Annotated in this window: 96 protein-coding genes and 2 pseudogenes; 49 read left to right on the top strand and 49 right to left on the bottom strand. The window is 72.6% G+C overall.

Translation table 11 applies throughout. The features are described from left to right. Window positions 1-74: 74 nt before the first annotated feature. The 5 genes from AB0937_RS31880 to AB0937_RS31900 all read right to left on the bottom strand — a co-directional run bounded on the left by AB0937_RS31880 (window position 75) and on the right by AB0937_RS31900 (window position 4,803). Window positions 75-695 (bottom strand): TIGR04222 domain-containing membrane protein, encoded by a 621-nt coding sequence (locus AB0937_RS31880; RefSeq protein ID WP_366716602.1) that lies wholly within the window; start codon window positions 693-695, stop codon window positions 75-77. A 159-nt stretch (window positions 696-854) separates the two neighbouring features. Then, on the bottom strand, window positions 855-1,091 hold the full coding sequence (locus AB0937_RS31885; RefSeq protein WP_366716604.1) for a hypothetical protein: 237 nt from the start codon (window positions 1,089-1,091) through the stop codon (window positions 855-857). Between the two features lie 308 nt (window positions 1,092-1,399). Further along, a complete protein-coding gene (locus AB0937_RS31890; protein ID WP_366716606.1) occupies window positions 1,400-2,857 on the bottom strand; it encodes a catalase in 1,458 nt (485 codons plus the stop codon). A 208-nt stretch (window positions 2,858-3,065) separates the two neighbouring features. After that, window positions 3,066-3,956, bottom strand: coding sequence for a 2-hydroxy-3-oxopropionate reductase (locus tag AB0937_RS31895; protein ID WP_366716608.1), 891 nt, complete (start codon window positions 3,954-3,956; stop codon window positions 3,066-3,068). A gap of 25 nt (window positions 3,957-3,981) precedes the next feature. Continuing rightward, entirely contained in the window at window positions 3,982-4,803 is an 822-nt protein-coding gene (locus AB0937_RS31900; RefSeq protein ID WP_366716610.1) for a TIM barrel protein, read from the bottom strand. Between the two features lie 153 nt (window positions 4,804-4,956). On the opposite strand from AB0937_RS31900, the gene AB0937_RS31905 reads away from it, so the two are divergent. The 8 genes from AB0937_RS31905 to AB0937_RS31940 all read left to right on the top strand — a co-directional run bounded on the left by AB0937_RS31905 (window position 4,957) and on the right by AB0937_RS31940 (window position 12,414). Next, window positions 4,957-5,208: a thiamine-binding protein gene (locus tag AB0937_RS31905; RefSeq protein ID WP_366716612.1), complete on the top strand. Its 252-nt coding sequence runs from the start codon at window positions 4,957-4,959 to the stop codon at window positions 5,206-5,208. Next, entirely contained in the window at window positions 5,205-5,573 is a 369-nt protein-coding gene (locus AB0937_RS31910) for a helix-turn-helix domain-containing protein (protein WP_189593286.1), read from the top strand. Before AB0937_RS31905 ends, AB0937_RS31910 begins: the two co-directional genes overlap by 4 nt. A gap of 133 nt (window positions 5,574-5,706) precedes the next feature. Further along, window positions 5,707-6,219: a 2-oxo-4-hydroxy-4-carboxy-5-ureidoimidazoline decarboxylase gene (uraD, locus tag AB0937_RS31915; protein ID WP_366716615.1), complete on the top strand. Its 513-nt coding sequence runs from the start codon at window positions 5,707-5,709 to the stop codon at window positions 6,217-6,219. 4 nt (window positions 6,220-6,223) lie between these two features. Beyond that, window positions 6,224-6,622 (top strand): hydroxyisourate hydrolase, encoded by a 399-nt coding sequence (gene uraH / locus AB0937_RS31920; protein WP_366716617.1) that lies wholly within the window; start codon window positions 6,224-6,226, stop codon window positions 6,620-6,622. A 6-nt stretch (window positions 6,623-6,628) separates the two neighbouring features. Beyond that, window positions 6,629-7,576: a factor-independent urate hydroxylase gene (pucL, locus tag AB0937_RS31925; RefSeq protein WP_366716620.1), complete on the top strand. Its 948-nt coding sequence runs from the start codon at window positions 6,629-6,631 to the stop codon at window positions 7,574-7,576. 118 nt (window positions 7,577-7,694) lie between these two features. Beyond that, window positions 7,695-9,074, top strand: a complete 1,380-nt coding sequence (locus tag AB0937_RS31930; protein ID WP_366716622.1) for an 8-oxoguanine deaminase — start codon at window positions 7,695-7,697, stop codon at window positions 9,072-9,074. 222 nt (window positions 9,075-9,296) lie between these two features. Next, entirely contained in the window at window positions 9,297-10,685 is a 1,389-nt protein-coding gene (locus tag AB0937_RS31935; RefSeq protein WP_366716624.1) for a nucleobase:cation symporter-2 family protein, read from the top strand. An 82-nt stretch (window positions 10,686-10,767) separates the two neighbouring features. Further along, entirely contained in the window at window positions 10,768-12,414 is a 1,647-nt protein-coding gene (locus AB0937_RS31940; RefSeq protein ID WP_366716626.1) for a serine/threonine-protein kinase, read from the top strand. Between the two features lie 11 nt (window positions 12,415-12,425). Here AB0937_RS31940 and AB0937_RS31945 read toward each other — a convergent pair whose 3' ends face one another. Beyond that, window positions 12,426-13,865 carry a hypothetical protein gene (locus AB0937_RS31945; protein WP_366716628.1) on the bottom strand — a complete coding sequence of 480 codons (1,440 nt, stop codon included), beginning with the start codon at window positions 13,863-13,865 and terminating at the stop codon, window positions 12,426-12,428. A 203-nt stretch (window positions 13,866-14,068) separates the two neighbouring features. Between AB0937_RS31945 and AB0937_RS31950 the strand changes: the two genes are divergently transcribed. Further along, window positions 14,069-17,098, top strand: a complete 3,030-nt coding sequence (locus AB0937_RS31950) for a BTAD domain-containing putative transcriptional regulator (protein ID WP_366716630.1) — start codon at window positions 14,069-14,071, stop codon at window positions 17,096-17,098. Window positions 17,099-17,232: 134 nt separating this feature from the next. Here the strand turns inward: AB0937_RS31950 and AB0937_RS31955 are convergent, their stop codons facing one another. From AB0937_RS31955 to AB0937_RS31970, 4 genes are all read right to left on the bottom strand, one after another. After that, entirely contained in the window at window positions 17,233-18,843 is a 1,611-nt protein-coding gene (locus AB0937_RS31955) for a glycosyl hydrolase (RefSeq protein WP_366716632.1), read from the bottom strand. Window positions 18,844-19,068: 225 nt separating this feature from the next. Next, the gene (locus AB0937_RS31960) at window positions 19,069-19,977 is read right to left on the bottom strand and encodes a hypothetical protein (RefSeq protein WP_366716634.1); all 909 of its coding nucleotides are present in this window, start codon (window positions 19,975-19,977) and stop codon (window positions 19,069-19,071) included. Between the two features lie 180 nt (window positions 19,978-20,157). After that, the gene (locus AB0937_RS31965) at window positions 20,158-20,643 is read right to left on the bottom strand and encodes a DUF4913 domain-containing protein (protein WP_366716636.1); all 486 of its coding nucleotides are present in this window, start codon (window positions 20,641-20,643) and stop codon (window positions 20,158-20,160) included. Window positions 20,644-20,738: 95 nt separating this feature from the next. Continuing rightward, the gene (locus AB0937_RS31970; RefSeq protein WP_366716638.1) at window positions 20,739-21,779 is read right to left on the bottom strand and encodes an NlpC/P60 family protein; all 1,041 of its coding nucleotides are present in this window, start codon (window positions 21,777-21,779) and stop codon (window positions 20,739-20,741) included. A 134-nt stretch (window positions 21,780-21,913) separates the two neighbouring features. Here AB0937_RS31970 and AB0937_RS31975 point away from each other — a divergent pair, with 134 nt between their 5' ends. Both AB0937_RS31975 and AB0937_RS31980 read left to right on the top strand, forming a co-directional pair. Continuing rightward, complete coding sequence (locus AB0937_RS31975; protein ID WP_366716640.1) at window positions 21,914-22,306, top strand: hypothetical protein; 393 nt, start codon at window positions 21,914-21,916, stop codon at window positions 22,304-22,306. After that, complete coding sequence (locus AB0937_RS31980; RefSeq protein ID WP_366716641.1) at window positions 22,303-23,583, top strand: DUF418 domain-containing protein; 1,281 nt, start codon at window positions 22,303-22,305, stop codon at window positions 23,581-23,583. Before AB0937_RS31975 ends, AB0937_RS31980 begins: the two co-directional genes overlap by 4 nt. Here the strand turns inward: AB0937_RS31980 and AB0937_RS31985 are convergent. The 8 genes from AB0937_RS31985 to AB0937_RS32020 all read right to left on the bottom strand — a co-directional run bounded on the left by AB0937_RS31985 (window position 23,486) and on the right by AB0937_RS32020 (window position 31,910). Continuing rightward, window positions 23,486-25,216 carry a TraM recognition domain-containing protein gene (locus AB0937_RS31985; protein ID WP_366716779.1) on the bottom strand — a complete coding sequence of 577 codons (1,731 nt, stop codon included), beginning with the start codon at window positions 25,214-25,216 and terminating at the stop codon, window positions 23,486-23,488. The two genes, AB0937_RS31980 and AB0937_RS31985, sit on opposite strands and share 98 nt — an antisense overlap. A gap of 74 nt (window positions 25,217-25,290) precedes the next feature. Then, a complete protein-coding gene (locus tag AB0937_RS31990; RefSeq protein WP_366716643.1) occupies window positions 25,291-27,069 on the bottom strand; it encodes an ATP/GTP-binding protein in 1,779 nt (592 codons plus the stop codon). Further along, window positions 27,066-28,559: an SCO6880 family protein gene (locus tag AB0937_RS31995; protein WP_366716645.1), complete on the bottom strand. Its 1,494-nt coding sequence runs from the start codon at window positions 28,557-28,559 to the stop codon at window positions 27,066-27,068. Before AB0937_RS31995 ends, AB0937_RS31990 begins: the two co-directional genes overlap by 4 nt. A 181-nt stretch (window positions 28,560-28,740) precedes the next feature. Beyond that, window positions 28,741-29,961, bottom strand: a complete 1,221-nt coding sequence (locus AB0937_RS32000) for a hypothetical protein (RefSeq protein ID WP_366716647.1) — start codon at window positions 29,959-29,961, stop codon at window positions 28,741-28,743. A gap of 1 nt (window position 29,962) precedes the next feature. Then, a complete protein-coding gene (locus AB0937_RS32005) occupies window positions 29,963-30,796 on the bottom strand; it encodes a hypothetical protein (protein WP_366716649.1) in 834 nt (277 codons plus the stop codon). Further along, window positions 30,793-31,077: a hypothetical protein gene (locus AB0937_RS32010; protein ID WP_366716651.1), complete on the bottom strand. Its 285-nt coding sequence runs from the start codon at window positions 31,075-31,077 to the stop codon at window positions 30,793-30,795. Before AB0937_RS32010 ends, AB0937_RS32005 begins: the two co-directional genes overlap by 4 nt. Window positions 31,078-31,164: 87 nt before the next feature. Next, entirely contained in the window at window positions 31,165-31,455 is a 291-nt protein-coding gene (locus tag AB0937_RS32015) for a hypothetical protein (RefSeq protein WP_366716653.1), read from the bottom strand. Further along, window positions 31,452-31,910 carry a hypothetical protein gene (locus AB0937_RS32020; RefSeq protein ID WP_366716655.1) on the bottom strand — a complete coding sequence of 153 codons (459 nt, stop codon included), beginning with the start codon at window positions 31,908-31,910 and terminating at the stop codon, window positions 31,452-31,454. The genes AB0937_RS32015 and AB0937_RS32020 overlap by 4 nt, the downstream gene beginning before the upstream one ends. 542 nt (window positions 31,911-32,452) lie before the next feature. On the opposite strand from AB0937_RS32020, the gene AB0937_RS32025 reads away from it, so the two are divergent. The 3 genes from AB0937_RS32025 to AB0937_RS32035 all read left to right on the top strand — a co-directional run bounded on the left by AB0937_RS32025 (window position 32,453) and on the right by AB0937_RS32035 (window position 34,853). Further along, window positions 32,453-33,301, top strand: coding sequence for a transglycosylase SLT domain-containing protein (locus tag AB0937_RS32025; RefSeq protein WP_366716656.1), 849 nt, complete (start codon window positions 32,453-32,455; stop codon window positions 33,299-33,301). 21 nt (window positions 33,302-33,322) lie between these two features. Further along, entirely contained in the window at window positions 33,323-34,171 is an 849-nt protein-coding gene (locus AB0937_RS32030; RefSeq protein WP_366716658.1) for a hypothetical protein, read from the top strand. Between the two features lie 136 nt (window positions 34,172-34,307). Then, entirely contained in the window at window positions 34,308-34,853 is a 546-nt protein-coding gene (locus tag AB0937_RS32035; protein WP_366716660.1) for a sigma-70 family RNA polymerase sigma factor, read from the top strand. A 45-nt stretch (window positions 34,854-34,898) separates the two neighbouring features. Here AB0937_RS32035 and AB0937_RS32040 read toward each other — a convergent pair whose 3' ends face one another. The 5 genes from AB0937_RS32040 to AB0937_RS32060 form a co-directional block, all read right to left on the bottom strand. Next, entirely contained in the window at window positions 34,899-35,324 is a 426-nt protein-coding gene (locus tag AB0937_RS32040; RefSeq protein WP_366716662.1) for an acyl-CoA thioesterase, read from the bottom strand. 79 nt (window positions 35,325-35,403) lie between these two features. Continuing rightward, complete coding sequence (locus AB0937_RS32045) at window positions 35,404-36,039, bottom strand: hypothetical protein (RefSeq protein WP_366716664.1); 636 nt, start codon at window positions 36,037-36,039, stop codon at window positions 35,404-35,406. Window positions 36,040-36,101: 62 nt separating this feature from the next. Next, a complete protein-coding gene (locus tag AB0937_RS32050) occupies window positions 36,102-36,950 on the bottom strand; it encodes a cytochrome c oxidase assembly protein (protein WP_366716666.1) in 849 nt (282 codons plus the stop codon). After that, window positions 36,950-37,513: a DUF2243 domain-containing protein gene (locus AB0937_RS32055; RefSeq protein WP_366716667.1), complete on the bottom strand. Its 564-nt coding sequence runs from the start codon at window positions 37,511-37,513 to the stop codon at window positions 36,950-36,952. Before AB0937_RS32055 ends, AB0937_RS32050 begins: the two co-directional genes overlap by 1 nt. 141 nt (window positions 37,514-37,654) lie before the next feature. Further along, window positions 37,655-38,863, bottom strand: coding sequence for a pyridoxal phosphate-dependent aminotransferase (locus AB0937_RS32060; protein WP_366716669.1), 1,209 nt, complete (start codon window positions 38,861-38,863; stop codon window positions 37,655-37,657). 86 nt (window positions 38,864-38,949) lie between these two features. Here AB0937_RS32060 and AB0937_RS32065 point away from each other — a divergent pair, with 86 nt between their 5' ends. Continuing rightward, entirely contained in the window at window positions 38,950-39,606 is a 657-nt protein-coding gene (locus AB0937_RS32065; protein WP_366716671.1) for a winged helix-turn-helix transcriptional regulator, read from the top strand. Window positions 39,607-39,662: 56 nt separating this feature from the next. Here AB0937_RS32065 and AB0937_RS32070 read toward each other — a convergent pair whose 3' ends face one another. From AB0937_RS32070 to AB0937_RS32080, 3 genes are read right to left on the bottom strand one after another with little or no spacing between them, the layout of a single operon-like run. Then, window positions 39,663-40,454, bottom strand: a complete 792-nt coding sequence (locus tag AB0937_RS32070; RefSeq protein ID WP_366716673.1) for a hypothetical protein — start codon at window positions 40,452-40,454, stop codon at window positions 39,663-39,665. Then, on the bottom strand, window positions 40,454-41,719 hold the full coding sequence (locus AB0937_RS32075; protein WP_366716675.1) for a VWA domain-containing protein: 1,266 nt from the start codon (window positions 41,717-41,719) through the stop codon (window positions 40,454-40,456). Before AB0937_RS32075 ends, AB0937_RS32070 begins: the two co-directional genes overlap by 1 nt. Window positions 41,720-41,763: 44 nt before the next feature. After that, window positions 41,764-43,257, bottom strand: coding sequence for an IucA/IucC family protein (locus AB0937_RS32080; RefSeq protein WP_366716677.1), 1,494 nt, complete (start codon window positions 43,255-43,257; stop codon window positions 41,764-41,766). Between the two features lie 101 nt (window positions 43,258-43,358). Here AB0937_RS32080 and AB0937_RS32085 point away from each other — a divergent pair, with 101 nt between their 5' ends. Next, complete coding sequence (locus AB0937_RS32085) at window positions 43,359-44,891, top strand: IucA/IucC family protein (RefSeq protein WP_366716679.1); 1,533 nt, start codon at window positions 43,359-43,361, stop codon at window positions 44,889-44,891. Window positions 44,892-44,954: 63 nt separating this feature from the next. After that, window positions 44,955-45,326 carry a (2Fe-2S) ferredoxin domain-containing protein gene (locus AB0937_RS32090; RefSeq protein ID WP_366716681.1) on the top strand — a complete coding sequence of 124 codons (372 nt, stop codon included), beginning with the start codon at window positions 44,955-44,957 and terminating at the stop codon, window positions 45,324-45,326. Here the strand turns inward: AB0937_RS32090 and AB0937_RS32095 are convergent. The 3 genes and pseudogenes from AB0937_RS32095 to AB0937_RS32105 form a co-directional block, all read right to left on the bottom strand. Next, entirely contained in the window at window positions 45,321-45,740 is a 420-nt protein-coding gene (locus AB0937_RS32095) for a universal stress protein (protein WP_366716683.1), read from the bottom strand. The two genes, AB0937_RS32090 and AB0937_RS32095, sit on opposite strands and share 6 nt — an antisense overlap. Before the next feature lie 2 nt (window positions 45,741-45,742). Then, on the bottom strand, window positions 45,743-47,242 hold the full coding sequence (locus AB0937_RS32100) for an APC family permease (RefSeq protein WP_366716685.1): 1,500 nt from the start codon (window positions 47,240-47,242) through the stop codon (window positions 45,743-45,745). Window positions 47,243-47,321: 79 nt separating this feature from the next. Further along, a pseudogene (locus AB0937_RS32105) lies at window positions 47,322-47,525 on the bottom strand (iron chelate uptake ABC transporter family permease subunit); the annotation flags it as partial. Between the two features lie 81 nt (window positions 47,526-47,606). Here AB0937_RS32105 and AB0937_RS32110 point away from each other — a divergent pair. Together AB0937_RS32110 and AB0937_RS32115 are read left to right on the top strand one after the other, a co-directional pair. After that, window positions 47,607-48,521 carry a HipA family kinase gene (locus tag AB0937_RS32110; RefSeq protein WP_366716687.1) on the top strand — a complete coding sequence of 305 codons (915 nt, stop codon included), beginning with the start codon at window positions 47,607-47,609 and terminating at the stop codon, window positions 48,519-48,521. Then, window positions 48,518-48,850 carry an Rdx family protein gene (locus tag AB0937_RS32115; RefSeq protein ID WP_366716689.1) on the top strand — a complete coding sequence of 111 codons (333 nt, stop codon included), beginning with the start codon at window positions 48,518-48,520 and terminating at the stop codon, window positions 48,848-48,850. The genes AB0937_RS32110 and AB0937_RS32115 overlap by 4 nt, the downstream gene beginning before the upstream one ends. Window position 48,851: 1 nt before the next feature. Here the strand turns inward: AB0937_RS32115 and aceB are convergent, their stop codons facing one another. After that, a complete protein-coding gene (aceB, locus tag AB0937_RS32120) occupies window positions 48,852-50,477 on the bottom strand; it encodes a malate synthase A (RefSeq protein ID WP_366716690.1) in 1,626 nt (541 codons plus the stop codon). Between the two features lie 208 nt (window positions 50,478-50,685). Beyond that, the gene (locus AB0937_RS32125; RefSeq protein WP_366716691.1) at window positions 50,686-51,300 is read right to left on the bottom strand and encodes a nucleotidyltransferase family protein; all 615 of its coding nucleotides are present in this window, start codon (window positions 51,298-51,300) and stop codon (window positions 50,686-50,688) included. A gap of 243 nt (window positions 51,301-51,543) precedes the next feature. On the opposite strand from AB0937_RS32125, the gene AB0937_RS32130 reads away from it, so the two are divergent. Next, window positions 51,544-51,873, top strand: a complete 330-nt coding sequence (locus tag AB0937_RS32130) for a DUF5955 family protein (RefSeq protein WP_366716693.1) — start codon at window positions 51,544-51,546, stop codon at window positions 51,871-51,873. A 202-nt stretch (window positions 51,874-52,075) separates the two neighbouring features. On the opposite strand, the gene AB0937_RS32135 is transcribed toward AB0937_RS32130, so the two are convergent. Beyond that, a complete protein-coding gene (locus tag AB0937_RS32135; RefSeq protein ID WP_366716695.1) occupies window positions 52,076-52,873 on the bottom strand; it encodes an IclR family transcriptional regulator in 798 nt (265 codons plus the stop codon). A 249-nt stretch (window positions 52,874-53,122) separates the two neighbouring features. Between AB0937_RS32135 and allB the strand changes: the two genes are divergently transcribed. Both allB and alc read left to right on the top strand, forming a co-directional pair. Next, the gene (gene allB / locus AB0937_RS32140) at window positions 53,123-54,463 is read left to right on the top strand and encodes an allantoinase AllB (RefSeq protein ID WP_366716697.1); all 1,341 of its coding nucleotides are present in this window, start codon (window positions 53,123-53,125) and stop codon (window positions 54,461-54,463) included. A gap of 38 nt (window positions 54,464-54,501) precedes the next feature. Next, window positions 54,502-55,617: an allantoicase gene (alc, locus tag AB0937_RS32145; RefSeq protein WP_366716699.1), complete on the top strand. Its 1,116-nt coding sequence runs from the start codon at window positions 54,502-54,504 to the stop codon at window positions 55,615-55,617. 208 nt (window positions 55,618-55,825) lie between these two features. Here alc and AB0937_RS32150 read toward each other — a convergent pair whose 3' ends face one another. Further along, window positions 55,826-56,569 carry an SDR family oxidoreductase gene (locus AB0937_RS32150; protein WP_366716701.1) on the bottom strand — a complete coding sequence of 248 codons (744 nt, stop codon included), beginning with the start codon at window positions 56,567-56,569 and terminating at the stop codon, window positions 55,826-55,828. A 111-nt stretch (window positions 56,570-56,680) separates the two neighbouring features. On the opposite strand from AB0937_RS32150, the gene AB0937_RS32155 reads away from it, so the two are divergent. The 3 genes from AB0937_RS32155 (at window position 56,681) to AB0937_RS32165 (ending at window position 58,165) form a co-directional block, all read left to right on the top strand. Then, window positions 56,681-57,502, top strand: a complete 822-nt coding sequence (locus AB0937_RS32155) for an AIM24 family protein (protein ID WP_366716703.1) — start codon at window positions 56,681-56,683, stop codon at window positions 57,500-57,502. A gap of 19 nt (window positions 57,503-57,521) precedes the next feature. Next, entirely contained in the window at window positions 57,522-57,677 is a 156-nt protein-coding gene (locus tag AB0937_RS32160; RefSeq protein WP_366716705.1) for a hypothetical protein, read from the top strand. Window positions 57,678-57,769: 92 nt separating this feature from the next. Then, window positions 57,770-58,165 (top strand): ribonuclease domain-containing protein, encoded by a 396-nt coding sequence (locus tag AB0937_RS32165; protein ID WP_366716707.1) that lies wholly within the window; start codon window positions 57,770-57,772, stop codon window positions 58,163-58,165. A gap of 39 nt (window positions 58,166-58,204) precedes the next feature. On the opposite strand, the gene AB0937_RS32170 is transcribed toward AB0937_RS32165, so the two are convergent. Next, the gene (locus AB0937_RS32170) at window positions 58,205-58,405 is read right to left on the bottom strand and encodes a hypothetical protein (protein WP_366716709.1); all 201 of its coding nucleotides are present in this window, start codon (window positions 58,403-58,405) and stop codon (window positions 58,205-58,207) included. Window positions 58,406-58,641: 236 nt separating this feature from the next. Here AB0937_RS32170 and AB0937_RS32175 point away from each other — a divergent pair, with 236 nt between their 5' ends. Both AB0937_RS32175 and AB0937_RS32180 read left to right on the top strand, forming a co-directional pair. Further along, complete coding sequence (locus AB0937_RS32175) at window positions 58,642-59,859, top strand: histidine kinase (RefSeq protein WP_366716781.1); 1,218 nt, start codon at window positions 58,642-58,644, stop codon at window positions 59,857-59,859. Between the two features lie 126 nt (window positions 59,860-59,985). Next, a complete protein-coding gene (locus tag AB0937_RS32180) occupies window positions 59,986-60,663 on the top strand; it encodes a response regulator transcription factor (protein WP_366716710.1) in 678 nt (225 codons plus the stop codon). A gap of 102 nt (window positions 60,664-60,765) precedes the next feature. Here the strand turns inward: AB0937_RS32180 and AB0937_RS32185 are convergent, their stop codons facing one another. Further along, window positions 60,766-61,788 (bottom strand): Gfo/Idh/MocA family oxidoreductase, encoded by a 1,023-nt coding sequence (locus AB0937_RS32185; protein ID WP_366716712.1) that lies wholly within the window; start codon window positions 61,786-61,788, stop codon window positions 60,766-60,768. A gap of 128 nt (window positions 61,789-61,916) precedes the next feature. Here AB0937_RS32185 and AB0937_RS32190 point away from each other — a divergent pair, with 128 nt between their 5' ends. The 5 genes from AB0937_RS32190 to AB0937_RS32210 all read left to right on the top strand — a co-directional run bounded on the left by AB0937_RS32190 (window position 61,917) and on the right by AB0937_RS32210 (window position 69,690). After that, window positions 61,917-62,654: a GntR family transcriptional regulator gene (locus tag AB0937_RS32190; RefSeq protein WP_366716783.1), complete on the top strand. Its 738-nt coding sequence runs from the start codon at window positions 61,917-61,919 to the stop codon at window positions 62,652-62,654. Window positions 62,655-62,761: 107 nt separating this feature from the next. Next, window positions 62,762-63,910 carry an ROK family glucokinase gene (locus AB0937_RS32195; RefSeq protein WP_366716714.1) on the top strand — a complete coding sequence of 383 codons (1,149 nt, stop codon included), beginning with the start codon at window positions 62,762-62,764 and terminating at the stop codon, window positions 63,908-63,910. After that, window positions 63,907-64,488, top strand: a complete 582-nt coding sequence (locus AB0937_RS32200; RefSeq protein WP_366716716.1) for a sugar kinase — start codon at window positions 63,907-63,909, stop codon at window positions 64,486-64,488. Before AB0937_RS32195 ends, AB0937_RS32200 begins: the two co-directional genes overlap by 4 nt. Window positions 64,489-64,595: 107 nt before the next feature. Then, window positions 64,596-67,454, top strand: a complete 2,859-nt coding sequence (locus tag AB0937_RS32205) for a DEAD/DEAH box helicase (RefSeq protein WP_366716718.1) — start codon at window positions 64,596-64,598, stop codon at window positions 67,452-67,454. 52 nt (window positions 67,455-67,506) lie between these two features. After that, window positions 67,507-69,690 (top strand): SWIM zinc finger family protein, encoded by a 2,184-nt coding sequence (locus AB0937_RS32210; protein ID WP_366716720.1) that lies wholly within the window; start codon window positions 67,507-67,509, stop codon window positions 69,688-69,690. A gap of 188 nt (window positions 69,691-69,878) precedes the next feature. On the opposite strand, the gene AB0937_RS32215 is transcribed toward AB0937_RS32210, so the two are convergent. The 4 genes and pseudogenes from AB0937_RS32215 to AB0937_RS32230 all read right to left on the bottom strand — a co-directional run. Beyond that, entirely contained in the window at window positions 69,879-71,450 is a 1,572-nt protein-coding gene (locus tag AB0937_RS32215) for an oleate hydratase (RefSeq protein ID WP_366716721.1), read from the bottom strand. A gap of 198 nt (window positions 71,451-71,648) precedes the next feature. Then, a complete protein-coding gene (locus AB0937_RS32220) occupies window positions 71,649-72,068 on the bottom strand; it encodes a hypothetical protein (RefSeq protein ID WP_366716723.1) in 420 nt (139 codons plus the stop codon). A 40-nt stretch (window positions 72,069-72,108) separates the two neighbouring features. Then, window positions 72,109-73,323 carry a globin domain-containing protein gene (locus AB0937_RS32225; protein WP_366716725.1) on the bottom strand — a complete coding sequence of 405 codons (1,215 nt, stop codon included), beginning with the start codon at window positions 73,321-73,323 and terminating at the stop codon, window positions 72,109-72,111. A 316-nt stretch (window positions 73,324-73,639) separates the two neighbouring features. Beyond that, window positions 73,640-73,996, bottom strand: a pseudogene (locus AB0937_RS32230) (sodium-independent anion transporter); the annotation flags it as partial. Window positions 73,997-74,053: 57 nt separating this feature from the next. Here AB0937_RS32230 and AB0937_RS32235 point away from each other — a divergent pair. The 7 genes from AB0937_RS32235 to pflA all read left to right on the top strand — a co-directional run bounded on the left by AB0937_RS32235 (window position 74,054) and on the right by pflA (window position 83,465). Further along, complete coding sequence (locus AB0937_RS32235) at window positions 74,054-74,959, top strand: universal stress protein (protein WP_366716727.1); 906 nt, start codon at window positions 74,054-74,056, stop codon at window positions 74,957-74,959. Window positions 74,960-74,985: 26 nt separating this feature from the next. Continuing rightward, window positions 74,986-75,891 (top strand): universal stress protein, encoded by a 906-nt coding sequence (locus tag AB0937_RS32240; RefSeq protein WP_366716728.1) that lies wholly within the window; start codon window positions 74,986-74,988, stop codon window positions 75,889-75,891. Window positions 75,892-76,189: 298 nt separating this feature from the next. After that, the gene (locus tag AB0937_RS32245) at window positions 76,190-76,630 is read left to right on the top strand and encodes a pyridoxamine 5'-phosphate oxidase family protein (RefSeq protein ID WP_366716730.1); all 441 of its coding nucleotides are present in this window, start codon (window positions 76,190-76,192) and stop codon (window positions 76,628-76,630) included. Between the two features lie 258 nt (window positions 76,631-76,888). Beyond that, the gene (locus AB0937_RS32250; RefSeq protein ID WP_366716732.1) at window positions 76,889-77,722 is read left to right on the top strand and encodes a universal stress protein; all 834 of its coding nucleotides are present in this window, start codon (window positions 76,889-76,891) and stop codon (window positions 77,720-77,722) included. Window positions 77,723-77,841: 119 nt separating this feature from the next. Continuing rightward, window positions 77,842-80,226: a phosphoketolase family protein gene (locus tag AB0937_RS32255; protein WP_366716785.1), complete on the top strand. Its 2,385-nt coding sequence runs from the start codon at window positions 77,842-77,844 to the stop codon at window positions 80,224-80,226. Between the two features lie 234 nt (window positions 80,227-80,460). Next, the gene (gene pflB / locus AB0937_RS32260) at window positions 80,461-82,722 is read left to right on the top strand and encodes a formate C-acetyltransferase (protein ID WP_366716734.1); all 2,262 of its coding nucleotides are present in this window, start codon (window positions 80,461-80,463) and stop codon (window positions 82,720-82,722) included. After that, window positions 82,719-83,465, top strand: a complete 747-nt coding sequence (pflA, locus tag AB0937_RS32265; protein ID WP_366716735.1) for a pyruvate formate-lyase-activating protein — start codon at window positions 82,719-82,721, stop codon at window positions 83,463-83,465. The genes pflB and pflA overlap by 4 nt, the downstream gene beginning before the upstream one ends. A gap of 265 nt (window positions 83,466-83,730) precedes the next feature. On the opposite strand, the gene AB0937_RS32270 is transcribed toward pflA, so the two are convergent. Then, window positions 83,731-84,618, bottom strand: a complete 888-nt coding sequence (locus tag AB0937_RS32270) for an NAD(P)-binding domain-containing protein (RefSeq protein ID WP_366716737.1) — start codon at window positions 84,616-84,618, stop codon at window positions 83,731-83,733. 51 nt (window positions 84,619-84,669) lie between these two features. On the opposite strand from AB0937_RS32270, the gene AB0937_RS32275 reads away from it, so the two are divergent. Then, window positions 84,670-85,074 (top strand): helix-turn-helix domain-containing protein, encoded by a 405-nt coding sequence (locus AB0937_RS32275; RefSeq protein ID WP_366716739.1) that lies wholly within the window; start codon window positions 84,670-84,672, stop codon window positions 85,072-85,074. Window positions 85,075-85,144: 70 nt separating this feature from the next. Here the strand turns inward: AB0937_RS32275 and adhE are convergent, their stop codons facing one another. The 3 genes from adhE to AB0937_RS32290 form a co-directional block, all read right to left on the bottom strand. Continuing rightward, on the bottom strand, window positions 85,145-87,925 hold the full coding sequence (gene adhE, locus AB0937_RS32280) for a bifunctional acetaldehyde-CoA/alcohol dehydrogenase (protein ID WP_366716741.1): 2,781 nt from the start codon (window positions 87,923-87,925) through the stop codon (window positions 85,145-85,147). A gap of 335 nt (window positions 87,926-88,260) precedes the next feature. Next, window positions 88,261-90,945, bottom strand: a complete 2,685-nt coding sequence (gene ppdK / locus AB0937_RS32285) for a pyruvate, phosphate dikinase (protein WP_366716742.1) — start codon at window positions 90,943-90,945, stop codon at window positions 88,261-88,263. A 36-nt stretch (window positions 90,946-90,981) separates the two neighbouring features. Then, the gene (locus AB0937_RS32290) at window positions 90,982-91,992 is read right to left on the bottom strand and encodes a zinc-dependent alcohol dehydrogenase (RefSeq protein ID WP_366716744.1); all 1,011 of its coding nucleotides are present in this window, start codon (window positions 91,990-91,992) and stop codon (window positions 90,982-90,984) included. Window positions 91,993-92,381: 389 nt separating this feature from the next. Here AB0937_RS32290 and AB0937_RS32295 point away from each other — a divergent pair, with 389 nt between their 5' ends. Next, window positions 92,382-93,074 (top strand): response regulator transcription factor, encoded by a 693-nt coding sequence (locus AB0937_RS32295; protein ID WP_366716746.1) that lies wholly within the window; start codon window positions 92,382-92,384, stop codon window positions 93,072-93,074. Between the two features lie 327 nt (window positions 93,075-93,401). Beyond that, complete coding sequence (locus AB0937_RS32300) at window positions 93,402-94,394, top strand: nitroreductase (protein WP_366716747.1); 993 nt, start codon at window positions 93,402-93,404, stop codon at window positions 94,392-94,394. Window positions 94,395-94,858: 464 nt separating this feature from the next. Here the strand turns inward: AB0937_RS32300 and narI (AB0937_RS32305) are convergent, their stop codons facing one another. The 4 genes from narI (AB0937_RS32305) to AB0937_RS32320 are packed head-to-tail and all read right to left on the bottom strand — an operon-like array spanning window position 94,859 to window position 101,676. Further along, on the bottom strand, window positions 94,859-95,641 hold the full coding sequence (gene narI / locus AB0937_RS32305; protein ID WP_366716749.1) for a respiratory nitrate reductase subunit gamma: 783 nt from the start codon (window positions 95,639-95,641) through the stop codon (window positions 94,859-94,861). Beyond that, window positions 95,638-96,429, bottom strand: coding sequence for a nitrate reductase molybdenum cofactor assembly chaperone (narJ, locus tag AB0937_RS32310; protein ID WP_366716751.1), 792 nt, complete (start codon window positions 96,427-96,429; stop codon window positions 95,638-95,640). Before narJ (AB0937_RS32310) ends, narI (AB0937_RS32305) begins: the two co-directional genes overlap by 4 nt. Next, complete coding sequence (gene narH, locus AB0937_RS32315) at window positions 96,426-97,976, bottom strand: nitrate reductase subunit beta (RefSeq protein ID WP_366716753.1); 1,551 nt, start codon at window positions 97,974-97,976, stop codon at window positions 96,426-96,428. The genes narJ (AB0937_RS32310) and narH (AB0937_RS32315) overlap by 4 nt, the downstream gene beginning before the upstream one ends. Window position 97,977: 1 nt before the next feature. Further along, on the bottom strand, window positions 97,978-101,676 hold the full coding sequence (locus AB0937_RS32320; protein WP_366716754.1) for a nitrate reductase subunit alpha: 3,699 nt from the start codon (window positions 101,674-101,676) through the stop codon (window positions 97,978-97,980). A gap of 360 nt (window positions 101,677-102,036) precedes the next feature. Between AB0937_RS32320 and AB0937_RS32325 the strand changes: the two genes are divergently transcribed. After that, a complete protein-coding gene (locus AB0937_RS32325; protein ID WP_366716756.1) occupies window positions 102,037-103,065 on the top strand; it encodes a hypothetical protein in 1,029 nt (342 codons plus the stop codon). A gap of 87 nt (window positions 103,066-103,152) precedes the next feature. Here the strand turns inward: AB0937_RS32325 and AB0937_RS32330 are convergent, their stop codons facing one another. After that, window positions 103,153-103,575, bottom strand: a complete 423-nt coding sequence (locus AB0937_RS32330) for a pyridoxamine 5'-phosphate oxidase family protein (RefSeq protein ID WP_366716758.1) — start codon at window positions 103,573-103,575, stop codon at window positions 103,153-103,155. 385 nt (window positions 103,576-103,960) lie between these two features. Between AB0937_RS32330 and AB0937_RS32335 the strand changes: the two genes are divergently transcribed. From AB0937_RS32335 to narI (AB0937_RS32360), 6 genes are all read left to right on the top strand, one after another. Continuing rightward, window positions 103,961-105,172: a NarK/NasA family nitrate transporter gene (locus AB0937_RS32335; RefSeq protein WP_366716787.1), complete on the top strand. Its 1,212-nt coding sequence runs from the start codon at window positions 103,961-103,963 to the stop codon at window positions 105,170-105,172. 47 nt (window positions 105,173-105,219) lie between these two features. Then, on the top strand, window positions 105,220-105,693 hold the full coding sequence (locus AB0937_RS32340) for a hemerythrin domain-containing protein (RefSeq protein ID WP_366716760.1): 474 nt from the start codon (window positions 105,220-105,222) through the stop codon (window positions 105,691-105,693). A 191-nt stretch (window positions 105,694-105,884) separates the two neighbouring features. Then, window positions 105,885-109,598: a nitrate reductase subunit alpha gene (locus AB0937_RS32345; protein ID WP_366716761.1), complete on the top strand. Its 3,714-nt coding sequence runs from the start codon at window positions 105,885-105,887 to the stop codon at window positions 109,596-109,598. Window positions 109,599-109,601: 3 nt separating this feature from the next. Then, window positions 109,602-111,302: a nitrate reductase subunit beta gene (gene narH / locus AB0937_RS32350; RefSeq protein WP_366716762.1), complete on the top strand. Its 1,701-nt coding sequence runs from the start codon at window positions 109,602-109,604 to the stop codon at window positions 111,300-111,302. Beyond that, window positions 111,299-111,970, top strand: a complete 672-nt coding sequence (gene narJ / locus AB0937_RS32355) for a nitrate reductase molybdenum cofactor assembly chaperone (RefSeq protein ID WP_366716764.1) — start codon at window positions 111,299-111,301, stop codon at window positions 111,968-111,970. Before narH (AB0937_RS32350) ends, narJ (AB0937_RS32355) begins: the two co-directional genes overlap by 4 nt. Continuing rightward, window positions 111,967-112,737 carry a respiratory nitrate reductase subunit gamma gene (gene narI, locus AB0937_RS32360; RefSeq protein ID WP_366716766.1) on the top strand — a complete coding sequence of 257 codons (771 nt, stop codon included), beginning with the start codon at window positions 111,967-111,969 and terminating at the stop codon, window positions 112,735-112,737. The genes narJ (AB0937_RS32355) and narI (AB0937_RS32360) overlap by 4 nt, the downstream gene beginning before the upstream one ends. Before the next feature lie 280 nt (window positions 112,738-113,017). On the opposite strand, the gene AB0937_RS32365 is transcribed toward narI (AB0937_RS32360), so the two are convergent. Beyond that, a complete protein-coding gene (locus AB0937_RS32365; protein WP_366716768.1) occupies window positions 113,018-114,757 on the bottom strand; it encodes a GAF domain-containing protein in 1,740 nt (579 codons plus the stop codon). Window positions 114,758-115,343: the final 586 nt, after the last annotated feature.

The raw sequence follows: 115,343 nt of genomic DNA on the forward strand, positions 1-115,343 counted from the left end.
GTCGGTCACGCGCTGCGTGATCGTCTCCCGCATCGGGCAGCCCGAGACTGTGACCTCGAAGGGCGCCGTCCACCTCACTCGCCGCCTCCGCCTCCACCGCCCCCGCCGCAGGAGAGGAAGGCGCCGCCACCACCGTTCGTACCGCGCCGCGAGTCCTTGAGGAGGGCCGCGCGGCCCACCTCGGCCCGGCGGACCAGACCAGCCCGCAGGGCGAACCTCGGCACCAGCAGCCGCAGGGCGGCCTCACCGTGCAGGGCGACCAGCAGCAGCCGTTCGTGGTCGGTCAGGCCGTGCCGGCTCGCCGGCAGGGGGTGCTCGTGCCGCAGGTCCCGGACGTGGCGCCGGGCGGCGCGGGTCGCGCCGAGCAGGGGATAGCGCAGCAGGCCCGCCTCCGCGAGCGGGATGCGCATGACGGCCACCGCGAGGCGGATGCCGGGATCCTTCACCAGGGCCTTGGGCGCCGCGGGCACGCGCAGGCAGCCGTGCACCGCGGCCGCGAGGGGTGAGGGCGGCTGCACGGCCCCCACCGCTTCCACGGCGTCCACGACACGTGCCCGGATCGTCCCGGGCAGGTCCGCCTCCACCAGGCCCCGCAGATGCAGGTCCACCACGGCGACGGTGACGGCTGCCCGTGGGCCTTCCCCCAGCAGTGCGACCTCGTGCGGCTCCAGCCGGACCGCCGTACCGTCGCTCATGGCGTTCACCCCCGTACCGGGGCCCGCCGCCCCCGTGCCGACGGGCCCCGTGTGACGACAATGTGCCCGGCCCCGGGGGCGGTCGAAGCCCCCGGGGCCGGGTTCAGAGGTTGATTTGAGGGTTCCGTACGGGCTGTACGACCGGTGCCGTAGGCGCGCTCACGCCTCGTGGTGCTCCGACAACCCCGGCCAGTCGTCCGGCCCGCCGCCCTGCCACTCCACGAGGTCGTTCTCCGCGACGTCCGTGACATACAGGTCGGCCAGGCGCAGGATCTCGGCGACGTCGTCGGTGTGGGTGGCGACGCCCAGTGGCTCCTCGCCCAGGGTGACCCGGCGGGAGCCGTCCAGGGCGGGGGCGTGGACCACGACGTGCGGTTGCTCGGTGGGAGGTGCCATGCCTTCAGGCTGCTGCGAACGGGACGGTTCCGCACCCCGGGGCGGGCTGGCCGTCCGGCGGCGCGAGGCTGGGCGCGACAGGACGTTCGCGCCGCCGGACGGGGTCGAGGTGGGGAGGGAGTGGTACTGGGACCGCGGCGGGTGCGACGGGCTCCGGGGCCGGCGTCCCTCAGGTCGAGAAGCCGGTCCGGGCCTTTCACCACCGCACTGGCTCGCACGCCGCCGCGGTCCGCGCCCTGACCGTGCCGGTGCCCGGGGGACCACCCCTCATCCGGGTCTCCCCGGGCGGTCGGACACGGTCAGGGAGTTCAGTCCTCGCGCAGGGCGCGGACCGCCTCCTCCACGCGCCGCCCGTACTCGGGGTCGGCAGCGTGGAAGTGCGCGAGGTTCGTCTCGATCACGTCGTCGCGGGAGACCTGCGACAGGCCCCCGGCGATGTTGGCGACCAGGCGGGACTTCTCCTCGGCGGACATCAGCCGGTACAGCTCGCCCGCCTGGAAGAAGTCGTCGTCCTTGGTGTGCGCGGGCGCCTCGTGGGTGCCGGTGTGGCCGGAGACCGCCAGCGGCGCCGACAGCGGACGGCCGGTCTCGACGGGGCCGTCGAAGGAGTTCGGCTCGTAGTTCTTGGCGTACCGGTCCTGCGGGTTGGACGCCATGAGGCCGTCCCGGCCGTAGTTCTGCGCGGTCGTGGCGCGGGGCGCGTTGACGGCCAGCAGCGTGTGGTTGACGCCCAGGCGGTAGCGGTGGGCGTCCGCGTAGGCGAACAGCCGGCCCTGGAGCATCTTGTCGGGGGAGGCGCCGATGCCCGGTACGAAGTTGTTCGGGGAGAACGCGGCCTGCTCGACCTCCGCGAAGACGTTGTCCGGGTTGCGGTCCAGCACCAGCCGGCCCACGCGCCGGAGCGGGTAGTCCTGGTGCGGCCACACCTTGGTCAGGTCGAACGGGTTGAAGCGGTAGTCCGACGCCTCGGCCGCCGGCATCAGCTGGACGTGGAGCGTCCAGGACGGGTGCACCCCCCGCTCGATGGCCTGGAGCAGGTCCGTCTGGTGCGAGTTGGGGTCCCTGCCCGCGATCTCGGCGGCCTGCTCGCTGCTCAGGGAGCGGATGCCCTGGTTGGTCTTGCAGTGGTACTTGACGAAGAAGGCCTCGCCCCGGCTGTTGGTCCACTGGTAGGTGTGCGAGCCGTAGCCGTTCATGTGCCGGTACGACGCCGGGATGCCACGGTCGCCCATCAACCAGGTCACCTGGTGCGTGGCCTCGGGGGAGTGCGCCCAGAAGTCCCAGACGTTGTCCGGCTCCTGACGGCCCGTGAACGGGTCGCGCTTCTGCGAGTGGATGAAGTCCGGGAACTTGATCGGGTCCTTGATGAAGAACACCGGCGTGTTGTTCCCGACGAGGTCGTAATTGCCTTCCTCGGTGTAGAACTTCACCGCGAAACCGCGCGGGTCGCGCACCGCGTCCGCGCCGCCGAGCGAGTCGGCCACGGTCGAGAAGCGCACGAACACCTCGGTGCGCCTGCCGACCGCGCTGAGGAAGTCGGCGTGGGTGAAGTCCGTGACGTCGTCGGTCACTTCGAAGTGGCCGTAGGCACCCGAGCCGCGGGCGTGCACCACGCGCTCCGGGATGCGCTCGCGGTTGAAGCGCGCCAGCTTCTCCAGCAGGTGCTGGTCCTGGAGCAGGAGCGGGCCGCCGGCACCGGCGGTGGCGGAGTTCTGGTTGTCGGCGACGGGGGCGCCGGACTCGGTGGTGAGCACGCGCTGCGACATCGTGACCTTCCGTACGAGAGGGCAGCGGAAATGGTTTTCCGCTTTGTGGAGCCTAGGGCCGGGGCGAGCGGAGCGTCAACAGTTTGTTGAAGCAGTGGGCATGACTGGTTCCGGGCGGCGCCGCCGCTTCGGGCGCGACAGGACAGGTGTCAGCGGCGGCGCCGCCCGGGGATCGGGGAACCCCGGGGCCACGGGGGTCTGCGGAGGGTCAGAGCTGTGCGCCGGAGAGCCGCTCCACGGCCCGCAGCAGCGCCGAGTGGTCCAGGCCGCCGTCGCCCTGCGCACGCAGGCTCGCGACCAGCTGGGCGACCACGGCACCGACCGGCAGGGCCGCGCCGACGTTACGGGCGGCGTCCGTGACGATGCCCATGTCCTTGTGATGCAGGTCGATCCGGAAGCCCGGCTTGAAGTCCCGGCCGAGGAAGTTGTCCTTCTTGCGGGTCAGCACGGTCGAGCCGGCGAGTCCGCCGCCCAGGACGTCCAGGGCGGCCTTCAGGTCCACGCCGGACTTCTCCAGGAACACCACGGCCTCGGCGCACGCCTGGATGTTCACGGCGACGATCAGCTGGTTGGCGGCCTTCACGGTCTGACCGGAGCCGTGCGGACCGCACAGCACGATGGTCTTGCCGAGCGCCTCGAAGATCGGCTGAGCGGTGTCGAAGTCGGCCTGCTCGCCGCCCACCATGATGGACAGCACGGCCTCGATCGCACCGGCCTCGCCGCCGGACACCGGGGCGTCCAGCACGCGGATGCCCTTGTCCTTCGCCGCCTTCGCCAGGTCGACCGACGTCTGCGGCGTGATCGAGGACATGTCGATCAGCAGCGCGCCGGACCGCGCGTTCTCCAGGATGCCGTCGGGGCCGTAGGCGATCGCCTCGACCTGCGGAGAGGCCGGGACCATGGTGATGACGACGTCGGCGTCCTCGATGGCCTGGGCGATCGAGGAGGCGGCGGTGCCGCCGGCGGCGGCCAGGCGGTCCAGCTTGTCCTGTTCCAGCGTGTAGCCGGTGACCTGGTAGCCCGCCTTGATCAGGTTCTCGGACATGGGGGAGCCCATGATGCCGAGTCCGATCCAGGCGACCTTGGGGAGTGTGTTCATGATGGGGTGCCTTTCGGATACGGGGTCAGCGGGACAGCCAGCCGAAGGCCTCGGCGCTCGGGCGGTCGCCCGGCTTGTACTCGAGGCCGACCCAGCCGTCGTAGCCCGCCTTCGTGAGCTGGTCGAGGAGGTCTTCGAGGGGCAGCGAGCCCGTGCCGGGAGCGCCGCGGCCCGGGTTGTCGGCGATCTGGACGTGGCCGGTCTTCGCGACGAACCGCTCGATCACCGCCGGCAGGTCCTCGCCGTTCATGGACAGGTGGTAGAGGTCCATGAGGAAGCGCGCGTTGCCGAGCCCCGTCGCCTCGTTGACCTTGTCGACGACCTCGACGGCGGCGGGCGCGGACACCAGCGGGTACAGCGGCGACTCGGGTTTGTTCAGTGCTTCGATCAGCAGGATCGCGCCGATCCGGTCGGCGGCCCGGGCCGCGAGGGCCAGGTTCTCCAGTGCGAGCGCGTCCTGCTCGGCCGGGGCCACGCCCTCGACGCGGTTGCCGTACAGGGCGTTGAGCGCCGTGCAGCCCAGGGAGGCGGCGAAGCCGGCGGCCACGTCGATGTTGGCGCGGAACCGCTCCGACTCCTCACCGGGAAGCGACAGGGCGCCGCGGTCCGGGCCCGGGAGCTGCCCGGCGTAGAAGTTCAGGCCGGTGAGCCGGACACCGGCGTCCTCGATCGCGCGCTTCAGCGCGTCGAGCTCGGACCGCTCGGGGACCGGTGAGTCGGCCCAGGGCCACCACAGCTCGATCGCGGTGAAGCCCGCCGTCGCGGCGGCCGCGGGACGCTCCAGGAGGGGGAGCTCCGTGAAGAGGATCGACAGGTTGACGTTGAAGCGCTGGTCTGCGAATCCCATCGGGGCGGCGCTCCCTTCCTTGTCTCTGCGGTGCTTCCGCATTCTTTCCGTATTGCGGAATCTTATTTCTGCTTAACGGAAGACTGCCTGCGGGGTGCGAAGGCTGTCAAGAGGGGCTGCCGGAAAGTCCGTCCCGCGCGTTAGGTTGAGCGCGTGCGACTGAGAGTGGAGTTCACGACCGAGCCGTTCGACCTGGACGAGGCGCCCGCGCACGCGGTGGTGGCCCGTGAGGTCGTGGAGGCCGCCGAGCTGGACGCCGTGGACGTGGGCCCGTTCGGCAACACCGCGGAAGGCGGTGCCGACGCGGTGCTCACCGCCGTGGACGCCCTGCTCCGCAGGACCCTGAAGGCCGGTGCCACCCGCGTCTCGCTCCAGATCAACGTGGTCGAGGAGGGAGGGGCGTGAGCGGCGCCGGGGACGAGCCGTTCATCGCGGCCGTGAAACCCCTGGTCGACGCCATGGGCGGCGAGATGATCCCGCCCGACGAGGCCGGCCCCGACGACGTCGTCCTGGCCTGGGAGGGCAGGGACGCCGTCGCCGTACGGCTGCCGCAGCTCGCCGACTCCCTCGATCACATCCTGGCCGCCATGGAGCGCCGCAAGGGGATGCCGCTGGCCGACCTCGACCGCAGGGCCAAGCAGGAGGTGGTGCGGATACTCGAGGCGCGCGGCGCCTTCTCCGTCCGGCACGGGGTGGAGACGGTGGCGAGCGCCCTCGGCGTCAGCCGCTTCACCGTCTACAACTACCTCAACCGCGAGAAGGGGGCCTGACCGGCCCCGGAGGTATCCGTCCGGTTTCGCGCCACCGAATTTTCAACAAACTGTTGACGTGCTGTCGCGGGAAGGCGTTAGCTATCGGCACGCCCGTTCAGCACGAAGGCCGAATCCGGCCACGGAGGCTCCCGTGACGTCCACTTCCACGCCGCCGGGCCTGACCCGGTTCAACACCCTCGAGGAGCACGCGGCCTTCACCGCCCTCCACGAGGTGTGCGCCGCCACGGCGTGGGCGAAGCGCCTGCTGGCCGCCCGCCCCTACGCCACCCGCGAGGACCTGTACGCCGCGAGCGACGCCGCCATGGCCGGCCTGACGGCCGCGGACCTCGACGAGGCGATGGCCGGCCACCCGCCCATCGGCCGCCCCCGCCCCGGTGACCCCACCTCGGCCCGGGAACAGCGCGGCATGGCCGGCGCCTCCGACGCGCTCAGGACGGAGATGCTGGGGCTGAACCTCGCCTACCAGGAGAAGTTCGGCCATGTCTTCCTGATCTGCGCCACCGGCCGGACCGGCGAGCAGATGCGCGACGCGGTCAGGGAACGGATCGGCAACACACCGGAGCGGGAGCGGGAGATCGTCCGCACCGAACTGGGGAAGATCAACCGCATCCGCCTCGCCCGACTCGTCGCAGAGGAAGCCTGACCCCATGAGCACCAGCACCACCGCCTCCGTGTCCACGCACATCCTGGACACCAGCGTCGGCCGGCCCGCCGAGGGCGTCGCCGTCCACCTCTGCGCCCGCGCGGGCCGCGAGGCGGCCTGGCAGCCGCTCGGCGGCTCCGCCACCGACGCGGACGGCCGGTGCAAGGACCTCCCGGCGCTGCCGGAGGGCACCACCCACGTACGGCTCGACTTCGCGGTGGAGCCGTACTTCGAAGAATCTGCGAAGAAGCAAGCCGATGCGCAGCAGGACGCCCCCGCGAATCGGGACAGCGGTGCGTTCTTTCCAGAGGTGGCCATCACCTTCGCCGTCGAGGCCGGTGAGCACTACCACGTACCGCTGCTGCTCAACCCGTTCGGCTACTCCGTATACCGAGGGAGCTAGCTACAGATGGCAGACATTTCCCGCCCTGCCCGCCCTGTGATCCTGGGACAGAACCAGTACGGCAAGGCCGAGAACCGAGTCGTCAAGATCACGCGCGACGGCGCCACCCACCACATCAAGGACCTCAACGTCTCCGTCGCGCTGAGCGGCGACATGGACGAGGTCCACTACTCCGGCTCGAACGCCAACGTCCTGCCGACCGACACCACCAAGAACACGGTGTACGCGTTCGCCAAGGAGCACGGCATCGAGTCGGCCGAGCAGTTCGGCATCCACCTCGCCCGGCACTTCGTCAGCAGCCAGGAGCCGATCCACCGGGCCCGGATCCGCATCGAGGAGTACGCCTGGGAGCGGATCGAGGCCTCCGACGCCAACTCGCAGTTCATCGGCGCCGACGAGGTCAAGCACTCCTTCGTCCGCAAGGGCCAGGAGGTCCGGCTGACCCAGATCACCTACGACGGCTCGTCGTGGGAGGTCGTCTCCGGCCTCAAGGACCTGGTCGTGATGAACTCGACCAACTCCGAGTTCTGGGGTTACGTCAAGGACAAGTACACGACGCTGAAGGAGGCCTACGACCGCATCCTGGCCACTGAGGTCTCCGGCCGCTGGCGGTTCAACTGGACCGATGACGAGCAGCGCATGCCGAACTGGGAGAAGTCCTACGAGCAGGTGAAGAAGCACATGCTCCAGGCCTTCGCCGAGACCTACTCCCTCTCGTTGCAGCAGACGCTGTACCAGATGGGCGCGCGGATCATCAACAACCGCAGCGAGATCGACGAGGTCCGCTTCTCCCTCCCGAACAAGCACCACTTCCTGGTGGACCTGGAGCCGTTCGGGCTGAAGAACGACAATGAGGTGTACTACGCCGCCGACCGCCCCTACGGCCTGATCGAGGCGACCATCCTCAGGGACGGCTGCGAGGCGAAGATCCCCGAGGACCTCACCAACCTCTGACGCTCCCCCTTTCGGCACCCGTGGCCGGGGAACCCTCCTCCCGGCCACGGCACTCAAAACACCCGGGGTCCTGCCGTGCCCTCTCCAATGCAGCACACTTCGTGAAAAGGGACGAACCATGGCAGCAGAGCGGCGCATCGTCATCGAGAACTGCGCGATCGCGACCGTCGACGGACACGACACGGAGTACGCCTCCGGGCACATCGTCCTCGCCGGCAACCGCATCGAGTCGCTCGGCGCGGGCGCGGCACCCGAGGGCCTGGAGAACGTCGCACGCCGTATCGACGCCGGCGGTCACCTCGCGACCCCCGGCCTGATCAACACCCACCACCACTTCTACCAGTGGATCACCCGAGGCCTCGCCACGGACCACAACCTCTTCAACTGGCTCGTCGCGCTGTACCCCACCTGGGCGCGCATCGACGAGCCGATGGTCCGCGCCGCCGCCCAGGGGTCCCTGGCGATGATGGCCCGCGGCGGCGTCACCACCGCCATGGACCACCACTACGTCTTCCCGCGGGGCTCCGGCGACCTCTCCGGCGCGATCATCGGCGCCGCCCGCGACATGGGCGTCCGTTTCACCCTCGCCCGGGGCTCCATGGACCGCAGCGAGAAGGACGGCGGCCTTCCCCCGGACTTCGCCGTGGAGACCCTCGACGGTGCGCTCGCGGCCACCGAGGAGACCGTGCGGCAGCACCATGACTCCTCCTTCGACGCCATGACCCAGGTCGCCGTCGCGCCCTGCTCGCCCTTCTCCGTCTCCACCGAACTACTCCGTGACGGAGCCCAGTTGGCCCGCCGTCTCGGCGTCCGGCTGCACACCCACGGCTCGGAGACCGTGGAGGAGGAGAAGTTCTGCCACGAACTGTTCGGCATGGGCCCGACCGACTACTTCGAGTCCACAGGCTGGCTCGGCGAGGACGTGTGGATGGCGCACTGCGTCCACATGAACGACTCCGACATCGCCGCCTTCGCCCGGTCCCGGACCGGCGTCGCGCACTGCCCGTCCTCCAACGCCCGCCTCGCGGCCGGCATCGCCCGCGTCCCCGACATGCTCGCCGCCGGCGTCCCCGTCGGCCTGGGCGTCGACGGCACCGCCTCCAACGAGTCCGGCGAACTCCACACCGAGCTGCGCAACGCCCTCCTCATCAACCGCCTCGGCGGCCACAAGGAAGCCGCCCTGAACGCCCGTCAGGCCCTGCGCCTCGGCACGTACGGCGGCGCCCAGGTCCTCGGCCGGGCCGCGGAGACCGGTTCCCTGGAGCCCGGCAAGCTCGCCGACCTCGTGCTGTGGAAGCTGGACACGCTCGCCCACGCCTCCATCGCCGACCCGGTGACCGCCCTGGTCTTCGGCGCGGCCGCCCCGGTCACCGCCTCCTTCGTGAACGGCCGGCAGATCGTGGAGGACGGACGGCTCCTCACGGCCGACGAGGACGCCATCGCCCGCGCCACACGGGACGAGGCCCGGCGGCTGGCGAAGATCGCCGCCGAGGCCTGAACACCCGGATGACTCCGGCCGGGAGGGACGGCTCCCGGCCGGTGGCCGTGCACCCGAGCGGGGTCCACGGCGGTCGTCTCCGGGGTGCGCGTGAACGCGCGCACCCCGGAACGGCCACACCGTCCGCCGCACATCCGGTCCCGCACGACCACCCGCACCACCTCCCTGACACCCACGGCGGCCCCCGGGCACAGCCGTGTAACCGACCGGAGGGACGCCGCCGTGGCCGACCACCCCGTTGACGAAAAACTCCCCGCGCTCAAGATGGCGACGACCGGCCTGCAGCACGTGGCCGCCATGTACGCCGGAGTCGTCGCCCCGCCCCTGATCGTCGGCGCGGCCATCGGCCTCTCCGCCCGCGACCTGACCTTCCTCACCGGCGCCTGCCTGTTCACCGCGGGCCTCGCCACCTTCCTGCAGACCCTCGGCATCTGGAAGATCGGCGCCCGGCTGCCGTTCGTCAACGGCGTCACCTTCGCCGGTGTCGCCCCGATGACCGCGATCGTCGCCTCCACGGCGGACAAGTCCGACGCCCTGCCGATCATTTTCGGCGCGGTCATCGTCGCCGGACTCCTCGGCTTCCTCGCCGCCCCCGTCTTCTGCAAGGCCATCCGCTTCTTCCCGCCCGTGGTGACCGGCACGGTCATCACCCTCATCGGCATATCGCTGCTGCCGGTCGCCTTCGGCTGGGCGCAGGGACCGAACCCGGCGGCCCACGACTACGGTTCGGCGACCAACCTGGGCCTCGCCGCCGTCACCCTGCTGATCGTCCTGCTGCTGCGCCGCTTCACCAAGGGCTTCGTCAAGCAGATCGCCGTACTGCTCGGCCTCGTGATCGGCACGCTCGTCGCGATCCCGTTCGGCGCCACGGACTTCACCCCCGTCGCGGACGCGGCCGTCATCGGCTTCCCCACCCCGTTCCACTTCGGCGCCCCGCAGTTCCAGCTTGCCGCGATCATCTCGATGTGCGTGGTGATGGTGGTGTCGATGACCGAATCGACCGCCGACATGCTGGCGCTGGGCGAGATCGTCGAGCGCCCGGCCGACGAGAAGACCATCGCGGCCGGCCTGCGCGCCGACACCCTCGGCTCGGCGCTCAGCCCCCTCTTCAACGGCTTCATGTGCAGCGCCTTCGCGCAGAACATCGGCCTGGTCGCCATGACGAAGATCCGCAGCCGGTACGTCGTCGCCGCGGGTGGCGGCTTCCTGGTGCTGATGGGCCTGTGCCCGATGGCGGCCTCGCTGATCGCCGTCGTACCGCGCCCGGTGCTCGGCGGGGCGGGTGTCGTCCTGTTCGGCTCGGTCGCGGCCAGCGGCATCCAGACCCTGGTCCGGGCCGCCCTGGACAAGGACAACAACGTCCTGATCGTGGCCGTCTCCCTGGCCGTCGGCATCATCCCCATCACGGCCCCGGAGTTCTACCACGCCTTCCCGGAGACGGCCCGCATCGTCCTGGACTCCGGCATCTCGACGGGCTGTGTGGCGGCCGTGCTGCTCAACCTCGTCTTCAACCATCTGGGCAAGGGCGCCCGCGACGCCCACGACGTGACCCACCCGATGGAGGCGGGCGAGGAGCTCACGAACGCCCCGAAGGCCCCGGCCGCGTCCTGAGGCGGCCGGACTCCGCTTAGGCTTCTGCCTTGGTCAACTCCAAATTGACCGGGGGGTCAGGGGACGAGGGGGAGACGGGCCGATGAACCACGCGACCGAGGTGTTCCAGCCGTTGCGGGCGGACGATCCGCCCGTGGTCGCCGGGTATCGCCTCGCGGCCCGGCTCGGCGCCGGCGGCATGGGCCGTGTCTACCTCTCCCACACCCAGGGCGGCCGGCCGGTGGCGATCAAGGTGGTACGGCCGGAACTGGCCGACGACCCGGAGTTCCGGCGGCGGTTCCGCCGGGAGGTGGAGGCGGCCCGGCGGGTCCGGGGCGCCTACACCGCCGAGCTGATCGACGCCGACGCCGACGGCACACCGCCCTGGGCGGCCACGCTGTACGTGCCCGGCCCGTCCCTCGCCGACGCCGTCGCCCGGCGCGGGCCGCTGCCCGTCCCCGCGGTGCTGTGGCTGGTGGCGGGGGTGGCCGAGGCGCTCCAGGCCATCCACACGGCCGGCATCGTGCACCGGGACCTCAAACCGTCCAACGTGCTGCTCGCCGCCGACGGGCCGCGCGTGATCGACTTCGGCATCTCGCTGGCCGCCGACTTCACCTCGTACACCGTCACCGGCGCAGCCGTCGGCACGCCCCACTTCATGGCTCCCGAGCAGGCGTCCGCGGGCGAGGTCACGGCGGCGACCGACGTCTTCGCGCTGGGCCAGACGGCCGCGTTCGCGGCCCTGGGCCGCCCGCTCTACGGGGAGGGCTCCGCGGTCGGCGTGCTGTACCGGATCGTGCACGACCGGCCCGGCCTTTCCCTGCTGCCCGAGCAGCTCCGGCCGCTGTTCGCCCGCTGCCTGGCCGCCGACCCGAAGGACAGGGCGGACCTGGCGGAGATCGTCGACTGGTGCCGGCAGCGACTGGGCGCGGACGCCGACGCGGGCGCGGGCCCGGCCGTGTGGCGGGACGTCACGGGACCGGAACCGACCGTCCCGTCGCCGCTCTCCACTCCCACGAGCATCTCCACTCCCACGCGCGTCGAGCCCCAGCCGCTGGTCGTCACCCAGCCCCAGCCGCTCCCGGGCGGGCCGGGGGAGCGGCGGAGGCGACGCCGGCGCACCGCGCTGATCACGGCCGCCGCCGTGACGGCGGGGGCGGTGGCGCTGGGCGGCCTGCTGTGGACGGTCCAGGACGCGGGGAACAGGTTCCGCGACTGGGTGGCCGGCGCACCGGCGACGCCCGACCCGGACAGGTCCGGACGGCCGGCGGACTCGTCGACGGCGTCGCCGTCGGCCTCCGGGCCCGCCTCGGATGCCGAGGGCCGGACGCCGCGGGCCTCGGAGCCCTCCCCGACCGCCTCCGGGACGCCGCGCCCCATAGGCCGGGTGCTCCAGAGGCTGGACGCGAAGAGCTCGCTGAGCTTCCAGAAGCCCTTCCAGCGCGACGACCGCGAGGGCGACATCCGCTTCGACTGCGAGGACGCCGGATGTGCGCTGGAGAGCGACACCAGTGTCTTCGTCCAGCTGTTCACCGACGAGGGCGTCTCCCTCGACGAGTGCCGGCTCATGCTGGCGCATGCCGATCAGCGCCGCTGGCCGCTGGCCTCGGTGCCGGTGGGAGGCCAGATCTGCGTCAAGCACGCGTCCGGGGACATCGCACTGCTCACGGTCCAGACGAAGTCGACCGCACTGCCCGAACTCGCCGCCCTCACGATGGACATGACGATCTGGCGGCGTTCGGCGACCTGACCGCCGCACGGTCACACCGTGAGCTTCACTGCCTCCAGCCAGACTTCGTTGTCCAGGGTGCCGCCGAAGGTGAAGTCGGGGCGGGGCTTGCTGCATGCCCGTCCGCCCCAGTCGTGGCCGCGCAGGCGGACGGTGTTGCAGATCTCGCCGGTGCCGACGTTCATGGCGAAGCCCAGCATGTTCGGCGCGTTCCGCTTCGCGCTGCCGATGGTGAAGTTCCGGCTGTCGCCGGTGACGGCCGTCCAGCTGGGCTGCCACTCACCGCGGCCGTCCACCGGCTCCGCCGTGTGCCGGAAGGCGTTGGCGGCGGATCCGCCGACGCCGTGCACCGCGATGTTGAGGGCCTTGATCGGCCGGTTCCGGCCCGATGTGCCGGCCATCGTGCCGTCGCACACCGGCTTCTGCCAGCCGTGCCCGGAGACGTACGCGCGGTAGCAGATGTGCCGTCCGGAGGGGTCGCTCGCGCCGAGCCGCTTCACGGCACTGGCAGCGGTGTCCTGCGGGGGCTCGGCGGTGACGGTGGCGGTGGCCGCCGGGGGCCTGGCCGTGACCGTGACGGTGACCTTGCCCGCGCCCTTCGCCCCCGAAGTGTCCTTCGGTTTCGGCTTCTTGCCGCTCGACTCCTTCTTGTCCCTGTCCTTGTCACCGTCTTCGGCCGAGGGGGAGGCGGACGGGGGCGGGATCGGCAGCGAGGACGGTGACAGGGCCGGTGACGCCGAGGCCGACGGCGAACCGCCCGCACGCGCGGCGGTCTCCTCCCGGTTTCCGCCGTCGCCGGAACCGCCACTGCCCAGGATCACCAGCGGCACGACGACCAGGGCGGCCACTCCGAGCGCCACGGGCCCGACCACCAGGGGCCTGCCGAGCAGCCCGGGCCCGTCGAACTCGTCGTCCGACTGGCGGGAACCGGGCCGGCGGGCGGGTGCGGGGCGCGGCACGGGGCGGGCGGCTTCCGCCCCCTCGGGCTGTGGTCCGTCACCCCGGGGACCCTCGGGCTGTGGTCCGGGACTGGTGGCCGGGGGCCCCTCGGGCTCGGGCAGCGTGCAGGCCGCCTCGTCGAAGTCGCCGGGATCTTCCCGGTTCTCCCCGGCGGGCGCGGCGGACTCATGGGCGGGGGGCGGCACCGGATCCGCCTCCTCCTCCTGCTGCTGCCGCAGCGCGCTGGAGCCGTCCGGGAAGACCTCGACGTGCGCCACATACCCGGCGCCGGGGTCGGAGATCGCCGCCGTGACGGCGGTGCCCTGGTCGCGTGCGTGTCCGTGCAGGAGATCGAGGATCGCGGCGTCGACCGTCGTTCCCTCCGCGACCGGCACCGGTTCGCCGTCGACGGCGGCCGATCCGTCGCCGGAGATGACCACCGTGAAGTGCGGCGACCGCTCCGACGAGCCCCGCCGCGCGGTGTGTTCGCCCACGGTGATCTGCTCGTCGGCTTCCTCTTGGCCCGGGCTCATCGGCGTTCCTCTCTGCTGTTCCCGGCCGGTCGCCCGGCCGGGGCGGTGTCGGCGGTGCCCGCGTACGCAACGGACACCGGCCGTCCACGGTTCAACTCGCCGGTGAAAAGGGCGAGGAGTGGCACGTCAGCGGTGACAGGTGACGGAACGGCATGTTCCGCTGAAGTGCGCGAGCCGGAGCGGATGCGCACTAGAGTCCGAACGTGGACTACGTGAATACCTTCCGTTTCGCTGTGCTGGGGCCGGTCCGGGCGTGGCGCGGGGAGCGGGAACTCGACCTCGGCTCGCCGCAGCAGAGGGTGGTGCTGGCGGCGCTCCTCTTACGACGCGGGCGCCCCCTGCCGCTCGGCGAACTCATCGATGCAGTCTGGGGAGAGGGGCCGCCCGCTGCCGCCGTGTCCGTACTGCGGACCTACGTGTCGCGCCTGCGCAAGGTGCTGGAGCCCGACCGCGGCCCGGACGGGCAGCCCCGGGTGCTCGTCTCCGTCGGTGACGGCTACCTGCTGCGCGTTCCGGACGACGGCCTGGACCTCGCCGTGTTCCAGTCCCGGGTCGCGCAGGCGAAGAAGGCGCGCGCCGCGGGCGACGTGTCCGGCGCCGCTGACCTGCTGCACGCCGCGCTCGACGGCTGGCGGGGCGCCGCGCTGACCGGACTCCCGGGCCCGTTCGCCGAGACGGCGCGCTCCTGGCTGGACGAGGAGTGGCTGGCCGCCCTGGAGGCCCGGCTGGACGCCGACATCGAGCTCGGACGCCATCACGAGGTGATCGCCGAGCTGCTCCCGCTCACCGCCGGGCACCCCCTGCGCGAAGAGCTGTGCCGCCTGCTCATGCTCGCCCTGTACCGGTCGGGACGGCAGGCCGAGGCACTGGCCGCGTACCGCGGGACACGCGCCGCCCTGGTGGCGGAACTGGGCGTCGAACCCGGGCTGTCGCTCCGGGACCTGCACGACCGCATCCTGTCCGCCGACCCGGCGCTGATGCCGCACCCGGCCCGGAGTCCGGCTCCGGCGGTGCCCGGGCAGGCCGGGCCGTCCGTGCGGGCGGCACCGTCCGGCGCCGCACCGGAGGACGGGACGGCGGCCGACGGCGCGACGGCGGGAGGGGCTGCGCCGGACGACGCGGCCCGGCCCGGCCCCGCCGAGCCGCACGGCCCGGCGTTCCAGCCGGCTCGCCCCGCGCAACTGCCGGCGGACCTGCCGACGTTCGCCGGGCGCGATCCCGAACTCGACCGGATCGGCAGCCTGCTGCCCCGGGACGGCAGCCCCCCGTCGACCGTGGTGATCAGCGCGATCGGCGGCATGGGCGGGATCGGCAAGTCGACCCTGGCCGTGCACTGGGCCCACCGCGTCGCCGACCGGTTCCCCGGCGGTCAGCTCTACGTCAATCTGCGCGGCTTCGACCCGACCGGCTCCGCGCTGACACCGGGCGAAGCGGTACGCGGCTTCCTCGACGCGCTCGGCGTACCGCCGATGCGGATACCCGCCGGCCTCGACGCCCAGGTCGCGCTGTACCGCAGCCTGCTGGCCCGCCGCAGGGTACTGATCCTGCTCGACAACGCCCGCGACACCGAACAGGTGCGCCCGCTGCTGCCCGGGTCCCCGGGCTGCCTGGTCATCGTCACCAGCCGCAACCGGCTCACGGGTCTGGTCGCCGGCGAGGGGGCGCACCCCCTGACGCTGGACCAGCTCTCCCCGGCCGAGGCGCACGACTTGCTGGCCCGGCGCCTCGGCGGCGACCGGCTGGCCGCGGAACCCCGGGCCGCGGACGAGATCGTCGCGCGCTGCGGCCGCCTGCCGCTGGCCCTCGCCATCGTCGCCGCGCACGCCTGCGCCCACCCCGGGTTCCCGCTCAGCGCCATCGCCGATGAGGTGAACGAAAGCCACGGCAGTCTGGACGCCTTCACCGGCGGCGACGACATCACCACCGACGTACGGGCCGTCTTCTCCTGGTCCTACAAGGCGCTGTCCGCTCCGGCCGCGCGTCTCTTCCGGCTCCTGGGCCTGCACGCCGGGCCCGACATCTCCGCTCCGGCGGCGGCGGCCCTCGCCGGACTCACCCCGCGTGAGGCGCGGGGGCACCTCGCCGAACTGACCCGTGCCCACCTGCTCACCGAGCACTTCCCGGGGCGCTACACCCTGCACGACCTGCTCCGTGTGTACGCCGCCGAACGCGTAGGAGTGGAGGAGACCCCGCAGGAGCGGGACCTGGCGCTCCATCGGTTGCTGACCTGGTATCTGCACACCGCTGACGCGGCCTACCCGCACATCACCCCCCATCGCCGTCGCATTCCGCTGGAGCCGCGGCCGGAGGACTGCCGCCCGCTGGAGTTCACCACGCACGAACGGGCACTGGACTGGTGCGAGACCGAACGGCCCAACCTGATCGTCGCCGTGCACCAGGCCGCCCGGGCCGGGCACACCGGTACCGCGTGGCGACTGCCCGCCGTCCTGTGGGGGTTCTTCTACCTCCGCAGCCATGTGCACGACTGGCTGGACACCGCACGGACGGGTCTGGCCGCCGCCCGCGGCGCCGGGGACCGGGAGGGGGAGGCCCAGGGCCTGTCCGACACGGCCGCCGCGCTGCGCAACGCCGGCCGGTTCGACGAGGCCGTCGAGCATCTGCACCAGGCGCTGGCACTGAGCCGGGAACTGGGGGACAGGGTGGCCCGGGCCTCGGTGATCGCCAATCTGGGCGACGCGTACCTGCACGCGGGCCGGCTCCGTGAAGCCGTCGAGTACGCCCGCCGTGGGCTGGCCCTCGACCGCATCGCGGGCAACGTCTGGGGCGAGGGCATCGCCCTGAGCAACCTGGGCGACGCCTACCAGCGGATGGGGCGTTACGACGAGGCCCTCGCCTGTCTGCAGCGGGCGCTGGTCGTCCTGCGGGCGGGCGGCAACCGCTGGGTCGAGGGCGTCACCCTCGACATCCTCGGCACGATCCACCACCGGCTCGGCCGCCACGGCGAGTCCGTCGGCCACTACCGCCGGGCGCTCGAGACCCACCGGGACATCGGCAACCGGTGGGGCGAGGGCCACACGCTGGGCCACCTCGGGGACGTCCACCTCGACGGCGGAGAGCCGGAGGCGGCCCGGGCGAGCTGGCGGCACGCCCTCGCGATCTTCGCGGAGTTCGGCCACCCGGACGCCGAGCAGGTCCGCGAGCGGCTCGACCGCCTGCCGGACGGCCCGGCGGACGCGCGCGTCCGGGAGGCCGCGCCGAGACGGACCGCCTGACATGGCTCTCCTTCGTGGGGGATGCCTGCCGGCGGTGCGCCGGCAGGCATCCGCACAACGCGTGCGGGGGTGGGGACGGTTCAACGCCGGCGGGCCGACCTCACCGGCGGGCCGCCTTCACCGCGGGCGGTGCCTCAGCGCACCTCTCGGTAGACCCGCCCGCTCGCGTCGGGCACCGCCCCGTCGTACAGACCCGTCGGGCTGGTCTCCTTCGACAGCGCGAACCAGGCGTACCGCTCGACGAAGTCCAGCGTGCCCAGCATCTCGGTGGAGGACCGGACGAAGTCGGTCTGCTCCTGCTCGCTCGGGTAGCGCGGAGCGTCCCGGGAGAAGTCGGTCAGGGCGTACTCCGTGAGCCAGACCGGCTTCTTGTAGCGGTCGTGGACGGCCTGCAGATAGCCGCGCAGTTGGCCGGTCGCGCCGGGCCCGAAGTCGGAGCCGTACCAGTGCAGGGGGATGAAGTCGACCCGAAGGCCCCGCTGTTCGGCCCCGGTCATGAACCGGTCCAGCCAGCCGCCCGGCACGTCCGCGCCGGAGGCGACCGCGGGCGCGCCCAGCCGCAGGCCGGTGGACTCCAGGCGGGGCCACAGGTCGAGGGCCTGCTCGGGTGACATGCCGGCCTGGCCCGGATGGTCCGGCTCGTTGAAGCCCAGGAGCGCCTTCCCCTCGCGGGCGGCCTGCCCCAGTTCGGCGTCGGTGACCGAGCCCGGACCCCAGATCATCGGGACGAACTCGGCGCCGGTGGTGCCGGTGACACCGCCCGGGGAGGAGGCCCAGTTGTAGTACCAGGACGAACCGGAGTCGGCCAGGGCATCGGAGGCGCCCGGGACGGAGTTCAGGCCGACGCCCTTGCGGGAGGCCGCCGGGGTGCCGCCGCCGCTGCCGGGCCGCTCGGTGACGGCGGGGCCGGGATCGGGTGCGCCGGTGCCGTCGCCGGTGCCGTGGAAGGTGACGGTCAAGCCCGTGCACTTCCGGCACTGGTACACGACCTGGTTGCCCTGTTCGGTGTCGTGCTTGGACCAGCCGTACGCCGTCGGGCACCGCGCGGAGAGCGCGTCACTGTAGGGCGTCCTCGCGTCCCGGTTCGGGTTGACGCACACCAGGGGCCGGCCGGTGTCCTCGTCCCGGACCAGGTTGGCCGCCGGACAGGAGGTGAGCAGATCCGTGGCACATCCGGCCGGCGCGCACTCACCCGACTTGGGCGGTGGCACGCCGTCCGGCGTGATGGTGACCGGCGCCGCGACGGCGTTCACGTAACTGACGTTGTACCAGGGTGCCGCGCCGTCCTTCGGGTCGAAGTTGAACTCGGCCAGGCCGGTGGGTTGTTCACCGGTCGAGCACCGGTCGGCGTAGGGGCCGCAGTCGCCGACGGCGCAGTGGAAGGTGCTTCCCTCTTCGCCGGTGCAGCCCTCGCGGGCGAAGAACTTGCCGCGCCAGTGCCCGGCGCCGGAGTGCTCGGGGATCGTGACAGTGGCCGATGCGCCCGGTTCCAGCGTGGGCAGCCCGGTGAGCGCGGCCGAACCGTCGGCGTTGACCGTGCTGCCGATCCAGATGCGGTGGTCCGTCGTGTTGCGGAAGGTGACGGTGTGCTCGGGGGAGCCGACGCCGGCGGCCGGTGTCCCCGCGATGCTCATGCCGTCCGAGCGCTGGCTCTGGATCAGCAGCGCGGTGCCGGTGACACCGGCCACGACCAGCAGCAGTGCGAGCAGGAACGCGGCGTGGTGGCGCAGGAGCGGCCTACGCATGGACCTCGCCTCCCGCCGGGTCGACGTACGTCATGTCCGTCCTCTCTTCGGGGGGGGTGGGGTGGGTCGGTGAACGGGCGACGGACGCTCCCCTGGACAGGAAGCGACAACGGGCGGGCCGGGGCGGTGGTTCAACCGGCCGGGCGGGACGGCACGGCGGCCGCCTCCCCGTGGAGGCGGCCGCCTGCGCGGGGCCGGCGCGCACCGGTACGGCTGTGCGGTTCGCTAGCGGCCGTGGCCGGCCGGCTTCTTGCCCTGGGCCTTGCTGGACAGCTGCGTCTGCGCCGGCTGCTGACTGCTGACGCGCCCGCTGGAGGTGCCGGCCGGACTGAAGTTCCCGGCCGGGGTGTTGTTGGCCGGGGTCGTGTTGGCCGGCGCCGTCAGGGACGAGCTGGAGGACGGCGGCGCCGGGGCGGGGGTGAACCCGGGCGGGTACTGCCCCGGCTGGTTGCCGAGCACCGGGTTGTGGTGCATCCCGTACATCTCGTAGCCGGGGTCGTCCGCGACCCGTCCCGGGTCGGTGTGGGCGTGGTGCATGATGTCGGTCATCGTGGCCCCTCCGGCCACCCACGAACCCGCTCCGCCGACCATCTTGGTGGTCGACGACTCCTGGTCGGCCACGGCGGCGTAGGTGTTCAGCGCCGTGGACGCCAGCCGGCCGAGGCTCGCACCGACCTGGACCGGGTCCACGTGGCCACCCGCCCGCGCCTGCTGGGCCTGGCCGTAGAGCTCGTAGCCGGCCACCCCGGCCTGTGCCGCGATACCGACGCCGTTCACGATCGTGGCGGCCCGGCCGGACGTGAACGACGAGGCGCCCTGGATGATCGTCGGCGTGACGTCGACCAGTGCCTTCACGATGCGGGACTTGTTCTCCGCGACCCACGCGGCGGCGCTCCTGCTCCACCGCGCGACCTGCTGACCCTTCGGCTGGGCCGTGTTGACCGCGTAGAACTGCCGGGCGGTCTGGTCGTACACGCCGGTGCCCGCGTTGGCGAACAGCGCAGGCGCGTCGTCCGGGACCGCAGCGCTGGAGACCCGGGCCCGCGCCCGCCTTCCGTCGTCGGAGATCCTGACGGACGAGTAGGAACTGGCGTTGGAATTGGCGCTGTCGTCCGAGTGTTGGGATCCTGCCATGTCACCCTTCCTTCCGGGAGGTGAGCGCCCCCTGGGGAGCCTGTGACGGTGCCGGGTCCGGCACCGCCGACCGGATGGCTGTACCGATCGGGAACCACAACGCGGCCGCGGGGGTGGACGGTTCATCCCCTGCGCCCCGCACCCGCCCCGCCGGGCCCGGGCGTCCGCCCGGCGGCTCGCTCACGACCACGGGGACGGCGGCTCAGGAGGCGGGGGCGGTCCGAAGGGGTCCGTCGTCTCGACGGTGGGTGCCGCCTTCGGGCGGTGCGTGCCGGGCTTGCAGCCCGCGAACGGGCCCTGCGGGTCCCGCAGGGTGCCCATGACCGACGACAGGTGGTCGCGGTGCCAGACGGCCGGCCCGGTCATGTCGGAGCCGGGCCCGGTGAGATCGCCCCAGGCGAGCCACAGACCGTGCAACTGGGCGACCGCCTCGGGGTGTTCCCACCAGACGGAGCACCAAGGGGACTGGGAGGTGACCTCCCTGCCGTAGATGGGCAGCAGCACGTGGTGCGTCCACAGGGTCAGCTGGCGCAGCGTCTGCGCGTACGCGGGTCCGTCGAGGTAGAGGATGAAGCGTGGCGGGGTGGGCGGCTCCCCGCCGGGCGCGGGGGAGGACGTGTCGGCCTGGCCCCCGGAGACCGAGGGGGATGCCTGAGCGGTGGACATGGCAATCTCCTGCTGATGCGTGGGGTGGAGTGGCGTGGTGGCTGGGGACCGGGGCTCAAGGGACGTCATGTGTCCGGTGAGCCGGGTGCGGGAGGTCAGGCGTCGGGCCGCACCACCCCGAGGATCTCCATCGACCCGGCCGGCGCCACGGTCACGTGCCGCCCCGGGCGGGGAGCGTGGATCATCCGGCCGTCGCCGATGTAGAGGGCGACGTGGCTCGCGTCGGCGTTGTAGATGATCAGGTCACCGGGACGCATCCTCGTCACCGGGACGCGGGGCAGCAGGCGCCACTGCTCCTGCGAGGTGCGCGGTATCGGCACGCCCGCCTTCAGCCACGCCTGCGAGGTGAGGCCGGAGCAGTCGTAGGCGCCGGGCCCCTCGGCGCCCCAGACGTACGGTTTGCCGAGTTCGCGCCGGGCGAAGGCGACGGCCTCGCGGCCTGCGCTGCTGCCCTCGGTGCCGGGCCCGGTGCCGTCGAGGACACCCGTGCGCACCCACTCCGCCTGCGCCTCACCGGCGGCCCTCCGCTCCAGCGCGGCCAGCTCCCGGCGCTGCTCGTCCGCCAGCCGCGACTCCACCTTCCGTGCCTCGCCGATGCGCGACTGGATCGTCCTGCGGTGGGAGCCGAGGGAGCCGCGGTTCCTCCGCAGCTGCCTCAGCTCCTCGGCCGCCGCCTCACCGCGGGTGCGAAGTTGCTTCTCCGTCGTGCTCAGGGCGCTGGCCGTCCGCCGGGTGGCCAGCTGCGCCTGACGGGCCAGGGACGCGTTCTCCAGCGCGCGTTCCGGATCGCGGGCCAGGGCGAACTGCACCTCGGCCGGGACACCGCCCCCGCGGTACTGGGAGCGGGCGGCCGCCCCGGCCAGTCCGGTCAGACGGCTCAGTCTCCGCTCGGCCGCGGCCACTTGGGCCCGGAGCGTGCCGAGGCGCTTCTCCTGCCGGGTGATCCTGCCGTCCAGCGCGTTGTACCTCTCCGTGGCGACCTCGGCCCGGTGGTAGAGGCGGTCGAGTTCGGCGCGCACCTCGGGGAGGGTCTGCGGTTCGGCGCCGGCGGGCGGGTGGAGCGTCGCCGTCAGGGCCAGGGCCAGCGTGACGACGGCCGCCGTCCGGCGGCCGTGCGCGCCCGGGTTCTGTGTCATGCGGTTCGTGGCTCCTTCGTGGTCACGTGGGCACCCGCACAACGGACCCGTCCCCCGCAGAGGTTCAAGGGCGGGGTGAACCGGGAGGCCCCCGTGGGCCGTTGTGCCCGCAGGGCGCCGGTGAAGGGGTTGATGTGAACGAACAGGTGGTGCTGCTCGCGCTGTGCACGGGGCTCGGCTTCGGCTTCCTGCTGGCCGCGGTCCGGGCGCTGGCGACGGCCGCCTCCCTGTGGGCGCGCGGCCGGCGGGTGACGGGACGGGTGACGGCACGCGCGGCGCCGGACCGCCGGCGCGGCGGGCTCGTGGTGTTCTCCGACCACCTGGGCAGGGATTTCGTCCTCGATCCCGGGCCGCTCGGGCCGTTCCGCGGACTGCCGCCGGTCGGCGGCAGCGTGCTGGTCGTCCATGCGCGCGAGTGCCCCGCCCGGGCCGGACTGTGGACGACCCGGTATCTGCTCGCGCCGTCGTTCGGGTGGTTCCTGTCCGCCACCGCGGCGTTCGGCACCGCGGTCGTGACGGCGGGGTGAGCCCGCCCCGCGCCCGACGGATCGGCGAACTCGATGTGCTGCGCGGGTTCGCCCTGTTCGGCATCCTGGTGGTCAACGCCCTGCTGATGGCGGGCCCGTACACGGTCTTCGGCGGCCGTCCCGGGGCGCCGGGGTCGGACCGCATCGCCGCGTGGGCGGTGACCGCCCTGGTCACGGCCAAGTTCTACGTCCTGTTCTCCTTCCTCTTCGGCTACAGCTTCGCTCTCCAGGCTCGCTCCGCGCGCCGGGCCTGTGCCGCTTTCGCCCCGCGCCATCTGCGGCGCGCGGCGGGCCTGTTCGTCCTGGGCGCGGCCCACGCGGTCCTGCTGTACCCCGGGGACATCCTGACGACGTACGCCGTCCTCGCGCTGGTGCTGTACGGGCTGAGCGGGCTCGGTGTCCGGGCACTGCTGCGGGTGGCGGCCGCCCTGCTGCTGCTCCTGGCGGCGCTGCTGCTCGGGTACGGGCTGCTGACCGTCGCCCTCACCGAACCGGTCAGCTCCACCTCGTACACGCCCCGTGACATCGCGCGGGCCGCCGCCTACCGGGATGACGCCGCCTCGGTGCCGGGCAGGCATCTGCGTGAACTGCCGGCCGCGCTCGGCACCGATCTGCTGTACGCGCCCGCCATGCTGGCCGCGTTCCTGGGCGGGCTGGCCGCGGCGAAGTCCCGGCTGGCCGAGCGACGAGGACAGGACCGCGCGTGGCTGCGCCGGACCGCCCTGCGCCTGCTGCCGCCCGGTCTCGGCGGTGGTGCGGTCGCCGCCTGCTGCGCGAACGGGCCGCTGGACGGCCGCTGGTTCCTCGTCGGGCAGGCGGCCACCGTCCTGACCGCCCCGGCGCTCACCACGTCGTACGCCTGCGGTCTGCTCTTGCTGCTCACGGGCCGGGCCGGGACCCGTCTGCAGGCGGCGGCCGGTGTGCTCGCCGCCGCCGGGCGCATGGCGCTCACCCACTACCTCACCCAGTCACTCGTCCTCGCCTGGGTCTTCTCCGGGTACGGGCTGGGGCTGTACGACCGGGCCGGCACGGTCGCCGTCCTGGCCGGCTGCGTCCTGCTGTACGCCGCCCAGCTCACGCTCGGCGCACGGCTGTCGGCGCGGACGCGGTACGGGCCGGTGGAGTGGGTGCTGCGCGCCGTGACGCTCGGCCGGCGCCCCGCAGGCACGTGGCGGACGGTCACGAAGCCCGCTTGGACAGCGGCACCCCCCGCGTCCCGGGCGGACCCGCGACGGAGTGCGGACCCGGGGGAAGACGGCGTGCGGCCCGCTCCGTGATGGCCGCCGTCTCCGCCTTCGCCGCCGCCGAGATGTCCGCCGCGCCGGGCTCCTTGTACCAAGGGCGCAGCCGGATCAGGGCGGGCTTGACGCCCGTGGCCAGCAGCAGGGCCGTGCCCTTGGGCAGGGCACGGATGCGGTCCGGCGGCAGCACGGCCTCCTGACGGTAGGAGTACGACCGGGACGTGCCCTCCTTGCCGCGTGAGACGGTGGGGGTGCGGACGTCGTGCTGGCCGACGAGCGTGGAGATCTTCTGCACGAAGTCGGCGTCGTCCAGACCCGCGCCGAGGAGTTTGACCGTCGCCGCGCTCCACAGCGCGTCCATGCCGACCTCGCCCCAGACCCGGGCGCCCTGGCGGTAACTCTGCAGCAGCGTGACGACGTTGATGCCCCGGGAGCCGAAGTGCGAGTACAGGTCGGGCAGATCGGAGATACGGCAGACGTTGGCGGCCTCGTCGAGGACCGCGGTCAGCGGCGGATCCAGCCGGCCGCCCATGCGCTCGGCGGCGACGACACCGGCCCGCATCGTCGCGTCGGCGAGCCCGGCGATGACGCCGGCCGCGGAACCGCCGCCGTCCTTGGAGAGCAGGTAGAGCGTGTCCCGGCCCAGGACATGCCGGTCGGGGCGGAACTCCGGGAGCCGCGGGTCGGGCGTGACCCAGGCGAGGATCTCCGGGTCGAGCAGGCAGGACACCGTCTGGCGGGCGGTCTCGTAGATGCCGTCCCGGGTCTCGACCGCACCGCGGACGGTGCCCTGCAACTGCTCGGCCATCGCCACGAGCCCGGCGTCGCGCAGCAGGTCGACCGGCGTGCGGTCGGCGGGGTCGGCGAGCCAGCCGAGCAGTTCGGGCAGGGGGGTCCCGCTGCGGGCCGCCGCCAGGAAGAGAGCCGTGAGGGTGTTCTGGGCGGCCGAGATCCAGAAGTCCTTCTTCGCCGTGTCGTCGTTGACGGACGCCACGAAGTGACCGGCCATGCGGCGGGAACCCTCGATGGTGTGGCACTCGCCGAGCAGGTCCCACCACAGGGCGCGCGGCGTGTGGGCGATGCCCTGCGGGTCGAACGTCCAGACCCTGCCCGCCTTCTCGCGTTCGGCGCGGGTGACGGCGTACACGTCCGACTTGTTGGACGTGAGCAGGACCGCGCCCTGCGCACGCAGCACCCGGGGGACCGCGATGCCGGTGGACTTGCCGGCCCGCGGCGCCATCAGGTCGAGCTCCACGTCCTCGTGACTGCTGCGCAACTCCGGCCCCGTAGGCATGAGGTCGCCCAGGAGGTTGCCGGTCTCGTCCGGGTGGAGCCGGTCGCGGCCCTCCAGAGTGGGGCGCAGTTCGCGGGCGCGGGCCTCGATGCCCTTGGGGCACATCGCGGCGAGTTCGCGCCGCCCGGCCAGGCCCCTGGTGCGGCCGGCCCTGCCCAGCAGGAAACGCAGCAGCAGGGCGACCGGCAGGGCGACGAGCGCGAGCAGACCGAGCATGCCGCCGTAGAGTGCCGCGGCCGGTGTCCCGGGCCACAGGCCGCCGGGCCCGCCGGTGGCCAGCCGCGCCACGGTGGACAGGGCGAACGGCGGGCCGTGCCAGCCGTTGCCGGTCAGCCCCGACCCGAGGGTCCCGCCGGACCAGACGACGGCGAACATGACCAGACCGGTCCCGGCCAGCGCCACGATCGCCCACGGCAGTTGCTCGTGCGCGCTGCCGGTGCCCGGAGCCCTCACGCGGTCCACCTCCCCGTGCCGCCCCCGGGTGCCGGGCCCTCGGGCGTGCCGGGCGGCGCGTACGCCCCCTCCCGGGCGGCCCGGGCCACCTGCGCGGCGGTGTGGGCGAGTTCCTGCTCGACGGCCCGCTCGACGGTCCTCTCGTTCGGCGTCCACCGGGTGTTGGTGTCGTGCAGCCTGCGTTCGGCGTCGGTGATGGCGACCTTGATCGGAATGCCCGGTCGCCCGCCGACCTTGATGAGGAAGCGACCCCGGCCGGGCGGCTCCTCGTGCTCCCCCGAGACCCCCCAGCCGGGCGGGGAGGACCACGACGACACCAGCTCGATCTCGCGCCGGGACAGCCCCACCACCTTGCCGAGGTCCTCCATCTCCGCCTTCGGCAGCCCGGCGCACACCACCATCCCGGCCCGCTCCACGAACCCCCGGGCCTTGGCCCGGTCGGCGTCGGTGCCGAGGGCCTCGGCGTCCTTCAGCGTGTGAGTGATCTTGGCGTCCCCCAGGCCGAGGGAGCGGTTCAACCGCGTCAGCGCGTCGATGCGGTCGACGATGCCGGAGGCGGCACGCAGCGGGCGCCACAACTCGTCGAGCACCGTGAAGAACCAGCGCCGCGGCTCGAGACCGGCGTCGGCGAGCGCGTGCGAGGCGGCCACCGTGCCCAGCCCGTCGGACCAGGCGGCGAGCATCGCGGCGGCGGTCAGCTGGGTGTCGGCCTCCCCGATGCCGGAGATGTCGATGCACACCGCCGGTGCGGCCGGGTCGATGCGCGTGGAGGTCTCGGAGGCGAACGTGTCGCCCAGCGGACCGTCGAGGATGCCCAGCAGGGAGCGGTGCAGCGGGTCGACGGCGTCCCGGTAGCGGGCGTCGTCCCCCCGGTCGAGGGTGACGGCGCGCACCCGGTCGGGGCCCTCGGTGAGCACCCTGAGCACGTCCGGCAGCAGCACCGTACGGCCCGGCGGGGTACGTTCGCGCAAGTGGTGCAGGACGGCGGAGAGCACGGACTGCTCGTGGTCGTCCATCGGCCGGCCGCGCACGATGGTGATCAGCGCGGCCACCATGTTCAGCACCCGGCCGTGCGTCTCGGCCTTCAGCACCTCGCCCGCCTCGCCGCCGATCCGGGCCGCCGCCGCGCCCATGGCGCCCGGGTCGAGGACGTTGATGCCGCCCCGGCCGCGGCCGATGGAGATCACCTGGCCGCCCAGGGCGCGGACCGTGTCGGCGTAGTCGGGCTTGAGGTCACCGAGGACCAGTGGGACGACGCCGGTCGCGGAGAGACCGATCAGCATGCGGTTGACGAGCGTGGACTTGCCCAGGCCCGGCATGCCGAGCATGAACAGCGAGGGGTTGGAGATGTAGCGGGCCCGGGTGAACCAGTTCAACGGGTCGCCGCAGACCGTGGCCCCGGTGAACAGATGCTGTCCCAGCGGTACGCCCGTCATGGGTGAGCCGGAACCGGCGGCGAACGGCCACATGCCGCACGCCTGCACGGTGGTGGCCCGCCACATGGTCGGCGGGTCCAGATAGCCGACCCGCCCGCCGCCGGGCCCGTACCAGCCACGCGGCGGCACGAAGAGCTCGCGCGCCCGGGAACCCCCGCTCGCACGCCGTTTTCTCCTGCCCGTGCGGCCCCCGCTCCGCCCGCTGCCGTCCTCGCCCCGCCCGGGCTCGGCCGGCCGGTCGGCACCCGCTCCGGCGCGCAGCGCGCCCAGTTCCTCGCGCGCCCGCAACTCGGCCAGCTTGTCGGCCTGTTCGGCCCGCTTCTCCTCGCGGCGGCTCACAGCGCCTCCTGCAGTTCGTGGGGGATCAGGGTCTGCTCCCACGGGAGGATCCCGGCGGGCAGCGTGCAGCTGAACGCCGCCGCCTGCATCCGGTCCGCGGGCCGCATCAGCACCCGGGAGGCGGCCGTCAGGTTGCGCACGGTGACGCTCGCGTCGGCGAGCTGCTCCATGGTGTCGACGGTGACCGTCAGCATGAGCGAGAACTCCACGAGCCCCGCGCCCGACGCCTCCTCGGCCGCGGTCTGCTCCGCCGCCCGCATCTCCGAGGCCGCGCGGGCCTGCACCATGCCCCGGCCCGACGTCGCCATGAACTGGGCGCTGCGCCGGTCCGCCTCGACGATCCGGGCCGAGGTGGCCGGGTCGATCGGCCGGTACACGAGAGCGACCCGCTTGCGCCGGGTGCCGGGCGCCGCCTCCAGCATGCCGCGGAGCACCGAGGACCGGACCGTGCCACGCGGCGCCAGCGTCATCAGCCAGGTCCGGGAGACCCCCGAGTCGTGCTGATAACTGCCCACGGTCTCGACGGCGGCCGCGGGCCCGGCGTCCTCCCACTCCAGGCCCGTGCCGCCGTGCCGGGCCCGGGCATCGAGGACGTCGGCGGCGACCGCCGGGTCGTAGGCCACCCGTACGACCTCCGCGATCCGTTCCGCCGACAGCGGGGAGGCCGCTCCGCCGCCGGCCGCCACCAGACCGCTGAGCAGGCCGGGGATGCGGATGGCGAGGTCGGTGATCACGTCCTCCTTCTTCCGCCGCTGGTTGGCGGGCACGCCGTAGGTGAGGCTGACGTACGTGTGCATCTCGGAGGACGCGGTGGGATACCGCTCGACGACCTCCTCCATCACGGCCCGGGCCGCCGCCGGCGCGTTCGCCCGGATACGCGGCAGTACCTCGTGGGCGAGGCGGGTGCCGGGGTCGGGGGCGGTCTCCACGATCACCGACGCACCGCGCAGGCCGGGTTCGTGGGACAGCCGGGCCAGCCACTCGCCCCACAGCGCGACCCAGACGTCCACCTGGTCGGGGTCGACGAGCGCACCGCCGTCGGGGTCGCAGCCGAGCACGATCGTGTAGAGGTCGCGGCTCGGGTGGTGCAGCACGCCGAAGGGGCGGTCGTAAGCGTCCCGGCCCTCGGTCGCGGTCACCTTGTTGAGCAGCCCCGGCGGACGGAACCGGCCGCCGGGCCGGGCGGAGAGCGGCCCGGAGACGTACAGGTGCGCCCCCTTGGCCTTGCGCCGCCGCCAGCCGACGCGCAGGGCCATCAGCTGGTAGACGTTGCGGCCGTCCTGGGTGCGGATGGTGAGCGGGACCAGGAGCACCGCGATGGGGGTGAACACCACCATCGCCGCGTACAGCGAGATCAGTGAGGCGAGCAGCGTGAGGACGAGCCCGCCGAAGACACCGAAGGTGCCGACGAGACCGAGCGGGCCGAGCCCGGGACGCCGGGGGCGGCGCCAGTTCCCGTAGGTCGGGTGGGTGACGGCTTCCGTGGACATGGGGTCCGTATCCCTTCGTGGGGTGCACCGGAGTGGTGGGTGACGGGCCGGGGCACGGGCGGAACGGCTGAGGCGGGAGGGGACCGCCGGGCTCCGCGGGGGGACCGGGAGCCCGGCGGCCGTTCGGGGTGCGACGGGGGAACGGTCCGGCACGGCCGTCGGGCCGTCCGGGCCGCAGGGGTCAGGTGTTGTGCCCCTTGTCCGGGTCGGCGCCCTCCAGCGAGCCGGAGGCGGTACGGCCGGCGATCTGCGCCGCCGTCACCGCCGCCCCGACGGCGACACCGACCGGACCGCCCGCCGCCGCGGCGGCCCGGCTCGCGCCCGCTGCCGCCCTGCCTCCGCCGGCACCGCCGCCGGCCCCGGCGGCCGAGGCGCCCGGGCGCGCCGCGCCGCCGGGACCGGGCGCGCCCGGCGCACCGGAGGCTCCGGAGGAGCCCCGCGAACCGCCCGTGCCGCCCGAACCGGACGACCCCGACGCGCCGCGCGGACCACTCTGCCCGCCGCTGCCGCCGCCGAGCGAACGCGCTCCGGACGCCAGGGACCCGCCGACCGTGGACATGGCCCCGGACATCGCGGACGCCCCGCCGAGTGCGGCGGTGGCGGGCACGACGAGCTTCAGCAGGGCGGGCAGGGCGACGGCGGACAGCAGCATCACGCCGATACCGGCGATGCGTTCGTTGATGTCGCTGCCGCCGTCCCGACCCGAGCTGATCATGGCCGAACCCGCGTACAGCACCAGCCCGGCCGCCGGTTTGTACAACAACCAGGCGATCATCCAGCCGAGGTGCTTGCGCCACCAGCCGCCGCCCCAGTCCGTCATCGAGGCGGCGGCGGCCAGCGGAAGCGTGCCCAGCAGCAGGATCATGACGCCGAGGCGGATGTAGAGCAGGATCGTGTGGATGATCCCGGCGATCAGCAGCAGGAAGGCGAGGACCAGCAGCAGGAAGGACTCGATGCCGTTGCCGTCGGAGCAGGCGCCCACGGCGCTCAGCTGCTTCTCCGCACCCGCGTTGAACAGATAGGTGGAGTAGTCGTCCGAGAGGGCTGCGGCGGCCGTGACCACGGTGGTGGCGGCACCGGAGACCAGGACGACCCGCACGATGCCCTTCAGCGCGGTCGTGCCGGCCGCCCCGCGCCGCTCGATCGCCATCCGGGCGGACGCGAACAGCAGGGAGCCGACCGCCAGGTACACCACGATCCATTGGGTCTGGCTGTTGATGTCCTGGGCGGTGGTGGTCCCCGAGAGGGTCGGGATGCCGGTGGTCAGCGCCCCGAACACCGCGATGGCGCCCGCGAGTACGGCATTGGCCACGCCTTCGACGATGGTTCCGATGGGATCACCGAGGAAGCTGAAGAATCCGACCGCGATGTCGACGATGGGATTACCGGTCGGGCACGCCACGTCAAACCCTCCACAGGAGATGGCCGTTGGTCCCCTGAACCGCCTTCACCGGGGTGTGCAGGGCGCCGTTGCCGGACGGCTGGACCTTCCAGTCCCCGCCGCTCCAGCGCAGGGCGACGGAGGTCGTGGCGTAGCCCTGACCGGTCTTGAGCAGCAGCTCCACCGTCGCCGCCGCGCCGGAGTACGCGGGCACCGCGAATCCGGCGTAGGAGGCGGCGGACGAGCCGCCGGACCCGGCGCCCGGGCGGGAGCCGGCCTCCCGCGTGCTGCCCGGGGCGTCGTCCCGGACGGTGGACCGCTTGAAGACGAACAGGTCCCGTCCCGGTCCGGCCACCACCTGCTCCTGCGCGATCGTCCGCCAGTCGGGTCCGCTCATCTGCGAGGGAATGATGTGGGCGGCCAGTACGGCCCCGGTCGGCGTGTGCGCGAAGCACCACCACACGGGACCCTGGGTCAGGGTCGGGCCGGCCGACCCCGAGACGGGCACGCGTGTGACGCCGAGGGCGCGCCAGTCGACGTCGTCCGGCGGGGACGTGGGCATGACGTCGCCGTGGCCGTCGCCGGTGCGGCACCCGCCGGGGCGGCCGTCCTTCATGGCCGGGGAGCCGGACAGCGGCCCCTTCGGCGGCGGGGTGCTCGCGCCGTCGTCCGCGGTGCCCCCGCCCGCCGTCAGGGCGACGATCCCGCTCAGCAGGACGACGACGCCGAGGAAGGCCGCCGACACCTGCCAGCCGCGCTGCTTCCAGTACGGCTCCGACGGATCGGACCGGTACCGGCGTGGCTTTCGGTACTCCCTGCGCGTGAACATCTCGATCGTCCCGTCGTCCGTGCTCATTTGAAGACGAAGCCGACCAGCGGACCAGCCGTGGCGACCAGGACGCAGCCGCCGAGCACCATGCCGAGACGGCTCATGTGCTCGGAGCTCTCACCGCGCTTGAGCGAGATGGCCATCATCGTGCCGGTGATCAGGACCCCGGCCACGCCGGCGGCGGTGCCCGCCCAGGCGGCTATCCCGAGCACGGTGTTGACCTTGCTGGTGAGTGCGCCGGGGGCGTTGCTCTTCGGCTGGGGCACACCGGCGGCGAGCAGGTTGGTGGTTTCGAGGAGCAGGGACATGGGATCTCCGGGTGGTCGGCGCCGCGCGTGGGCGGCGGGCGCGGGGGGAGCGGGTGCGGTGGGTGGTGCGGAAGAGGTGCCCGGCCCTCAGCGGAGGGACAGATCACCGAAGAACGCGACGATCGGACCGGCCGTCGTGGCGAGCAGGCAGGCCAGGGTGACGAAGAAGAAGCCACGGAAGTACGTGCCGCCCTCGCCCGGTTCGCCGCGCCGCAGCTGGATCGCCATCTGCATGCCGACGATGAGCAGGCCGGCGACCCCCGCGGCCGAGGCGCACCAGGCGAGGACACCGAGGATGGCGCCCGCGTCGGGAGTCGGGGTGTAGGCGGCGAGCCGCCCGCCGAAGGGCAGGGCGAGGCTCGCGAGGGAGGAGGTCATGCTTGGGTTCCTTCACCGTCGGCGCCCACCAGGTCGGCGAGCACGCTGAGTTGCCGGGGCAGGCGCGCGGGCTGACCGCCCATCCGCCAGGCCGGGATCCACGGCACGCGCTGCACGCGGGCGACCGAGCGGACGACCCGGATGCGGCGCAGCAGGCCGAGCGGGAGCCGTCCGGGGGCGTCGGCGACGAGGACGACACCGAGCAGGTCGATCCCCTGCGGGGCCTTGCCGTCCCGCAGCGCGCCCAACGCCCGTGACACCGCGCGCAGTCCGCGCGCGCTCGTCCGGCCGACCAGCATGATCCGGCGCGGCTCGCCCCGCGCGGGCTCCGGCCAGCGCGCGCCCACGTCGACCCCGCCGAGCGCTTCGGCGAGTGAGGTGGCGCCGGCCCCGCCGTGGGCCTTGACCCACCCGATCTCCTCCCGCGACCTCCCGCGCCCCGGGGCACGCCGCACCGGCTCGCCCCAGGGGGCCTCGCCGCCACCGGGGGCCGCGGGGGAGGTCCGCGGGGCGGGGACGGCGGAGCCCCCGAGGGCGGCCCGCCTCGGCCCCCTGACGGGTCCCGGTGAGGGGCCGGGGCCTGACGCGGGACCCGGGCGGGGCGCCCGCGCGGCGTTCGGAGCCGTCGTGGCGGCACGCCCCGTCGCGGGGGCCGGGCCCTGCCCCGCGCTGGGCGGGGCGCTCGTGCGGGAGGTGCCGCCACCGGGGGCCGCGCTGGGCGGGGCGCTCGTGCGGGAGGTGCCGCCCCCCGGGGCCGCCGGCCGTCCGGGCTTCGGTCCCCGGACCCATGACTGCGGGTTCGACGGCGTTGTCTCAGGAGTGCTCATGTGCGGTCAGCCCTCCTTCTCCGCTCGCGCTTCGGCTGTGCTGGATCATCTGATGTCCACGGGTTTGAACTGAATTGCCCCCGGGCCCGTTTCGATCTCCCGAGCCCGTCGACAGCACAACGGGCCGTCCAGCCGTCGCGGTTCAAGGCAAGAGGAAGAAGGCGGGCCCCATGAGCGCGGGCACGGGAGAAAGCGGGGAGGGCGGGACCTCCACCGCCGTCCGGAACACCATCGCCGCCGGCACCGGCTGCGGCTGCCTGCTGTCGCCGCTCGCGCTGCTCGGCACCCTGGTCGTGATCGTCATCATCGGCGGCTTCGGGGTCCTGCTGGCGCCGCTGATCGCGCTGATCCTGCTGTTCTCGGGCGGCGGAGACGGTTCCGCCGGTGCGGACGACGCGGACGAGGTGATCGCCGTCTTCAACGGCGACGGCGGCGGCGAGCTGGACACCTCGACGGTGCCGGAGGATCTGGTGGACCCGATCGAGGGGGCCGGTGATCTGTGCGGCGGGATCGGCCCGGTCGTCATCGCCTCGCAGATCGAGCGGGAGTCCGGCTTCAACAGGGAACTGGTCGGCGAGAACGGCGAGGAGGGCATCTCCCAACTGCCGCCCGCGGTCTTCGAGAAGTACGGCGAGGACGACGACGACAACGACGAGACCTCGGCGTTCGACGCCGAGGACTCGATCATGGCCCAGGGCCGTCATCTGTGCGATCTGGCCGGCCAGGCCCAGCGGATGATCGACGCGAACGAGGCCACGGGCAGCGTCCTGGACCTCGCGCTGGCCGGCTACCACGTGGGGATGGACGCCGTGCGCGCGGCCAAGGGGGTGCCGCGGACGAACGAGGCGCAGGGTTACGTCCTCGCCGTCCGGGCCCAGTTCGCCAAGTACGCGGGTGTGGCCGCCCCGCCTCCCGGCGCCACACCCGGAGTCACCCCGGGCGTCACTCCCGGCGTCACACCGGGAACGGACCCGGATCCCACGGCTTCCCCTTCCGCGTCCGCCGCTTCCGGCGTCTGAGCATCAGGAGGACTCGCAGTCATGACCCGCTTCGCGGTACGCATCCCGGGTGAGGGACTCGCCGAGATCAACGGCGAGCCCCTGGTCGTCGAGGAGGGTGGGTCCGTGCACGAGGCCGTGCTGGACCACCTGCAACGTCACGCGCAGGAGCGCGCCGCCGCGGTCGAGGCCACGGTGAACGACGGCCTCTCGGAGGCCCACTTCGTGCTTCGGGTGGCACCCGACGGCTCCAGCCGCCTCCTCGATGCGACGGAGCGGACGCAGGCGGTGGACCACGACCCCCCACCGCCACGGCCGGCCGCGGCGCCCGCACCTGCTCCCGCTCGCGTCTCGGCCGTCGCCGCGGCGGTCGCCCGGGCCAGGGCCGCAGCGACGGCACTCCCCGCGACTGACCCGCCCGCCCCGCCTCCGCAGCAGTCCCGCCCCCTTCCGCCGGAACTCGCGGACCGGGTCGCGCACATCAACGCGCTGACGGCCACGGGCCGGGTCGAGGAGGCGTCCGCCGAGGTGACCGTCCTGCGCGAGGCGCTGACGCGGTCGGCGGGCACGGAGCACCCGGACGCGCTGGAGGCACGGGCCATGGAGGCGTACCTGGCGCATCTGCGCGGAGACCACAGGGAGGCGACCGTCCTGGCCCTGTCGGTGGCCCGCATCCTGTGCGGCGCCGGTGACCCCGGGGCCCCGGCGGCGATCGCACGGGCGGCGGCCGCCTGGCAGCGCCTGGAGGACGGCAGGGCGGCGGTCGTCCACGGCAGCGAACTGCTGCACATGTGGGACCGGTTGAGCGCCGCCGGCCGCCTCACGCCGGCGGACGAACGACTGGCCCGCCGGGTGCGCGCCCAGGTGGAGTCGCTGTCGGCCTGGGTGTGACCGGACAGGCGATGTACGGGCCGTGGACCGCGCGTCAAACGAGCGTGGAACGCCCCTGACCACACTCCGTTCCACCGGAGGCCCCGGTTCCGGCCGACTTGGCCGGGCGGGCCGCCCCAAGGAGCAGGAGCAGACCATGAACGTGACGGTGATCGGGTCCGCGAGCGCGGTGTCGCCCGAGGAACGGGCGCTGAGGGACCTCTATCTGGAGCACGGCCCGGCCCTCTACGCCTACGTGCTGCGCATGCTGGGCGGGGACACCCACCGCACGGAGGACGTCCTCCAGGAGACGCTGCTGCGCTGCTGGAACAAGCAGACGCTCGCCGACGGCGAGGGCATGGCCGTACGCCCCTGGATGTTCCGCATCGCCCGCAACATCGTGATCGACGCACACCGGACGAAGATGGCCCGCCCGCAGGAGATAGGCGGCGCCGACTGGCTGACCGAACTGGGCAGCGACGCCGACGACATCGAACGCATGCTGTCGTCCATCGTGCTGCACGACGCCCTGCGGGCCCTGACCCCGGCACACCGCGAGGCGCTGGAGGCGACCTTCTTCGCCGACCGCACCACGCACCAGGCGGCCGACGCGCTGGGCGTCCCCCAGGGCACGGTGAAGTCCCGCGTCTACTACGCCCTGCGCAGCCTCAGAGCGGCCCTGGAGGAACGCGGTGTGCGCTGACCGGCCGCGCCGCGGGGCCGCCCGCAGGGGACCCGGCCCACGGCCCTACGAGAGGCCGAACAGCCCCGGGTCGGACGCCAGCTTCCTGAAGACCGCGGCGGGATCCGCGACCAGCCTGCGCTGCTCCAGGTCCAGGATCCCGCCGACCGCCGTGATCTCCGCGGCCACCGTGCCGTCGGCCTTCACGACGGTCTGCTCGATCCGGAACGTCTTGCCGCCGCTCCACTCGAAGGCGCAGGTCACCTCGATTTCGTCGCCCGCGAGCAGCTCGCGTTTGTAGCGGATGGTCGTCTCCAGGGCGACCGGGCCCACACCGCTGCCGACGAGGGCGGACTGGCTGATCCCGGCGGCGTGGAGCAGCGACCAGCGGGCGTGCTCCGCGTAGTTCAGGTAGACCGCCTGGTTGAGGTGTCCCTGACCGTCCGTCTCGTAGCCACGGACGGTCACAGGGACGGAAAACGGCTCGCTCACGGCTTTCCCTTCTCGCGCCGGATCTCTCGCACCGGACTCTCGTGCACTGCGCAACGATCCACCGATCTTGGCATGCCCATCACGTCCGGCGCGGCGAAGCCAGCAGATACCGGCTTCCGGTGCGCGGCTCGCGGTGCTCGCTCACCTGCCAGCCTGCCCCTTCCAGGGTGGCCGCGCAGGCCCGCAGCGCCTCCCCGTCCGGCTCGTGGACGGCGACCGCCTCCGGCTGCGGGGTCTCCCGTACGCGATAGCCCCCGCCCTGCTGCCCCGCCGGAGCGTGCCCGGCCGCCTCCAGGGCCAGCGCCGCCGCCCGCACCAGATGCGTACGCTCCCAGCCGCACGGCCGGCCCACGTCCCCGCCCGGGTTGGTCATCCGGCGCAGCTCCAGCAGCCCCTGCCAGGCGCTGTGCACCTCACGGCGCCGGGCGGGACCGGCGGCCGCGGTGATCTCCTCACCGCCCACGCGCGCGGCGAACACGCCCGTCGACGCGGGAGCCTCCGTGGGCCCGGCCGCCTCGGGCACCTGGGTGATGCCCTGCCGCACCCGGTGCCCCTCCGGTGTCAGGAAGTGGTCGTGCGGCGGCCGCGGGTGCCGGAAGGCCAGCCCCCGCTTCACCAGGGCGGTGAGCTGCGCCTCCGTGCCCCGCAGCCGCCCCGTCACGGGATCGGCGGCGTCGATGACACGTCGCTGCGCGGCGGTCGGCGGTCGGGTCACGGCGGCCTCCTCTCCCGCTCCCGGCGATCCCCCGAGGGGCACACGCCCCACCTGCTCGAAGGCTACGACCCGCCACTGACATTCGGGGCCGGGACGGCTCCCCGCCCCGCGCCCCGGCCCGCCGCCCGCCGGGGCTCGGGCCGCCAGGTGGACACCAGCGCGGCGGCCAGCAGCAGCTCGGCCAGGTCGCCGCCGTAGTACATGATCTCCGCGCCGCCCTGCACCTGGTCCACGGGCGCGTGGATGTCGACCCAGAAGCCGCCGTACATCAACTGGGAGATCACGGCGTGCGCCGCGATCGCGACGCCGAGGTAGACCAGCCGGGCCCTGACCCCCGGCCGGGCGGGGGCCGGGTCGGGGCCGGCGATCACGTGGGCGAACAGGCATCCGGAGAGCAGGAAGTGCGCGTGCAGCAGCCAGTGCGCGGCCGGGTCGGCCGTGGTCGCGTCGTACAGGGGGGTGAAGTACAGCACCGCGAGGCTGCCCGTGGAGAGCGCCAGCGCGACCGCCGGGTGGGTGAGCACGCGCGCGGGCGGACTGTGCAGCACCGCGGTCAGGCGCCGGGCCCGGGACGTGGGCAGGGTGCGCAGCAGGAGCGTGACGGGGGCGGCCAGGACCAGGGCGAGCGGCGCGTACATGCCGATGAGGAGGTGCTGGACCATGTGCCCGCGGAAGTCCTCGTGGGCGAAGGAGGCCACGGGCGGCAGCAGCGCTCCCCCGAGCAGGAGGATCCCGCCGAGGAACCAGCCGGTCCGCCACCGGCTCCAGCCGAGGGCCGGATTGCGGTGGCACGCCCGGCGGACGAGCAGCAGGTAGGCACCGCAGGCGGCGAACAGCAGCAGCGCGGGCGGCAGCCAGTCCGGGGTGCCGCCGCCCGCGGCGTGCCCGTGCTCGGGCAGGTGGTGGCCCATCAGCCGTGCAGACCCTCATGCCGGCCGGCCGCCGCACCGGGGCCGAACGCCCGGCCGCCGCGCTGAAGCAGGTGGCCGCCGGCGACCAGCAGGGCCCCCAGGACGAGGAAGCCGATGTCCCACCAGAGCCGGCCCTCCCCGTCGTGGACGTGGTGGATGCCGAGGACGTGGTGGTCCAGCACGCCCTCCACGAGGTTGAACAGGCCCCAGCCGACGAGCATCCAGCCCCACAGCACCCGGGAGGTCCACACCCGCAGCCGGTCGTGGGTGACCCGCGCGTACAGCACGGCCAGCCCGAGCAGGACCGCGAGCCAGCACACGGTGTGGAAGACGCCGTCCCACAGGGTGTTCATCTGCAGGCCGGAGACCGTGTGGGGGTCGTAGTACTTCACCCCGATGCGGTCCTGATTGGTGCTGGAGAGCATGTGGTGCCACCGCAGCAACTGGTGCAGCAGGATGCCGTCGGCGAATCCGCCCATGCCCACCCCGAGCACGATGCCCGGGAGCTTGATGTCCGCCGGTCGTGCGGTGCCGAACCGGGCTTCGCCCTGTGTGGTGGCCATCACTCGTCTCCGCTCCTGCCTGGGGGAAGGACCGAGGACGACGTTCCCCGCTGAGCGGCGCTCACGCCCGGCGCCGGTGCCTGCATCCGGCTCAAAGGCCCTTTCCGGCCGTCCCCCGTGTGGCCGGGAAACGGCCTGCGCCTACTGGCGGTACCCGCCGAGGAACCGCCCGATCCGGCCGATCGCCGCCTCCAGGTCCTCAGCGTGCGGCAGGGTCAGGATGCGGAAGTGGTCCGGAGACGGCCAGTTGAAGCCCGTGCCCTGGACCACCTGGATCTTCTCCCGCAGCAGCAGGTCGAGCACGAACCGCTCGTCGTCGTGGATCCTGTGCACCTTGGGGTCGAGGCGCGGGAAGGCGTAGAGCGCGCCCTTCGGCTTCACGCACGTCACGCCCGGGATCGCGTTGAGCATCCGCCAGGCCACGTCCCGCTGCTCCAGCAGCCGTCCGCCCGGGGTGGTCAGCTCGCGGATGGACTGCCGTCCGCCGAGCGCGGCCTGGATGGCGTACTGCGCGGGCGCGTTGGCGCACAGCCGCATGGAGGCCAGCATGGTGAGGCCCTCCAGGTAGTCCTTCGCGTGCTGCCGCGGGCCCGTCACCACCAGCCAGCCGGAGCGGAAGCCCGCCACGCGGTAGGTCTTGGACAGGCCGCAGAAGGTGAGGACGACCAGGTCGGGGGCGAGGGCGGCGGCCGAGTGGTGCACGGCGTCGTCGTAGAGGATCTGGTCGTAGATCTCGTCGGCGAAGACCATGAGGCCGTGCCGCCGGGCGAGGTCCAGGATGCCGTCGACGATCTCCTTGGGGTAGACCGCGCCGGTGGGGTTGTTCGGGTTGATGATCACGACCGCCTTCGTCCGGTCGGTGATCTTCGACGCCATGTCGTCGAGGTCGGGGTACCAGTCGGCCTGTTCGTCGCACAGGTAGTGGACCGCCTTGCCGCCCGCGAGGGTCGTCACCGCCGTCCAGAGGGGGAAGTCCGGGGCGGGGATGAGGATCTCGTCGCCGTCCTCGAGGAGCGCCTGCACGGCCATCGACACCAGTTCCGAGACGCCGTTGCCGAGGAAGACGTCGTCGACGCCGACCTCCAGGCCGAGCGTCTGGTATCGCTGGGCCACGGCACGCCGGGCGGAGAGGATGCCGCGCGAGTCGGTGTAGCCGTGCGCCTGCGGCAGCATCCGGATCATGTCCTGGACGATCTCCTCCGGCGCCTCGAATCCGAAGAGCGCAGGGTTGCCGGTGTTCAGGCGCAGCACGCTGTGGCCCGCCTCCTCCAGCGCGTTGGCGTGCTCGATGACCGGGCCGCGGATCTCGTAACAGACCTCGCTGAGCTTGCTCGACTGCCGGAACTCCATGCGCTGCTTCCCCTCTGGCGACTGTGCTGCTTGGTTTTACCAAGTACGCGCTTGGAAAGTCCAACAACTTGTCTAGACTGCGTCGCATGCCACCTCGCCGAAGCTACGACCAGTACTGCTCCGCCGCCCGCGCGCTCGACGTCGTCGGTGACCGCTGGACCCTGCTGATCGTCCGGGAGCTCCTCGCGGGCCCCCGCCGCTACACCGACCTGCACGCGGACCTGCCCGGGGTGAGCACCGACGTACTCGCCTCGCGGCTGAAGGACATGGAGCGCGACGGTCTCGCGACCCGGCGCCGGCTGCCGCCTCCCGGGGCGGCGTACGTGTACGAAGTCACGCCTCGGGGGCGCGAGTTGCTGCCGGTGCTGCAGGCGCTGGGGGAGTGGGGGCGGGCCGAGCTCGGCGAGCGCCGGCCGACGGACGCGGTGCGGGCGCACTGGTTCGCCCTGCCGCTGCTGCGCCTGCTGGACAGCGAGGGACTCGTCGAAGTCCGCCTGGAGGAAGGCCTGTTCCACCTGTACGCCGGTGCCGAGGAGGGGCCGGTGTACGGCGACGGGCCCGCCCCCGGGGAACCGGACGCCCGGCTGGCCCTGGACACCGCCACGTGCACGGCCATCGCCCGGGGCGAGCTGAGCCTGACCCGCGCCGTGCGGGACGGCCGGGTCGAGGTGAGCGGCGACGGCACGATGGCCAAGGCACTGCGCGAGGAAGGCGAGAAGGCCCGCACGGAGCGGGCCTTCTGAGGACCGATCAGGTGAGGGGTCGGTCAGGAGTGGTGGGTCCAGCCGGTGGGGGCCGGTCAGGCCCCCGGCGGCACCCGGGACGGCCGTCCGGCCCCGCGTGTCAGGGCGTACCCGCCGACACCCGCCAGCGCGGCCAGGATCCCGCCCACCGCGGTCCACACCCACCGGTCCGACCACCAGCCGGACGTCCAGCCGTCCTCGGGTTCGAGACCGGCCAGCACCGCCGCGTCCTCCTGCTCCTCCTCCGGCTTGGAGGCGATCCCCGGCACCAGCGGCTCGGCGAGCGAGCCGTCCACGGCCGCGGATCCGCCGATGTCCTCGGAGTCCGACCGCACCTCGGCGCCGACCGGCAGGCCGAGGTCGGCGGTGGCGACACCGACGGCCGTCAGACGGATGTAGTAGGTGCCCGGCAGCGGGTCGTTCGCCCACGGCTCCGACCAGGCGCGCACCGTGCGCAGCACACAGGCCAGCTCCACGGAGGAGGCGTCCGCCGCCGCGGTGCGGGTCTGCGCCCCGTACTGGCAGGCCTGACGGCGGCGCAGACCGTCGTAGACGTCGATCTGCCAGGTCTGGGCGGCGTGGGTCTCCGGCAGCTTCACCGTCGCCCGGACCGTGGGACGCTGTCCGGTGTCCGCGGGGAACGACCAGTACAGGTAGTCGCCGGTGGAGCCGCTCGCCGTGGCCCGCTGCCCCTGCTCGATCTCCGTCGCCGTACGGAACGACGTGCCGGCCTGCGTGGGAGCCGACGAGCCGTCCTGCGACGGGCTCGGTGAGGCGTCGGCGGCGGCCGGGGCGGCCGCCAGGCCCAGGGTCAGCAACGCCGCGCCCAACGCTCGTGTCACTCGCATCAGTTGGTCCTCCAGACCGCGACCCGCCAGCGTGACAGCCAGCCCCAGACGAGACCGGCGAGGAAGCCGGTGAGGATCAGCACGCCGAGCAGCCACCAGCCGCGGCCCAGGCCGAAGGCGGCGACATCGCCCGCCTGGTCCGGGGCGTCCACGACGTCCACCGTCAGCTCCAGCGGCAGACCGGGCGTGGTCTTCACGCCGGAGGCCGGCGAGAAGGAGTGCGAGACGGCGAGGCAGACCGCTTCCGCGGGAGCGTCCTCGTCGTCGCTGCCGGCCTTCGGGTAGCGCAGTCCCGTCGAGATCACGTCCGTACGGCCGTTGCCCGCCGCCTCACCGCGCACGATCTCGCGGCCCTTGGACGTGACGGCCCGCAGCAGCACGCCATGGCCCGGGTTCACAGCCCGGTCCGCGGCGACGCTCACCGACGCGCGCAGCTCCTGACCCGGGCGCACGTCCACCCGGTAGAAGCGCTGCTGCCCGAACTCCTCACGGTCGGTGTACAGGCCCGACTTCAGCGCAGGCGCCGCGGAGCACCGGCCGGCACCCTCGGCCGGCACCGGCGTGACCACCGGATCGGCCGCCCGGTCCACCAACTGGTTGACGCGGTCGGTGAGTTCGTCCTGGTGCTCCACCGAGGTGTAGGTGCCGCCGGTGGCCTCGGCGATGCAGCTCAGCTGCCGGCTCAGCTTGGCGGTCGGCACCAGGCCCAGGGTGTCGATGGTCAGGCCGATGCCCTTGGCCGCGATCTCGCGGGCCACCTCGCACGGGTCGAGCGGGGCGCAGGTGTCCTCGCCGTCGCTGATCAGCACGATGCGCTTGGAGCCGTCGCCGCCGTCCAGGTCGTCGGCCGCCTTCAGCAGGGCCGGGCCGATCGGCGTCCAGCCCGTGGGCGTGAGGGTGGCGACGGCCGTCTTGGCCTCGGTGCGGTCGAGCGGGCCGACCGGATAGAGCCGCGCGGTGTCCTTGCAGCCCGTCTTCCGGTCGTTGCCCGGGTAGTCGGCACCGAGCGTGCGGATGCCCAGTTCGACCTCCTCGGGCGTCGCGTCGAGCACCTCGTTGAACGCCTGCTTCGCGGCGGCCATCCGCGACTGGCCGTCGATGTCCCGGGCCCGCATCGAGCCGCTCACATCGAGGACGAGGTCGACCTTGGGGGCGTCCTGGCCCGTGGGTTCACCTGCGGCCGCCCCGGCCGGGAAGGCGAGCCCGGCCGTCAGCGCGGCGAGCAGGGCGCAGAGCCCGGCCGCCAGCCGTGTTCTTGTGATCATCGCCGGATCCTATTGATGACCCCCCACCGGCTCCAAAACGGGGTTCAGCGCAGCGGATTGGGCAGTTCCGCCCACTGGTCGCCGGGCGTGCGCGGGGAGAGGCGCATCAGCGTGAGCGCCTTCGTGGGCAGGGGATCCGCGCACAGCGCCGCGAGGTCCGGGGTGCGTGGCAGATCCCGTACGGCCGTCTCCAGGGCCGCGCCGAGCGCCGGGCCCGACCCGGCCGTGCCGGCCAGCGCGCCCGCCACCAGCGATCCGAACAGCTTGCGGCGGAGCGCGCGTTCGTCGTCCGTGACCATCCGGGCCGGCAGTTCGGGCACCGTGATGCCGTGCCGGGCCAGGCGCGCCGGGCTGACACGGATGTCGGCCAGGTCGCGATAGACCAGCCGCAGCGGGTCGCCCGCCGCCGAGAGGACCACCAGCAGGTTCTGGCCGTGCGCCTCCAGGGCCACGCCCAACTCCAGCAGCCGCAGTCCGACAGTGAGGGCGAGTCGCGCGAAGCGGCCCAGCCAGGCGGGGGAGCCGGGCAGGTCCGTGGTCGCGAGCGCCGCCACCGGCAGGACCCGCTCACCGCTGCCCGCGTACGTCTGTGGGGACTCCCGCAGGACGGCCGCGAAGTCCGGGGAACCGGCAGCCGCCGCGCCCAGCGTGCGCGTGACGTGCAGCAGGCCGTCCGTGCGCGCCGCGGGCACCCCCGCGAAGTCCGACAGCACCGCCGACGCGGCGACCGAGGGAAGGGAGATGTCCCGCACCGAGGACGTCAGGCGGGCACTCAGCGAGGTCTTCACCTGCGGCCCGCCGGGCAGGGCCAGCGTCCGCAGGGACATCAGCGGATGCGCGGGCCGCAGCCGCTCGCACGTCCGCTTCAGCACGTGCGCCGCCTGCCACGGGTGCACCGGAAGCACCACCCGCCCCCCGTCCCGCAGCTCGCCCGGCCACACGCCCGTCACCAGGCACTCCTCCTCCGGCACCGGCACCAGCCCCAGCTCCACGACCGGCCGGTGCTCGGGCCCGTAGGCCAGCTGCTCGGCCACCGAGAAACCGGGCCGGGAACGGCACGTCGGATGGAAGGGATGCCCGTCGACGATCCGCTGCTCCCATTCCCAGTCGCTCTCCGGCCAGTCGTCCCGGCCGCCCTGCTGCCCGGCCCTCGACAGCGCCAACGAGGCGACGCTGTGCCCGAGTTCGGCGGCGAAGGAAGTGGAGTGCGGTACGGCCAGGCCGGTCATCAGCCGGGCCGGATCCGCGTAGGCGGTGTCGTCGAGACGTACGACGGTGACGTATGCCCCGGTCGCGTACGGATCCGGCCGGGGACCGTGCAGCCGGCGGCCGTCGGACAGGGACAGCGTCAGACCGTCCCGGGCCTGCTCCCGGCCCACGACCCAGGGCAGCGGCTCGTGGGTGAGACCACGCCACAGCCGGGACAGCACGGCCGCCCGGGCACCGGGCAGTTCGGCCTCGTACCGCGGCAGGAGAGAGGGCCGTACGACGGACAGCTCGTCGGCCACCTCGGCCTCGGCGGTGGGGGGACGGTGCACGGGCGGGCTCCTCGGGTACGAATAGGGGCGTCACAGCGGAACGGCGACGACCGACATACTGATCATCTCCGCCCGGCACGCTGGAACGACCCTAGGGACGAGTGGAACGCGTGGACCTCATGCCCCCGCCCGCCGACGACGACTCGGCCCACGGTGACGACCCGGCCACCGGCCGCCTCGCCGACGCCTGCGCCGCCGTGCCCCTGCTGAACTGCCTGCTGCGGGAGGTGGCACGCCCGGTGCGCCGGGAGGGCGACCACCGCGTCCACCGGCTGCCCGGGGACCGGCTGCTGCGGGTGCGCGGGACACGGCGGCCCGTCGAGCCGGAGATCGACGCCGGGGGTGCCTGGCACCGCCTCGGCCACACCGAACTGGTCAAGCTCGTCACCGAGGAACTGCGCCGGCACACCGGGCTGTCCAACCACGAACTGCCCGCCGAGATGCTCGACAGCCGGGACGTCGTGGCCGCCCTGCTCGCCGCCCGCGCCCGGACCACCCCGCCCGGCGACCTCTACCTGCGCTCCGAGCAGTCCCTCCTGACCGGCCACACCCACCACCCGGCCCCCAAGGCACGCGGCGGCGGCCCCGAAGCCGACTGGCTGCCCTACGCGCCCGAGGCGTACGCCCGCTTCCCGCTGGTGCTGCTCGGCCTGCGCGAGGACACGGTCGTCGAGGACGGCGACACCTCCGCCCTCGACGCCCTCGGCGTGGCCCCGCCCGGCTACCGGCTGCTCCCGGCCCACCCCTGGCAGCTCGACCTGGCCGCGCGCGAGCTCGCCGGGGCGTTCGCGGACGGCAGGCTGATCCGGCTCGGCACCACCGCCTTCGACACCTGGCCCACCGCCGCGATCCGCACGCTCTACACGCCCGAGATGGATCTCTTCCTCAAGTTCAGCCTGGACGTGCGCATCACCAACGACATCCGCCGCCTGTGGCGCCACGACCTGCTCGCGCTGCGCAGGACCGACGCGGCCGTGAGTACCGCCTTCGCGGCGTTCGACGGGCCCTCGGCATGGCTCGGCGACCGCGGCTACCGCACCGCCGGCTTCGCCTTCGAGGCCTTGGCCGTCCTCGTCCGCGACGGCTTCGGCGGACATCTCCTGCCCGGAGCGGTCCCGGTGCTCGCCGCCGCTCTCGTCGAGGGCTTCGACGGCAGCCCGCTCGACCGCGCCGCCGACCCCGGTGCCTGGTGGGCCGCGTACCTCGCCCAGGTCGTGCCCCCGGCGCTCACGGCGTTCGCCGGGCACGGTGTCGTCATCGAGGCACACCTGCAGAACACCCTGGTCGCCGTGGACGCCGACGGACTGCCGGTGCAGGCGCTGTACCGGGACGCCGAGGGCGTGAAGCTGCTCGCGGACGTGCCGCGGCAGGCCGGCTGGGAGCGGCTCGTCTACTGCCTGGTCGTCAACCACCTCGTCGAGATCGCCGGCGCCCTCACCGAACGGCACCCCGGCTTCGACCCCTGGCCCGCCGCCCGCCGCGAACTCGCCCGTCACGACCTCCCCGAGATCCCCGCCCTGCTCACCTCCCCGACGCTCCCCGCGAAGACCAACCTGCTGCTGCGCTGGACCGGCGCGGACGGGGCCGACGCCCGCTACCGCCCGCTGCCCAACCCGCTCGCGCAGGGCACCTGACCCACCGGCGCCCCGCGCCCCCATGAAAAGATGATCACAACAGCCAGCGAGGGAGGGTGCGGCATGTCCGCGACGCCGGACCCAGGGGTCCCCTGCCGCATCGTCGTCTGCCGGGACTGCTGCTGCGGCAGCCCCAAGATCACCGGCGTCGACCACGCGGCCCAGACCGAGCGCCTGCGCGAGGCCGCACCGGTGCGGATCTCCGACTGCCTCGACGTCTGCGACCAGGCCAACGTCGTCGTCGTCCGGCCCTCCGCCGAGGGCCGGGCCGCCGGCGGCCGACCGGTGTGGCTCGGACTGGTCAACGACCCGGCCGCCACCGAGGACGTCGTCTCCTGGGTGCGCGAGGGCGGCCCCGGCGTCGCGCCCCTGCCCGACATCCTCGGCCTGTACGTCTTCACACCGCTCGCGCGCCGCCGTACCGACGGCTCATGAACCGATCGCCGGTACGCAGAGCACCGGCACGCTCGACAGGTGCAGCAGCTTGTGCGGGGTCGAGCCCAGCAGCGCCCCGCGCACCGGGCTCTCGCCCCACGTGCCCACCACGATGACCCTGGCCCCGTGCCGGGCCGCCGCGGCGAGCAGCGCCTGCGCGGGCCGCTCGTCGATGAGTTCCACCGACGTGCGCACACCGGCCTCGTCGGCCACCCGGACGGCGTGGGCGAGCGCGATGCTGCCGGCCTCGCGGACGGCCTTCTGGTGTGCGCCGTACTCCTCGCCCGTGACCCCGGGCGCGGCGACGCCGTAGACGATCACCAGCGGTTCGTCGTACGCCGTCGCCACCTCGATGGCGACGCGCAGGGCGCTCAGGGCACCCGGGGACTCGTCGAAGCCGAGGACCACCGACATCTTCAGGACTCCTTGCCGTCGACGAGGTCCGGGTCGACCACGCTCGGGTGTTCCGACCAGAAGGCGGGCGCCGTCAGCCGCCTCACGACCATCAGGATCACGCCGGCGACCGCGATGCCGACGCCGATGACGAGCGGCGGACCGACCCCGAACCACGAGACGCCGCTGTAGGAGTTGTCGGGATCGGACATGTCCGCCACGGACTCCACCAGCAGCCACGCCAGCAGCCCCGCGCCGATCAGCGGTCCGAGGCCGATCAGCAGGAAGTCGTGCACACTGCGGGTCAGTTGGCGGCGGTAGTAGACCGCACAGGCCAGACCCGTCAGGGCGTAGTAGAACGCGATCAGCAGCGACAGGGCGGTGAGGGAGTCGAAGAGGGCGTTCTCGCTGAGGTGGAACAGGACGAGGTACCAGACCACGGCGATGCCCGCGACCCACCAGGTGCTCACGTCGGGGGTGCGGAAGCGCGGGTGGATGTGGCCGAAGTGCGCGGGCAGCGCGTACCGGCGTGCCATGGACAGCCCCGTGCGCGAGGCCGGGATGATCGTGGTCTGCGTGGAGGCGAGCGCGGACGTCGACACCGCCAGCAGCACCACCCAGTCCCAGCCGCCCATCGCCTCCTCGGCGAGCAGCGCGAAGATGAACTCCTCCTCCGCCGCGTTCTCGGCGAGGTAGTCCGTGCCCGCGTAGGCCACGACCGCGAAGGCGACCGCGACGTAGGTCACCAGCAGCAGCACCGTCGACCAGATGGCCGCCTTGCCGGGAGCGGTGGCCGAGTCCTCGACCTCCTCGGTGAGGTTGACCGCCGACTCCCACCCCCAGTAGATGAACACGCCCAGCAGCAGGGACGCGGTCAGTGACGCCCCGCCCGCCCCGAACGGGTCGAGCCAGCTGAACTTCGGGTCGATGGCGTCAAGGGTGCCGGTGTCGGCGTAGACGCGGTAGAGAGCCACCACGGCGAAGGCGAGCAGACAGGCGACCTGCGCCAGGATGAGGACGTTCTGCACCTTGGCCGACAGCTCGGTGCCGATCACGCAGACGGCCGTCATCACCAGGATGAGCAGCACCGTCAGCACCTGACGGACCACATCGTGGTCGGCCCAGCTGTCCAGGCCGACGGCGAGCAGGAAGAACGTCACGGCGACGTCCGCGAGCGACCCGACGACCAGGACGCCCGTCATCGTGATGGCCCAGCCGCCGAGCCAGCCCGCCCAGGGGCCCATGGCCCGCGTGACCCAGGAGAACGTCGTGCCGCAGTCCTGGTCCACCTTGTTGAGGTAGTAGAACGCCGAGGCGATCAGCAGCATGGGCACGAACGACGCGAGCATCACGCCGGGCGCGTAGATGCCGACCAGCGCCACGACGGGACCGATCACCGCCGCCACGGAGTACGCGGGGGAGGTCGAGTTGAGCCCGATGACCAGCGCGTCGACGAACCCGATGGCGTCCGGCTTCAGACTCGCCTCCGGCGGCGGGCCCGAGTCCGTGATGTCCTTGGCCATGCTCCCTCGCTCCCGTTGTGCGTGCATCCATACAACAAGCACTTTTCGGGCGCTTCGGGCATTTAAGCCCTTCAGGGCTTCATGTCGTCCTCCGGCCGCGGACCAGCGGGTGCAGGAAGTACGGCGTGCCGATCACCGCCGTCATCAGCCCGGCCCCCGGCTGGGCGAGGGCGATCACGGTACGGCCCAGCAGGCCGGCGGTGCGGACCAGCGCGGCGCCGAGCAGGACCGCGACGGGTACGACCCGCACGTGCCGCCGGCCCGCCAGGGCCCGGGCAGCGTGCCCGCCGGCCGGGGCTCCGCCGGGCTGTCACGCCCGGTTACCATGGCCCCTTCGGATTCTGCCCTCCGTGGAGCCTGGACCATGCTGAGAGAGGTCACCGCGACCCGCTACGTCGAACCCCTGCGGTCCGGCGGCTCCGTCCCCGGAGTCGTGGAGGCGGACGACCTCGGCACGTACGTCGTCAAGTTCACCGGCTCCGCGCAGGGCCGCAAGGCGCTCGTCGCCGAGGTGATCGTCGGGGAACTGGCCCGCGCCCTCGGCCTGCGCTTCCCCGAGCTGGTCCTGGTGCACTTCGACCCGGCCGTCGCCGACGACGAGCCGCACCAGGAGGTGCGGGGCCTGCACGCGGCCAGCGCGGGCGTCAACCTCGGCATGGACTACCTGCCGGGCGCCCGGGACTTCACACCGGAGATCGCCCGGGTCTTCCCCGTGGAGCCGCTGGAGGCGGGCAGGATCGTCTGGCTCGACGCGCTGACCGTGAACGTCGACCGTACGGTCCACAGCTCCAACCTGATGCTCTGGCCCACCCTCGGCGTGACGCCCCCGCGCCTGTGGCTGATCGACCACGGCGCCGCCCTCGTCTTCCACCACCGCTGGGACGGTTCCGACCCCGAGAAGGCCTACGACTTCAGGCACCACGCCCTCGGCCACCACGGCCCCGACGTCCGGGCGGCCGACGCCGAACTTGCCCCCCGGGTCACCGAGGAACTGCTGCGGCGCATCCTCGCCGAGGTCCCGGACGCCTGGCTGGCGGACGAGCCTGGCTTCGCCACCGCCGACGAGGTGCGCGCGGCCTACGTGACCTACCTCCACGCGCGCGTGCGGGCCTCCGCGGCCTGGCTGCCCACCGACTTCCCCAGCCGGGAGGAGCTCGCAGCCGAGGAGGCCCTGAGGGCGGCGAAGAACCAGCAGGGACGCCCCGCGTGGCTCAGGCAGGTCCCCGATCTGCACGGCAAGCCCGCGGCTCAGCAGGATTGGTCGGTGCACCTCGGATGACGGACGTTCGGCGCGTCGAGAGCGAACTGGCGGAGGACTCCCCGGGCGGTTCGCGGCGAGTCGAGATCGAGTACTGCACCCGGTGCCGCTGGCTGCCCCGCGCGGCCTGGCTGGCGCAGGAGCTGCTCACCACCTTCGAGGCCGAACTGACGGAACTGGCCCTGAAACCCGGTACGGGCGGGGTGTTCGTCGTCCGCGTCGGCGACGAGGTCGTCTGGGACCGGCGCACGCAGGGCTTCCCGGAGCCGACGGCCGTGAAGCAGGCCGTACGCGACCGAGTGGCCCCGGGGAAGTCCCTGGGCCACTCGGAGAAGCCGTCCGCGGACTGAGTCAGCCCTTGAGCTGCTCGTACGCCGGGAGCGTCAGGAAGTCGGCGTAGTCCTCGTCGAGGGAGACCTTCAGCAGCAGGTCGTGCGCCTGCTGCCAGTTGCCGGCCGCGAAGGCCTCGGCGCCGATCTCGGCCCTGATGTTCGCCAGTTCCTCGGCGGCGACCTTGCGGGCCAGCTCGGCGGTGACCTGCTCGCCGTTGTCGAGGACGACCTCCGCGTTGATCCACTGCCAGATCTGGGAGCGGGAGATCTCGGCGGTGGCCGCGTCCTCCATCAGGTTGAAGATGGCGACCGCGCCCATGCCGCGCAGCCAGGCCTCGATGTAACGGATGCCGACCTGCACGGCGTTGACCAGACCCGCGTACGTCGGCTTGGCGTCCAGCGAGTCGACGGCGATGAGGTCGGCGGCCTTGACGTCGACGTCCTCACGCAGCCGGTCCTTCTGGTTCGGCTTGTCGCCGAGGACCTTGTCGAAGGCCTCCATGGCGATCGGCACCAGATCGGGGTGGGCGACCCAGGAGCCGTCGAAACCGTCGTTCGCCTCGCGGTCCTTGTCGGCGCGGACCTTCTCGAAGGCGACCTTGTTGACCTCGGCGTCCCGGCGGGACGGGATGAAGGCCGCCATGCCGCCGATGGCGTGCGCGCCGCGCTTGTGGCAGGTGCGGACGAGCAGTTCGGTGTAGGCGCGCATGAACGGGGCGGTCATCGTCACCGCGTTGCGGTCCGGCAGCACGAACTTGGCACCGCCGTCACGGAAGTTCTTGACGATGGAGAACAGGTAGTCCCAGCGGCCCGCGTTCAGCCCGGAGGCGTGGTCGCGCAGCTCGTAGAGGATCTCCTCCATCTCGTACGCGGCGGTGATCGTCTCGATGAGGACGGTCGCGCGGACCGTGCCCTGCGGGATGCCGCAGTACTCCTGCGCGAAGACGAACACCTCGTTCCACAGCCGCGCCTCCAGGTGGGACTCGGTCTTGGGGAGGTAGAAGTACGGGCCCTTGCCGAGGTCGAGCAGGCGCTGGGCGTTGTGGAAGAAGTACAGCCCGAAGTCGACGAGGGCGCCGGGCACCGGGGTGCCGTCGGCGTCGACGAGGTGACGTTCGTTCAGGTGCCAGCCGCGCGGGCGCATCACGACCGTGGCGAGCTCCTCGTTCGCCTTCAGCGCGTACGACTTGCCGGACCCCGGGTCGGTGAAGTCGATGTTCCGGGTGTAGGCGTCGCTCAGGTTGACCTGCCCGAGGACCACGTTCTCCCAGGTGGGCGCGGAGGCGTCCTCGAAGTCCGCGAGCCACACCCGGGCGCCCGAGTTGAGGGCGTTGATGGTCATCTTGCGGTCGGTGGGACCGGTGATCTCGACCCGGCGGTCGTTCAGGGCGTCCGGGGCCGGGGCGACCTTCCAGGAGTCGTCGGCGCGGATCGCGGCGGTCTCCGGGAGGAAGTCGAGGGCGGAGGTGCGGGCGATCTCGGCGCGGCGCTCGGCGCGGCGGGCGAGGAGCTCGTTACGCCGGGGCGTGAACCGCCGGTGCAGCTCGGCCACGAAGGCGAGCGCCGCTTCGGTGAGGACCTCCTCCTGCCGGGGCAGGGGCTCGGCGTCGACGATGGCCAGCGGGGACGGCGCTGGAGCGGACATGAACGGTCACTTCCTTCAGCGAGCTGTGAAGACGAGCCGGCGTGCTCGGCACCGGGTGCCAGTCTTCCCGAATACGGCGTTCCGCGCCCTGAGAGCCGTCGGGCGCTTCTGAACAGTGGATACTAGTTTCCTCATGGTGGAAGTTCAATCGTCTGTTGATGTCGAGATTCTCTGAGTCGAGGCAAGGTGGCGCTCCGTGCCACCCCGCTCACTCCAGGTGGGTCAGGTCGGCTTCGGTGTCGATGTCGAAGGGCCGGGCCACGTCCCCGCACTCGACGAGGCGTACGGCCGACCGGTGTTCCCTCAGATAGGCGCGTGCCCCCTGGTCTCCCGTCGCCGTCGCGGCGATCCCCGCCCAGTGGGCGGCGCCGAACAGCACCGGGTGGCCGCGCACGCCGTCGTAAGCGGCGGAGGCGAGTGTCTCCTCGCCCCGGTAGGCCGCCCGTACCCGGGCCACCGCCTCGGGTCCGATGCCGGGCTGGTCCACCAGGGACACCAGGGCGGCCCGGGCGTGCGTGCCTGCGAGCGAGTCGAGCCCGGCGCGCAGCGAACTCCCCATGCCCTGCTCCCAGTCGGGGTTGTCGACCAGGACGCAGCCCGGCAGTGGGGCGCGGGCGCGCACGTCGTCGGCCCGTGCGCCGAGGACCACGTGGACGGTCTCGCAGCCGCCCTCCCGCAGCACCCGCACCGCGTGCTCCACGAGGGGCCGCCCCCGGTGGGGCAGCAGTGCCTTGGGCCGTCCGCCGAGCCGCCGCCCGCCACCGGCCGCGAGCAGCAGCCCCGCGACCGCCCCCGTCCCGTCCGCCGTCTCCCGTGTCGTCATGGCTCCTGCATACCGCACGCCCCGTACAGGGGTGCGACGGCGCGGGGCGCGCGTCGGACGGGTGTGCGCTCCGGGCCAGAGAGTCACGCAGCGAAACAAGTCGATGACGCAATGGACTGGCGCCCGGTGGTCCGCGTCGTTTACTGTCGCCCGCACCGGCCGGCCGGGCGCCCGACTGCTGCCCGGTGTGGGGGACTTCGCGTCGGAAGGGCAGGCGCACGACGAGGTGCGAGGGGGAGGACTGTGTTGCGGAGCGTCGAGCAGAAGCGGCAGGGGCCCGTGGCCCGCGGTGGTGAGGACCCGCGCGTGATGGAGCTGTGCTCCGCCGTGTCCCGGTTACGCCGCCGACTGGCTGCCCATCCCGGCGAGTTCGCCGACCGGACCATCGCCGAGGAGGAACTCGCCGCGGTGGCCGCCATGGCCGCGGACGGCATCCCCGAGATCCCCCGCTTGCGCCGCTCCCTCCTGCTGATCGCGGGCGCGATCGGTTCGGTGAGTGCCCTGTCCGCGGAACTGGCGGACGTGCGGCGGGCGGTGGATCTCTTCGGGGGGCCGGTGCGGGGGCAGGGCTAGGTCCGGCCGCGAAAGTGGCGTCGTCGCCCGAAGGGCGGCCGGGCGGCGTTCGGTGCGTCCTCTCGGCGTGCCGCCCGGAAGCCCTCGTGCTGGGCGTACCCGGGCTTTCGGGCGGTGCGGCGAGCGGGCCTGCCGGGCTTTGTGCGGCAGGCGCCGGTTTCGCGACAGGCCCAGGGCATCCAGGGCCCCGGAGCCGGCACGGTCACGCGGGGCTCTGGCTGGCGAGCGCCTCGGACAGTTCCCCCGCGACCTGCTGGAGGACCGGCACGATCTTGTCCGTCGCCGCCTCCGTGACCCGTCCCGCCGGGCCGGAGATGGAGATGGCCGCGGCGGTGGGGGAGTCGGGCACCGGGACCGCGAGGCAGCGGACCCCGATCTCCTGCTCGTTGTCGTCGATGGCGTAACCCTGCCGGCGCACGTCCTCCAGGGCTTCGAGGAAGCCGTCGGGCGTCGTGATCGTCTTCTCCGTGGCGGCGGGCATGCCGGTGCGGGAGAGCAGCGCCCGCACCTCCTCCGGCGGGAAACCGGCGAGCAGGGCCTTGCCCACGCCCGTGGAGTGCGGCAGCACCCGCCGGCCCACCTCGGTGAACATGCGCATCGAGTGCTTGGACGGCACCTGTGCCACGTAGACGATCTCGTCCCCGTCCAGCAGCGCCATGTTCGCCGTCTCGCCGGTCTCCTCGACCAGGCGCGCGAGATACGGCCGCGCCCAGGTGCCCAGCAGCCGGGACGCCGACTCGCCGAGGCGGATCAGACGAGGGCCGAGCGCATAGCGGCGGTTGGGCTGCTGACGTACGTACCCGCAGGCCACCAGTGTGCGCATCAGGCGGTGGATGGTCGGCAGGGGCAGGCCGCTGCTCGCGGACAGCTCGCTCAGGCCGACCTCGCCGCCCGCGTCCGCCATCCGTTCGAGCAGGTCGAAGGCGCGCTCCAGGGACTGGACGCCGCCGTTGGCGGAGGACCGGGCGGAGTCGGTGGTGCTGGCGCTGGACGTCGGCACGGCGCGTTCCTTTCGGGGCGGGCGGGAAGGGCAGAAGCCTACCGGGCGGCCGGTTGACTCCCCGCTCGTACGTAGCTACGTTCTGCTTGCTGGAAGTTTAATTCCGCTTTGTGGAAACGTCCAGGGGTGTTCGCCTGGTGGGCGCCCGCAGCCCAGTGTGCCCTTGACGGCGCGAAAGAGGGAGTGAAGACTCCTTCAACAGAAAGTTGAATTCCGTTAAGCGGAAGTGGCTGGAAGTAAGGGGTCCGGGTGTCCGACGCTGAACTGGTGCTGCGCTCGACGCGAGTCATCACCCCCGAGGGAACGCGGGCCGCATCCGTCGTGGTGGCCGGCGGCGCGATCACCGCCGTCCTCCCGCACGACGCGCCCGTACCGCAGGGCGCCCGCCTGGAGGACCTGGGGGACGACGTCCTGCTGCCCGGCCTGGTCGACACGCACGTGCACGTCAACGACCCCGGCCGCACCGAGTGGGAGGGCTTCTGGACCGCCACCCGCGCCGCGGCGGCCGGCGGCATCACGACCCTCGTCGACATGCCCCTCAACTCCCTCCCGCCGACCACGACCGTCCCGCACCTGCGCACCAAGCAGCAGGTCGCCGCCGACAAGGCGCACATCGACGTCGGCTTCTGGGGTGGCGCCCTCCCCGACAACGTCAAGGAGCTCCGGCCGCTCCACGAGGCCGGCGTGTTCGGCTTCAAGGCGTTCCTGTCGCCGTCCGGTGTCGACGAGTTCCCGCACCTGGAGCGGGAGGCCCTCGCCCGCACCATGGCCGAGATCGCCGCCTTCGACGGCCTGCTCATCGTGCACGCCGAGGACCCCCACCGCCTGGCCTCCGCCCCGCAGCAGCCGGGCCCGAAGTACGCCGACTTCCTCGCCTCCCGCCCCCGGGACGCCGAGGACACCGCCATCGCCCGGCTCATCCGCGAGGCGAAGGCCCTCGACGCGCGCGTGCACGTCCTGCACCTGTCCTCCAGCGACGCCCTGCCGATGATCGCCCGGGCGCGGGCGGAGGGCGTCCGCATCACCGTGGAGACCTGCCCCCACTACCTGACCCTCACCGCCGAGGAAGTCCCCGACGGCGCCAGCGAGTTCAAGTGCTGCCCGCCCATCCGCGAGGCCGCCAACCAGGACCTGCTCTGGCAGGCCCTCGCCGACGGCACCATCGACTGTGTCGTCACCGACCACTCCCCGTCCACCGCCGACCTGAAGACCGACGACTTCGCGACGGCCTGGGGCGGCATCTCCGGACTCCAGCTGAGCCTGGCCGCGGTGTGGACGGAGGCCCGCAGGCGCGGTCACGGCCTGGAGGACGTGGTCCGCTGGATGTCCACGCGCACCTGCGAACTGGTCGGGCTCGACGACCGCAAGGGCGCCGTCGCGGTGGGCCGCGACGCCGATTTCGCCGTCCTCGCCCCCGACGAGACCTTCACGGTCGACCCGGTGGCCCTCCAGCACCGCAACCGCGTCACGGCGTACGCGGGGAAGACCCTGCACGGCGTCGTGAAGTCCACCTGGCTGCGCGGACAGCGCATCGTCGCCGACGGCGAGTTCACCGAACCGAAGGGGCGGCTCCTCACCCGGACCCACTGAATCCCAGCCCGGACACCCGAAAGGAAGACCTGATCATCGTGACGGCGATTCCCCGTTTCACCGGCGACGCGAACCCCTACGGAGGCGGCGACCCGTACGCGGACTACCGCTCCGCCGACCTCCCCTTCACCCAGTACGCCGACCTCGCCGACCGGCGCCTCGGGGCCGGTGTCATCGCCGCCAACGACGAGTTCTTCGCCCAGCGCGAGAACCTGCTGGTGCCCGAGCCCGCCGTGTTCGACCCCGAGCACTTCGGGCACAAGGGCAAGATCATGGACGGATGGGAGACCCGCCGTCGCCGGGGTGCCTCCGCCGGCCACCCCTGGCCGGCCGCGGACGACCACGACTGGGCGCTGGTCCGCCTCGGCGCCCCGGGCGTGATCCGCGGGATCGTGGTCGACACCGCGCACTTCCGCGGCAACTACCCGCAGGCCGTGTCCGTCGAGGGCACCTGCGTGCAGGGCTCCCCGTCACCGGAGGAACTCCTCGGGGACGACGTGAAGTGGACGACCCTCGTCCCGCGCACCCCGGTGGGCGGCCACGCGGCGAACGGTTTCGCCGTCGCCGTCGAGCAGTGCTTCACGCACGTGCGGGTCAACCAGCACCCCGACGGCGGCATCGCCCGCCTGCGCGTCCACGGCGAGGTCGTCCCCGACCCCGCGTGGCTGGAGGCGCTGGGCACCTTCGACGTCGTCGCCCTGGAGAACGGCGGCCGGGCGGAGGACGCCTCCAACCTCTTCTACTCGCCCGCGTCCAACACCATCCAGCCGGGCCGTTCCCGCAAGATGGACGACGGCTGGGAGACCCGCCGCCGGCGCGACCAGGGCCACGACTGGATCCGCTACCGGCTGGCCGCGCAGGCCCGGATCCGTGCCCTGGAGATCGACACGGCCTACCTCAAGGGCAACAGTGCCGGCTGGGCTTCGGTCTCGGTGAAGGACGGCGAGGACGGCGACTGGCGGGAGATCCTGCCCCGCACCCGCCTCCAGCCCGACACCAACCACCGCTTCGTCCTGCCGGAGCCTGCCGTCGGCACGCACGCGCGCGTGGACATCTTCCCGGACGGCGGCATCTCCAGGCTCCGCCTGTTCGGCTCCCTCACCGAGGAGGGCACGAGCCGACTGGCAGCCCGCCACCAGGAACTGGGCGGCTGACCCGCCCGCCCGGACCCGCGGGGCGCACCGCCTGGACAGCAACGGTGCGCCCCGCATCCCTCGTGGGCTGCCCGGCACCACACGCGGCTCACCGGTCCCCCCCGGGGCCGCCTGGTGCGTCCCGCACGTCTCACCGGCCGCACGGCACCGCACGCCGCACAGGCGTCATGCGGGCGGTGAGGTCCACGCCGCATGCCGCCTCAGGGCCTCACGCCGCGTGGCCTCCGTCCACCGAGAACTCCGCTCCCGTGACGTAGGTCGCCGCCGCCAGGTAGGCGACCATCGACGCCACTTCCTCCGCCGTTCCGAACCGTCCCAGCGCCGTCATCGCCGCCTGGCCCGCCGCGAACGGCCCGTCCGCCGGGTTCATGTCCGTGTCGATCGGGCCGGGATGGACCAGGTTCGCCGTGATCCCGCGCCCGCCCAGCTCCCGGGCCAAAGCCCGGGTCAGACCGGTCAGGGCCGCCTTGCTCGTGGTGTAGAGCGTCCCGCCGGGCCCAGGCACCCGCTGGGCCATGCAGCTGCCGATCGTGATGATCCGCCCGCCCTCGGACATCCGCGCGGCGGCCGCCTGGGAGGCCAGGAAGACAGCGCGCACATTGATGTCGAGGACCCGGTCGACGTCCGCGAGCGTCAGGGTGTCCAGCGGGCCGAGGACCCCGACGCCGGCGTTGTTGACCAGGACGTCGAGCCCGCCCAGCGCGTCCGCCGCCGCGTGCACCACCTCGGCGGCCTCGCCGGCCCGCGCGGCGTCCGCGCGCAGCGCCACCGCCCGGCGCCCCAGCGCCTCCACGGCCCGTACGACGTCCTGGGCCGCCTCCTTGCCGTTCACATGGCCGACGGCGACGTCCGCGCCCTCCCGGGCCAGCCGGACCGCCGTCGCCGCGCCGATTCCGCGGCTCCCGCCGGTCACGAGAGCCACCTTGCCGTGCAGGGTTCCTTGAGAAGTCATGGGTTCATCCCACCGGCCGCGCGGCACCGGCGCTGGCGGCGAACGGACGTCGAGGTCCCCGGCCCGGAGCATATCCGGAACCTTTCCCTCCGCTCCCTCCGTTCTCCGGTCGTGACACTTCAGCAAGAGATCGTCGGCAGCGCCATGCAGATGGCGGTCGTCAGCCTGCAGCCCGGTCAGACGGTGTACTGCGAGGCCGGGAAGTTCCTGTTCAAGACCACGAACGTGACCATGGAGACCCGCCTGGGCGGCCCGTCGGGCGGCGGCGGGCAGCCCCAGCCCGGCGGCAGCGGCTCCGGTGGGATGGGCGGGCTGCTGCGCCAGGCCATGGGCACGGCCATGCAGGCGGGCCAGCGCGTCCTGGCGGGCGAGTCGCTGGCCTTCCAGTACTTCACCACCGGAGACGGCGACGGCACCGTCGGCTTCGCGGGCGTGCTGCCCGGGGAGATGCGCGCACTGGAACTGGACGGCACGCGCGCGTGGTTCGCGGAGAAGGACGCCTTCGTGGCCGCCGAGTCCACCGTCGGCTTCGGCATCGCCTTCCAGGGCGGCCGCACCGGCAGGAGCGGCGGCGAGGGCTTCGTCCTGGAGAAGTTCACCGGGCGCGGCACGGTGATCATCGCGGGAGCGGGGAACTTCATCGACCTGAACCCGGCCGACTTCGGCGGCCGTGTCGAGGTCGACACCGGCTGCGTCGTCGCCTTCGAGGAGGGCATCCGGTACGGCGTCCAGCGCGTCGGCGGCCTCAACCGCCAGGGCCTGATGAACGCCGTCTTCGGCGGCGAGGGCCTGTCCCTGGCCACCCTGGAGGGCAACGGCCGCGTCATCCTGCAGTCCCTCACGATCGAGAGCCTCGCCAACGCCCTGAGGAAGGCCCAGGGCAGCGACAAGCAGGGCCCGGCGGGAGGGTTGTTCTCGACGAACGCCCAGTGAGCGGGCGTACGGCCGGGCGATGAGTGGCGCCTTTCTGCACGGCCGGGTGCCTGCACGGCGGCGGCGCCCTCGTCCGGCCCTGCCGGCGCTCGACCTCGTCGACAGCCTGCACCTGCTGACCTTCCCGGTCGTGCGCGGCTCCGGGTTCCCGCCCGAGGGGGAGGGGCGGGAGTGAGAGTCAACTTCCCGCGAACAGACGGGGCTTCACAGGAAATTCGCCGGCTTGTCATTGACATGCCAGCGTCTACGCGCGTCATCATGAACGTCATGAATTTCCCCCCACGCGCCTCGCGGCTCGGCGCAGCAGCCGCCCTCCTGTCCGCCCTCCTCGTCGGCGGAACCGTCTCCGCCACCACGGCCGACGCCGCCCCCACCGCTGTCGGCGACATCTGCTACAGCGACCTGCCGTCCCAGGCCCACGACACGCTCGGCCTGATCGAGCAGGGCGGCCCCTATCCCTTCGAGCAGGACGGCACCGTCTTCCAGAACCGGGAGGGCGTCCTGCCGAGCAAGTCGTCCGGCTACTACCACGAGTACACGGTCATCACCCCGGGCTCCTCCACCCGCGGCGCCCGGCGCATCGTCACCGGTGAGCAGAACCAGGAGGACTACTACACGGCCGACCACTACGAGTCGTTCGACCTGGTCGACTACGGCTGCTGAGCCCCGACGCGACCTGGGGGCCGGACGTCCGTCGGCGTCTCAGACGGACCTCCGGCTCCCGGCCGCCGCGAACAGGGCGACGCCCAGCACGAGCAGCGCGACGCTCGCGTAGATCTCGTAGCCGTCGAGGAACTCCAGGCGCTGCACCAGGCCCCAGTCCCAGTCGGTGAACTCGTGCACCAGGCCCGCCACACCCTGGACCAGGGCGAGGAAGCCGAGAATCTCCAGTACCTGCTTCATGCCACCAGCCTCGTCCCGCGCATCCCGCACGCACATCGGCCGCGGGAGGGGCGCACGGCGACGGAAGTCCCCGCCGCGGCGCGGCGGCGGCGCCGAAAGTATGCGTCGTGACGACTTCGGTCGACGATCCCGCCCGACGACGGGTGGGAGGGGCGGACGACTGCGTAGATTGGTCGCTCGTGACGGGTGACGACGTGGGGCACGCCTCTTTGGTGCCGGTGGGGGAGACGCCCGCGCTGTTCACCGGGCGCCGATGGTTCTTCCCGTCGGCCCTCCTGCACGAACTCGACCTCGACGCCGCACGGGCCGGGCGGCGGCCCCGGCGCACCGCCCGCGACTGGGTCGTCGACTTCTTCTGCTTCCTGCTGGCCGTGTTCGTGGGCGCGATGGCCGTCGACGCCCTCGCCCGCAACCCGCACGTGCCGAACGCACTGGCCGTCGTCGACCAGGTGACCGGCGCGCTGGCGTGCGCTGCGGTCTGGCTGCGGCGCCGCTGGCCGCTGGGGCTGGCCGTGGCGCTGACCCCGGTCGGCTTCCTCTCGGACACCTCGGGCGGCGCGGGCCTCATCGCCCTGTTCACCCTCGCCGTGCACCGCCCCTTCCGCTACGTGGCCTGGGTCGGCGGCGTCAACATGGCGCTGGTGCCGCTCTACTACTGGATACGCCCCGACGCGGACCTCCCTTACCTGGTGAGCGTGCCCTTCGTCGAGGTGCTCACCGTGGCGACCGTCGGCTGGGGCATGTTCGTACGGGCCAAGCGGCAGCTCATGCTGAGCCTGAGGGACCGGGCCCGGCGCGCCGAGACCGAGGCGCAGCTGCGGGCCGAGCGGGCCCAGCGGCTCGCCCGCGAGGCCATCGCGCGGGAGATGCACGACGTGCTCGCCCACCGGCTCACCCTGCTGAGCGTGCACGCCGGCGCCCTGGAGTTCCGGCCCGACGCGCCCCCGGCACAGACGGCGCGGGCGGCGGGCGTGATCCGGGAGAGCGCGCACGAGGCGCTCCAGGACCTGCGGGAGATCATCGGCGTGCTGCGAGCGGGCGAGGCCGACGACACGGGCCGGCCGCAGCCGACCCTCGCGGCGCTGGACACCCTGGTCGCCGAGTCCCGCCAGGGCGGCATGAAGGTCTCCCTCGCCCACCACGTCGAGGACCCCGACGGCGTCCCGTCCTCGGTCGGCCGCACCGCCTACCGGATCGCCCAGGAGGGCCTGACCAACGCGCGCAAGCACGCCCCCGGAACGGAGGTCACGGTGACCGTCACCGGCGCACCGGGCACCGGGCTCACCGTCCGCGTGCACAACCCGCCGCCCGAGGGCGAGGTGCCACCCGTCCCCGGCTCCGGGCAGGGACTGATCGGCCTCACGGAGCGGGCGACCCTGGCCGGAGGCCGGCTGGAGCACGGCCCCACCCCGCAGGGCGGGTTCGAGGTGCGGGCGTGGCTGCCGTGGGGGTGAGCGCCCGGCCCCCTTCCTGTCCGCGTCCCTTTCCGCCCGGCCCCTTCCTGCCCGTCCGGCCCTTCCTGTCCCGATGCCGTCCCGTTCGGGCCCGCCGCCCGGCCCGGCCGTGATTACGTAACGCTCATGACTGCGATCAGACTGCTCCTCGTCGACGACGATCCGCTGGTGCGGGCCGGGTTGTCCTTCATGATGGGCGGCGCCGACGACATCGAGATCGTCGGCGAGGCCGCCGACGGAGCCGAGGCGGAGACCCTCGTCGACCGCACCCGCCCGGACGTCGTGCTCATGGACATCCGGATGCCGACGGTGGACGGTCTCACCGCGACGGAACGGCTGCGCGCCCGCAAGGACGCCCCGCAGGTGGTGGTGCTCACCACCTTCCACGCCGACGAGCAGGTGCTGCGCGCGCTGCGCGCCGGCGCCGCCGGGTTCGTCCTCAAGGACACCCCGCCGGCCGAGATCGTCGCGGCGGTGCGCCGGGTGGCGGCCGGTGACCCGGTCCTGTCGCCCACGGTCACCCGGCAGCTGATGCGGCACGCCGTCGGCACCGCCGCCGACACGCGCCGCACTCGCGCGCGGGAACGCATGACCGTCCTCAACGACCGTGAGCGCGAGGTCGCCGTCGCCGTCGGCCGGGGCCTGGCCAACGCCGAGATCGCCGCAGCCCTCTACATGAGCGTCCCGACCGTGAAGACGCACGTCTCACGCATCCTGGCCAAGCTCGACCTCAACAACCGGGTGCAGATCGCGCTGCTCGCCTACGACGCGGGGCTCCTGGAGGAGGCACCGGAAGAGCACTGACCGGACCGGAAGGCGGACTCGGCCGTGGCGGCGTCGAGGGTTCCGGCCAGTTCCAGCGTCACGAGCCCGTGCATGGCCGCCCAGACCGATCAGGCCCGGGCGTCAGCCGAACGCCGGAGAGGCCCCGCCGGGGATCTCCGCGAGGTGCACCGGCCTGCGCTCGCGCCGCGACAGCTCGCACGCCTCGGCGACCCGCAGCGCCTGCAACGCCTCGCGACCGTCGCAGGGATTGGCCCGCTCGCCCCGGACCACCTCGACGAACGCGTTCAGTTCCGCCTCGTAGGCGGGGCCGAACCGTTCCAGGAAGCCCGCCCACGGCTTGTCCGCGGCCGGCGGCCCGGTCGGCTCGGTGGACGCGATCGGCGTACGGTCGTCCAGGCCGACCACGATCTGGTCGCGCTCCCCGGCGAGCTCCATCCGCACGTCGTAGCCGGCTCCGTTCATCCGGGTCCCGGTGAGCGTGGCGAGCGTGCCGTCGTCCAGGGTGAGGAGCGCTGCGGCGGTGTCCACGTCACCCGCCTCGCGGAACATCCGGGGGCCGGCGTCCGACCCGGCGGCGTAGACGTCCGTCACCTCCCGGCCGGTCACCCAGCGCAGGACGTCGAAGTCGTGGATCAGCGTGTCCCGGTACAGTCCGCCGGACAGCGGCAGCCACGCGGCGTCCGGCGGCGCCTGGTCGCTGGTCAGCGCCCGCACGGTGTGCAGCCGCCCCAGCCGGCCGGACCGCACGGCCTCGCGTGCGCCCGTGTACCCGGCGTCGAAGCGGCGCTGGAAGCCCATCTGGAGAATCGTCCCGGCCGTTTCCACCTCGGCGATCGCGCTCAGGCTGCCCGGCAGGTCCAGCGCGATGGGCTTCTCGCAGAACACCGGCAGACCCGAGCGTGCTGCCCGACCGATCAGTTCGGCGTGGGCCGACGTCGCCGTCGTGATCACCACGGCGTCGACGCCCCAGCGGAAGATCTCCTCCACGCCGGGCGCGGCCGTCTCGCCCAGCCGGTGCGCCAGTTCCTGGGCCCTGACCGGCTCCGCGTCCGTCAGGATCAGGGAGCCGACGTCGCGATGCCGACTGAGCGTGTTCGCGTGGATGGTGCCGATGCGGCCCGTACCGATGACGCCGATGCGCATGAAAACAAAGTGCGTGCACAGCCCGCCGCTGTCAATCTGTATGTCCGGACAATCTGACTACACGACTTCCCGTCAACAACGCACGGGGCTACGCTCGGCCCGTGCCGAAACCAGAAGTGGACCCGACCGTGCAGCTCGAGCTGAGCGTGGACCGCAGCTCTCCCGTGCCCTTGTACTTCCAGCTGTCCCAGCAGCTGGAGGCCGCGATCGAGCACGGCACGCTGACCCCCGGCAGCCTGCTGGGCAACGAGATCGAACTCGCCGCCCGGCTCGGCCTGTCCCGGCCGACCGTCCGCCAGGCGATCCAGTCGCTCGTCGACAAGGGCCTGCTCGTACGCCGCCGCGGCGTGGGCACCCAGGTCGTGCACAGCCAGGTCAAACGCCCGCTGGAGCTCAGCAGCCTCTACGACGACCTGGAGGCGGCGGGCCAGCGCCCGGCCACCAGGGTCCTTGTGAACAAGCTGGTCCCGGCCTCCGCGGAAGTCGCCGCGGCACTCGGCGTCGCCGAGGACAGCGACGTCCACCGCGTGGAACGCCTCCGTCTCGCCCACGGCGAGCCCATGGCCTACCTGTGCAACTTCCTGCCCCCCGGCCTCATCGACCTCGACACCGGCCAGTTGGAGACGACCGGCCTCTACCGGCTGATGCGCGCGGCGGGCATCACCCTGCACAGCGCCCGCCAGTCGATCGGCGCCCGGGCGGCGACGGCGGAGGAGGCGGAGCGCCTGGCGGAGGAGACGGGTGCGCCACTGCTGACGATGCAACGCGTCACGTTCGACGACACGGGACGCGCTGTCGAGTACGGCACACACACGTACCGCCCGACGCGCTACAGCTTCGAATTCCAGTTGCTGGTGCGTTCCTAGGGGCGCGGGAAACTCCGCGGCAGGCCGCCACCGGCCCGCGCTCGACGATGATCCGCGCCACCCCTGTGCTCCGCACCGTGCCGTCCTGTGAGGCAGAATCGGGCGCGATGAGCACCTACCGCGACTTCACCGCCCCCATCGGCTCCCGCCGTGCCACGGCGCTCCGCACCGTCGGCACCCGGGAGCGCCGCTCGCACCTGACGGCCCCCCGCGTGCCCACGGTCGGCATCGACATCGGCGGTACGAAGGTGATGGCGGGCGTCGTCGACGCCGACGGCAACATCCTGGAGATGCTCCGCACGGAGACCCCGGACAAGTCCAAGAGCCCCAAGGTCGTCGAGGACACCATCGCCGAGCTGGTCCTGGACCTCTCCGACCGCCACGATGTGCACGCCGTCGGCATCGGCGCGGCCGGCTGGGTGGACGCCGACCGCAACCGGGTGCTGTTCGCCCCCCACCTGTCCTGGCGCAACGAACCGCTGCGCGACCGCCTCTCGGGCCGGCTCTCCGTCCCCGTCCTCGTGGACAACGACGCCAACACCGCCGCCTGGGCCGAGTGGCGTTTCGGCGCCGGCCGCGGTGAGGACCACCTCGTCATGATCACCCTCGGCACCGGCATCGGCGGCGCGATCCTGGAGGACGGCCAGGTCAAGCGCGGCAAATACGGCGTCGCCGGCGAGTTCGGCCACATGCAGGTCGTGCCCGGCGGCCACCGCTGCCCGTGCGGCAACCGCGGCTGCTGGGAGCAGTACAGCTCCGGCAACGCCCTGGTCCGCGAGGCCCGCGAGCTGGCCGCCGCCGACTCACCGGTCGCCTACGGGATCATCGAGCACGTCAAGGGCAGCATCGGCGACATCACCGGACCGATGATCACCGAGCTGGCCCGCGAGGGCGACGCCATGTGCATCGAGCTGCTCCAGGACATCGGCCAGTGGCTCGGCGTCGGCATCGCCAACCTCGCCGCCGCCCTCGACCCCTCCTGCTTCGTGATCGGCGGCGGCGTCTCGGCCGCCGACGACCTGCTGATCGGCCCGGCCCGGGACGCCTTCAAGCGGCACCTCACCGGCCGCGGCTACCGCCCCGAGGCCCGCATCGTCCGGGCCCAGCTCGGCCCCGAGGCCGGCATGGTCGGCGCCGCCGACCTCGCCCGGCTGGTCGCCCGCCGTTTCCGCCGCGCCAAGCGCCGCCGCGTGGAGCGCTACGAGCGCCTCGAGCGGTACGCGCAGTCGCTCCGCAGTACCCAGGAGACGCCGTGACCGCCTCCCTGCCCCACCAGGGCCCCTGGCCCGACGAACCGGAGCGCCCGGTCGAGGACCGCCGCCACATGATCCGCCGCAGGTCCCTCACCCTGCTGATCATCGTGCTGCTCATCGGCATCCCGGCCGGCTACCTCGTGATCTCCGCGAACCAGAGCCGCGACAGCGGCAAGGACAAGGAGGCGAAGTACTCGGCGACCGGCCTCACCGCGGGCTGGCCCTCCAAGCTCCAGCGCCGGATCTACCAGGTGCCCGTCCCGCACCCGGCGTGGCACGTGGCGTACTACGAGACCAACAACTGGAAGACCAGCCGCCTCTACACCCAGTTCGAGACCAACGCGGCGGGCCTGGACGCCTATCTGACCGGCCTGGGTGTGACGCGCAAGGACCTGAAGCAGGGCGACGTCACCATCGGCGCCCGCGACCGCGGGATCACCGGCTGGAAGTTCGCCACGACCGAATCCTGGTACGGCTTCGTCCACCGGCAGAAGAACCCGGCCCCCACCCACGACGTGGTCGTCGACCTGTCCAACCCGGCCTACCCCTGGGTGTACGTCGTCTCCCGGACCGTGCCCTGACCCTGCCGGACCGTGCCCTGGCCCGGCCGCCGGGGCCGATTGTCAGACCCCGCCCGTAGAGTCGGAGACAACTGATCCGGCACACGGGGCGGGAGGTGGCAGGACGTATGGGAGAGACGGCTCTGATGGCCGAGCGGGCGGGGGAGACGGCGGTCCCGGTCCGGCTCCCTGCCGTCTTCCTGCCCGCGCCCCTCCCGCGCGAGGGGCGCATCGCCTTCTGGGACCCCGAGAGCGGACCCCTCCCAGAAGACGCGGAAGGCACTGCGGACGCCGGTGACACCGAGCTGACCGTCGTACGAAGGCACGGCGCCACCGGGGTCCGGCGGCGCACCACCCCCGCGCTGACCCTCCCGCTCGACGCCGCCCTGCCGCTCCTCGTGCGCGCCCGGCACGACCCCGCGGCCCACCCCGCCACGGCCTGCTGGGGCGCGGCCGCCCTGCACGCCCTGCGGCTGACCGCCCGCGGCCGGCTGCTGCCCGGCCTGACCGCCACGGGCCACGACGCCTGGCGCGCCGGCCCCCTCGACCCGGACGACATCGCACACCTGCGCGCGGTGGCCGCAGCCCTGCCCTACGAGGGCCACGCCGTGCCGCTGCCCGGCCCCGGGCCGATCCTGCTGCCCGAGCCGGAAGCGCTGGTGCGGGCCTTCCTCGACGCCGTGGCCGACACCCTGCCCCGCACCCCTGCCGCACCCCACACCTCCGGCCGGCCCTTCGCGGCCCGCGAGGCCCAGCATCTGCCCACCGCCCACGACTGGGCCGCCGAAGTCGCCGCCGGGATGGACGCCGGCGTGCGGATCTCGCTCCGCCTGGACCTGTCGGCCTACGACCTGTTCGACGACGCCTCCGACGGGGGTGCCCGCAGCGCCGGCGCCGCGATCGTCCAGGTGCACAGCCTCGCCGACCCCACCCTCGTGGCCGACGCGGCGGCCCTGTGGGCGGGTGCGGCCGGCGACGCCTTCGGCCCCCGCGCGCGCGTGGACGCGGCACTCGCCGTCCGCCGCGCGGCCCGCGTCTGGCCCCCGCTGGACCGGCTCGCCGACCAGGACGTGCCCGACGTGCTGGCCCTGACCGAGGACGAGGTCACCGACCTGCTGGGCATCGCGGCGACCCGGCTCGCCGCGGCGGGGGTCGCGGTGCACTGGCCGCGGGACCTCGCACAGGATCTGTCCGCAGCGGCGGTGGTCCGTCCGGCCCCCGGCTCGGCGACCGACGGCACCGGCTTCTTCGAGAGCGAGGACCTCCTCCAGTTCCGCTGGCAGCTGGCACTCGGCGGCGACCCGCTCACCGACACCGAGATGGACGCCCTCGCCGAGGCCCACCGCCCGGTCGTCCGGCTGCGCGACCAGTGGGTGCTGGTCGACCCGGCGCTGGTCCGCAAGGCCCGCAAACGGGACCTGGGCCTGCTCGACCCGGTCGACGCGCTGTCCGTCGCCCTCACCGGCACCGCCGACGTGGACGGCGAGACGGTCCCGGCCGTCCCGGTGGGCGCGCTGGCCGCCCTGCGCGACCGCCTGACCGCGGGGATCCGCCCCGCCGAACCGCCCCCGGACCTTCAGGCGACCCTCCGGGACTACCAGCTCCGGGGCCTCGCCTGGCTCGAGTCGATGACCTCCCTCGGCCTCGGCGGCTGCCTCGCCGACGACATGGGCCTCGGCAAGACCGTCACCCTCATCGCCCTGCACCTGAAGCGGGCCCGCAGCGAACCCACCCTGGTCGTGTGCCCGGCCTCCCTGCTGGGCAACTGGCAGCGGGAGATCACGCGGTTCGCCCCCGGCGTGCCCGTGCGCCGCTTCCACGGCCCGGACCGCGGCCTGGACGGCCTGGACGGCGGCTTCGTCCTCACCACCTACGGCACCATGCGCTCGGCCGCCCCGGCCCTGGCCGAACGCGCCTGGGGCATGGTCGTCGCCGACGAGGCGCAGCACGTCAAGAACCCCTACTCGGCCACCGCCAAGGCGCTGCGCACCATCCCCGCCCCCGCGCGCGTGGCCCTGACCGGCACGCCCGTCGAGAACAACCTCTCGGAGCTGTGGGCCCTGCTCGACTGGACCACCCCGGGACTCCTCGGCCCGCTGAAGTCCTTCCGCGCCCGGCACGCGCGCGCCGTGGAGAACGGCGAGGACGAGGAGGCCGTGGAGCGCCTGGCCCGGCTGGTGCGGCCCTTCCTGCTGCGCCGCAAGAAGTCCGACCCGGGCATCGTGCCCGAACTGCCGCCCAAGACGGAGACCGACCACCCGGTCCCGCTCACCCGCGAACAGGGCGCGCTGTACGAGGCGGTGGTCCGCGAGTCGATGCTCGCCATCGAGACGGCCGAGGGCATGCCCCGCCGGGGCCTGGTGCTGAAGCTCCTCACGTCGCTGAAGCAGATCTGCGACCACCCCGCGCTGTTCCTCAAGGAAGAGCACACCCCGGCCTCCGGCGACCGGCTCGCCGCCCGCTCCGGGAAGCTGGCCCTGCTGGACGAGCTGCTGGACACCCTGCTCGCCGAGGACGGATCGGCCCTCGTGTTCACCCAGTACGTCGGGATGGCCCGCCTGATCACCTCGCATCTGGCGACCCGGGCCGTCCCGGTCGACCTCCTCCACGGCGGCACGCCGGTCCCCGAGCGGGAGCGCATGGTCGACCGCTTCCAGGCCGGTTCGACACCGGTTCTGGTGCTGTCGCTCAAGGCGGCCGGCACCGGCCTGAACCTCACCCGGGCGGGCCATGTGGTGCACTTCGACCGCTGGTGGAACCCGGCCGTCGAGGAGCAGGCGACCGACCGTGCCTACCGCATCGGCCAGACCCAGCCCGTGCAGGTGCACCGCCTCATCACCGAGGGCACCGTCGAGGACCGCATCGCCGAGATGCTCCAGTCCAAGCGGGCCCTGGCCGACGCCGTCCTGGGCTCCGGCGAGTCCTCCCTCACGGAGCTGACGGACCGGGAGCTGGCGGACCTGGTGTCGCTGCGGAGGTCGTCATGATGCCCCGCCAGGACCGCGCTCTGCCCGCCCGCCCGTGCCCGGGGAGGACGACATGACCGCCGGCCCGGCCGACGAGGCCCGCCGCGCCCTGCGGGAGGCCCGGGAGCGGGCGGCCCACGGCACCGACCAGGCACCTGCCGCCCGTCCGGAGCCGGCGCCCCGTCCCGAGCCGTCGTCCCGTACCGGCAGTGCTCCGGAGGACACCCCGTCGGCCGCGCCGCCGCAGCCGCCGGCACCCGACGCCCCCCGGGCGAACCGGGCGGAGAGCACCACGACCGGTGCTGAACCCTCTCGGGCCCCTGCCCGGGCGGGCACCGAGCGGCGTGGGGCGGACGTCGCGCGCGAGGCGCTGCGCGCCGCACGGGACGACGCGCGCCGGATCCGGGAGGAGACGGAGCGGGAGGGGGCCCGCCGCAGGCGCCGGGCCCGGCAGAGCGCCGTGGACGACAGGGCTGCGGCCGTGCGTCGCGCGAGCGTGGACGCCTCCGGCAGGGGCGCGCGTGACGTCCGGCAGTTGCTGTCCGACGCCTTCCGGATGCCGGGCACGCCGGACACGGCTGACGACGACCACGAGCCGGAGACCGGGCAGGGCGGCGGCACCCCTCGCACGGCCGACCTGCCGCACGGCCCCGCCCGCCGAGCCCCGCAGACGCCGCCCGGCGCACACGCCCCGGCCCCCGAGCCCTCAGAGCCCCCGGAGACGCCGGAGACCCGTCCCGAGCCCCCGAGCTCCCCGACCGGAACCAGCGACCTCGCCCCCACCCCCCACACCGACGCCCGGGCGACGTCGGCTCAGGACCACAACCGACCCCCTCGGCCCGCCCGGCCGAGCGCACCGGCCGTCGGCCCGGCTCCGGTCCCCGAGCCCCCGCCTTCCGCCCCGGTTCCCGTCACCGAGCCCCCGGCCGCCCCGGCTCCGCTCCTGGACCCCCCGGTCTCCGGGGGCCGCGCGGTCCGGTCCGCCCGATCCCCCCGTTCCATGGGTGCCCCCGCCCGCGATCACGAACTCCGGCGTACCTTCCCGCCGTTCCCACCGCGGGACGGTGACCGCTTCGCCGAGAGCTGGTGGGGAAACGCCTGGGTCGGGGCGCTGGAACAGGGCGCGCTGGACGTGAAACGGCTGGAGCGCGGGCGGGGATACGCGGGACAGGGGCACGTCGACGCCATCACGGTCACGCCCGGACTGGTGCTCGCCTACGTCCAGGGCAGCCGCCCCCGCCCCTACCGCGTCCAGGTGCGGCTGCGCACGCTCGACGACACCGACTGGGACCGTTTCCTGGACGCCGCCGCCGACCGCCCCGGCCACATCGCGGCGCTGCTCGACAAGGAGATGCCCCAGTCCCTCGCGGAGTGCGGCGTGCCGCTGCTGCCCGGCCCCGGAGACCTGGAGCCCCACTGCAGCTGCCCCGACCGCGCCCACCCCTGCAAGCACGCGGCCGCCCTCTGTTACCAGACCGCCCGGCTGCTCGACGCCGACCCCTTCGTCCTGCTCCTGCTGCGCGGCCGGGGCGAACGGGAGCTGCTCGACGCGCTGTCCCGGCTGAGCGCCACCCGCGCGGCGCGCGCCGCGCAGGACAGGGGCCCGGCGCCCCTGCCGGGCGTGCGGGCGGCCGAGGTCCTCGCCTCGCGCGCCCTCGCGCCCCTGCCCGCTCCACTGCCTCCGCTCGCGCATCCCGAGCAGCCCCCGGCCTACCCGGCGGCACCCGGGGGGCCGGACCCCTTCGCGCTGGACCAGTTGGCCACGGACGCCGCCGCCCGTGCCCACGCCCTGCTCGGCACCGGCCGCGACCCGGTCGGACAGCTGACCTTCTGGCAGGACGCGGTCCGTCTGGCCGCGGCCCGACCGGGCGCGGGGCTCACCGCCGGGACGCGGTCGCTGTACGCGTCCCTCGCCGCCGCGGCGGGCCGCACCCCGTCCGAGCTCGCCCGCGCGGTCGCCGCCTGGCGCCAGGGCGGCCTGGAGGGCCTCGCCGTGCTGGAGGAGCCGTGGGACCCGCCCGCCGGCCGATTCGACCGGGCCAGGCCCCTGCTCCTCGCCGCCGACCTGCCCGCCTTCCGCCCCTGGCGCAACCACCTCACGCACCCCCAGGGCCACCTCCAGCTCCGCCTCGGCCGCGACGGGCTCTGGTACGCCTACGAGTCCGAGCCGGGCCACGACGACTGGTGGCCGAGAGGCACGCCGGACCCGGACCCGGTCGGCGCCCTCACCGGCCTCGGCCTGCCCGGCGACCTGTGAGGGCGCCCCGGGCGCTGTCGGGTCCCCTGGCCGGGGAGGCGGCGTGAGAATCGCCTGGCCCGTCCTCAGTGCTCGTCACGAGCAGCCACGCTCCCCGGGCCGGTCACGCGGCCGCGCCGTACGGCGACGCCGGTACGGCGCCTGCATCCAGACGTGGGCCGGGACGCGTCGGCCGGCGGCATTCCGGGTTACCGGCGGTGCACGGTCTCCCATGCCGCGGCCAGGACGCGGGGGTGGTGACGGCCCTCCAGGACGCCGGGCGGGTGCTCGCCGAGCCCGAGGAGCCGGGCCACCGCTGTCCAGGCGGTGCGGACGGAGTACTCGACGGTGCACACGACGTCGTCCGGCACGTCGGCGAACGGGCCGATGAAGGCGAGATTGACGGATCCCTCGGGCACCACCTTGGGCCGGTCGTCGCGGCGGCGGGCCAGGAATTGACTGGTGGCGTACGGCATGAGGCAGGGAACGACGGTGGAGGCCGTCCGGATCCGGTCGGCCACGGTCTCGTCGAACGGCAGATGGTGCAAGACCTCTTCGAGGATCTCCCGGCCGGAACACATCGTCATGGGCTTGGGCGTGTGGTTGCCGGCGCGGCCGGGGTGCAGGGCATAACCCCACCAGACCGAGACGCCTTCGGGCTGTTCTGGGTGGACGGGCCGGCGCGGGGCAGCGATGGTGAGCAGCCAGTTGGAGCCGGTGAGGGTCATCAGGCCGCCACGGCCGGTCTCGCCGCCGCTGAACTCCTCCAGTGCGTCGAGGAGGACGCTGCCGCGGGTGGTCACCGTGAACGACTCGCAGCGGGACTCCTTGACGTGCTTGTCGAAGGCGGTCGGGTCGCCGAAGTCCTCGCGCCCACGGGACAGCCGGTGCCAGAGCAGCCAGGTGTCCGAGCGATGGGCGTGCGGGGGCGGTGCGCAGTTGTGCGAGCCGAGGCTGACGGCGTCGTCGATCGAGCCGTTGGTGACCAGGACCAGGTCCTCGGGGGCCACCTCGATCTGCTCGTCACGGCCGTTGCGGGACAGGTAGATGCGCTCGACCCTCGTACTCCTGCGGCCCGGCGCGAAGCCGAGATCGGTGACGTGGGCTCCGGTCCGGACGGTCACGCCCTGTTCACGCAGCCAGTCGGTCAACGGCCGCACGATGGAGTCGTACTGGTTGCGGCGGGCGTGGTGCATGCCCGGCATGGCGGCGAACTCGGGAAGGAGAGGGAGGAAGCGCCTGAGGCAGCGGCGGAACTCGACGGCGCTGTGCCAGGGCTGGAAGGCGAACGTGGTGCACCACAGCAACCAGAAGTTCGTGGTGAAGAAGTGCTCGCCGAAGCAGTCCGTGATGCGCTTGCCGTCCAGGTGTCCCTCGGGGGTGGCCAGGCAGCGGACCAAGTCCAGCCGGTCGCGCTCGGAGAACCCCGTCGAGCGGGTGTCGACGGTCCTCCCGTCGCCGTCGACGAGCCGGGCGATGCCTCCTCCTGTGAAGTCCTCGTGGCCGGTCAGGATTTCCTGGGTGACCGACACCGAGGGGTCGTCGAGGGTGGGAATGCCGGACAGCAGGCCCTGGGCGCAGCGGAATTCGGACTCGAACATCCGCCCGCCGAGCAGGGGGTGGCCGGCGGCGGCCGTGCCGCCCGCGTCCAGGCCGCCGTCGATGTTCCGCTGCTCCTCGAAGAGGTGGATGTCCGCTCCGTCGAAGTCACCGTCGCGGATCAGGAACGTGGCCGCGGCGAGCGCCGCGATCCCGCTGCCCACCAGATAGGCCTTCGCCATCACACAACCCCTCTTTCTCGCCCGCTGATCGGGAACGCACGGCATCAGCGTGTCCCGCGTCCGTGAGGCCCGTCAGTGGGCCATTGGTCACCCTCGTGGGCTGAACGGCCCGCCGGAGCGGCCGCCACGTGCAGGCACGGGGAACCACAGGGCCCGGCCGGTGGACCGTCACCGACCGGGCCTGTCCTCACCGCAGGCCTACGCCGGGTGAGAGTCCGTCGTACCGCTGCCTTCCGCGGGAGGCGGGGTGCCGGGGCCGCCGCGCCACGGCGGGGCCGGCGTCCGATGGTCGTCGTGTCCGGTGTGGGCCGCCTTGTCGATCTGGCGGCGCAGCCGGTCCTGGAGCCGGTCGACGACCTCACGGCCGGTGCCCTCCTCGGCGAGAACGACGACCTCACGCCGCCCGACGTGCAGCGACGCCGTCGCCGACCACGGACGGTCCACGTGGTGAGCGGCCGCCTTCGCGAGCCGCACCTCGCCGGTGAGGGCGGGAACGCCCGGCCGGCCGATGACGGCGTCGATCTTCTCGCGGGCGTACGCCAGGGTGTCCTCGTCCACCTCGCCGTCCGAACGCACCAGCACGCCGGGAGTGGTGGTCGGGAAGTCATTGCCGGTCATGTCGCTTCCTTTCCTGGAAGTACGGTGGGACGTCCGGTGTTCAGGCCCCCGGGCCGGGCAGCCACAGGTCGGGACCGAAGACCTCGTAGCGGATGCGCTGTGCCGGAATTCCTGCACCCAGCAGCTGCGTGCGGACCACGCGCATGAACGGCAGCGGGCCGCACAGGAACACCGTTGCGCCCTCGGGCAGTTCGATGCCGTCGAGGTTCATCAGACCCTCGCGGGCGCCGGGTTCCTCCGGGCCGGGCTGCTCGTACCAGAAGACCGCGCGGGCCCCCGTCAGTTGCCCGACCAGCTCACCTGTCTCGGTACGCAGGGCGTGGTCGGCGGGGGAGCGGTCGGCGTGCAGGACCAGGACCGGGCGGGTCGAGCCGAGGGCGGCGAGCCGGGCCAGGATGCCTGCCATCGGGGTGCCGCCGATGCCCGCGGAGACCAGGACGACCGGAGTGGTGGCGTCGGCCGGCTCGTCGAGGAAGACGTCCCCGAAGGGAGCGGAGAGCGCCAGCTCGTCGCCCTCGTGCACCCGGTCGTGCAGCAGGTTGGAGACCTCGCCGTCCGGCGCCCCGGCCGCCCCGGCGACCCGCTTGACGGTGATGCGCCGCAGATTCCCGCCCGGGTCGGAGGACAGACTGTACTGGCGCAACTGGTGCACTCCGTCGGGCATGCGCAGGCGGACGCTGACGTACTGGCCCGCCCGCGCCCGCGGCGCTGGCCGGCCGTCGGCGGGTCGGAGCAGGAAGGACACCACGTCCGGAGTCTCCGTGCGGCGCTCGACGACCGTCCACTGCCGCCAGATCCGGCCGGGCTCCACGCCCGCGTCCTGGTACAGGCGGGCCTCCCGGCCGATCAGAGCGCCGGCCATCAGCCAGTACACCTCGTCCCAGGCAGCCGCCACCTCGGGAGTGACGGCGTCGCCGAGGACCTCGGCTATCGCGCCGAACAGGTACTTGTGCACGATCGTGTACTGGTCGTCGGTGACTCCGACGGCGGCGTGCTTGTGCGCGATCCGGTCCAGCAGGGTGTCCGGGCGGGTGTCCGGATCGTCGAGCAGGGCGGTCGCGAACCCGGCGATCGAGCCGGCCAGCGCTCGGCGCTGGGCCCCGCTGGCCTGGTTGCCGCGGTTGAACATCCCGTCCAGCAGCTCGGGCCGGTCACGGAACATCGCGCCGTAGAAGCGCGTCGTGATCTCGTCGAGCGCGCCGGCCACGGCGGGCAGTGTGGCACGGACCACGGCGGCGGATTCTGCGGACAGCATGATGCCTCCCGGACAGGGGCTGATGAGGGGGAGCGGGCCGCCTCCGATGGGGGCGGCCGTTTCCTGTGTATCAGGCACCGGGCGGCATTTCGGCGGCGTTCGCCGGTGCGGGGCGAAGAGGGGCCGAAGGGCCCCATGGATCAGGGAACACCGGTCCCACGACCCGGTCCGCCGCAGGGTCGTACGGCACCGGGAAGACCTCCTGTCGGCTCTGTCCGTGCAGTCCCTCAAGGGAAGCGCCCGAGCCGGGGCGCGCTGGCCCGCGCCCCGCGAGCCCGGCGCTGCGAAGGGACCGGGCGGTCTGCTGCCCGCGGCACCACCTCCGGTCTGCGGCCACCGCCGTCGGCGGAGTGGGAGAGATCCGTTCCCGGCCGACGGTGTCCGCCAGGCCGTACGCGGTCAGGTCGTCCAGCGGGTCCTGCTTGCCGCGGGCGAGGGCGAAGGCGACGCCGCGGCGGGTGAGTTCGCGGTGGAGTTCGCCGACGGCGTCCAGGGCGGTGATGCCGGCCTCCCCATCGGCCTCGGCGTCGAGGACGAACCAGCGGACCGGTTCGGGCTGTTCGTCGACGGCGGCCGGGGCCCGGCGGCGGAAGGTCTCGGCGTTGGCGGAGAACAGCGGGGCCGGGAGGGTGGGGACCATTGGCCCCGGACCGGGGACCTGCGGTCTCTGCACCGCGGCCTGCCCTCACCACCACCCTGGCGTCGCAACCCGATTCAGGAGGTGGACAGCATGTCCCGCAACGTCACCGTGGGCCTCGACGGCTCGCCCGAGAGCCGTGCGGCCGCCGAGTGGGCGGCCCGTGAGGCCAAGCTGCGCGGCCTGCCGCTGCGGCTGGTGCACGTCTGGGAGCCCGTCCCGGAGCCGATGGCGCAGGCCCCGCTGCTGGGCGCCGAGACGCAGGCGCACTGGAGCGAGCGGATTCCGCGTGAGGCGGCTGAGGGACTCCGTCTGCGCCACCCCGGCGTGCAGGTGGAGACGGAGCAGATTCCGGGGCGGCCGATGGACGCGTTGGCGAAGACGTCCAAGGACGCTGAACTGCTGGTCCTCGGCTCACGTGGGCTGAGCGGTGTCGGCGGGTTCCTCGTCGGGTCCGTGGGCATGTCCGTGATCGCGCACACGGACACCCCCGTCGTCCTGGTACGGGCCGGGGAGCAGGCAGCCGACGAACATGAGAAGGACCCCGCCGGTCTTCCGTCCGCCGCCACGCCGTACCGGCCCGTGGTGCTCGGCCTCGACACGGGCCACCCCGATGACACGGTGATCGCTTTCGCCTTCGAGGAGGCCGCCCGTCGCGACACCGCCCTGCGGGCCGTGCACGGCTGGAACCTTCCGCCCTATTTCGCCTACGGCCTGCCCGCCGACCTCGAGCTCAACGCCGAACTGGGGCGGCAGGAGGCCGCCGCCCTCACCGAGGTGCTGCGGCCCTGGCGGCAGAAGTACCCGGATGTCCATGTGGTCGAGGAGTCCCGCTCCGGCAGCCCCTCCAACCACGTCATCGACGCCTCCCGTGAGGCGTCCCTCGTCGTCGTCGGCCGCCGGGTCCGCCGCAGCCCGTTCGGCGTCCACATCGGACCCGTCACGCACGCGGTACTGCACCACGCCGCCGCCCCCGTGGCCGTCGTCGCGCACGACTGACTGAGCTCGGTGGAGGAGTGGAGATCATGAACGCGGCTGTCGAGCGATCCCTCGGCGGGCCCTTGGCCGTGGGCGTGGATGGCTCCGAGCCGAGTCTGCGGGCCGTCGACTGGGCGGCCGACGAGGCCGCGCTGCGCGGAGTGTCACTGCGGGTGGTGTACGCCTGCCGGTGGGCGCGGTACGAGGGTGCTGCCCTCGCCCGGGAGCTCGGCAGGCCGACCGCGCTGCCCCTGGCCCAGGACGTGGTGGGCGCAGCCGCCGAGCGGGCCCGCTGCCGGCACCCCGGTCTCCGGGTGAGCGCCGCTGTGGTGCTCGAGGAGCCGGAGTACGCCTTGGTCCGCGAGGGGCGGAACGCCTGCGCGCTGGTGGTGGGCACCCGCGGCCGCAGCGGCATCGCGGAGATGCTGCGCGGTTCCGTCAGCCTGGCCGTCGCCGCGCACGCCGACTGCCCGGTGATCGTGCTGCGCGGCAGCCACGACAACCAGGCGACGCCGCCGGTTCGCGGTCGGGTCGTCGTGGGCGTCGGCGAGGACGCGAAGGCCTCGGCGGCGGTGAGGTTCGCCGCCGAGGAGGCGCGGCGACGCGGGGTGCCTCTGGAAGCCGTACGGGCCTGGCGCTGCCCCGCACACGAGAGCACCGACCATCCGCTGCTCGCCGGGGAACCCGCGCGGCTGCACGAGGAGCGGGCCGTCGAGCACCTCGAGGCGGCGCTGCGGGAGCTCCCGGCGGGTGCCGATGTGCAGCGGCGCACCGTCGAGGGCCACCCCCGCCGGGTGCTGGTGGACGCCTCGCACCGTGCCGACCTCCTGGTCGTCGGCGCCGAGCGCCGGGAGGGGCACATCGGACTCCAGCTCGGCCGCGTGGCCCACGCGATGCTGCACCACTCCGCCTGCCCGGTCGCGATCGTGCCGCATCAGGGGCACCTCGCCTGACCGGTGCCTGCTGAGGCTCGCCGCGTGATCGGGGACGCAGGTCCGCACATCGCGCGGCGGGCGCCCTCAGCCGGCCGACGGCGGACCTTCCGGCAACGCACCGGCGGCGGCACCTCGTACTGACTGCCGCCCGATGCCGGCACCTCTCCCGAAGGCCTGGATCACTGGGGAGTCGTAGCGGCGTGACAAGGGTCGTTCTCCGGGACGGCCGGGACCGAAGGCCCCCCCGGTCCCCGTCTCACGCGGTTCAGTATGGAAAGCCGCAGTACCGCTGTACCAGGCTGAAGGCAGGTGGCTCATGTATCCCAACGACGGTTTCCGCGAACTCGGGCGGCAGGAATGTCTGCGGCTGATGACCAAGGTGCCCGTCGGCCGCATCGTCTTCACGCGCCGGGCCCTGCCCGCCGTACTGCCGGTGAACTTCAGCCTCGACGACGACGGCGCGGTACTGCTGCGCACGTCCGCGGCTTCGGATCTGGTCCGCGCGGTCGACGGCACGGTGGTGGCCTTCGAGGCAGACGACGTCGACGCGGCCCGGCAGTCCGGCTGGAGCGTCGTCGTCACGGGCCCTGCCACGGTGGTGACGGACGCCGCCGAGCACGAACGCCTGGCCCGCACCGGCCCGGTCTCCTGGGTGCCCGCGCCGCAGGAGGTCTTCGTCCGCATCGAGCCCGAGCTGGTCACCGGGCGTGAACTCGTCGGCGGACGCACCCTGTACGGGGTGGACCTCGGCGCTTGACGGTCTCCTCCGGCCTCACCGGCGAGAGCTCCCTCGCCCGGCCCGGGGAATCCGCCCGGGGCCGTTCGTCCCGATGGGAGGGGCCGCACGGCGTGCGGACGGGTTCCATCGGCCCCTGCCCCTGCCCGCCGCGGACGACGAGCATCCTGCGAGGACCCGCTGTGGGATCGGCCCCCCGGCCGGCCGGCGCGGGCTCGCCTCCGCCCTCGGCGTCACGCCGAAGGAAACCCCCGCGCACGGAAGGGAAGGGAGAAGACCATGACTGATCGTCATGTCGTCGTCGGAGTGGACGGTTCACTGGCCGCCGTACGGGCCCTGGACTGCGCCACCGAGGAGGCGGCGCGCCGCTGCCTGGCGTTGCGCGTCGTCCACGCCGTGGCCGATCGCGACGAGGCCGGCCCCATTCTGGCGTCGGCCGCCGCACGGGTCCACGAACGCCGTCCCGGTCTGCGGGTGGAGACCAGGGCCGTGGAGGACGCCGCCGTGCGGGCGCTGGCGCGGGAGAGCGAGGGCGCGGCCCTCACCGTCGTGGGCACCCGGGGGTTCGGCACTGTCTCCGGCCTGCTCGCGGGCTCGGTGAGCTGGCGCCTCGCCGCACACGTGCACAGTCCGCTGCTGGTCGCCCGCGGGGACCATCCCCGCGACGAGGGACGCGAGGTACTGCTCGGCCTGGAGAGCGACGCCGACCAGGCCGCGGCCGCCCATGCCTTCCAGGAAGCGGCACTGCGCGGCGCCCGGCTGCGTGTGCTGCACGCCTCGACGCACCGGCACACCAGGCCCGAGCTGCCCTCGCCGGTGGCCGCGACGAGCCGGGGCCAGAAGCGCCAGGCCCTGATCGACCGGGCGGAAGAGGCCGTGCCGCGGTTCACCATCGCCCACCTGCGCGAGGAGTATCCGCAGGTGGAGGTCGACAGCCGCACGGTTCGCACCGGCCCGGCCCACGCCCTGCTGGCGGGCACGCGCGAGGCCGGCGTCGTGGTCATCGGCATGCGCCGGAGCGCGGTCCGGCTGGGGCCACCGGTCGGCCCGGTCGCACATGTCCTGCTTCAGAACTCCCACTGTCCTGTCGTGCTCGTGCCAAGGGCCGGATGACGGGCCGCCGCGATCCCGGATGGCCCGGTCGGCCCTATCGGGCACCCGGCGGCCGGGGGGAGTGTAAGAGGCACGGACCCGCACGCACCCACCGAACCCCGACCCGGAAGGGACCGATGATGTCCGACGACACGCAGCGGACGCCCACCCCGCTCTCCGACGACGAGCTGAGACTGCTGGACGTCCACTGGCGCGCCGCCAACTACCTGTCCGTCGGCCAGATCTACCTGATGGCGAACCCCCTGCTGACCGAGCCGCTGCGCCCGGAGCACGTGAAGCCGCGGCTGCTCGGCCACTGGGGCACCTCACCCGGGCTGAACCTCGTGTACACCCACCTCAACCGCGTCATTCGGGCCCGGGACCTGGACGCCCTGTGCATCTGGGGCCCCGGCCACGGCGGCCCCGCGGTGGTCGCCGGATCCTGGCTGGAGGGCTCGTACACCCAGACCTACCCCGACGTCACCCGCGACGCGGCCGGCATGGCCCGGCTGTTCAGGCAGTTCTCCTTCCCCGGCGGCGTACCCAGCCATGTCGCACCCGAGACCCCCGGTTCCATCCATGAGGGCGGCGAGCTGGGCTACTCCCTCTCGCACGCGTACGGAGCGGCTCTCGACAACCCGGAGCTTCTGGTCGCCTGCGTGATCGGCGACGGAGAGGCGGAGACCGGCCCGCTGGCCGCCTCCTGGCACTCCAACAAGTTCCTCGACCCCGTCCAGGACGGCGCCGTCCTGCCGATCCTCCACCTCAACGGCTACAAGATCGCCAACCCGACGGTCCTCGCGCGGCTCCCGGAGCCCGAGCTCGACGACCTCCTGCGCGGCTACGGCCACGACCCGATCCACGTTGCCGGGGACGACCCCGTCGCCGTCCACCGCGCGATGGCGCAGGCCATGGACACCGCTGTGGACCGCATTGCCGCGATCCGGCGCGCCGCACGCGAGGAGGGCGCGACCGAGCGCCCCCGCTGGCCGATGATCGTGCTGCGCACCCCCAAGGGCTGGACCGGCCCGGCCGAGGTCGACGGCCTGCCGGTGGAAGGCACGTGGCGGTCCCATCAGGTCCCCCTGTCCGGCGTCCGCGACAACCCGGAACATCTGAGGCAGCTGGAAGCGTGGCTGCGTTCGTACCGGCCGGAGGAACTGTTCGACGACCACGGCCGCCCCACCCCCGACGTCCTGGCCTGCGTCCCGGACGGCGCACGCAGGCTCGGTGCCACCCCGCACGCCAACGGCGGGCTGCTGGTGCGCGAACTGCCCCTGCCGCCCCTGGGGCGGTACGCCGTCGAGGTCGACAAGCCCGGCGCGACCCTGCACGAGCCCACCCGCGTCCTCGGGGACCTGCTGCACGACGTCATGCGGGCCACCGCTGACCGGCGCGATTTCCGCCTCGTCGGCCCCGACGAGACCGCCTCGAACCGGCTGCAGGCCGTCTACGCGGCCAGCGGTAAGGCATGGCAGGCCCGCACCCTGGAGGTGGACGAGCATCTCGACCGGCACGGCCGGGTGATGGAGATCCTGTCCGAACACACCTGTCAGGGCTGGCTCGAGGGCTACCTGCTGACGGGCCGGCACGGACTGTTCTCCTGCTACGAGGCGTTCGTGCACATCATCGACTCGATGGTCAACCAGCACATCAAGTGGCTGCGCACCTCGCGCCGTCTGCCCTGGCGCGCCCCCATCGCCTCCCTCAACTACCTGCTGACCTCCCATGTGTGGCGGCAGGACCACAACGGCTTCTCCCACCAGGACCCCGGCTTCGTCGACCACGTCCTCAACAAGAGCCCCGAGGCCGTGCGGGTCTATCTGCCGCCGGACGCCAACACCCTGCTCTCGGTGGCCGACCACGCCCTGCGCAGCCGCGACTACGTCAACGTGATCGTGGCCGGCAAACAGCCCTGCTTCGACTGGCTGTCCATGGAGCAGGCCGAGGCGCACTGCGCGCGTGGCGCGGGCATCTGGGAGTGGGCGGGCACCGAGGACGGCTCCCGCGAACCGGACGTGGTGCTGGCGTGCGCCGGTGACGTGCCCACCCAGGAGGTGCTGGCCGCGGCCCAGTTGCTGCGCCGGAACCTGCCCGAGCTGACGGTCCGCGTCGTCAACGTGGTCGACATCGCCCGGCTGATGCCGAGCGAGGAACACCCGCACGGCATGAGCGACTTCGAGTACGACGGCCTGTTCACCACCGACAAGCCGGTGATCTTCGCCTACCACGGCTACCCCTGGCTGATCCACCGCCTGGCCTACCGCCGCACCGGTCACAAGAACCTGCACGTGCGCGGCTACAAGGAGATCGGCACCACGACCACGCCGTTCGACATGGTGGTCCGCAACGACCTCGACCGCTACCGCCTGGTCATGGACGTCATCGACCGCGTCCCCAGCCTGGCGGTACGCGCCTCGGCCGTACGCCAGCGGATGGAGGACGCCCGGCTGCGCCACCACGACTGGATCCGCGCCCACGGGACCGACCTGCCGGAGGTCGCCGACTGGTCCTGGGACGGCTGACGGCTTCCGGCGACCCGTTCGCCGACCGCCACCTCGTCTGCGCCGTCGTCCTCAGTGCCCTCGCGGCCGCGGGCGACGGCGCCACCCGGGGTCCCTGACCGGGCTCAACGGCCCGGCATGTGAGGGACTGATGGCGCGCCCCGGGTGCGCCGACAGGCCCTCCCCGCGGGCAGCGCGGGCGACGAGCATCGACAGTGCAGAGATCCTGCGTGCTGAGTGAGGGAGAGACCCGCGATGACGGCAACGGTGACGGCTGGACCCCGGGCGACGGCCGAGGCATGGCGAGGCTTCGCCGGTACGCGCTGGCGGGACCGGATCGATGTGCGCGACTTCATCCAGGCCACCTACACGCCGTACGAGGGCGACGCCGGCTTCCTGACCGGCCCGACCGAGCGCACCCGCACGGTCTGGGGCAAGGTCAGCGCCCTGTTCCCCGAGGAGCGGCGGCGCGGCATCCTCGACGTGGACACCGCAACCCCGTCGACGATCACCTCGCACGCGCCCGGCTACATCGATCCGGACCGTGAACTGATCGTCGGTCTGCAGACTGACGCCCCGCTCAAGCGCGCGATCATGCCCAACGGCGGTCTGCGGATGGTGGAGAACGGCCTGAAGGCGTACGGCTACGAGCCCGACCCCTTCGTCACCAAGGTCTTCGGCGGCTACCGCAAGACCCACAACGACGGAGTCTTCGACGCGTACACCCCCGAGATGCGCGCCGCCCGCAAGGCGGGGATCATCACCGGCCTCCCGGACGCCTACGGCCGCGGCCGGATCATCGGCGACTACCGGCGCGTCGCCCTGTACGGCACCGACCGGCTCATCGAGGCCAAGCGCGCCGAGCGTGCCCTGCTGGACGCACAGCCGTCCGGCCCTGACGTCATCCGCGACCGCGAGGAGCTGGCCGAGCAGATCAGGGCGCTGGGAGAACTGGCGCGGATGGCGGCCACGTACGGCTGCGACGTCACCCGGCCCGCCACCACCGCGCACGAGGCGGTGCAGTGGCTCTACCTCGGCTTCCTGGCCGCGGTGAAGGAGCAGAACGGCGCCGCGATGTCGCTGGGCCGCACCTCGACGTTCCTGGACGTCTACCTCCAGCGCGACCTGGACGAGGGGACCATCGACGAGACCCGCGCCCAGGAGCTGATCGACGACTTCGTGATCAAGCTGCGGATCGTGCGCTTCCTGCGCACCCCCGAGTACGACGCCCTGTTCTCCGGCGACCCCACCTGGGTGACCGAGTCCATCGGCGGCGTCGGCGCCGACGGCCGTCCGCTGGTCACCCGCAGCTCCTTCCGCTTCCTGCAGACCCTGTACAACCTCGGTCCCGCCCCGGAGCCCAACCTCACGGTGCTGTGGTCGCCACGGCTGCCCGAGGGGTTCAAGCGTTTCTGCGCGCAGGTCTCCATCGACACCAGCGCGATCCAGTACGAGTCCGACGAGCTGATGCGCCCGCGCACCGGCGACGACACCGCGATCGCCTGCTGCGTCTCCGCGATGGCCGTGGGCAAGCAGATGCAGTTCTTCGGTGCCCGCGTCAATCTCGCCAAGGCCCTCCTGTACGCGATCAACGGCGGCCGGGACGAGATGACCGGTGAACAGATCGCGCCTGCGGCGCCCGCGCTGACCCGCGATCACCTCGACTACGAGCAGCTGCGGGCCGCGTACGACCACATGCTCGACTGGCTTGCGGCCACGTACGTCGACACCCTCAACGTCATCCACTACATGCACGACAAGTACGCCTACGAGCGCATCGAGATGGCCCTGCACGACCACCCCGTGCACCGCTTCATGGCCTGCGGCATCGCCGGCCTCTCGGTCGCCACCGACAGCCTGTCCGCGGTCAGGTACGCCCGCGTGAAGGTCGTCCGCGACGCCACCGGACTCGCCGTCGACTACGAGATCGAGGGCGACTACCCGGCCTACGGCAACAACGACGACCGTGCCGACGCCATCGCCGCCGACCTGGTGAGGTCGTTCATGGCGAAGGTCCGCAAGCACCCCGCCTACCGGAACGCCGAGCACACCCAGTCCGTGCTGACCATCACCTCCAACGTCGTGTACGGCAAGCACACCGGCAACACCCCCGACGGCCGCCGCGCCGGCCGGCCCTTCGCCCCGGGCGCGAACCCCATGAACGGCCGCGACCGGCACGGCGTGGCGGCCTCGGCCCTCTCCGTGGCCAAGCTCCCGTACGAGGACGCTCGCGACGGCATCTCGCTGACCACGACGATCACGCCCGAGGGCCTCGGGCACGATCCGGCCGAGCGGGCGGGCCACCTGGCCGGCATCCTGGACGCGTACATGGCCTCCGGCGGCTTCCACATGAACGTCAACGTCCTGGACCGGAAGACACTCGAGGACGCCATGGAACACCCCGAAAAGTACCCGGAGCTGACGGTCCGGGTCTCCGGGTACGCCGTCAACTTCGTCCGCCTGACCCGCGAGCAGCAGCTCGACGTGATCAGCCGCACCTTCCACGGATCGCTGTGAACACCACCGTCGAGCCGGTGACGGGCCGGGTCCACTCCTGGGACCTGTCCACGGGAGTGGACGGTCCGGGGACCCGGTTCGTGCTGTTCCTCAGCGGCTGTCCGCTGCGCTGCCTGTACTGCGCCAACCCGGACACCTGGCACATGCGCGACGGCAGGCGGACCACCGTCGACGAGGTGATGGCCGAGATCGAGAAGTACCGGCCCTTCATCACCACCGCGGGCGGGGGAGTGACCCTCACCGGCGGCGAGGCCCTGCTCCAGCCCGCCTTCACGGCCGGGATCCTCCGCCGCTGCAAGGAGCTGGGACTGCACACCGCCCTGGACACCTCCGGTTTCCTCGGCGCCCGGGCCACCGACGCACTGCTCGGCGACACCGACCTGGTCCTGCTGGACATCAAGTCCTTCGACATCCGCACCTACCGGAGGCTGACCGGCGGAGACCTCGCCCCCACCCTCACTTTCGCCACCCGCCTGGACCGGCTCGGGGTCCCGGTGTGGATCCGCTACGTCCTCGTGCCCGGCTGGACCGACGACCCGGCGGCCGTCGACGGGCTCGGCGCGTTCCTCTCCGGGCTCGGCAACGTCGACCGGGTGGACGTCCTGCCGTTCCACAAGCTCGGCGCCCACAAGTACGACGCGCTGGGCATCCCCTTCCCGCTGCGCGACACACCGGCACCGGATCCGGAGCTGACGGAGCGGGTGCGCGAGCAGTTCCGGGAGCACGGCATGCGGGCCCTGTGAGCGGCGGGCACACCACGGACGGACGGGCACCCGCGAAACGCCCTCCGGTGAGACGGCGCATTCCGGGGGGCGTTGCGACACCGCGGTGAGCCGATCAGGCCGCGAGCAGATCAGACAGACGCTCGGCCGGGGGTTTCCCGGCCGAGCGTCCTGCGTGGGCCGGCCAGTGGGTTCGGCGGCGACCGCGGCCAGGTCCCTGCGGATGCGCCGGGTCAGGTCAGTGCGCTGCTGCCGGGGGCCGGGGGCCCGGCCGCCTGCCGCTTCCTCAGCGCCGCTGCAGTACCTCGGCGATGCGGATGAACCCGTCCGTGCCGTGGCCCAGGCCGATGACGCGGCGGGCCATGCCCTCTGCCGCGCGCATCACGCCCGCGTCGATGCCGTGCCCTTCAGAGGTTTGCACGATGTGGGCCATGGACGAGGCCGCCGAGGTGATCGGGTTGCCCTCGCCGGAGAGGTCGCCACTGTCCACACCCTCCGCGGCCTGCTCGAAGAGTGGCGGGAGGATCGCGCCTATCCCCTTGGCGAACGGGGCCAGCTCCCGCGCGGTGACACCTTCGGCCCTGGCCACCGCCAGGGCGTGGGCATAGCCCGCCATGGCAGTCCAGAAGATGTCCAGCAGCGCGATGTCGTAGGCGGCCGCCCGGCCGATCTCCTCGCCGAGGTGGGTGTGGGTGCCGCCCAGCGCCCGAAGGATGGGCAGATGCGTGCGGTAGAGCTTCTCGGGACCGCTGTGGATGAAGACCGCGGCAGGCGTTCCGATGGTCGTGGTCGGTGTCATGATGGCGCCGTCCAGGTAGCGAATGCCGTGCCCGGCCGCCCAGGCTGCCGTTTCGCGGGCCCGGGCCGGGGTGTCGGCGGTCAGGTTCACCACGGTGCGGCCCTTGAGCGCGTCGGTCACCGCCTCCCGCCGCACCAGGGCGTCCACGGCTTCGTAGTTCACCACGCAGACCACGGTCAGCCCGCTCGCCGCGACCGCGTCTTCGGCGGATCGGGCGCCGACCGCTCCTCGCTCGACCAGATCGCGGTCCCTGCCCGGTGTCCGGTTCCAGACCGTCGTCCGCAGGCCGGCATCCAGGAACGCTCCGGCCAGAGCTCGGCCCATCGGCCCGAGACCCAGCACGGTGACAGCTAACTGTTGGGAGTGTGAAGACATGTTTGTTCAACCTCTGTAGAAGTATCGGATGACATGATGAAAGGGGCTCACGTGACGCGAAGCCGCGCCGGCGACACGAACGTCTGCGGAGTGACCGCCGCCATTGCCGTGATCGACGGCAAGTGGAAGACCGCTCTGCTGTGGCTGCTGGAATCCGGTCCGTGGCGCCCCGGGGAGCTGCGGCGCCGGCTGCCGGGCCTCAGCGAGAAGGTGCTGACTCAGTCGCTCCGCGAGATGGAGGCTGACGGACTGGTGCACCGGGCGGTGCACGACGAGCTACCGCTGAAAACGGTGTACTCCCTCACCCCGTTCGGCCGCGAGCTGTCGGACGCCCTGGGGCCCGTCTCGGACTGGGGGCACCGCCGCCTGGAGAAGCTCGCCCAGGCACAGTCGGCCTCCTCACGCCCGGTCACTCCCGCCTCATTCGGATACGGCGCCCCTCACGACGCCGTGTGACCAGGTTCCGTTCTGCCTCCCCGCACCGGCAAGTACCCACAAAAAAGTGGGTACTGAGGGCGGTGGTCTCTCAAGGCCGGGCGTTCACGGAGGGGGCGTTCACGGAAGGGGCCTCTCCGCCGGGGCGGGAAGCGCCGAACTGGGAAGCACCGAACTCGCCAGGTGCGCCGGCCCGGCCGTAATAGGCCGCTCGCATGATTCCTTCCATGTCGTCGAGCATCGGCATCCGCGGGTTGGCCGGCGCGCACTGATCCTCGTAGGCGTTCAGCGCCTGCTGGGGCAGCGCGCCGAGGAAGCTGCGCTCGTCCACGCCGAGAGCCTTGAAGGACGCTTCGATGCCGACCGCGTCGCGCAGCCGCTCCACGGCGTCGGCGAGGGACTCCACACTCTCCGCCGGGGTGGCGGCGGCCAGCCCGAGGCTTCGGGCGATGTCCTGGAAGCGTTCCGGAGCGCGGTAGTTCTCGTACTTGGGCCAGCCGGTCAGCTTGGCCGGGACCGTTCCGTTGTAGCGGATGACGTGGGGGAGAAGCACGGCGTTGGTGCGGCCGTGGGCGATGTGGAAGGTGGCGCCGAGGGTGTGGGACATGGCGTGGACGATGCCGAGGAAGGCGTTGCCGAAGGCCATGCCCGCGATGGTGCCCGCGTTGTGCATCTTCTCCTGTGCGTCCGGGCGGGCCGCACGGTCGTTCACCGCCGCCTCGATGTTGTCGAAGACCAGGCGGATCGCGTGCAGGGCGAGGCCGTCGGTGAAGTCGTTGGCGTAGACGGACACATAGGCCTCGATGGCGTGCGTCAGGGCGTCGAAACCGCTGTCGGCCGCCAGCGCCGGAGGCAGCCCGGTGGTGAGGAGCGGGTCGACGATGGCGACGCTGGGCGTGAGCGCGTAGTCGGCCAGCGGGTACTTCTTGCCCGTCGCCGGGTCGGAGATCACCGCGAACGGGGTGACCTCGGCGCCGGTTCCGGAGGTGGTGGGCACACACACCAGGCGCGCCAGCTTGCCGAGCACGGGGAAGCGGAAGGCGCGCTTGCGGATGTCGGAGAACTTGTGCCGCATGTCCGCGAAGTCGATGTCCTTGCCGTCGGCCTGCTGCTCGTAGAGCAGCCACATCACCTTGGCGGCGTCCATGGGCGAACCGCCGCCCAGCGCGATGATCGTGTCCGGACGGAAGTCGCCCATGAGGCGGGCCCCACGGCGAACGGAGTCGATGCTCGGCTCCGGCTCGACGTTGTCGATGATCTGGACGGTCACCGGCTCACGACGGCGCTGCAGGACGTGGGTGACGCGGTCGACGAAACCGAGGCGGGTCATGGTGGCGTCGGTGACGATCGTGACGCGGTGGACCCCCGGCATGTCGGCGAGGTAGCGGATGGCCTGCGGCTCGAAGTAGATCTTCGGCGGGACCTTGAACCACTGGAGGTTGTTGCGGCGGGTGGAGACCCGCTTGACGTTCAGGAGCTGGGGAGCGGAGACGTTGTTGGACACCGACGTGCTGCCCCAGGAGCCGCAGCCCAGGGTCAGGGAGGGCAGCAGGTTGTTGTAGATGCCGCCGATGGCCCCCTGCGAGGAGGGGGAGTTGACGATGACCCGGACGGTCTTCATGAGCTTGCCGTACGCCTCGGCGAGTTCGCGGTCCTCGGTGTGGATGACGGAGCTGTGGCCCTGGCCGTGGAACGCGACCATGTCGGCGGCGAGGTCGAAGCCCTGCTGCGCGGAGCCGGCACGCAGCACGGCGAGGACCGGGCAGAGCTTCTCGCGAGTCAGAGGCTCGTCCGGGCCGACCCGTTCGGCCTCGACCAGGATGACCGAGGTCCCGGCGGGGACGGTGAACCCGGCCTGCTCGGCGATCCATTGCGGGCTCCGGCCGACGGCTGCCGCGTTCACCTTCGGTTCGCATCCGCCCCCAGCCTCGGACCGGGGGCGCCCCCCGTGCGAGGCGTCGGCGGGGAAGAGGAACCGCTCCAGCTTCGCCTTCTCCTCGGCGGTGGCCACATGGGCGTGGAGGGTGCGGAACTCGGCGAGGGCGGCGTCGTAGATCTCCCCGTCCAGGATGACGGCCTGCTCGGAGGCGCAGATCATGCCGTTGTCGAACGACTTCGACAGCACCAGGTCGTTGACGGCCCGGCGCAGCTTCGCGCTCTTGTGCACATAGGCGGGAACGTTGCCGGCGCCCACGCCCAGGGCGGGCTTCCCGGCCGAGTAGGCGGCCTTGACCATGGCATTTCCGCCGGTGGCGAGAATGAGGGAGACACCGGTGTGGTGCATGAGTGTCCTGGTCGCCTCGACGGACGGGGCCTCGATCCACTGGATGCAGTGCTCCGGCGCTCCCGCGGCCACGGCGGCATCACGCACGATCCGGGCCGCTTCGGCGCTGCACCGCTGGGCGGAGGGGTGGAAGGCGAAGACGACCGGGTTGCGGGTCTTCAACGCCATCAGTGCTTTGAAGATCGTCGTGGAGGTCGGGTTGGTGACGGGCGTGATCGCGCACACCACGCCGACCGGTTCCGCGATCTCGACGACGTCCTCGATGTCGTCACGGGCGATGACACCGACGGTCTTCATGTGGCCCATGCTGTGCGTGACGTGCTCGCACGCGAACATGTTCTTCGCGGCCTTGTCCTCGAAGACACCGCGTCCGGTCTCCTCCACCGCGAGCCGTGCGAGCGCGGTGTGCCGGTCCAGGGCGGCGACCGACGCCTTGTTGACGATGTGGTCGACCTGTTCCTGGCCGAGCCCCTCGTAGTCGGCCAGTGCCTTGAGCCCGTTCGTGACCAGCCGGTCGACGGCGACGGTGATGTCCGACGGTGCCTCGGCGGTGGCAGTGCTCGCGGGTCGGTCGTCGTGGCGGGTCATGGAAGGCCTCCGTGGTGGGGACGTGAAGCCGCACGGTCTGCGGCCGTACAGGAGCGGCGCTGCGGGAAGCGGCCGGGCTCCACCGCCAGCGTCTCTCCGGCACCGCTCCGTTGCGCAGGCCCTGCGGGTCCCGGGCGGGCGTCCGAACGGCCCGAGTCACCCGGGCCGGGTGGCCCCACCCCCTGTCAGCCGGCGCAGATCCCCGCAGGGTCCCGCGAGGGCGGTTCTCGAGCGGCCACGGGCGGGCGAGCCTGTCCGGGAAGTGCGGCCGACGTGCTCGCGTGCCGGGCGCGGCGCGGCGCCGGGCTCCCCCCTCGATGAGCCCGACGAGTCCGTCACCTGCTGTCGCCGGCCTCCGCCTCGGGCAGGGCGGCACGTCCGGCCTCCAGCCGTGCCACCGGGACGCGGAACGGTGAGCAGGAGACGTAGTCGAGTCCGGCAGCGTGGAAGAAGTGCACCGACTCCGGGTCGCCGCCGTGCTCTCCGCAGACACCGATCTTCAGGTCGGGCCGTGCGGCGCGGCCCTCGGCGACGGCGATGCCGACCAGGCGGCCCACGCCGTCGCGGTCGATCGTCTCGAACGGGGACACCTTGAAGATGCCCTTGTCCAGGTAGGCGGAGAAGAACGCGGCCTCCACGTCGTCGCGGGAGAAGCCCCATGTGGTCTGGGTCAGGTCGTTGGTGCCGAAGGAGAAGAACGCCGCCTCTTCGGCGATACGGCCCGCGGTGAGGGCGGCCCGGGGCAGCTCGATCATCGTGCCGACCGGGCACTCGACTGGAACGCCCGTGGCCTTGCTCACCTCGGCCAGGACCTGCTCGACCTCCTGGCGGACGAGCCGAAGCTCCTCGACCGTGTCGATCAGCGGCACCATGATCTCCGCCCGCGGATCACCACCCGCCCGCCTGCGTTCGGCGACGGCCTCCGCGATCGCCCGCACTTGCATGGCGACCAGTCCCGGCGCCACCAGGCCCAGGCGGACGCCACGCAGGCCCAGCATCGGGTTCTCTTCGTGCATGCGGTTGACGGCGTCGAGCAGTTCGGCGTCGTGCGCGCCGACCGGCAAACCGTGGGCTTCGGCGGCGGCGATGCGTACGGCGAGTTCGGTGCGGTCGGGCAGGAACTCGTGCAGCGGCGGGTCGAGGAGACGAATGGTGACCGGCAGGCCGTCCATCGCCTCCAGGATTCCGGCGAAGTCCTGCCGCTGAAGGGGGAGGAGGGCGTCCAGCGCGCGTTCACGTTCGGCATCGGTCCGGGCCAGGATCATCGCCTCGACCAGCTGCCGGCGGTCGCCGAGGAACATGTGCTCGGTGCGGCAGAGACCGATGCCCTCGGCTCCGAACCGGCGGGCGCGGGCGGCGTCCTGGGGAGTGTCCGCGTTGGCCCGGACCCCCAACCGCCGTACACGGTCGGCATGGTGCATGGCGCGGGCCACGGCGTCGACCACGCCCGCCGAGCCCTCACCCGTCTCGAAGTACCGCATCACCGCGGAGTCCACCAGCGGAGCCGCGCCCGGGTGGACGGCGCCCTCCGAGCCGTCGACGGAGATGACCGTGCCTTCCTCGACGGTGGTGTCCCCCACGCTGAAGCGGCGCTTTTGCGGGTCGACGCTGATGTCTTCGGCACCGCACACGCACACCTTGCCCATGCCGCGGGCCACCACCGCCGCGTGGCTGGTCTTGCCGCCTCGGCTGGTGAGCACCGCCTGGGCGGCGACCATGCCGGGAAGGTCGTCGGGGGTGGTCTCCTGCCGTACGAGAATCACCTTCTCCCCGGTGGCGGCACGCCGGACCGCCTCGGCGGAGTCGAAGACCACGGCACCGACGGCGGCGCCGGGCGAGGCGGGGATGCCGTGCGCCAGCGCCGGGCCGACCGCGTCGGTGTCGAAGCGCGGGAACATCAGCCGGGCCAGGCCTTCCCCGCCGACTCGTGCGAGTCCTTCGTCCGGGGTGATGAGTTCCTCGTCGATCAGTCCGGCGGCGATGGTGAACGCGGCCTCCGCGGTGCGCTTGCCCACCCGGGTCTGCAGCATCCACAGCCGGCCGCGCTCGATGGTGAACTCGATGTCGCACAGGTCGCGGTAGTGGGTCTCCAGCAGACCCATGTGATCGCGCAGCTGGACGTACGCTTCCGGGTTCAGGTGCCTGAGCTGCTCCAGCCCGACGGTGTTGCGGATGCCCGCGACGACGTCCTCGCCCTGGGCGTTGGGCAGGTAGTCGCCGTACAGTCCGCGGTGCCCGGTGGCCGGGTCGCGGGTGAAGGCGACACCGCTGCCGGAGTCGGGTCCGAGATTGCCGAACACCATGGTCTGCACGTTGACGGCGGTACCCAGGTCGTCGGAGATGTGCTCGCGCCGGCGGTAGATGCGGGCCCGCTCGCCGTCCCAGGACTCGAAGACGGCCAGGACCGCCCGGCGCAGTTGCTCGGCCGGGGACTGCGGGAAGTACTCGCCGGTCTCGTGGCGGATCAGTCCCTTGTACGCCTCGACGAGTCCGGAGAGGTCCATCGCGTTGAGGCCCAGGTCGTCCACGGCGCCCCGGGCTTCCTTCAGGCGGGCCATGGCGTTCTCGAACAGCGCGCCGTCGACGCCCATGACGGTGCTGCCGAACATCTGCAGCAGGCGGCGGTAGGAGTCCCAGGCGAAACGTTCGTCGCCGGAGGACTTCGCCAGGCCCAGGACGGATTCGTCGTTGAGGCCGATGTCGAGGATCGTCTCCATCATGCCGGGCATGGAGAAGCGGGCGCCGGAACGGACGGACAGCAGCAGGGGGTCGTCCGGCTGCCCCAGCCGCCGTCCGGCGGCCTGTTCCAGGGCGGTCAGGTGACCGGAGATCTCGCGGATCAGACCCTCCGGTTCGGAACCGGTGGTGAGGAAGGCGCGGCAGGCTTCGGTGGTGACGGTGAAGCCGGGCGGTACCGGCAGACCCATGCGGGTCATCTCGGCCAGGTTGGCGCCCTTGCCGCCGAGCAGGTCGGCCATGTCACGGCCGCCCTCGGTGAACGCGTACACGTAACGGACCATGACAGTGCTGTTCCTTCCCGCTTCGCAGGGGGCGGCTCACATCTCGAAGACGATGCGTGCCTTGATCCGGCCGGTCAGGACGTCGGCGATGGACTCGTTGACGCTCGCCAGGGGCCGGGTCTCGTAGATGACCTCGGTGCGTCCGGCGGCATGCAGCCGGAAGACCTCGTCCAGGTCCTGGCGGGTGCCCACGATGGAGCCGATGACGGAGGTGCCGTTGAGGACGGTGTCGAAGATCGGGACCTCGATGGTGCCGCCGGCGGGCAGCGCGACCATGACCAGCTTGCCGCCGCGCCGCAGACCGCCGTAGACGGAGGCGAACGCCTGCTCGTCGACGGCCAGCGCGATCGCCGCGTGCGCGCCCCCGTGCCGCTTGAGCACCTCGGCGGGGTCCTCCTTGCGGGCGTCGATCAGGATGTCGGCGCCGAGTTCCCGGGCCAGCTCGAGCTTGTCGTCGGTGACGTCGATCGCGGCGACCGTGGCCCCGGCGATCTTCGCGTACTGCACGGCGAGGTGGCCGAGGCCGCCGACGCCGGAGATCGCCACAAGCTGGGCCGGGCGCACGCCCGCGACTTTCAGCGCCTTGTACGTGGTCACGCCGGCGCAGGTCAGCGGGGCCGCGTCGCGTGGGTCGATGCCCTCGGGGACCACAGCGGCGAAGTCGGCCGGGGCGAGCATCTTCTCGGCGTACCCGCCGTCCACGCTGTAGCCGGTGTTCCTCTGCTGCTCGCACAGCGTCTCCCAGCCGGACAGGCAGTGCTCGCAGCGCCCGCACGCCCAGCCCAGCCAGGGCACCGCCACTCGCTGCCCGACCGCCGGACGGGTCACGCCGTCGCCGAGCGCCTCGACGATGCCGACCCCCTCGTGGCCGGGGACGAACGGCGGGGCCGGCTTGACGGGCCAGTCGCCGTGCGCGGCGTGGATGTCGGTGTGGCACAGTCCGGACGCCTCGAGCCTGATGCGGACCTGACCGGGCCCTGGTTCCGGATCCGGCCGTTCCTCGATCACCAGCGGCTCGCCGAAGGACCGGACGACTGCTGCCTTCATGGACTCCTCCTCGGATTCCGTCAGCGCGGTGTGGTTCAAAGGGTCGACCGCTGCCCGGCGGCGCGGCAGGTGCTGGACGTCCTCGCGGGTGGGGCCGGTCGGCCCTGAACCGTGCGTGGCGACCGGACCCCCGGCCCGGCGGAACTCGCTCCCGTGGGACGAGCCACGACGTGTGGTGGCAGGACGTGTGGTGGCAGCATGACGCTTGAGGGCGACCGCGCCCGCGTGCGGATCCGGCCCGCCGGCGCCGCACGGACCGCCGGGCCAATAGGGCCGACCGGCCCTGGCCCTTCGGCCCGGGATCGCGCAAGATCTGCGGTAGACATGGACCTGGCGCACTCACGGGCGAAGCCCGGTGCGGGATTCAGACGCAGAACGAGGAGTATCCGATGGCGGACGGCGAGCAGCCCGGCCCCGACAACCCGATCCGGGTCTTCCTGCTGGACGACCACGAGGTGGTCCGGCGCGGGGTGCACGACCTGCTGAACGACGAGCCGGACATCACCGTGGTCGGCGAGGCCGCCAATGCCGAGCAGGCCCTGACCCGCGTGCCCGCGCTGCGCCCCCAGGTCGCGGTGCTGGACGTGCGTCTGCCGGACGGCGACGGGGTGACCGTGTGCCGGGAGCTGCGCTCCCGCATGCCGGAGCTGGCCTGCCTGATGCTGACCTCCTTCGACGACGAGGAGGCCCTGCTGGACTCGATCATGGCTGGTGCCTCCGGGTACGTGCTGAAGCAGATCCAGGGCTCGGACCTGGTGTCGGCGGTACGCACGGTGGCCGCCGGTCAGTCCCTGCTCGACCCCAGCGCCACCGCCAAGCTGATGGCCAGGCTGCGTCAGGGCCAGGAGCCGGAACCCGAGCCCGACGCCCTGCCGGGCCTGACCGACCGGGAGAGGGAGATCCTGGCCCTGATCGGCGAGGGCCTCACCAACCGGCAGATCGGCCAGCGGCTCTACCTCGCCGAGAAGACGGTGAAGAACCACATCTCCCGGCTGCTGGCCAAGCTCGGTGTGGAGCGGCGCGTCCAGGCCGCCGTCATCGCGACCCAGGCCCAGGACCGGCTGAAGCAAGAAGGCCACTGACACCGATGCGGCGTCCGCCGCGGGGCCGAACGTCCCCGGGCTCGTCACGCGAGAGCGACGGGCGCCCCGGGCAGGGGGCCGGTGAGGGTCTTGCGGGTCGCGGCCGCGGCCTGTCGTGCCGCAGGGGGTGTCGTCGGCCTCCACCCGCGCGGTGCGTCCACGATTCGGTGAGACGCCCGATGCCCGTAGGGCGGACACTGGAACTGGCTCGTCGGCCGCGGACTGCTGGGGTTGCGACCGGGGTGCCGGCCCGTCCGGCACGTGGCTCATCAGGGGTACACGCCGAGTCGGACCCGCGGTGCGTCCGCGACAGGTGAGGAGGATCCCATGGCTGCGCGGCAGCTGGACGAGAAGACCGTGACGGGGCTGGTGGCCGAGGCCGCTGCGGCGCCCTCCATGCACAACGCACAGCCATGGCGCTTCCGCTACCTGACCGGAGAGCGTGTCCTTCTGCTGCGCGCCGATCCCGAGCGCGCCATGCCCCGGTCCGATCCCGACGGCCGCGCCCTGCACATCGGCTGCGGGGCCGCACTGTTCAACCTGCGTGTCGCCGCCGCGCACGCGAACCTCTGCCCTGAGGTCCGGCTGCTGCCCGAGCCGCAGGATCCACTGCTGCTCGCTGCCGTCCATCTGGCCGGCGAGGCCGGGCGCCGGCGGGACGAGGACCTGGCGCGGCTGCACCCGGCGATCCGCGAGCGGCACACCAGCCGCCACCCCTTCGCCGAGAAGGACCTCCCCGAGAACGTGCGGACCACTCTGCAGGCTGCTGCCGAGCGGGAGGGGGCCGTCCTGTTCTTCCCCGGACTGTGGCACGCCGAGACCGTTCTCGACCTGATCCGCGACGCCGAGAGCCGGGACGCCCTGGACCCGGAGACGAGCGAGGACCTGGTCCGCTGGACCCGGCTCGGGCCGGAGGCGGACACGGCGGTCGACGGCGTCCCCGAGTACGCGTTCGGCCCGCGCAGACGCGACGGCAAGGCTCCGGTGCGCGACTTCGCCGGACGCCGGCGTGTGGCGGACCGCGGAACCACCACGTTCGAGCACAGCCCGCACCTGGCCCTGCTGAGCACCGCCGGGGACGGACCGGCCGACTGGCTGCGCGCAGGACAGGCGTTGGAGCGCGTCCTGCTGGAAGCGACCCTGGCCGACCTGGCCACGTCCCTGACGTCGCACGCGCTGGAGGACCGCGCGCTGCGGATGCTGACCCGCGACCCCGCGTCGGGGACGGGCCAGGTGCACATGGTGCTGCGCCTGGGATACGGCCCGAGGGGTCCGGCCACGCCCCGACGCCCCGTACGGGACGTGTTCGAGATCGTGTAAGTACACCTACCTCTTCAGCCCGCCCGCGTCACCGACCGCCGTGATCTTGTGCGGCGTCGATCGCCCCCACCCCAGGACACACACGCCTGCCCCGGCGGCCGCGCCGGGGGCTGCTCCCTGGGAGCGGGCCCGGGCTGCCGCGGGCGGGGCAGGACGGGGAGCCCGCACCATCGAGCCACACCGTGGTGGACGAGCCCGCCTCTGCCCGCTGCCACCGACGTCTCACCGGTCCGTGAAGAGCCGTCGGGCATCGTCCACCGCAGCACAATGAGCAACAGCACCGCCGCCGCAGCCGTCTCACAGCCGGGCGTGCTCGGTGGCTGATCACGGTGGCGGGCATGGAGCGCCTCCCCACGCCTGGGACGGGGCGGGGAGGCGGGCAGACTGTTCCGTGCGGCGGCTCGTGGCGACTGCCTGCCGGCGCCGGACGGCCGTCGCGTCCGGCGCGGGCGCGGGCGCGTGGCTCATGCGGCTCGCCGGGAGCCGGAGGCGGGCCGGGCCCGGCCACCGCTCGTCGGGGCCGCGGCCGGTGCGGCTCGCCTCCGGTAGACCAGGTACGGGCGGGCGAGGTAGCCGATGGGGGCGCTCCACACGTGCACGAGCCGGGTGAACGGCCAGGCGGCGAAGAGCAGGAAGGCGGTCAGGGCGTGCAGTTGGAACAGAAGCGGCGCCCCGGCGATGGCCTCGGGCTCCGGCTGGAGGACGAACAGGCCGCGGAACCAGACGGACACGGTGGAGCGGTAGTCGTAGCCGGACCCGAAGACGTTGTGGGCGAAGGTGGCGGTGATGCCGAGCAGTACGGTGGCGGAGAGCAGCGGGAAGAGGAACTTGTCGCTGCGGTCGGTGCCGAGGCGGATCCGGCGGGTCAGCAGGCGGCGGGCGCACAGCATGGCGAGGCCGGTGACCATGGCGACGCCCGCCACCGAACCCGCCCAGACGGCCGTGGTGTGGTAGGCGTGCTCACTGATACCGACCGCCTCGGTCCACGCGTCGGGAACGGCGAGCCCCACGACATGCCCGGCGATCACCATGAAGGCGCCCAAGTGGAACAGCGGGCTGCCCCAGCGCAGCCACCGGTGCTCGAGGAGCTGGGTGGTGCGGGACGTCCAGCCGAACTGGTCCTGCCGGTAGCGCCACACGTGCCCGACCACGAACACGGCGAGGCAGATGTACGGGACGGCGACCCACAGCAGCAGATCGACGCCGCTTGCCGAGGCGGCGGCCAGGGGAGAGAGCGCGGCGTTCATCGGGAGCCTTCCGTACGGCTGGTCGGAGTGGGCGGCACACGGGTCGGCGGGGCGGGCATGGGCGGCACGAAGGTGGCCGGAGGCGCGAACTCGCCCTCCCCGTAGGTCCCGTAGGGGTCGAGGCCGACTTCCTCGTTCGGTGGGCCTTCGGCGACGAGCCGGGCCACCGCGGCGCGGTCGGCATCGGTGGGCGGTGGCAGCAGGCTGAGCAGCGCGGCCAGGACGTGCCGGTAGGGGGAGTCGGAGTCGGTCAGGGCGTGGTGGATCAGCTCCAGCCCGCGTCGATGCCGGCGCAGGGGCGCCTCGCCGCCCCCGGGGCCCGCCAGTGCGGCGAACTCCAGGACGACCGGAAGGTGGTCGGGCAGTTCGCCCCCGTCGGTGCTCCAGCCGGCAGCCCGGTACTGCTGGTTCAAGATGAGCAGGGCCATGCCGCGGCGGCGGGTGTCGCCGTGCAGGTAGTAGGTGAGGTAGAGGCTGCTCTTGCGGCGCAGGTCGAACATCTCGACGTAGTGCCGCTCCAGCGTTTCGGGGTCCTGAGCGGCGAACCAGCCGGTGAACCGGGCCAGGTGTTCCGCCCCGGGCGTGGCCGGCAGGGCCTCCACCACTGCTGTCAACTCCGGGCGCGCTGAGATCAGTTCGGAGTCGGGATACTGCAGCAGCAGCGACACGAGCCGCAGCGTCAGCGCCCGGCCCGCCGTCTCCTCGGGTGTGAGCCGGGCCGGGCGGCGTACGGCTGCCCGGACGCGGGTGCGGACGAGGGCGGGAACGCTTGCGGGCAGCGGGCTCACGGTCGGCCTCCGGCAGTCGTGTTGCGGCGCAGGGTCGGGATGCCGAGCATGATCTTCCGCGGCTCGGGATCGCCGGACGTCTCGACCGGGCAGCGGTTCTCCATCGCGGTCAGCGCGGCGGCGTCCTCCTTGTGCGCGGCGGGGACGACATACCGGTCGGTGTACTTGGCGACGGCGAGGAGCCGGTGCAGGTCCTCCGCCTCGCGCGTGGTGAGGCCCACGGCCGTCAACACGGTTTCGTCACCCCTCTCGCCGAGGGTGCGTTCGCGCATGAACGAGCGGAGTGCGGTGAGCTTCATCAGCACTCCGGCGACGACGTCGGTGTCCCCGGCGGTGAACAGTTCGGCCAGGTATTCCAGAGGGATGCGCAGCCGGGTGACGGCGGCGAACACATGGTCGGGGTCGTCCTGGTTGCCGCCCGCGGCGTCGACGGCGTCGAGGACGGGGGAGAGCGGCGGGACGTACCAGACCATCGGCATGGTCCGGTATTCCGGGTGCAGCGGCAACGCCACCTTGTAGCGCGTGACCAGGTCGTACACGGGGGAGCGGCGGGCGGCGTCCAGCCAGTCCTCGGGGATACCCGATTCCCGTGCGGCCGCGATCACTTCGGGGTCGTGCGGGTCCAGGAAGACGCCACGCTGGGCGTCGAGGAGGTCCTTCTCGTCGGGGGTGGCGGCCGCCTCGCCGACCTTGTCGGCGTCGTACAGCAGCAGCCCCAGGTAGCGCAGGCGTCCCACGCAGGTCTCGGAGCACACGGTGGGCTGTCCGGCCTCGATGCGGGGGAAGCAGAAGGTGCACTTCTCGGCCTTGCCGGTGGCGTGGTTGACGTAGACCTTCTTGTACGGGCATGCCGTCACGCACATCCGCCAGCCGCGGCAGCGGTGCTGGTCGACGAGGACGATGCCGTCCTCGACCCGCTTGTACATCGCCCCGGACGGACATGCGGAGACACAGGCCGGATTGAGGCAGTGCTCGCACAGCCGGGGCAGGTGGAAGAGGAAGGTCTGCTCGAACTCGAACTTCACCTTCTCCGCCCAGTCACCGGACAGATTCGGGTCGCCGCCGGCGTGCTCGGGCGCGCCGCCCAGGCCGTCCTCCCAGTTCGCGCCCCAGGTGATCGCGGTGGGCCTGCCGGTGAGGACCGAGCGCGGGCGGGCGACCGGGACGTCCTTCTGCGCGGGGGCGCTGACCAGATTGTCGTAGTCGTAGGTGACCGGCTCGTAGTAGTCCTCGATGGACGGCAGGTCGGGGTTGGAGAACAGCGACAGCAGCCGCTTGATCCGGCCGCCGGAGCGCAGGACGAGCCGTCCGCGCTTGTCGAGCATCCAGCCGCCCTTCCACTGCTGCTGGTCCTCGTAGCGGCGGGGGTAGCCCACGCCGGGCTTGGTCTCGACGTTGTTGAACCAGGCGTACTCGACGCCGGTGCGGTTGGTCCAGGTCTGCTTGCAGGTGACCGAACAGGTGTGGCAGCCGATGCACTTGTCGAGGTTCATCACCATCGCCACTTGTGCCATCACCCGTCCGACAGTGGCTTCGCCACGGGGCATGTCAGTACTCCACTTCCTGGCTGCGACGGCGGATGACGGTGACTTCGTCGCGCTGGTTGCCGGTCGGGCCGTAGTAGTTGAAGGCGTAGGTGAACTGCGCGTAGCCGCCCGCGAGATGGGTGGGCTTGAGCAGCAGCCGGGTCAGGGAGTTGTGGATGCCGCCGCGCTTGCCGCTGACCTCGGTCTTCGGCACGTTCACGTTGCGGTCCTGGGCGTGGTACATGTACACGGTGCCCTCGGGCATCCGGTGGGTGACCACGGCACGGGCGGCGACGACGCCGTTGCGGTTGTACGCCTCGATCCACTCGTTGTCCTTCACCCCGATCTTGTCGGCGTCCTCCGTGGACATCCAGATCGTGGGTCCGCCACGGGACAGGTCGAGCATGTACTTGTTGTCCTGGTAGTTCGAGTGGATGGACCACTTGGAGTGCGGGGTCAGATAGCGGACGGTGACCTCGGCCCGGCCGTCCTCGGCCAGGTGCTCGTCGCCGTAGTGCTTGGGCGTGTTCAACGGCGGCCGGTACACGGGGAGTTGTTCACCGAGTTCGGTGATCCAGTCGTGCTGGACGAAGAAGTGCTGGCGGCCGGTGAGGGTGTGCCAGGGCTTGAGGTGCTCGGTGTTGATGACGAACGGTGAGTAGCGGCGGCCTCCGGTCTCCGAGCCCGACCACTCGTACGAGGTCATCACCGAGCGGGGCTGGGTCCGGGTGTCGGCGAAGGTGATCCGCTCCGCCTCGCGCTCCGAGGCCAGTTCGACCAGACCCTCGCTGCCCGTCTGCCGCTCCAGGGCGCGGAATCCCTCGGTGGCCAGGCGGCCGTTGGTGGTGCCGGACAGGGCGAGGATCGCCTCGCACATGTGGCTCGCGGTGGCGAGCGAGGGCCGTCCGGCGGCGACCCCGTCGCGCACGGTGCCGTTGCGGCGCCGGAGGTCGTCGATCTCCTGGTCCGGGTGGACGGTGACGCCCTTGGTGGTGGTGCCCAGGGTGTCGAGCAACGGACCGACGGCGCGCATCTTCTGCCCGATGACGGCGTAGTCCCGTTCGATGACGGCCAGCTTGGGCATGGTGCGGCCCGGGACCGGCTCGCACTCGCCGGCCTTCCAGTCCCGGACCGCCCCGCCGGGCTGGGCGAGTTCGTCCGGAGTGTCGTGCAGCAGCGGCACGGCGAGGACGTCGGTGCGGGTGCCGAGGTGCTCGGCGGCCAGCTCGCTGAACCGGTCGGCGATGGTCAAGAAGGTGTCGTAGTCGGTGCGGGCCTGCCAGGGCGGGGCGATGGCCGGGGTGAAGGCGTGCACGAAGGGGTGCATGTCCGTACTGGACAGGTCGTCCTTCTCGTACCAGGTCGCCGCCGGCAGCACGACATCGGCGAGCAGCCCGGTCGACGTCATGCGGAAGTCCATGCAGACCAGCAGGTCGAGCTTGCCTTCCGGTGCTTCCTCCCGCCACACCACGTCCTTCGGCCGGTGCTCGGGCGGGGTCTCCGCGGAGCGGACGGCCGCGTCCGTGCCCAGCAGGTGCCGCAGGAAGTACTCGTTGCCCTTGCCGGAGGAGCCGAGCAGGTTCGCCCGCCAAACTGTCAGCACGCGAGGGAAGTTGGCGGGATCGTCGGGGTCCTCGGCGGCGAACCGCAGCCGCCCGGACTTCAGCTCGTCGACGATGTGCTCGGTGACCGGCCGGCCGGCCGCCGCGGCTTCGTCCGTCAGGTCGAGCGGGTTGCGGTTGAAGCCGGGGTGACCGGGAGTCCACCCCAGCCGCACGGCCTGCGCCAGACAGTCCGCGAACCCCTTGCCCTGGAACCGCCCCTTCCCCAGCGGGGAGGCCAACTCCTCGGGCCCGAAAGCCTCATACCGCCACTGGTCGGAGTTCAGGTACCAGTAGGAGGTGCCCGCCATGTGCCGGGTGGGCCGCTGCCAGTCGAAAGCGAACGACAGATGCTGCTGCCCGGTGACCGGGCGGACCTTCTCCTGGCCGACGTAGTGTGCCCAGCCGCCGCCGTTGACGCCCTGGCAGCCGGTCATGGTCGTCAGGGCGAGGAAAGCCCGGTAGATGGTGTCGGAGTGGAACCAGTGGTTGGTACCGGCACCCAGCGCGATCATCGAACGCCCCCGGGTGCGCTCCGCGTTGCGGGCGAACTCGCGAGCGATACGAGCCGCCTGCTCGGCCGGCACCGAGGTGATCGTCTCCTGCCAGGCCGGGGTGCAGGGCTCGGACGCGTCCTCGTACGAGGAAGGCCAGCTGCCCGGAAGACCGGGACGACGCACCCCGTACTGGGCGAGCATCAGGTCGAAGACCGTGGTGACGAGCAGGCCGCCGATGCGGCGGACCGGAACGCCGCGCAGCATGACCGATCCGCCTTCGGTGGGACCCGCGTCGAATCGGGGCAGCGCGACGGTCGCGGTGTCCGCGGCCGTCTCCAGCAGGCTCAACTCGGGTACGACATCGCCCAGGTCGAGATTCCAGCGGCCCTGTTCCCCCTGCGCCCAGCGGAAGCCGAGCGAACCGTTCGGGACGACGGGTTCACCGGTGGCGCCGTCGAGGACGACCGTCTTGGACTCGGCGTTCTCCTCGTCGCTGCCGAGGTCGGCTGCGGTCAGGAACCCGTCCGGTACGAGACCGCGGTCGTGCTCGCGCAGGGTCACCAGGAACGGGGCATCGGTGAACTTGCGCATGTAGTCCTGGAAGTACGGCACCTCGCGGTCGACGAGGAACTCGCGCAGGATCACATGCCCCATCGCCATCGCCAGCGCCGCGTCGGTCCCCGGGTGCGGAGCCAGCCACTCGTCGGCGTGCTTGACGTTGTCGGCGTAGTCGGGGCTGACCGCGACGACCTTGGTGCCGTTGTAGCGGGTCTCGGTGAGGAAGTGCGCGTCGGGCGTGCGGGTCACGGGGATGTTGGAACCCCACATGATCAGATACCCCGCGTTCCACCAGTCCGCGGCCTCCGGTACGTCCGTCTGGTCGCCGAAGACCTGCGGCGAGGCGATCGGCAGGTCCGCGTACCAGTCGTAGAACGACAGCAGGGTGCCGCCGATCAGCGAGTGGAACCGCGCACCGGCCGCGAACGACGCCATGGACATCGCCGGGATCGGGGAGAAACCGGCGACCCGGTCGGGGCCGTACGCCTTGACGGTGTGCACCTGGGCGGCGGCGATCAGCTCGGACACCTCGTCCCAGTCGGCCCGCACCAGCCCGCCCTTGCCCCGGGCCCGCTTGTAGGCGCGGGCCTTCGCCGGGTCGGAGGTGATCTCGGCCCAGGCCGCCACCGGGTCGCCGAGCCTGCGCCGGGCCTCACGCCACAGGTTCAGCAACGCGCCCCGCACGTAGGGGTAACGGACCCGGCTGGGGGAGTAGGTGTACCAGGAGAACGATGCGCCGCGCGGGCAGCCGCGCGGCTCGTACTCGGGGCAGTCGGCGCCGATCGACGGGTAGTCGGTGGCCTGGTGCTCCCAGGTGATGATGCCGTCCTTGACGTACACCATCCACGAGCAGGAACCGGTGCAGTTCACGCCGTGCGTGGAGCGCACCACCTTGTCGTGCGCCCAGCGGTCCCGGTAGAAGCCCTCCCACTTCGGGTCGCCCGTCCCGAACACGGCGCGTCCGTCGGCCGACACCTCGCGACGGGTCAGCAACCGCCGGGCGGCCAGCGGCCAGCCCTCCCCTGCGCTCGACGTCCGGCGCCGCGCGTTCTGATCGTTCTCCATGGCCAGGACGCTAAGCGGGGCACTGCCTCCGCCACCTGGGGCTGGCGGTCCCTGACGGTCGGCCTACCGGCCCCATGCGGCGGGCCGCGAGGGGGACCAATGGTCCCGGTGCCGGGTCCGATCGGCCGGGGAGCCATGAGGCGGCCCTGAGTGCATGAGGGGGATCGGAACTCCGTCCTGTGCGCCGCGTGGTACCCGCCACCGACCGGTCAGCCTGTCGGCCGGCGCACTCCTCGGCCGTTCATCGGCGTGCGGAAACAGGCCACATGGCCCGTCGCCGTGGGCCGGTCAACCCTCCTCCGGAAGGAAACGGCGGCGCAGGGTTGGGGGAACGGAAGAGAAGGCGGAGAAGGAGCCGTGATGCAGACCCGGGAAGTCGACGCCTCGGCGGTTCAGGCCCTGCTCGCCGCGGGGGTGGCGGCGCCGTCGATCCACAACACGCAGCCCTGGCGGTTCGGGCTGGACCCGGACAGCAGGTCGATCCTGGTCCGTGTCGACCGGGGGCGCAGGCTGCCGCTGGCCGATCCTCAGCGACGCGCCCAGCACCTGTCGGTGGGCGCCGCCGTCTTCAACATCCGGGTGGCCGCGGAACACCTGGGCTGGCATCCCATCGTCCGGCTGCTTCCCACCGCGGACGATCCGGACCTGCTGGTCACGGTGCAACTGGCCGATGTCGCCCCGGGCCGGCGGCCGTCCTTGCGGGATCTGTACGAAGCGGTCGAGCGGCGCCACACGAGCCGGATGCCCTTCACCGGCCGTCCGGTGCCGGACTCCATCGTCTCCGAGATGATCGGCTCGGCCCGGGCCGAGGGCGCACACGTGGACGTTCCCGGCATCATGGCGACCCGGGGCCTGCTGCGCCTGACGGCCGCTGCCGAGGCCCGCAACGCCGTGCACCCCGCCCGCGCGGCCGAGGCGCGTACGTGGATCACCGCGCCGGGAACGGACGCCGCCTACGGCATTCCCCTGACAGCCCTGGGGCCGCGGGACGCGTCCGGGCGGATGCCGGTGCGGGACTTCACCGGTGCGCTGGCCGTGCCGCAGCTGCCCGCCTTGCGTTTCGAACGCCATGCCCAGGCGGCCCTGTTGTGGACGACCCACGACGGGCGCGAGGACTGGCTGCGTGCGGGGCAGGCGTTGCAGCACGTGCTGCTGACGGCGACCGTGCACGGGGTGCGGACCTCGATGCTGCACCAGGCGATGGAGTGGCCCGACCTGCGGGAGGCGATGGCCCGATCGAGGCGGCGGTGCCACCCACAGCTGCTGATCCGCTTCGGGTACGGTCCGGAGGGCGCTCGTACGCCCCGCGCGCCCGCACACCTGGTATCCGGTCCGGTCACGGGGCCGGAGCGGGAGAGCCGTCACGGGGGTACCGGATCGGCGGAATGACTCGCGCCGTCAGCACGCCACCCCTGTCCGCGGGGCGGGCGTCATGCGGTGGGCGACCGGAGTCCCGCGGTCGCCACGGACCGTGCCTCACCGCGCGGCGGGCGTTCCCTTGAGCTCGCGTCCGGTGACCATCTCGGACTCGATCCGTACGAACACGGCGTCTTGCAGGGGCATCCAGGAGCTGGGGCCGGACTGCAACAGCCGTTCGTGTTCGGCCGGATCGGTCACCTCGGTGGCCCGTCCGGTGACGACCACGCTCCAGCCGGACCGGGATGCCGCATCGAACTCGTCCGCCTCGAAGGCGATCACGACGCCGTCGATGGCGCGGACGAGGTCCGACCCCGGTGAGGTGCACAGCAGGACGGAGGCGTCCGCGTCCAGAGAGAAGTTGACGGGGAGGACCGCGGGCAGGGCTTGCCGGGTGTAGACCACACGGCCGACCGGCACCTTGGCGAGCAGGCGCAGGCACTCCTGCCGGTCGAGTGCGCGAAAGGCGTCGTTCTGTGACATCAGCCCATCGTCCCCCCGTGGGCGTGGGGTGGGGTAGGGCCGGTCGGCCCTACCCCACCCGGCCCCGGACTGCCGTGCGGCCGCTGTTTCGAAGGGGCGGTGCGGGCACCGTGCGGGACGGGGCCATGGGAGGGACGGCCGGGGCCGGACGCCGGGGCCCGTCCGGCCCCCGGGAGGGACTGATGGCCCATGCCGTCCGCGAGTCCGCCTGCCGACAGTGGTTACGGGACGCCGTCCGGCAGGCAACGGGCCTGCCGTGTACGCGTCATCCAGGTGGCGCCGTACCACCATGCGGAGGAAAGGGACGGACAACATGGTCCAGCCGTTGAGGTCCAAGCGCGACAGCTCACCGTCGGGCGCTCCGGTGCCGGGCAGGGCGTGGCTGATGCTGACGCTGGCCACGATCGGTTTCGCCGTGAACTTCTGGGCGTGGGCGCTGCTGAGCCCGCTCGGCCCGCGGTTCAAGGACAGCCTCGATCTCTCGTCGTTCGAACAGTCGCTGCTGGTGGCCGTGCCGGTCGTCGTCGGCTCCCTGGGGCGCATCCCGGTCGGCGCGCTGACCGACCGGTTCGGCGGCCGGGTCATGTTCCCGATCGTGTCGGCGGCCACCATCGTGCCGGTGCTCTATCTCGGCCTGGCCGGGCATTCCTCCCTCGCCGCACTGCTCGTCGGGGGATTCTTCCTCGGCATCGGCGGCACCGCCTTCGCCGTCGGCGTGCCCCTCGTCAACGCCTGGTTCCCGCCCGAGCGGCGAGGACTCGCCATCGGTGTCTTCGGCGCCGGCATGGGCGGCACCGCCATCAGCGCCCTGACCACCGTGAGGCTCGTCGACGCGAACAGCATGGCCACCCCCTTCCTGATCACCGCCGCGGTGCTGGCCGTGTACGCCGTCACCGCCGCGCTGCTCCTGCGCGACGCACCCGGCCGCACCGTACCCACCGAGCCGCTGGTCCGCCGGCTGGCCGCCACCGCCCGCCTGCGCATCACCTGGCAGGCATCCGCGCTGTACGCGGTCGCCTTCGGTGGCTACGTCGCCTTCTCGGTCTACCTGCCCACCTACCTCAAGACCGGCTACGGCCTCACGCAGGCCGACGCCGCCAACCGCATGGCCGGGTTCGTGCTCCTCGCGGTGGCGATGCGCCCGGTCGGCGGCTGGCTGTCGGACCGACTGGGCCCGGTCCGGGTCCTGGCGACCTCGCTCGCCGTGGTCGTGGCCGGAGCGGTCGCGCAGTCGTTCACCCCGGCCCTGGCACCGGTGGGCACCATCGCCTTCCTCGCCATGGCCGCCGCGCTCGGCGCGGGCAGCGGAGCGACCTTCGCCCTGGTGGCCCTGCTGACCCCGGCCGGCCAGGTCGGCTCCGTCACCGGCGTGGTCGGCGCCGCGGGTGGTCTGGGCGGCTTCCTGCCGCCGCTGGTCATGGGCTCCCTGTACGGGGCGTACGGGACGTACGCGGCCGGCCTCGCCCTGCTCGCGATCGTGGCCGCAGCCGCACTGGCCTACACCCTCACCGGTGTCCGCTCCGCCGTCCACGGCGGTGACCGGGCTCCGCGCACCGGTCATGGGCGCCGGCACCGCGCCGCCCGGACCACCGTCTGACATCGCGCGGCCGAGAGCCACGGACGAGCAGGAAGGAACGGACAGCGGTGTGCGAGTACTGCGGCTGCCAGGCGCTGGAGACGATCGACGAGCTGACCCGGGAGCACGAGCGGGTCGTGACGCTCATCAGCCACGTACGCGACGCCCGGGGGGACGGTGCGATCGCCCGGATGGCCGAGCTCGCCCGCGAGATCACCTCTGTGCTGGGCCCTCACACCCGGGTGGAGGAACACGGGCTGTTCCCGGCCCTGGCCGGGGACTTCCCCGAACAGATCGTCGCGCTGGAGGACGAGCACCGCCGGATCGAGGCGGCGCTGGCCGAGGCGGACGGGCCGTTCCTGACCGATCCCACCTGGCCGGACCGGCTCATCGAGACACTCGCTCTGCTGCGCGAGCACATCCTCAAGGAGCAGGACGGCGTCTTCCCGGCCGCACTCGCCCACCTCGGCACCGAGCAGTGGGAAGCGGTCGAGAAGGTGCGCGCGGAAGCAGGCAGCGCCCTGTCCCGACCGCCTGCCTGATCGTTCCCTCCTCGCCCGCCGGCGGCGGACCGGCCGCCGCCGGCGGGCCGTCCGGGCCCTCTCCACCGGTGGTGTCTTGCACGATCGTGGCGTGGCTGTTGACCGTTCGGGGGACGGCGGTCGTATTGTCGTCTGCGGCCGGACTCGATCACGACTCGAACGGGCCAGCACGCCCGGGGCGGAGTGGCACGGTGAGCACGGAAAGCCAGGCACGGGCGGGCATCGACGGCGAACTGGCGGAGGCGCTGGTGCGCAGCCGCCGCTTCTTCACCAGGGCCGAGGTCTCCGAAGACCTCCGATCGCTGCACAGGCGGGGCGGCCGCCAGGCGGACGAGTTCTACCGGGACCGCTGGTCGCACGACAAGGTGGTCCGCTCCACGCACGGCGTGAACTGCACCGGCTCGTGCTCGTGGAAGGTGTACGTCAAGGACGGCATCATCACCTGGGAGGCCCAGCAGACCGACTACCCTTCGGTCGGCCCGGACCGCCCCGAGTACGAGCCGCGCGGCTGCCCGCGCGGCGCCGCCTTCTCCTGGTACACGTACTCACCCACCCGGGTGCGCTACCCCTACGTACGCGGCGTTCTGCTGCAGATGTACCGGGAGGCCAAGCAGCGGCTGGGCGACCCGGTGGCGGCCTGGGCGGACATCGTCTCCGACCCCGAGCGCTCCCGCCGCTACAAGCGGGCGCGGGGCAAGGGCGGCCTGGTGCGGGCCAGTTGGGACGAGGCGATCGAGATGGTCGCCGCCGCGCACGTCCACACCATCAAGGAGTACGGTCCGGACCGGCTGGCCGGATTCTCACCGATCCCGGCGATGTCGATGGTCTCGCACGCGGCCGGGGCCCGGTTCTACTCCCTGCTCGGCGGGGTGATGCTGTCGTTCTACGACTGGTACGCGGACCTGCCGGTGGCCTCCCCGCAGATGTTCGGCGACCAGACCGACGTACCCGAGTCGGGGGACTGGTGGGACGCCGGATACCTGATCATGTGGGGCTCCAATCTGCCCGTGACCCGCACGCCGGACGCGCACTGGATGGTGGAGGCCCGCTATCGGGGCCAGAAGGTCGTCGCCGTGTCGCCCGACTACGCGGACAACGTGAAGTTCGCCGACGAGTGGCTGTCGGCCCGGCCCGGCACCGACGGAGCCCTCGCCATGGCGATGGGACACGTGATCCTCAAGGAGTTCTTCGTCGACCGCGGCACCCCGTACTTCACCGACTACGTCAAGAAGTACACCGACCTGCCCTTCCTGGTAGCCCTCGACGAGGTCGAGGGGGAGCCGGGCACGTACAGGCCGGGCAAGTTCCTGACCGCCGCCGACCTCGGTGGCGAGGCCGCCACGACCGAGCACGCGGAGTTCCGGAGCGTGCTGCTGGACGCGGCCACCGGGCAGCCGGTGGTCCCGAACGGCACACTCGGCGACCGCTTCGGCGATTCGGGCGCCGGGAAGTGGAACCTGGATCTCGGCGACATCCAGCCCCTGCTGTCCGCCGAGGGCGGTGACGAGGCACCGGTCGCCGTCGACCTGCCCCGCTTCGACGCCCCCGACGGCAGCGCGCGGAAGCTGCGGCGGGGCGTCCCCGCGCGCCGGGTCGCCGGGCGGCTCGTGACGACCGTCTACGACCTGTTGCTGGCGCAGTACGGGGTGGCCCGTGAGGGGGTGCCCGGACAGTGGCCCTCGGGCTACGACGACGCGGAGGAGCCGTACACGCCCGCCTGGCAGGCGGCGATCACCGGAGTGGACGCGGGCAGGGCGGCGAGGATCGCGCGGGAGTTCGCGGCCAACGCCGAGGAGTCCCGCGGGCGTTCGATGATCATCATGGGGGCGGGGACCAACCACTGGTTCCACTCCGACACGATCTACCGCGCGTTCCTGACCCTGACCACGCTGACCGGTTGCCAGGGCGTGAACGGCGGCGGCTGGGCGCACTACGTCGGCCAGGAGAAGGTCCGTCCGATCACCGGTTACCAGTCGATCGCGACCGCGGCGGACTGGAACCGCCCGGCCCGGCTGATGATCCAGACGGCGTACTGGTACCTGCACAGCGGCCAGTTCCGCTACGACCCGTTCTCCGCCGGGACCCTCGCGGCGGCCGGCGCGGGCGGTCCGTTCGCCGGCAGGTCCACGGCGGATGTGATCGCGCAGTCGGCGCGGATGGGCTGGATGCCGTCGTATCCGACGTTCAACCGCAACCCGCTGGACCTGGCCGACGAGGCAGAGGCGGGGGGCCGCCCGGTCGCCGAGCACATCGTGGACGAACTCAAGGCGGGGCGCCTGGGGTTCGCGGGCGAGGATCCGGACGCGCCGGAGAACTTCCCGCGGGTCCTGACCGTGTGGCGGGCGAACCTGCTGGGCTCCTCGGCCAAGGGCAACGAGTACTTCCTCAAGCACCTGCTGGGCACCGACTCCTCCCTGCGCGCCGGCGAGGCGCCGCCGGACGCCCGGCCGCGGGAGGTGGTGTGGCGGGAGGAGGCCCCGGAGGGCAAGCTCGACCTCCTGCTGACACTGGACTTCCGGATGACCAGCACCACGGTCTTCTCCGACGTGGTGCTGCCGGCCGCCACCTGGTACGAGAAGCACGACCTGTCCAGTACGGACATGCACCCGTTCGTGCACGCCTTCAACCCGGCGATCGCCCCGCCGTGGCAGACCCGCACCGACTGGGACGCCTTCCACACCCTCGCCGAGGAGTTCAGCCGCCAGGCCGCCGGCCATCTCGGCGTCCGCAAGGACGTCGTGGCGGCTCCGCTGCTGCACGACACCCCCGACGAACTGGCCACCCCGCACGGCCGGGTCCGCGACTGGAAGGCGGGAGAGTGCGAACCCGTGCCCGGCCGCACCATGCCCAAGCTGATCACGGTGGAGCGGGACTACGCCGCCGTCGCCGCGAAGATGGCCGCGCTCGGCCCGCTGCTGGACAGCCTGGGGGCCACCACCAAGGGCGTGACCTTCGAGCTGGGGCGCGAGCTGGAGTACCTGCGGCACAAGAACGGCACCGTGCGCGGGGGAGTGGCGGACGGACGACCGTCGATCGCCCGGGACGTGCACGCCTGCGAGGCGATCCTCGCGATGTCCGGCACCACCAACGGGCACCTGGCCACCCAGGGCTTCCACGCCCTGGAGGCCCGTACCGGCAGGCAGCTGGCCGACCTGGCCGCCGAGCACGAGGGCAAACAGATCACCTTCGCCGACACCCAGGCAGCTCCCGTACCCGTCATCACCAGCCCCGAGTGGTCGGGTTCGGAGACGGGCGGGCGCCGCTACTCGCCGTTCACCGTCAACGTCGAACGCCTCAAGCCCTGGCACACCCTCACCGGGCGGCAGCACTTCTACCTCGACCACGACTGGATGGCCGCGCTCGGCGAGCAACTCCCGATCTACCGGCCGCCGTTGAACATGCATGCCCTGTTCGGCGAGCCGCGCCCGGGAGAGGTCGGAGAACTGGGCGTGACGGTCCGCTATCTGACTCCGCACAACAAGTGGTCCATCCACTCCGAGTACCAGGACAACCTGTTCATGCTGTCGTTGTCGCGGGGTGGGCCGACGATCTGGATGAGCACGCAGGACGCGGCCAAGGCCGGGGTGCAGGACAACGACTGGATCGAGGCGGTCAACCGCAACGGCGTCGTCGCCGCCCGCGCGGTCGTCTCGCACCGCATGCCCGAGGGCACCGTCTACATGCACCACGCCCAGGACCGCCTGATCGACGTGCCCCGCACCGAGACCAGCGGCCGGCGCGGCGGCATCCACAACTCCCTGACCCGCCTGCTGATCAAGCCCAGCCACCTCATCGGCGGCTACGCACAGCTGTCGTACGCCTTCAACTACCTCGGCCCGACCGGCAACCAGCGCGACGAGGTCACCGTCATCCGCCGCCGCGCGAACCAGGACGTGGAGTACTGAATCATGCGTCTGATGGCCCAGATGGCAATGGTGATGAACCTCGACAAGTGCATCGGCTGCCACACCTGCTCGGTCACCTGCAAACAGGCGTGGACCAACCGCACGGGCGTCGAGTACGTGTGGTTCAACAACGTCGAGACCCGCCCCGGCCAGGGCTACCCCCGTCGCTACGAGGACCAGGAGACGTGGCGCGGTGGCTGGGAGCTCAACAAGCGAGGCAACCTCGCGCTCAAGGCGGGCGGCCGTTTCAAGAAGCTGATCCAGATCTTCTCCAACCCGGTGCTGCCGTCCCTCGACGACTACTACGAGCCGTGGACGTACGACTACGAGACCCTGACCAACGCCCCGCTGCAGGAGCACACCCCGGTCGCCCGCCCCAAGTCCCTCATCTCCGGCAAGGACATGAAGATCGCCTGGTCCGCGAACTGGGACGACGACCTCGGCGGCTCGGCCGCGACCAGCGAGCGGGACGTCCTGCTGAACGAGGTCTCCGAGAAGATCAGGTTCGAGTTCGAGCAGACGTTCATGTTCTACCTGCCGCGGATCTGCGAGCACTGTCTCAACCCGTCCTGCGCGGCGTCCTGTCCCTCCGGTGCGATCTACAAGCGTGAGGAGGACGGCATCGTCCTGGTCGACCAGGACCGCTGCCGGGGCTGGCGGATGTGCGTGACCGGATGCCCGTACAAGAAGGTCTACTTCAACCACCGCACCGGCAAGGCCGAGAAGTGCACCTTCTGCTTCCCACGGGTCGAGGTCGGCCTGCCCACGGTGTGCTCCGAGACCTGCGTCGGCCGCCTGCGCTACATCGGACTCGTCCTCTACGACGCCGACCGGGTGCTGGAGGCCGCCTCCACTCGCGAGGACTCCGGCCTGTACGAGGCCCAGCGCCGGGTCTTCCTCGACCCGGACGACCCCGAAGTCGTACGGGAGGCGGAACGGGCGGGCATCCCGCGGGACTGGATCGAAGCGGCGCGGCGTTCTCCGATCCACGCCCTGATCAACACATACAAGGTGGCCCTGCCGCTGCACCCGGAGTACCGGACGTTGCCCATGGTCTGGTACATCCCGCCGCTCTCCCCGGTCGTCGACGCCGTCCGCGACACCGGCGAGGACGCCGAGAACCACCACAACCTCTTCGCCGCCGTCGAGGCCCTGCGCATCCCGATCGACTACCTCGCCCAGCTGTTCACCGCCGGCGACGCCGCCCCTGTCGACGCGGTCCTGCGCCGTCTGGCCGCCATGCGCTCCTACCTGCGCGACATCAACCTCGGCCGGGAACCGGACGACACCATCCCCGAGTCGGTCGGCATGAGCGGCGAGCAGCTCTACGACATGTACCGGCTGCTGGCACTGGCCAAGTACGACGAGCGGTACGTCATCCCGCCCGCCCACGCCGAACAGGCCCATGAACTGGAGGAGCTGGCCACCGAGTGCAGCCTCGACTACGAGGGCGGCCCCGGAATAGGCGGTTCCGGGCCATTCGGGGAGACCTCCGGCGGCGCTGCCCCCCTCGCGGTGGAGAACTTCCGCGCGCTGCGTGACCGGCAGACCTCCGACACTCCGGCCACGCCTGCCGGCAAGGCCACCCGCGTCAACCTGCTCAACTGGGACGGCAAGGGGTCTCCGCCCGGCCTGTTCCCGGACAGACCATCCGGCAGCGGTGCAGACATGGACAGCGGTGGGGAGGCCGAGCCGAAGCCATGAACGTTCTCAAGGGCAAGACCACACGCAGGGCCCGTCCCGAGCCCTGGCATCCCCGTGCCTGGCAGACGCAGTCCCTCCTGCTCGCCTACCCCGACGACGCGTTCGAGCAGACCCTGGCCCTGGCCGGCCGAGTCGCGGCCACCCTGCCGGAACCGGTGGCCCGCCCCCTGCTCCGCTTCACCGCACTCGCCGAGCGGACCACCCCCGACGACCTGGCCGCCGCCTACGTCGCCACCTTCGACCACCGCAAACGCTGCTGCCCGTACCTGACCTACTACGCGCACGGCGACACCCGCAGGCGCGGCCTCGGCCTGCTGGGACTGAAGCAGACCTACGCGGCGGCCGGCTGGCGCCTGACAGACGACGAGCTGCCCGACCACCTCGCCGTCGTCCTCGAGTTCGCCGCCACCGACCCCGCCACCGGACACCGTCTGCTCACCGAGCACCGGGCCGGACTCGAGCTGCTGCGCCTGGCCCTGGCCGACGAAGACGCGCCCTGGGCCCACGTGCTGGACTCCGTCTCGGCCACCCTGCCCGCCCTCGCCGGCGACGACCGTGAAGCTGTCGCCCGCCTCGCCGCGCAGGGGCCGCCCGAGGAGCAGGTGGGTCTCGACCCGTACGCATCCCCCGTGTTCCTGCCCGACCCCGCCCCAGGAGGCCCCCGATGACCGCGACGGCACAGCCCCCGACCCTGGCGGTGGAGGCGGGAACCGCGGGCATCCTGCTGTGGGTCGTCCTGCCCTACGTGTGTCTCGCCGTCTTCGTCCTCGGTCACATCTGGCGCTACCGCTACGACAAGTTCGGCTGGACCACCCGCTCCTCCCAGCTCTACGAGAACCGGCTGCTGCGCATCGGCAGCCCGCTGTTCCACTTCGGCGTCCTCGTCGTCCTCGTCGGCCACATCGGCGGACTGGTCATCCCCAAGGGCTGGACCGAGGCGGCCGGGATCAGTGAGCACACGTACCACATCGGCGCCGTCGTCCTGGGCACCATCGCGGGCGTCGCCACACTCGGCGGACTGGCCATCCTGATCTACCGGCGCCGCACCGTCGGCCCGGTCTTCTCCGCCACCACCCGCAACGACAAGGCCATGTACGTCTCGCTGACCGTGACGATCGTGCTCGGTCTGGCCGCCACCGTGGCCGCGAACGCCGTCGGCGGCGGATACGACTACCGCGAGACCATCTCCCCCTGGTTCCGGTCGATCTTCTCCTTCCAGCCCGCACCGGACCTGATGACCGGCGCGCCGGTGCTGTTCCAGCTGCACGCGATCAGCGCCCTGCTCCTCTTCGCCGCCTGGCCGTTCACCCGGCTCGTCCACATGCTCACCGCACCGCTCGGCTACCTCACGCGCCCCTACATCGTCTACCGCAGCCGCGACACCGGGCTCGGTGCCCGCCCACAGCGCCGCGGCTGGGAACGCGTGGGGTCATGAGCGCCCGGTCCCGCCGTCGGCGGGGCGGTGGGCCGGCGTGCGGATCACGACCGCGGCATGCCGGCCCGCACCCCGCGTGGCGTCGGTGATGCCCGACCCCGCTCCAGCGCTCCGAGGCGGGGGAAGGGGCGAGGCGGTTCCTCTCCCGGCCGGGCGGTGCACCACCCGAACCGGGCCACCGCCCAGCGCTGCGAACCCTGGTGGACGGCGCGTGTCCCCTCAGGACGGGGCCGACTCCCCAGACGCTGTCACCAGCACCCTGGCGGCCCGCCTCCGAGGCTCAGGCCTCGGCCTCCGCGGGAAGGGGAACCGTCCAGTCCACGACGGTGCCGGTGGGTTCGTTCGGAGTGAGGGTGAAGCTGCCGCCGAGGTCGGTGGCGCGGCGGCGGAGGTTGTCCAGACCGCTGCGACGGGTGCCGGCGGGGTCGATGCCGGTGCCGTTGTCGGCGACGCGCAGGTGAAGCCGACTGCCGTCCGTCTCGGCGGTGACCTCGACGGCGGTGGCGTGTGCGTGCCGGGCGGTGTTCGAGAGGGCCTCGCGCAGTACCGCCAGCAGGTGCTCGGCGTGGCCGGCCGGGACTCCGGTGTCCAGCAGGCCGGTCATGCGCAGGGCGGGCGTGAAGCCGAGTACGGCGGCGGCCTGGTCGGTCTCGGCCAGCAATTGCCCGCGCAGCCCGCCGCGGCTGTCGGCACGGTCGTGCTCGTGCAGCGCGTAGATCGTGCCGCGCACCGTCTTGATGGTGTCGTCCAGGTCGTCCACGACCCGCTGCACACGCTCAGCCACCTGGGGCCGGTCGGAAATGCGGCCCAGTACCGAGTTCAGGGTGAGCCCTGAGGCGAACAGCCGCTGGATGGCCAGGTCGTGCAGGTCACGGGCGATGCGGTCGCGGTCGGAGAGGACCATGAGGTGTTCGGCCTCGCGCCGGTGCTCGGCGATCTCCAGGGCGAGGGCCGCCTGGTCGGCGAACCCGCTGATCATGGTCATGGTGGCCTCGGAGAACTCCGTGCCTCCGGACAGGTTGGCGACCTGGAGAACCCCGCGCACGGCCTCGCGCCCACCCAGGGGGAGCAGGAATCCCGGCCCCAGGTCGATCTTGGCCGCGGAGCCGCCCCCGGCCTGCGGCTCCTCCGACAGGGTGCTGCTCGTGACCCGCTCGTTGGACTGATAGACCTTCGCCGCCAGCGTGGTGGCAGGCAGGACCAGCCCGCGCACCTGCTCGGCGCTCACGCCCTCCGCGGCCTCGATCACCAGCTCCTCGCCCCCGTCGATCGGTACCGCAAGCGTCACCAGATCAGCACCGGACAACGTCCTGACCGTGGTGGCGATCCGGTGCAGCACCTGGTCCGGATCCGTACCGGACAGCAGGTTGCGGCTCAGGTCGCTGCTCGCCGCCAGCCACTGCTCACGGCGCCGGGAGTCCTCGTACAGGCGGGCGTTGTCGATCGCGACACCGGCCGCCGCCGCGAGCGTGCGCAGCACGGCCTCGTCATCGTCGTCGAACTCCACCCCACCGCGCTTGTCGGTCAGATACAGGTTGCCGAACACCTGGTCGCGCACACGCACCGGCGCCCCCAGGAACGTGGTCATCGGCGGATGCCCCGCGGGGAAGCCCACCGAGGCGGGATGGCGGCCCAGGTCGGACAGGCGCAGCGGCTCCGGTTCGCGGATCAGCAGCCCGAGGATGCCCTCGCCCTCGGGGTAGTGACCGATCGCCTCGATGGTGCTCTCATCCATGCCGACCGTGATGAACTGCAGGATCTTTCCCTCTTCGCCGATCACTCCCAGGGCGCCGTACCGGGCGTCCACCAGGGTGACGGCGGACTCGGTGATCCGGCGCAGCACCACGTCGAGATCCAGGTCGGTGCCGATGGAGAGGACCGCGTCCAGCAGTGTGTGCACCCGGTCCCGGGTCGCGCGGACCTGCTCCACTTGCGCCTGCAGACCCTCCAGCAGCTCATCCAGCCGCAACTGGGGCGCCGCTGAGGCGCCCCTCCGCCCCTGCGCCGGGCTCTCGGTCATTCCCGCTCCCTCCTGAAAAGGTGCCACAGGCACCTCTTCATGATGCCCGCAGGGCCCTGTCGGCGGCCGGATGCATGGGTCGAACGGTGCCGCTGGGCCAAATTCTATGACCCCGGGTTGCGCGTGACCGAGGTCGATGCATGAACGGTGCGGGCCCGCGCGGCGCCGACCTCCCTCATGACCGCCCCCTCGCCCCTCACCGTGCCGGTGCGCGGGAGCGGCGTACGCCGGACAGGCGCGGGTGTGCGGCGCAGCCGGTACCGGGCCGGAGCGGCGCATGGATCCCCGGCCACGATCCCCACGCGCGACGCGGCCGGACCACCACACCCGCACCCGGCACGCCCGCACACCGAGCTTCTCTGAGGCTCACGGCGTCCGACAGCACGTTCCAGCAGCCATGCAACGCCAACTACGCGCCCGGACAAGGCCATTTCGGGTGTCGAGGCGCCGCCCGCCTCCAGCGCTCGGCGACCTGCGGCCCGCCTTTTTCGGCCACCCTGTTTGCAAACGTGACGCAACCGGCCCATGGCCTGGAGCCCGACACGGGCAAACCGGCGCGTATTTTCACATTCAATGGTGAGGGCAG

The sequence above is a fragment of the Streptomyces sp. NPDC047880 genome (genome assembly GCF_040706515.1).
Lineage (GTDB): Bacteria > Actinomycetota > Actinomycetes > Streptomycetales > Streptomycetaceae > Streptomyces.

Bases quoted from the DNA above. Each gene is read 5' to 3' on its own strand.
- AB0937_RS31880 (WP_366716602.1), bottom strand. From the start codon at position 695: ATGAGCGACGGTACGGCGGTCCGGCTGGAGCCGCACGAGGTCGCACTG.
- AB0937_RS31885 (WP_366716604.1), bottom strand. From the start codon at position 1,091: ATGGCACCTCCCACCGAGCAACCGCACGTCGTGGTCCACGCCCCCGCC.
- AB0937_RS31890 (WP_366716606.1), bottom strand. From the start codon at position 2,857: ATGTCGCAGCGCGTGCTCACCACCGAGTCCGGCGCCCCCGTCGCCGAC.
- AB0937_RS31895 (WP_366716608.1), bottom strand. From the start codon at position 3,956: ATGAACACACTCCCCAAGGTCGCCTGGATCGGACTCGGCATCATGGGC.
- AB0937_RS31900 (WP_366716610.1), bottom strand. From the start codon at position 4,803: ATGGGATTCGCAGACCAGCGCTTCAACGTCAACCTGTCGATCCTCTTC.
- uraH (WP_366716617.1), top strand. From the start codon at position 6,224: ATGAGCACCAGCACCACCGCCTCCGTGTCCACGCACATCCTGGACACC.
- pucL (WP_366716620.1), top strand. From the start codon at position 6,629: ATGGCAGACATTTCCCGCCCTGCCCGCCCTGTGATCCTGGGACAGAAC.
- AB0937_RS31930 (WP_366716622.1), top strand. From the start codon at position 7,695: ATGGCAGCAGAGCGGCGCATCGTCATCGAGAACTGCGCGATCGCGACC.
- AB0937_RS31940 (WP_366716626.1), top strand. From the start codon at position 10,768: ATGAACCACGCGACCGAGGTGTTCCAGCCGTTGCGGGCGGACGATCCG.
- AB0937_RS31945 (WP_366716628.1), bottom strand. From the start codon at position 13,865: ATGAGCCCGGGCCAAGAGGAAGCCGACGAGCAGATCACCGTGGGCGAA.
- AB0937_RS31955 (WP_366716632.1), bottom strand. From the start codon at position 18,843: ATGCGTAGGCCGCTCCTGCGCCACCACGCCGCGTTCCTGCTCGCACTG.
- AB0937_RS31960 (WP_366716634.1), bottom strand. From the start codon at position 19,977: ATGGCAGGATCCCAACACTCGGACGACAGCGCCAATTCCAACGCCAGT.
- AB0937_RS31965 (WP_366716636.1), bottom strand. From the start codon at position 20,643: ATGTCCACCGCTCAGGCATCCCCCTCGGTCTCCGGGGGCCAGGCCGAC.
- AB0937_RS31970 (WP_366716638.1), bottom strand. From the start codon at position 21,779: ATGACACAGAACCCGGGCGCGCACGGCCGCCGGACGGCGGCCGTCGTC.
- AB0937_RS31985 (WP_366716779.1), bottom strand. From the start codon at position 25,216: ATGTTCGCCGTCGTCTGGTCCGGCGGGACCCTCGGGTCGGGGCTGACC.
- AB0937_RS31995 (WP_366716645.1), bottom strand. From the start codon at position 28,559: ATGTCCACGGAAGCCGTCACCCACCCGACCTACGGGAACTGGCGCCGC.
- AB0937_RS32005 (WP_366716649.1), bottom strand. From the start codon at position 30,796: ATGAGCACGGACGACGGGACGATCGAGATGTTCACGCGCAGGGAGTAC.
- AB0937_RS32010 (WP_366716651.1), bottom strand. From the start codon at position 31,077: ATGTCCCTGCTCCTCGAAACCACCAACCTGCTCGCCGCCGGTGTGCCC.
- AB0937_RS32015 (WP_366716653.1), bottom strand. From the start codon at position 31,455: ATGACCTCCTCCCTCGCGAGCCTCGCCCTGCCCTTCGGCGGGCGGCTC.
- AB0937_RS32025 (WP_366716656.1), top strand. From the start codon at position 32,453: ATGAGCGCGGGCACGGGAGAAAGCGGGGAGGGCGGGACCTCCACCGCC.
- AB0937_RS32030 (WP_366716658.1), top strand. From the start codon at position 33,323: ATGACCCGCTTCGCGGTACGCATCCCGGGTGAGGGACTCGCCGAGATC.
- AB0937_RS32035 (WP_366716660.1), top strand. From the start codon at position 34,308: ATGAACGTGACGGTGATCGGGTCCGCGAGCGCGGTGTCGCCCGAGGAA.
- AB0937_RS32050 (WP_366716666.1), bottom strand. From the start codon at position 36,950: ATGGGCCACCACCTGCCCGAGCACGGGCACGCCGCGGGCGGCGGCACC.
- AB0937_RS32055 (WP_366716667.1), bottom strand. From the start codon at position 37,513: ATGGCCACCACACAGGGCGAAGCCCGGTTCGGCACCGCACGACCGGCG.
- AB0937_RS32060 (WP_366716669.1), bottom strand. From the start codon at position 38,863: ATGGAGTTCCGGCAGTCGAGCAAGCTCAGCGAGGTCTGTTACGAGATC.
- AB0937_RS32065 (WP_366716671.1), top strand. From the start codon at position 38,950: ATGCCACCTCGCCGAAGCTACGACCAGTACTGCTCCGCCGCCCGCGCG.
- AB0937_RS32070 (WP_366716673.1), bottom strand. From the start codon at position 40,454: ATGCGAGTGACACGAGCGTTGGGCGCGGCGTTGCTGACCCTGGGCCTG.
- AB0937_RS32075 (WP_366716675.1), bottom strand. From the start codon at position 41,719: ATGATCACAAGAACACGGCTGGCGGCCGGGCTCTGCGCCCTGCTCGCC.
- AB0937_RS32090 (WP_366716681.1), top strand. From the start codon at position 44,955: ATGTCCGCGACGCCGGACCCAGGGGTCCCCTGCCGCATCGTCGTCTGC.
- AB0937_RS32095 (WP_366716683.1), bottom strand. From the start codon at position 45,740: ATGTCGGTGGTCCTCGGCTTCGACGAGTCCCCGGGTGCCCTGAGCGCC.
- AB0937_RS32100 (WP_366716685.1), bottom strand. From the start codon at position 47,242: ATGGCCAAGGACATCACGGACTCGGGCCCGCCGCCGGAGGCGAGTCTG.
- AB0937_RS32110 (WP_366716687.1), top strand. From the start codon at position 47,607: ATGCTGAGAGAGGTCACCGCGACCCGCTACGTCGAACCCCTGCGGTCC.
- AB0937_RS32115 (WP_366716689.1), top strand. From the start codon at position 48,518: ATGACGGACGTTCGGCGCGTCGAGAGCGAACTGGCGGAGGACTCCCCG.
- aceB (WP_366716690.1), bottom strand. From the start codon at position 50,477: ATGTCCGCTCCAGCGCCGTCCCCGCTGGCCATCGTCGACGCCGAGCCC.
- AB0937_RS32125 (WP_366716691.1), bottom strand. From the start codon at position 51,300: ATGACGACACGGGAGACGGCGGACGGGACGGGGGCGGTCGCGGGGCTG.
- AB0937_RS32150 (WP_366716701.1), bottom strand. From the start codon at position 56,569: ATGACTTCTCAAGGAACCCTGCACGGCAAGGTGGCTCTCGTGACCGGC.
- AB0937_RS32160 (WP_366716705.1), top strand. From the start codon at position 57,522: ATGAGTGGCGCCTTTCTGCACGGCCGGGTGCCTGCACGGCGGCGGCGC.
- AB0937_RS32165 (WP_366716707.1), top strand. From the start codon at position 57,770: ATGAATTTCCCCCCACGCGCCTCGCGGCTCGGCGCAGCAGCCGCCCTC.
- AB0937_RS32170 (WP_366716709.1), bottom strand. From the start codon at position 58,405: ATGAAGCAGGTACTGGAGATTCTCGGCTTCCTCGCCCTGGTCCAGGGT.
- AB0937_RS32180 (WP_366716710.1), top strand. From the start codon at position 59,986: ATGACTGCGATCAGACTGCTCCTCGTCGACGACGATCCGCTGGTGCGG.
- AB0937_RS32185 (WP_366716712.1), bottom strand. From the start codon at position 61,788: ATGCGCATCGGCGTCATCGGTACGGGCCGCATCGGCACCATCCACGCG.
- AB0937_RS32195 (WP_366716714.1), top strand. From the start codon at position 62,762: ATGAGCACCTACCGCGACTTCACCGCCCCCATCGGCTCCCGCCGTGCC.
- AB0937_RS32205 (WP_366716718.1), top strand. From the start codon at position 64,596: ATGGGAGAGACGGCTCTGATGGCCGAGCGGGCGGGGGAGACGGCGGTC.
- AB0937_RS32210 (WP_366716720.1), top strand. From the start codon at position 67,507: ATGACCGCCGGCCCGGCCGACGAGGCCCGCCGCGCCCTGCGGGAGGCC.
- AB0937_RS32215 (WP_366716721.1), bottom strand. From the start codon at position 71,450: ATGGCGAAGGCCTATCTGGTGGGCAGCGGGATCGCGGCGCTCGCCGCG.
- AB0937_RS32220 (WP_366716723.1), bottom strand. From the start codon at position 72,068: ATGACCGGCAATGACTTCCCGACCACCACTCCCGGCGTGCTGGTGCGT.
- AB0937_RS32225 (WP_366716725.1), bottom strand. From the start codon at position 73,323: ATGCTGTCCGCAGAATCCGCCGCCGTGGTCCGTGCCACACTGCCCGCC.
- AB0937_RS32235 (WP_366716727.1), top strand. From the start codon at position 74,054: ATGTCCCGCAACGTCACCGTGGGCCTCGACGGCTCGCCCGAGAGCCGT.
- AB0937_RS32240 (WP_366716728.1), top strand. From the start codon at position 74,986: ATGAACGCGGCTGTCGAGCGATCCCTCGGCGGGCCCTTGGCCGTGGGC.
- AB0937_RS32245 (WP_366716730.1), top strand. From the start codon at position 76,190: ATGTATCCCAACGACGGTTTCCGCGAACTCGGGCGGCAGGAATGTCTG.
- AB0937_RS32250 (WP_366716732.1), top strand. From the start codon at position 76,889: ATGACTGATCGTCATGTCGTCGTCGGAGTGGACGGTTCACTGGCCGCC.
- AB0937_RS32255 (WP_366716785.1), top strand. From the start codon at position 77,842: ATGTCCGACGACACGCAGCGGACGCCCACCCCGCTCTCCGACGACGAG.
- pflB (WP_366716734.1), top strand. From the start codon at position 80,461: ATGACGGCAACGGTGACGGCTGGACCCCGGGCGACGGCCGAGGCATGG.
- AB0937_RS32270 (WP_366716737.1), bottom strand. From the start codon at position 84,618: ATGTCTTCACACTCCCAACAGTTAGCTGTCACCGTGCTGGGTCTCGGG.
- adhE (WP_366716741.1), bottom strand. From the start codon at position 87,925: ATGACCCGCCACGACGACCGACCCGCGAGCACTGCCACCGCCGAGGCA.
- ppdK (WP_366716742.1), bottom strand. From the start codon at position 90,945: ATGGTCCGTTACGTGTACGCGTTCACCGAGGGCGGCCGTGACATGGCC.
- AB0937_RS32290 (WP_366716744.1), bottom strand. From the start codon at position 91,992: ATGAAGGCAGCAGTCGTCCGGTCCTTCGGCGAGCCGCTGGTGATCGAG.
- AB0937_RS32295 (WP_366716746.1), top strand. From the start codon at position 92,382: ATGGCGGACGGCGAGCAGCCCGGCCCCGACAACCCGATCCGGGTCTTC.
- AB0937_RS32300 (WP_366716747.1), top strand. From the start codon at position 93,402: ATGGCTGCGCGGCAGCTGGACGAGAAGACCGTGACGGGGCTGGTGGCC.
- narI (WP_366716749.1), bottom strand. From the start codon at position 95,641: ATGAACGCCGCGCTCTCTCCCCTGGCCGCCGCCTCGGCAAGCGGCGTC.
- narH (WP_366716753.1), bottom strand. From the start codon at position 97,976: ATGCCCCGTGGCGAAGCCACTGTCGGACGGGTGATGGCACAAGTGGCG.
- AB0937_RS32320 (WP_366716754.1), bottom strand. From the start codon at position 101,676: ATGGAGAACGATCAGAACGCGCGGCGCCGGACGTCGAGCGCAGGGGAG.
- AB0937_RS32325 (WP_366716756.1), top strand. From the start codon at position 102,037: ATGCAGACCCGGGAAGTCGACGCCTCGGCGGTTCAGGCCCTGCTCGCC.
- AB0937_RS32330 (WP_366716758.1), bottom strand. From the start codon at position 103,575: ATGTCACAGAACGACGCCTTTCGCGCACTCGACCGGCAGGAGTGCCTG.
- AB0937_RS32335 (WP_366716787.1), top strand. From the start codon at position 103,961: ATGCTGACGCTGGCCACGATCGGTTTCGCCGTGAACTTCTGGGCGTGG.
- narH (WP_366716762.1), top strand. From the start codon at position 109,602: ATGCGTCTGATGGCCCAGATGGCAATGGTGATGAACCTCGACAAGTGC.
- narJ (WP_366716764.1), top strand. From the start codon at position 111,299: ATGAACGTTCTCAAGGGCAAGACCACACGCAGGGCCCGTCCCGAGCCC.
- narI (WP_366716766.1), top strand. From the start codon at position 111,967: ATGACCGCGACGGCACAGCCCCCGACCCTGGCGGTGGAGGCGGGAACC.
- AB0937_RS32365 (WP_366716768.1), bottom strand. From the start codon at position 114,757: ATGACCGAGAGCCCGGCGCAGGGGCGGAGGGGCGCCTCAGCGGCGCCC.